Below are 115,343 nucleotides of genomic sequence, written 5' to 3'. Positions count from 1 at the left end.
CAAAATTATTCCCGGGCCCGATTCTTCCAATTCTTTAGAGGAATATTTTGTTACCCGACATAATCGTACTGCTCGATTATTGGCTCAAGAATATAATTTTGAATATATTCAAGCTCATAATCAAGAAGAACTGTTAAAACAGTTAGATTCTTTTTTTCTTTGCTCGGAAAAACCTAAATTATTGGAAATTAATACTGTTAATCATCCTAATTCACGAATTTTACGTGAATATTTCAATTATTTAAATCAGGAATAAAAACATGAGAATTAATTTATTCACCCCTATGAGGGAAGAAAATCAAAAAATTTTAGATGCTTTAAAAGTTTTTTCTAAATTAAAACATTCTTATGAGGTTATTATAACCGGTATAGGTCGTGAAAAAATTGCTAAATCCATGATTACTAAACCAAAGTCTGATTTAGATGTTTTAGTAGGATTTACAGCTATTACCGGAATTGAAAAAACGATGCCTAAAGAGTTACAAAAAGGAAGTTTAATTGAAGTGGTGGCTTCTTCGTTATACGGATATTCAGGAGAAATATTTGAAAATGGAAAATTAATACTTTCCTCATCTCATACTCATTTTCCTAAACTAAGTTCCCTTACCTCCGATAAGTTTGTTACGACTTCCAATATTCCGATCGGAACATTGATTAATATGGAAGATTATACTTTTATGCATTTGAAAAGACCCCAGGATTTTATCCTGCGTATTATCTCTGATTTTTTACCTCATCAGGAAGAAATTGATTTTTTTAAAATTATTGAAGAAATTAGTTTTTCTTCGGTAATTGAGTTTTTGGAAGGATTGAATTAATATATTGTATTTAACACCAATACAACATATTAATCATATTTGTAAATCTAGATTATATTCAATATAATATTATATAAATACTTACAACCTATTTTTTTCTTCTTCATTACCTAATTTTCTTTTTCTTAAATTTAGTTTATTATTACCTAATTTGTATACTATCGATATTTGAAAAAAATGATTAGTATCCCCATACCAGCTATACGTCTGCTTTATGTTGTTTGTAAAATCAGTATATTTGGGCTTATTGGTTTGAAAAATATCTTCTCCTGAAATAGTTATTTGCAATTTTTTTTGTAAAAAAAACATTCTAAAAGCTAAATCAATACTTTGATATGAATTTATTTTACTTATCTCATCTACTCCTTTACCACTATAGATCCATTTTATATTAAATATAAAATTTTTATTCTTGTGTAAGTAAAAGGAATTATCTGTTGAAAAATAAAATAACCAACCCATATTGCGGATTTTTCCTATTTGTGGATTATCTGACTTATATTCGGAATACTGTAAGTTCATTTCATTATTACTTTCCCACCAAGGAATTTCTGAAAATAAATAGAATATATCTAAATTGTAAGTAGATGAATTTACAGCATTCAATTGAGTAGAAACTTGTGTTTTATCAATAGTATTTAATAATGTCACATCTGTGTATTCATTTTTCACCCTTGAATAAGACAAAGACACTGATAAATCTTTATACTCATAATTTAATTCGAAATTATGTGTATAATATGGTTTTAGATCAGGATTCCCTGTTATATAGGAATTAGGGGTTAAATACTGTTTAAATGGGTTTAAAACGGAAAACTTTGGTCGATGTATTCGCCTTCCATAATTTAAGGATATTACATTTTCTTCATCAATAGTATAAGAAAGATAGGCCGTTGGAAAGAGTTTTATATAACTATTTTTGTTTATTTGTTGCAAAGTTTTAGATATGCCTTTTACCTGAGAAATCTCCATTCTCATTCCTAGCTGAGCCTTCCATTTAGCGTTAATTTCTTTAGATGTGTTCACATATAGACTTTCAATATTTTCTTGATATGTAAAATGATTACTATTGATTGTATCCGGAATTGGAACATTCTCTATATTCAAAGTATAATAAGAGTATTTATTATCAACATGGTTAAAAGAAATCTTGCCGCCATAATTAAATTTAATATTAGAAAATGGATGCTCCATATCTAGTGAGGTAGAATAATTTTCTAATTTTTGATCTAAATAATTTTTCGCTACATCCGTTTCATCAACAATTTGATCATGCAAAATATAATTTGAATGAAACATACTACGAGGTTCGTTATTAAAACTAATATAATTAATATCCAAATTTAGCAACCGCCCTATACTGTCTATTTTATATTGAGTATGAAAATTAGCAATATGTATTTGTGAATTTTCTTTTATTAAAGTTGGAGTGTGAATAATGTTATAAGATTTATTACCTTCAATATCTACCAATGAATTTCTATTCCCTATGAAATTAGATTGAGAATATGAATAATTTCCGCCTAAAGTAATATGATTATTTAATTTATAATCAAAATTTGTTCGAAATGATGGTTTTCTACTTTTATCTGTACCATTAAGTTTATTATACCACAATCCATCAGGGTAATAATAATTAATTTTATTTGTGAAATCACTAAATGTAAAATTATTAAATATATTAGCCGATAATGAGATTTTATTTTTATTAAAATTAAAATCAGCACCTTGACCGGAAGAAGTATGATGCGATTGTTTTAGATTTTCTTGCAAAGAAAGATTCCATGAATCTTTTTTTGCTTTTTTTAAAAGAATATTAATTAATCCACTATTACCCTCCGCTTCATATTTTGATGGCGGGTTCGTAATAATTTCTATACTTTTTATTGCTTCTGATGAAATACTTTGTAAATAATTAATGAGTGATTCACCTGATAATTCAACTATCCTATTATCAATCATAATTTTGACAGAGTTTTTACCTATAATTTTAATATTACTTCCATCAAACTTTAATTTAGGGGTCTTCTTCAATACATCAAGAGCAGTACCTGAAGAGGAGGCAATAGATTTTTCGACGTTGAAAACCATTCTGTCTATTTTTCGCTCAATTAGTTTTTTATTTCCTGTTACTAATACTTGCTCTAATTCTTTAGTTGGGAATATTTTTATTTCTCCTAAATCAATATCTTCTTTTACATCCAAATTTTTCTTATAAATACTTTTACCCCACTGTCTTACATTTAAAGTATAAACACCTTGCGATATATCATTAATGATAAAAAAACCGTCTTCTTCTAGAATAGTATTTTTAATTATAGAATCATGTTTATATAATAATATCTCGGCTAAATTTTCAATAGCTGAATTTTCGATACTTATTTTCCCTTTTATTTTAAAAGACTGAGAAAAAGATATATAAAAAGAAAATAATAGAATTGTAAGATATTTAAATTTCATAATAACATTCTCATTCAAAGGCGCAAAACTATAATAATAAAACAATAAACCAAACAATTTTATTCGTTTTGATACATTATATCAATTTAGAATAATTCTAAATATTATCAAAATAAGATAAATCATGAATTTATTTCACTTGAAATTACTTTATCCTTATTTTTATCTTGAAAAAAGTAATATATTTTTATTTTATCTTACAATAATTTTAAAATATGATTTATATCATGCTTGAAATATGAATTTTATTACTTAAGAAATATTTGTAATAAAATCAATATTTACAATTAAATTCTTGAACTTAACTGTTTTATAAGTTTTTTTTAATTTCTGTTTTTAAGTAATTAAAAATTAAGTTTACTACTCATAAACTATATTTTGAAGTATATCAAAAAATTAAGGTAAGTGATGTTATTTTAATATGAATTTATTTTTTTAATCATTTTCTTTTCACTATAAAAGTTTAAAAAAAATTTATTGAAATATAATTTGAATCGATTATATACTTTAAAATTTAATCAATATTTAAAGAGCATATTTACATTTGCTTTTAGACTACATTAAAATAATCTTATTTTCAATGTGTTTATAATGTTGAAATATATAAAAGGAAGAATATTTCATTAGGATCGTTTATTATTATCGTTTCAATCTTGTAGTTATTATAAATAATTTTTTTTGTTAATGAGTTTTTAGGAAGGCATGAATTAATATAAATTTTGTACCCAATTCCAATTGATTTTTAACCAAATTATAATAATTTGACCTTAATTTTACTAATTGGCTATGATTTCCTGTTTTTTTAAATTTATACTCTTTTTAAAGATAAAAATTGATTGTCTTATAAATATCAGATAGCTTATTTAGCTCTGCTTTGTTCTTCCTCATTACCTGTTTTAATAGACTTTGATTTTATTGAATTATTTCCAAAATTATATTTTATCGAAAACCGTAAATTTTGTGAAAATTCATAATCAGTAATTTTATTCTTATTTTGATTGTATACACTATATACTTTATATTTAAATGTTTTAAAAATATCATTGGCATATAAGGAAAGCACTAATTTTTTATCAAGAAACAGACATTTCAATCCTGCACCAAAATTTGAAAAGGATTTCAATTTATCCGTCCCATCATACTGAGGAAAATTATATTGATATACTATGGTAAAATATGCAGTTTTATTTCTATTTAGAAATAAATTATTATTTGTCTCTAAACTTGAACTTATAGTATTATTTGAATTAAAACCTTCAATTTTAGATTTATTTTCTTTATAAAATAAATTTAATGTAAGAGTACTTTCCCAAAATTTAAATGTATTGAATACATAATTTTGATTTAGACCTACGGAATACTCGTTGACACTGTTTTCAAATTTATAATGCAAAAAATTAGTGTCGTCCTCTTTTAAGTAATTTACCATATTTATAACATCTTCCGCTTTATAAAAATAAATCCCACTTGTCCACTTATTTTTCCAGGTATAATTCAATTCTAAATTATCTGAATTTGAAGAATGTAGATATGGATTACCTGCTTGTGTTGTATTTTTATTTATATGAAGAACAAACGGATTTAATGCCCTATACCAAGGTCTATTTATACGTCTTGTATAGGTAAATGTAAAAGTATTTTTTTCATTTAACACATACGATAAATAAAAGCTCGGAAACAATTCAATTGAATTAGATTTATATTCTTCTTTAGATACTATGGAATTAATTTTGCTTTGAAAGCTTTCCAATCGTAATCCGATTTGTATTTCCCATTTATCCAAAATTTTTCTTTTCCCTGAAAAATAAATTGCTTGAATGTTTTCTTTATATTCCAAAAGATCTTTGTATTTTTCTTGAAAATCATTTTTTCCTTCTTTATTTTCACTATAGCCTATATTATTAGTTATTTTACTATGCGATAATTTAATTCCATAATCTATTCCCAAATTTTTTAATTTTTGCTCTATATCTAAATTTCCAGAATAATTTGAAATTTTTTGATTATTTGTATCCAGAGAGGCAAAATCGTTTGTAGGTAAATACGAATCAAAATCTATATAATCTTTTGAATTTAAAATTGCATTTTCTTTTCTCGTATTTTTAAAATAATTCAAATTAAATTTAATCTTACTTCCCAGACTATCCAATTTATAGTGTGTGTAAAAATTCGAATAAAAGTTTTCTCTTTCTTCAATTTCTTTTGACACACTATTCGTCAGAATATTTGGATTTAATAAATTATTTTGATATTGTTTATTATACAGATTTAAAGAACCTTCTGTTTTCTTATACAATAAGTGAACACCTAAATTTAATTTCTCTATTATTTGATAATCCAAATCAAGGTTTCCATTAAAGTATTTTTTTAGCTTAAAATTACTATTAATATAATTATTGATATTTTTATCAGTAAATTCACTATATTTATTGATCAATTGTGAAAAATTTTTACCATTATAAAAATCTATAGCAGTATTGAATGTAAGTTTTTTATAATTAAATGTAAATCCTAAATTTTCATTAAATAACGCATATTTAGCCTGTTTATAAGTCCCACCAATATAACTGTTCCAATTATTCTTTTTACTTGTTTTTAAAACAATATTTATTAATCCCGAATTTCCTTCAGCATCGTATTTCGCGGGAGGCGCGGTGATCACTTCAATTTTCTTAATATTATCAGATGAAATGGATTTTAAATAATTAATTAAATCATCATCAGATAGTGGAATGATCTTATCATTAACTAATACTTTCAAGCTACTTTTACCGACCATGGATATTTGATCATTTTTAACTTGTATTCCCGGGGTTAATTTCAATACATCCAAACCATCTCCTCCTGAGGTTGCAGCTGAATTTTCAACATTAAATATAGTTCGATCTATTTTTCGCTCAATTAGTTTTTTATTTCCTGTAACTACTATCTGCTGTAATTTTACACCGGTAGACAGATTAATTATTCCTAAGTCTGTATTTTCTTTTATTATTAACGATTTGGAATATAATTCTTCATTATCTTCTTTAATTTTTAACTCGTATAATCCTTCGTATAAATTTCTAAAATTAAAGTTTTTATGATCATCTATCTCTGAAGTAATGATAATAGAATCTTGCTTGATCAAATATATTTTGTATTTATTTTCAAATATATTTTCATTTAATTCAAGCCTCCCTTTAAGAGTAATTTCTTGAGAATATGAATAATTACATACTAATATGATAACAAATAAATAGAAAATTTTCATAGTTTTTGTTATAAAAATTATGGCAAATTTATATCAATAAATATTATTTATAACGAGATGTTATATATTTTAAACATATTATTAAATGTTATAATATATTTTTAAAAAATTTGAGATAAAATTTAAAGATAATTTATTTTAATTTTAATCAAAACCAATATAAAACAGATATTTTATCCCTATTATTTATTTTGTGTTTTTATGATTTTTATCATATAAAATATGTTGTTTTTTTATAATTTTAATTTATTATAAACTTAATGTTTATTTTTTTAGTCGATTGATATAATTTTTTGAATTATCTATGATATTTATATAGTATAAAAGAACTAGACCTCTTTATAAAATTATTGAAGAAATTAGTTTTTCTTCGGTAATTGAGTTTTTGGAAGGATTGAATTAATTTAGCATTATGTACCCAATTCCAATTGATTTTTAACCAAATTATAGTAATTTGACCTTAATTTTACTAATTGGCTATGATTTCCTGTCTCTACTATTTGACCGTTTTTTAAAACTACTATTTGATCTGCATTTTTAACCGTTGACAATCGATGAGCTATAATTATCACGGTTTTACCTTTAAAAAATTCTTGTAAATTGGCATGAATAATCCTTTCATTTTCAGAATCTAAAGCAGAAGTAGCTTCATCAAAAAATAAATATTCAGGATTTTTATAAACAGCCCTCGCTATAAGGATTCTTTGTTTTTGTCCGCCCGATAATTCTATCCCGGCATTTCCGACACGAGTGAAATAATGCATCGGTAAGTTTTCTATAAAATCTTGTATTCCCGCTATTTTTGCTGCTTTTCTAAGTTTGTCTACATCATAGCTTTTTCCGGACATGGAAATATTACTTGCAATGGTATCACTAAAGATGGTTCCATTTTGAAGCACTGTTCCACATCGCTCTCTCCATTCTTCGGCATTTATATCATTCATGGAACAGGTATCTAAATATATTCCTCCTTTTTTTATAGGATAGTACGATAATAATAATTTCAACAGAGTTGTTTTACCACTTCCACTAGCGCCGACAATAGCCGTTATGGAGTTTTTAGGTATTACCATATGTATATCCTTTAGTATAAAGGGATTATGGGTTCCCGGATATTTGAAGGACACGTGATCAATATAAATATTTTGAATAACGCAATTTTTTATGTGTTTTTTATTTTGAGAATCTTCATCAGGTATTTCATAGATTAGTTCAATTCTTTTATTGGCAATAATGGTATCTTGTGTATCACGAAGAAACATAATTAAATTTTGTAATGGTGTTGAAAGTTGTCCTATGACATAGGATATTCCCATTAAAGTTCCCAAAGACATTTGGTCCTCTATGATAAATGTTGCACAAAATGCTATGGCAATAATTTCTTTTAATTTGGAAAGTGTATCTACTCCAAAAAGCTGATAGGTATTTAAAAGTAACAATTTAATTTCCAATCGGTTTAATTTATCTTGAGTAGAAATAATTCGATCAATAATTTTTTCCTGAGCATTATTAATTTTTATCTCAGGCATATTCATTATGAATTCGTATATATTATTGCTGTTTTCTGATCTTTTTAAAAATGATGCATATTCAATTATATTTCGTTTATTAAAAAAAATAGAAAACCACAATACTGAAATTATTGACAATACTAGATATACACAAAATATGGTTATGCTAAAATATGCCAATACACAGCTAAAAACAACCACATTTAAAAAACTCAATAGTAAAGTAACCCCTTTCCAAGTAAAAAACCGTTGAATGGTTTGCTGATCTTCCAACCGTTGTAGAATTTCCGTGTTAATTTGAGTGTCAAAGAAAACTATGGGTAAACGTAATATTTTTAAAAGTAATGTTTTTCGTAATTCAATACTTAATATGAAATTTAGCTTAGTAAGCACAATTTGACTAAAAAAGTCTGAGGCAAAATTAGACATGAACAAAATAAATTGCGCTAATAAAAGATAATAAACTACTCGTAATGATTTTGAAGAAATTCCTAAATCAATAATGTTCTGAAAGGTAAAGGGAATGAACCAATTCGTCACTAATCCTATGAAAACTAAAAATATAGCAAGGAAATAGTTACGTTTATGATTTTTTAAAAACCTATACGTATATTTTATTATACTGGATTGAAACAAACTTTTATTTTTTACACTATCAATTTTTATAGTGCAAAAATTTTCAGAAGGTTCTAAAAATAAAACGATCCCCTTAGTATTGTTTTCTTTCCACTCAGTTATAAAAGATTCTCTATCTAGTACTACCTTACCATAACTGGGATCTGCTAAATGATAATAAACTTGATTTTTCTTTTTAACTATTTTTTCTAAAACTACAAAATGACTTTGTTTCCAATATAAAATATAAGGCGTGGGAATTTCATCTAATTCTTCAACTGTTAATTTTAACGCATGGGCTGTTAATCCTAATTTTTCGGAGACATCCACGAGATCTTGTACAGATACTCCAATACGAGTAAATTCAAAAAAAGATTTAATATAATTAAGTGAAGTTTTTTTGCCAAAATAGCTCATGATCATAGCTAGACAGGCTGCTCCGCAATCGCTGCTTTCGAGTTGATTATAAAATTGTAAACGATGCCTTTTATTTATTCGCATTCTCTAAAATTTCACTTATTTTATTTCTTATAACCTTTTCTTTTTCTGTTTCATCCCATGAATACACACAATACTCTCTATTAGCGGCCAGACTTTCCAAGGCAGTTTGAGAACATCCCCCATTACATAAAGGTAAAATTTTACATTCTAAGCATGGACGATTCTTGAACTTTGAATTCATTCGTTTATTTAATGAGTCATTTTCCCAAAATAATTCTCCGTTTTCCGTTAAATATCCTTCCCTATTTTTAGTTGAGAAATCACGGGCCGTGCATTTAAATATATCTCCGTTATAATTGATAACAACACTATTTTTTTTATCTGCATAGCATGAATTTCGAAGGGTATCCGGGCTGTATTCATGGCACGAGGTTTTCCCTCCTTTGCTATTTATTTGATTCATTTCTTTATCAGCAATATCTTGTGTCTGATCTATTTTTTTATTTTGCCATACTCTATGAAAATCGAATTTTAAAAATTGAGTTTTAATATCTTCTTCGACATCTTCAAAATCGTCATAAATTTTGTTTGCATTAAAAATATTTGAATCAGTGAAATTTATTCTAACATTCACATAGAATTTATTTTTTATCAAGTTTTTTATATTTGAAACAATTTTATCATAAGAACCCTTATTTTGACTTATATAGCGCACTTTATTATGTTCTTCTTTATGACCATCTAAGGTGATTTGTAAATTGCATCGGATGTTTTTATCCAAGAAAAAATTTATAAATTCTTGATTTGCTAAATATCCATTAGTAGTGAAAGATGTATAAGCATTTATATTTTTCTCTGTACATCTTTCTAAATAATAATTAATTATAGGAATTACATTTTTATTAAAATATAATAAAGGTTCTCCGCCAAAAAATGAAATATTCATATTTTTTAAATCCTTATTATTGGTAATGGTATCTATCAACTTTTTGATTTTAGAAAGTCCATTTTCATCTAACCTTGAACTTTTTACCAGATTTTCATAACAATACCAACATTTAAAATTGCAATTCATAGTTGGATTGATAGTTAATAAAAACAATGAATTATCTTCATCAATGCTTTTACTTATTTTTTTTATTTCATCCAGCTCATCTATTTCATCATTAATAATAAATTTTTCTTCTACCATATAATTGAAAAACTCCGGATGAATCTCTTTTAGCTCTGATGTTTTATACATTTCCATTAATTCTTTAAGTTCAGATTGTATAAAAAGTAATCGTTGCTCAAGGGTATTATATAAAACATATTGCTCTCCATATGGTAAGCATACATTATAATGACTATATTTCATAGAATGTATTTCCATTATATTTATTTAATTTATTAAGTTCTCTTCTATTACTAATTTTGAAAAATAAAATCCATTTATTTGCTTTATACTTATTTTATACTTATATTATATTGTATTTACATTTAGATGATCGTTATAGTAAATCTTATTATTCGTTATATATTAATAAAAAATGATTGATAGATTAATATTTTAATAAGATTTAAGAAGTCATGATAATTCATTTGATTATAAATTGAGTGCTTATAGGCAAAAATTAGTTTTGTTTAACTTTGACTCTAATATTTTAATATAACTATGCGAGTATTAACAATACATCTGTTTTACTCACCCAAACATATCAATAAAGCTTTATAAAATACACCTAACAATTTTTTAGACTTATTTTATAGTCCATAACAGAGTATTGCTGCTAACAATACTCTGTAAGGCTAAAGTAAGATTGTTAACATTTCCATCTAACCGGACCCGTACATTTATTTATACAAATTCCTACATTCATACATCCACCCATCACATCCTTAACATCAACTGCAGTTAATGATTTTGAAAAACCTCCTTTTAAAACTTCTCCTGACGTTTGTAATGTTTCAAATTTTTTAACGTCAACTTTTTTTGTTGTTTTCATATTTGAATAATTATTATAAATTTTAGAGTAACCTTTTTGTGTCTTGACTCATTTATGGACAACGATTGCAATCTGTATTTTTTATTTAATTCTGTTCTGATCTTCTGTATTACTTCCCTCAATATTTTTTTCTTTTACTGTTGAACTTCCTAATTTATAGCTTAGTGATATTCGTATTGATGGAGATTCATAATACCCTCTATATTTAGCACTTATACCGTTATTGGTGCTTTTATTTCTAAATTGATCTGAATTAAATAGGTTAGTAACCTGTAAGGATAATTGGATTTTTTTATCCAACAGTAGAGCTTTAAAAAACATATCCATTTGTGTTAATGAATAATTGGTACTTAAAGCTCCTTGACTGCGCGGGTAATAAGAAATTATCAAGTCTGCTGATAGTGTCTTACTTTTATTAAGGATAAATGTATTATTAGCTTGTATTCTACCCATAAATCCTTCTTGAGATTTATCCGTGATCGGATAAATTTTAGATTTTAAATATAGATATCCCCCGACTAACATTAGATTACTTTGCAACCAATTCAATTTAGTATAGGTAAAAGATTGAATTATCCCTACTCCGTAATTATCAAAATAATTCTCCACTTTTGTTGCTTGTATATAACTATCTTTATCCAAATAGGTAACATCGTTAAAGTTATCTTTTTGAATCATAAATTGTAAAATGGTTTGTATAATGTCTTTATAATAATAAGATAATTCAATACTGTTATTAATGACAGGTTTTAAAAAAGGGTTTCCTTCAGAATATTGATAGGGATTAGAATAATTCCTGAACGGATTAACAGAATTGTAATCCGGCCGGTCAATTCTTCTGGAATAGGTAAAAGAATAAGAATTATTCTCGTTTGCTTTATAAAGTATATATAAAGTTGGAAAAAATTTCAAATAATTATTTTTATTACGTTCATTAAGTGAAATTGAATTACCACGAGTTTGCGTATTTTCCATTCTAATCCCTAGTTGAATATCCCATTTTTTCATTTCTTTACTGGCTGAGACATAAAGAGCTTGCGAATTTTCTTTATATATAAAGTCATCTTGATGCGTTTTTTCAATTACACTCTCACCTTTGGTCAGGTAATTCCTTAAACTGCTTTTCGTTTTCGTAAAAGTTATTTTAGCCCCGTATTGTAAGTTTATAAAAGAAAGGGGGTAATCAATATCAACCCGGCCGCTATAATTATCAATATCTAGCGATCCCTTATTTTCAACTGGGAAATAACGCGTAATTAGATCGTTGTGAGTCCCATAAGAACGGGTTAAATAATTGTATTTTTTCTCAGTATTGTAGTTAAAATAATCAAAATTCAATTTTATTTTTTTACCTAAACTATCAATGGTAAAATGTGAATACCAATTAAGTGAATTCAATCTTTTTGTAGAATTTTCATAGCTTTTAGTCCTGAGTAATGAATCCAATTTATTTTCATATGTATGGAAATTTGTTATATCCTTATATCGAGAATGCGGTTCTGAATAATTGAGCAAATATTGTATTCCTGAATTCCATTTAGAAGTTAATTGATAATCTAACAAAAATTTTGAACTGAGTGTATTTTGATAATTTTTACCTGTTTCCTTTTCATCCCATAATTGCTCGGGATAATACACCTTACTTTTTTTTAAATTTTTGTAATTGCCGTTCGAGTAATTAGATGATAGGCCTAAGTTTATTTTATTTTTACTGTAAGTAAAGTTTGCTCCAAAATTACCTGATGCGTAATACCCTTGTTTATATGAAGACGTAAGGTTAGATGCCCAAAAATCTTTTTTGATTTTTTTTAAATTTATATTTATGAGACCTGAGTTACCTTCTGCATCATATTGTGAAGGAGGCGTAGTTATAACTTCAATATTCTTTACCTGGTCAGAAGGGATACTTTTTAAATAATTAAATAAATCATCACCATTCAGAGAAACGATCTTATCATCAATCAGCACTTTTACCGAACTTTTACCTGTAAGAAATAATTGATTATTTCGTACCTCTATTCCCGGCATAAGGTGTAAAATATCTAAAACATCTGTTCCGGCGGATCCTATTGAATTTTCAATATTATAAATCGTCCGGTCAACTTTCTTTTCAATTAACCTTTTTTTTCCGGTAACTAATATCTCCTGTAATTCGTTAGGCGTTCTTATGGATAGTATACCTAAATCAGTATCTTCTTTAAGTTCCAAGCTTTGAGCATATAAAACTTCCTCCGATTCTTTAATGATCAAGTTATAATTTCCTAGAGACAAATGATCAAAACGAAATTTACCTTCTTCTTTGACTATAACTTTTCCTACTATCGAATCTCGATTTGCCAGAATTACTTCAGCTAAATGACCGGAATTAACTTTTTCAAATTTTATTTCTCCTTTAATATGAACCTTTTGAGAAAAACTTAGGAAGAACTGAAAGAATAAAACTAATAAAATATTAATCTTCATACAAGCACATTTATATCATTATCCATAGTTTTACAAATACATTTCATAAATGATTATTAATTAAATTACTCTAATTAAAAGAAATTTTTAAATTTTGATTTCCTGATCAGATACAACCTATAAAAACAGAGAACTTATAAAATTTAATACAGATAAATATAATGAATTCATAGTAATTTTGTTTTATTTAAAACACAAATTTATATTATAATAACATTTAAATAAAACTGAATTATATCATATTTTATTACTTCCTAATAAGTACTTATTCTTGAATACAACATTTTAAAATAAAATATCAATATTTTTTAAAATATTTTTTCTCTCTACTTATTAGCCAATGGTAAACTTCTAACTTTTTAAATAGTTACTTTATCCTATAAACTAATGATTTAAATAACATTTCTTTTTTAATTTATTAACAAGTAAAACGTTTTTTTATAAAAATCTGAAATATAAAAAACAGTACTTTTGTAAAATGAAACTATTGAGTTACAACGTTAACGGAATAAGAGCCGCATTAAATAAAGGCTTACTTGATTGGTTGAAATCTGCCAATCCTGATATACTTTGCTTGCAAGAAATAAAAGCACATACTGATCAATTCGACTCGACAGTATTTGAAAGTTTGGGTTATCATTCCTACTGGTTTCCGGCAGAAAAAAAGGGATATAGCGGAGTAGCAATTTTATCTAAAGAAAAACCAATTTCAGTGAAATATGGTTGTGATGAGCAAGAATACGATCAAGAAGGAAGAGTATTACAAGCAAATTTTGAAAACTTTTCAGTTTTAAGTGTATATGTTCCCTCTGCAACCAATATTTCTCGTTTAGGTTTTAAAATGAAATTTTGCGAATATTTATTAAATTATATTAAAAAATTAGAAAAGGATTTTAAAAACCTTATTATTAATGGCGATATAAATATTTGTCATAAAGCCATAGACATCAATGATCCGGTTCGCAATGCTAAAGTGTCAGGATTTCTTCCAGAAGAAAGAGAATGGATGGACCGTTTCTTTGAACAATGTAATTTGGTAGATACTTTACGAGTTTTTAATCATGAACCCAATCAATATTCGTGGTGGACATACCGTGTAAAAACAGCCAGAAGTAATAATAAAGGATGGCGCATCGATTACACTTTGGTTACCAAGCCTTTGGTAAAACATTTACAAAGAGCTTATATTTTAACTCAAGCAGTACACTCCGACCATGCTCCGGTAGGTATCGATTTCGACTTAAATAAAACACAAAATCTTTAATTAAATTATCTAATTATGAAAAAAGCAACTTGTATTATTTCTCTAGTAATTCTCGCCGCATCGTGTGTACCTCAATCCAGATACGATGAATTGGAAAAAAAATATTATGCTTCATTGCAAGGAGAAAGAAAAAGTCAAAAAGCAATTCAAGAAAAAGAAAACGAATTAAAATCTTTATCCGACCAATATTCATCATTACAAGAACAACAAGACGCCCTGGCTAAAAAGAAAGCACAGCTTGATGCTGAATATTCAGATCTTCAAATTGAATATGCTACACGACTTAAAGATATGGAAGATCTTAAAGCCAAAAACGCACAAATAGCTGATCAAGTTCAAACTACGGAACAATCCAGAAAAAAAATATTAAATGAATTAGAGCAAACCCAAGGTCAGCTACAAGAAAAAATTAGAAGAATTAATGAGCTGGAAAACTTAATTTCTCAACAAAAAGAATCGGTTTCCAAATTAAAAAACAAACTTCAAATCGCTTTAAAAAATTATTCAGGAAAAGGAATAACTGTTGAAGAAAAAGATGGAAATATTTACGTTTCCATGGAGAATAAACTTCTGTTTCCATCAGCAAGTTGGACGGTGGAAACGGAAGGTATAAAAGCGCTTCACGACCTTTCCGAAGTTTTATCTAAAGATAAAAATTTAAATATAATTATTCAAGGACATACGGATTCAGATAAATATGCCGGTAGCGGAAGCATTAAAGACAATTGGGATTTATCTGTAATGCGTGCAACCGCCATAACTAAAATTCTTCAATCCGAAGGAGTTTCGCCTAAGCAAATGACCGCTTCCGGTAAAAGTGAATATGCTCCTCTAGCCAGTAATTCCACAGCTACCGGAAAAGCAGCTAATAGAAGGGTTGACATTATTATAGCTCCTAATTTGAGTGAAATTACTAAAATTTTAAATGATTTATAATTTTAAGATTTAATTTTATGCGAGTGGTTATCCAAAGAGTTTTAGAATCTTCCGTGAAAGTTGATAATAAAATAGTTGGCCAAATTGATCATGGTTTGTTAATACTTTTAGGTATTGAGGAAGCAGACAACCGGGAAGATATAGATTGGTTGTCTAATAAAATTTGTAATCTTCGAATTTTTAATGATGAAAATGAAATAATGAATAAATCAATTTTGGATATTGGAGGAGATATTTTATTAGTAAGCCAATTTACCCTTCATGCTTCCACAAAAAAAGGTAATAGGCCGAGTTATATAAAAGCCGCAAAACAAGAATTTGCCAATACTATGTATGAAAAATTTAAAGATCAATTATCCAACATATTATCAAAACCTGTCCAATCCGGGATATTCGGTGCAGATATGAAAGTTTCTTTACTCAATGATGGTCCGGTAACTATTCTCATAGATTCTAAAAATAAAGAATAATAAAAATAGATAGTTATTCAAATTAAAAGACTTTTTGTTTTAAAAAACTTTCACCTTTTGATTAATAATTATTGAAAACTTATCGCATAAAAAAACCTGATTATTTAAAATAATCAGGTTTTTATTTTTTTATTTAAACAGAAAGATTAAATATTTAAATTTAAATCTGTCATTTGTTGTTTATAAACACCTCCAACCAGCTTGTCTCTAACAGCTTCGAAAGCATCCAAGGTTTTATCAATTTCTTCATCTGTATGTGAAGCCGTTGGTATTAAACGTAAAAGTATCATTCCTTTAGGAATAACCGGATATACTACAACACTGGTAAAAATTTTATAATTTTCACGAATATCTTTAATTAATAAAGTAGCCTCAATAGGATCTCCCTGCATATATACAGGAGTTACACAAGTATTGGTTTTACCGATATCAAATCCTCTGGCTTTTAATCCTTCTTGAAGTTTCTTTACATTATGCCATAGTTTATCTTTAAGTTCGGGTTTGCTTCGTAACAATTCCAATCTTTTTAACGCACCTATTACCATAGGCATCGGCAAAGATTTAGCGAAAATTTGAGATCTTAAATTGTATTTTAAATATCTGATTATTTCTTTATTAGAAGCTACAAATGCACCTATTCCGGCCATAGATTTTGCAAATGTTGAAAAATAAACATCTATACCGTCCTGGCAGCCCTGCTCTTCTCCTGCTCCTGCTCCTGTTTTACCAAGTGTACCGAATCCGTGAGCGTCATCAACTAATAATCTAAAATTGTATTTCTTTTTCAGTTCTACAATTTCTTTTAATTTACCTTGCTCTCCTCTCATTCCGAAAACTCCCTCGGTGATAACTAATACACCACCTCCTGATTCTGCTGCATTTTTTTCCGCTCTTTTCAGGTTTTTTTCCAAGCTTTCTATATCGTTATGCTGATAGGTAAATCTTTTTCCAAAATGAAGTCTAACTCCATCAACTATACAAGCATGGCTATCTACATCGTAAACGATTACATCATTTTTAGAAACCAATGTATCTATAATCGATAACATTCCCTGGTATCCAAAATTTAATAAATAGGCTGATTCTTTGTTTGCAAAATTAGCCAATTGTTTTTCCAATTCTTCATGGTAATGAGTCTGCCCCGACATGGCTCTCGCTCCCATAGGGTAAGCCATACCATATTGAGCTGCTGCATCTGCATCTGCTTTTCGCACTTCAGGATGATTAGCCAATCCTAAATAATCATTAATGCTCCAGATGATCATGTCATTACCCTTAAATTTCATTCTTGGGCTGATTTCTCCTTCTAGAACAGGAAATATATATTCTCCTTCCCCATAGTCCGCATATTTAGCTAGTGGACCGGGATTATTTTTTATTCTTTCAAAAATATCCATTGTTACAATTTAACCAAAGTTAGTTATATTTTTTCTACAGTAGCGTGAGATTCTAAGCCATTCAATTTGCTGTTAACAAAACCTTGAGATGCCATCCATTCATCACTGAAAACTTTAGTCATATATCTGGAACCGTGATCCGGAAAAATTAAAACAGCCAATGAGTTATCACTAAAAGTATCTGCTATGGTACGTGCTGCTGTTAAGCTTGCTCCACTGGTATATCCTACCATCATTCCTTCTTTTAGAGCTAATTCTCTGGTAGCATATGCACTGGGCTCATCTGATACTTTAACGTATTGATCGATAACAGAAAAATCTAAAGCGCCCGGGATTAAATTTTTACCTAAACCTTCAATTTGATAAGGCTTGATCTCGTTACGGTCTAATTCTCCTGTTTCAAAATATTTTTTTAATACTGAACCTACTGCATCCACTCCTATTACTTTAATATCAGGATTTTTTTCTTTGAGAAACTGTGCAGCTCCCGTAAGTGTTCCTCCGGTTCCTGTACATCCAATAAGATGGGTAATTTTCCCTTGCGTTTGCTCCCAAATTTCAGGTCCTGTACTTAAATAATGAGATTTTGTGTTTTCTTTATTAAAATATTGATTAATATATAAGGAATTAGGGGTATTTGCTGCTATTCTTTTGGCAACTTCATAATAGGATCTGGGATCATCTGCCGGAACATTAGCCGGACATAAATAAACTTTAGCTCCCATTGCTCTAAGAAAAGAGATTTTTTCAGGTTTTGTTTTATCGCTAACTGCTACTATACATTTATAGCCTTTCACGATACTTACCATAGCTATGGAAAAACCTGTATTTCCTGAAGTTGTTTCAACTATAGTTGCTCCTGGCTTTAATAAACCTTGTTTTTCAGCATTTTCAATAATATGAAGCGCAATTCTGTCTTTAGTTGAGTGTCCGGGATTATAGCATTCTAATTTTGCAAAAAAAGAACCTTTCATTCCTTCTGTTACTCTGTTTAAGCGAACTAACGGCGTATTGTTAATTAACTCAAGAACATTATTATAAGTTCCAGCCATCCTATCTTATTATTAATTTATATAATTAATTCAAGGGGCAAATTTATAATTTTTTTTTCTTACAAAAAATTTAACTGAATGAAATTTAACATATACAAATTGATTAAAAATTTATATCATACTTTATTAGAAAATCCGTATAAATTATTGGTAATTGTTATAGATATATTCTATAATTTTCTTATCCTGTTCAGATAATTCAATTCCTCTTCTTTTCATAGTCCTTTCTGCAACTTCATATGCTTGTTCCAATTTAAAATTAGGACTCTCTGATTTACCGCCCCATGAAAAAGATTTTATTATATTAGGTGGAAAACCGGAAGTAAATATATTGGCCGAAACCCCTACTACCGTGCCGGTATTAAATTGTGTATTTATAGCTGATTTAGAATGATCTCCCATGATCATCCCTGCAAATTGTAATCCCGACTTAATAAACTTTTGTTTTTTATAATTCCAAAGCTTAACTTCTGCATAATTATTTTTTAAGTTTGAGGAGTTGGTATCAGCTCCCAAATTACACCATTCACCTATTACCGAATTTCCTACAAATCCGTCATGTCCTTTATTTGAATATCCTAAGATTATAATATTATTAACTTCTCCTCCTACTTTTGAATACGGTCCGACTGTTGTTCCGCCATAAACTTTGGCTCCCATATTTATTTTAGAACCCGTACCTAAGGCAAAGGAACCTCGAATCATCGCTCCTTCCATAATTTCAGAATTTTTTCCTAAATAAATAGGTCCTTCTTTGGTATTGAGTATTGCACATTCGGCTACGGCACCTTCTTCAACAAATAGTTGTGAGGGATCTCCTATAATTTTAACGGTATTTGATAAGGTACATGATTTTCTGCCTTGTGTAATTAATTGGAAATCATAAGTAATGGCATCCGAATTATAAGTAAACAAATCCCAAGGATATTGTATGTGAAAGCTTTCAAATGTTATATCTATTTTTTTTACAAAATTATTTAATTGAAAATTTTCAAGAGTAGTTTTTGCTGCTACCAACTCTTCCTGATAATAAAAAGCTTCTCCGAATTTTAAATTTTTTAATTGGTAAATAAAATCTTGATTTGGAAAATAGGCGGGATTTATAAATACGTTTTCTTCTTCATTTTGAAGAGTATATTTTTCTGAAAGATATCTTTGAGTTAGATAAGAGATTTTTTCCGTTTGAAAAATAAGTTTCCACCTTTCCGCAAACGTTAATATTCCCATCCTTAATTCTGCTACCGGTCGCGTAAACGTTAAGGGTAAAAGATCGGAATACTCTTTCCCATCAAAAAGAATAATATTCATAGTATATACTTTATTATTTTTTCAAATATAAAAAATTATATCATAGTTTTTATTCTTTTATTTCCGTTAAAAACTTTAATTATTTTATATATAAAATTGTTAAAATACTGACTTTCTATTTTTTAATAATGCCTTATTATTTATTTTTATAAAGCGTTCGCATAATGCTCTTTAAAATATTCCAATCCTTCGGATGCTCCTTTTTGTATGAATATGATATCATTACGTAATGAGGTTCGGAACGGTTTAGGATCTATGACAAATATTTTTGAAGTTACCGGCACAAAATCAAGTAAAGATGCAGCCGGATATACTTGAAGAGAGCTTCCAATGACTAAAAAAATATCGGCATTTTGAGTTATTTCAATAGCATTTTCCATTTCAGGAACCATTTCACCAAACCACACTATATGGGGACGTAATTGTCCACCATCTTCTGCTAAGTCTCCCATATGAACATCTTGTAACGTATCATAAATAAGTGATTCATTAGTTTCACTTCTTACTTTTGTCAGTTCACCGTGTAAATGAAGTATATGTGTTGATTGAGCTCTTTCGTGAAAATTGTCAACATTTTGAGTTATAATTGAAATATCAAAAATGGATTCCAATTCTTTGAGCAAATGATGCCCCCGATTCGGGTCATGTTTTTGCAACTCGGCTCTGCGCATATTATAAAAATTCTGCACTAATTCCGGTTTTTTATACCATCCTTCTATGGAGGCTACTTCTTGCACTTTATAATTTTCCCATAATCCACCTGAATCTCTGAATGTGCTTAAACCGCTTTCAGCACTCATTCCTGCTCCTGTTAATACAACTAATTTTTTTTTCATATTTATGCACTCAATTAGTTAACTAATTATTTTTAAATATAAGTTCTCTTCTTTTAAAATCTTATTTTAACTCATCATAAGTAGTATATCCACATAGCAGAAAATTTTTAAATTCTTCTTTATCCATATAACCTGCAACCGGAAAATTCAAAATTCTATTATCCGGTGTTACTAATACGTAGAATGGTTGAGAATTGGAATTAAAGTTCTCTCTTTGAAAAGTAGACCATTTATTTCCTATTGTTTTAATTTTTCTTTTTCTTCCATCTTTTAAATGAAGGGTTTGTTGCTCATTATTAGGCAATTCTTCTGAATCATCAACATATAAAGATGAAATTATGAATTTATCGTGTAAGATATTCCAAATACCCGGTTCACTCCACACATATTCTTCCATTTTTCGGCAATTTTCACATCCATAACCAGTAAAATCAATGAGAATGGGTTTATTTTCCTTTTTTGCCATTTCCCTTGCTTTCTCATAGTCATGAAAGATGGTCAATCCTAAAACCCCATTTTTTTGGTTGTTTGGATATATGCTAATTTGCATAGGTGGAGTAAGTCCACTAAGCAATTTTAAATTAGGCTTTTCTGAAGGAAACAATCCGGGGATCATATAAATTCCAATCAGTCCAAAGAGACAAGCCCCGATTATTCTTCCATTATTGATTTTTACTTTTTTATTATCGTGAGGAAATTTAATTACACCTAATAAGTATAATACAATTGAAATACAAATAAGGATCCAGATCGCGATAAAAATTTCTCTTTTCAACAAGAAAGTTTTAGCTACTAAATCTGCTTTTGATAAAAACTTGAACGCTAATGCCAATTCTAAAAAACCTAAAACAACCTTAACGGTATTCATCCATCCTCCTGATTTAGGCATCGTATGTAAAAATTGAGGAAACAATGCAAATATTCCAAACACTAGTGCCCAAGCTAATCCACATCCTCCAAATGCTACGGTCAACTGATTCGGGTTTTGAATTGCATTCGCCAGTATGCTTCCTAAAACAGGACCGGTGCATGAGAATGAAACGATTACCAGGGTTAAAGCCATGAAAAAAAGACCTATTATACCTCCCGATTCGGAAGCTTTGTCAGATTTATTAGCCATCCATCCGGGTAACGTTATATCGTAATATCCAAAAAAACTAAAAGCAAACAGTATAAAAATCACAAAAAAGATTAGATTCAACCATACATTGGTGGCAATCTGATTAAAAATATCCGGATTTATACCACTTATAAGATGAAAGGGCAGTGTAAATAATACGAAAATTAACACTATGAAAAAAGCATAAATCAAGGCATCTTTCTTGCCTTCTTTTTTACTTTTAGCATGTTTGGTAAAATAGGATATGGTTAATGGAATCATAGGATATACACATGGGGTTAGCAAAGCTACCAATCCTCCTAAAAAACCAAATGTAAAAATCCATATATAACCTTCTTTTTTAATTATCCTATCTCCGCAATCTTTATTTATGGGTTCAGCTATATTAAAGCCGGGTATAATGATCTGATTTTTATTGCTTTCTGTAATTGTTTTTATTGGTTGAACGGAATCTTTTATTGGAGTTGAAGGAACGGAATCTATTTTTGGATTCGGTTGAGTCAATTGCTTAATCGTGTCTTTAAGTAAGACCGTTGACTTATCTTGATTTATTGACTTAGGAATCAATTTGAATGAAAAGGTTTCTTCATCAGGTGCTAAACATACTTTATCATTGCATATCTGATATTCAACATCTGCTTCAAATACAACCGGTTTAGAACCTAAAACCTCAACTCGTTGCCTATATTCAACTTTATTGGAATAATAAATCAAATTTCCTTCAAATACATCGGAATATTCTTCAATTTTTTTACCAATTTCTTTAGTTGGACCAATTAGTTTTATAGAAGAATTTTTGGGGTATGAAAATGAAGTTGGAATTGCATTTTCAACCTTTATATCTTTGGAATATACATGCCACCCCGATTCTAAAATTGCAGTGAATACGGCTTCATAGATATTATCTTTTTCATGTTTTATTTCCGATTTCCACTGGATAGGATTCTTAACTTGAGCATTGGCTACTAGGGCAAGAACAAAAAAAATCCAAATCAGTTTTTTCATGATAAGCTTTATGTTAGAATTATATAGTTTATGAACCAAATGTAATAAATTTCACAAATATAATCGACCGATTTTATCTTAATTTTACTTTGAAAAGCCCATCTTTTTTTTCCAAAAATGACAGTAAAATTTAAAATTTTTCTTATTTATTAAATGGTTATTATCTGATTTTTAAACACTTCATGATTGAAACAATACATGATTGATTACCAAATTACAATCATTTATTCAAAATTTTTTTGGTATATCTTATCTTTAAGTGTTGAATTTAATGATTAAAACGAAGCTTTTATCTGAACACTTCCCGTATGTATGGTTTTTGAATCTTCACTTTTGCGACCATCGTATATAATATTCAATGTAAAAACAGTGCTAAGTTCTCGTTGAAGGTATGCTTTCCATATCATATTTTTTCCACTTAATAACCCTTCCATCATCTGACTGGATACCAAGGAAAAATTATTTCCTTTTAATTCATTTTTTATATATGAAAAAGTGCCGGTAAGAGAGGTTCTTTTCTCATCATTCCAATGGCATTCAAATCCGGCTTGTTTCCATTCTAACCGTTCATTTCCTAATTTGTTTTTTTTATGTTGATACTTTAGTAAGGCTCTTAGGCTGATATTTTTTTGAATTTCATAGGTTAATGAAGGATGAAAAGCTGTTGTTTCAATGGTAAATCGTTTGGTAACAAAAAGTTGAGATCTACTTTTATCTGTGATAAAATTATTTTGAAGAGAAAAAATCCATAAATTCCACGGTTTATAATTTACTAAAGTTTGAAAATTGACACTATTTTTTTTGTCTTTTCCGGTAAATATAAATTGTGTAGAGTTATTTTCCATGAATTGAAAAGCTCCGGTCCATTTGTGTACACTGATTCGATTAAATGATAAATTTGTAGTTATATTCTGTGTCTGAGTCAAGAGATCTTTATTGGAAAATGGATTAAGTTCAACGGTTTTATTTTTTTTCTTGTAAGATGAAATCGATTGAAAAGCAGATTGTAAGGTTATTCTTTTCCACCAGTCGGAATTAAGAAAACGAGAGGGATGTACATGTATGGTAAACAGTAATTTATTATTATTTGATTTTAAATAGTTTACATTGTCTGTATAAACTCGTATATATTGTGCTTGATCGCTGAATTCTGCCACTTCAAATTCATCAATTTCCTCTATTCCGTTCCCATTATAATCCGTCCATTTATAAATGCCTTTTCCATCCGTAACTTTTACATATTTAAATTCTCTTTGAGCTTCCTGACCACTCGACAACTCATATTCAGAATTTAAGACTAATCCGCTTTTAAGTAACATTTTATTCCAATGAATAGATCCTAATAAGTAATTTTCATCTTTTTGATTGGTATATATAGCTTTACTGTAATGCACTTTACGATAATGGAAATCAATATTTAAATTATGATTTTGAGATTGTATCAATTGATTGTTTATTACCGTTCCATAGGAAGTGGTAAAATTTTTCAGTTTACCAATACGTACGGAATCATCTGTTCTGGCATAAATTTTTAATTCGGTAAAAATTTTTGCGCTATCTGTGAGTAAGGTTGCATATATTTCATTCCAGTTAAAACTGGATGAGGTATATTTTGACAATAAATTGTTTTTAACTTTATTGGTTTCTCCTTTTAAACCGATTCCTACTTTCACCTTTCCTATTTGTTGATTAACTTCCGAAATATGCTTTATAAAATTTGAATGGATACTGTCTTGTTGTTTGGAATACAAATAACTAACATTTGTAGATATGGCTGTATTATTAGCAGCATATCCCAGGTATATATCATTTTTGTATCCTTTATAAAAATTTTCTTCTTCTAAATAATTCAAGGTGTAATTTAACTTCCATTTTTCATATAGTCTGTTTTGCCAACCCAGACTTAAATGATTCTGATTTATGCCGTTGAATTCTTGTGAAATATTAAAATCCCTATCGAATTCAACTTGGTTAATTCTTTCTAAGATGTGAAAGTTTTTTTGAATAAAAATATGGGATAAATTAAAATTACTTTTCCAATATTTTTTATCCATATTTTTATTTAAGTATATTTTACTTGCAAAACCTTTATTTTTGCCATTTCCAATAGACGAAAACGTATTTTCATCATGATCGCTTATTGCCAAATTAACACCCAAATTACCTTTATTAAACCTATATTCTGCATGAGTTGAAACTATTTGTGTTTTTTGAGGTGGAATCAATTGGGTTACGGGTTCATATTCCCCTTGTAATATCCCGTCAATTGGAGGAATATATTCATATACACGACCATTTACAGGAAGTGATACAATTTTATAATTTCCTTTATTAGTCCCCATATAGGTAAATGAAAGTGTATATAATTCTTCTGAGCTATCGGTTGAATATTGATAAATTAATTCTTGACCCGTATTAATTTTTTTATATAAAATTTTGTTTGGATCATATTCGGTTAATACCGCATTCGGCGCATACATTCGGTCTATTTCGTTTCCTGCTTCACGTAAAACTTCTTTTTGTTTATCTGTTAGTTCCTGATTACTAGCTTTGGTATCATTTTCAGAAAATATATTGGCACTAAAAGTAAATCTTTCAGATTGATATTTTCCACCCGTATATAGTAAAAAACGTGTATAAGTAGTGGTATTATAAATATATTCTACTACTATACGACTATTGGATGAAATATAGGTTTTAGAGGTGAAAGTAAGTTCTCCCGTATTATAATTGATCGTATAATCTTGATCTTCGCCCCTTTTTAATAACGCACCGTTCATATAAACTTTTTCTGACCCTGATAATACAATTATAAAAAGTTCTCCTTGTTTTCCTTTTAATTTATAAGGCCCTTGATTTCCTTCTATTCCGGTAAATTTCATTCGATTAAATTCTCCTCTGGAAAGTGAACCTAAAGCATATAAATCGGTAAATGAATTTGTATGTTTTATTCGTGTTCCAATTTGCATACCCGTAATCTTTCTCGAGAAATTGGCAAAATAATCTTGTTCTTGAATCAAATCTAAATGTCCCGCTCTTAAGTAAGAATTTTTATTAGAAAGCTCAATATAGATTTTATCAAATTCATCCAATCGTTGGGTATATCCATCGGCTTGTATAGGTATATTATGATCTGATATTGCTGCTTTTATCATAACATCTTTACTTAAATGACCGGATAGCTCTAAATCCAATGAAGACTGAACGGAAGCACTTTGATTGGTTCCAAAAGTGATTCCTCTAATTAAGGTCCCTGAACTTGTCAAATTTTGAAAAAATTCATTATTTTTCTTTACTTTTTCAGTTATTTCATATAGTTTTAAAGGCTTATTAATTCTCACTATTAGTGACGTATCTTTAGAATAAATTATTTTTTCTTTTTTTTCAGGAAATAGGTAATAACAAATTTTTAATTCCTGACCTATCAATAAAGGATCAATTTTTATCGCATTTAGTGTCGATTGGTATGAATATAATTTGGAGTTTATTTCTTCATTATTTTTATTCTTTATGGAAATCGGCTCAGGTATAATCGTTAGAGAATCAAGTACTACTAAGGTGTCCTTTATTACAATTTTTTTACACTTGAAATTTGGATTTTTCCAATCAATATCCTGAGCCTGGATAAATAATCCCAAGCATATAGTAATTAGTATGAATATTGATCTACTTAGCAATTTTATAAATTAACGAATTTATACTTTTTTTTGATATACCCATTAATTGATAAAACTTTATTTTATTCAATAAATTTTACTCATTACAATTTAGTTTACTACTTTTAATAACAATATCTTAATCTTTCAACTAAAAAATTAAAATGACTTTTCAATAATGTAATTGTATTAAATAAATAACGATAAAAAATCGTAATAATTTACCCAACGGTTTAATTTTTGTATTAAACTATATAAATAATAAATAGGAATATTTATGTCAAATTTTACCGATATAATTCAAAGAGATAAAACCGTGTTAATTGATTTTTCCGCAGAGTGGTGTCAACCCTGTAAAATGTTAGCACCAATATTGAAAGAGGTTAAAGAAAAAATTGGTGATAAAGCAACAATTATTAAAATTGATATAGATAAAAATCAAAAATTGGCAAGTGCATATCATATTCAGTCAGTACCCACCCTAATTATTTTTAAAAAAGGAGAAATAAAATGGAGAGAAAGCGGCGTAAGAGCTGCACAAGAAATTATAGATTTATTAAATCAATATTCTTAATAATTCTTAAGTATTTCGTTGATTAAATTGTATTCATACCCTTTTTGTAATAGATAATTATATATTTTTTTCTTTTTTAAATATACTTCAGATTCCCTAAGAATATTCCATTTTTTTTCAGTCAACTCCATGAGAGTTGATTTGTAATCTTCCTCGTTAATTTCTTCAATCCCTTTATCTATTAAATTAGTTGGAATTCTCTTTCGCTTTAATCCTTGCTTAATTTTATTCTTCCCCCATTTTTTTTGATAAAATTTCCCTCTAGCATATGATTTAGAAAATCTTTCCTCATTCAAAAAGTTATTTTGTATCAACCATATGAGTATTTCACCCCTCTCATCCTCATTCAAAGTTCTCAATTCTTTCAATTTTTGTTCAACCTCATAATGACTGCGATCCTGATAGACGCAATAATCTGCTAATTTTTTTTTTATTTGGGACAAATCAAGCACGACATCTTATTTAAGTACTAAAATATAAAAAAGTTTCAAAATTTTTGTATTAAGTTTATTAACCCGATTTTTTAAGTATTTTTATAACAATAATTTTTAGAACATGAAATCATTTAAGAGCTATTTACATATATTTTTAGTTGTAACTACTTTTTCAATTTCCTATGCACAAAATAATAATTCTTTTAAGCCTGAAGAAATTACAGAAAAACAAATTACAACATTAGATAAAGACCTAATCCTTGACGATTTTCAAAAATTAGAGCTTAAAGAATTCATATTAGAAAAAACTACATATCTAAAAAATGTAATGGATGCCGGTATTGACAATCAAGAGATACGATTTTTGATTGAAAACAACAACAGGGAAATTGATTTTAAATTAAAAGAAGTATTATCAACTGAACAGTTTGATAAATATTTAAAACTAAAACGGGAAAGAGCGATTAATCCGGATCAGAAAAAAAGAAAAAGAAAAAACATCTAACTAAGTCTAGCAATCAAATGCACATTTGATTAAATTTTAGCATTGATTTTTATAGTATTATTTATTATTTTTAAAATATAAAAGGCGATTGTATCGCCTTATTTTTTTTGAAAATTAACAATTTTCAATGATTTTATATAGATATACTTAATTATCCAATTTTCCAAACATTTTCATAAGCCACATTGCTTATAGAAAGTGATTTTGCAACTATTATAAGGTTAATTTTCATTGGTTCATTATTTACAGAATCAAACTCCTCTGAAAATTCAATGCAATAACCTTTTTCAAATTTTACCTCTTGTAGTTTACTCATGGCATCCCTACGATAAAATATAATCTTTGCATCTTTGGTTTTTTCTGTGGATAACATCCAATCAACAAAATAGGGTGCTCCTGTACTTTCAATCGTTAAATGGATTTGCCCTCCACGGATAGTAGCTTGTGGTTTTCCTGTACTATCAACTCCTTGATTAAAGCTATATTTACATTTGAGAACATTATGAGTATTACCATCCATTTCCAATTTAGCTAAGAATGACGACATATTTATTAAAATTTTGTTAAATAAAACTTATTGAATAATTTTTAAATGAAAGGGAATTGATTAAATCCCCTTTCATCTTACAGGTTATATTTAATGTAGGTTTTTTATACCCATTCATTAATATGTTCTCCTGTACCCATTTTAATAGTCTTAGCTGAAATAGTAAACGTTTCTGTTAACGGGTTGGTACCGGAAGCATCAAAATTTTCTCTGTACTTAACCACGTAACCATCTGTAAATGACAACTCTTTCAAAGTGGCATCAGAATCTCTTTTTACAAAGATTACCTTACCATCTTTTCTCTCGAAACTATTGGTCATCCATTCGAAAATATCAGATTCTCCTGTTGATTCAACAGTTACTTCTATTCTTCCACCTCTGGTTTGAGAAGATGGACGTCCGGTTGGATCTGTTTCTTGAGCTAGGGAATAATTAACATTTAAAATGTTGTACGTTTTTCCTGCTACTTCTAATTTAGATTTAAAAGACATAATAAAAAAATTTAATAATTAATATTTAATAAAATATATTTATACCACAAAGATAATTATATATAGTAAGCTTATCTCAATACAATATGTTAAATTAATGTTAAAATATTTATTTATTATTATACAATTGTCTGCAGACTTCTAAATCTCTGGTAATAATTTGTATCTGCCTCCTATATGTCTCCACCTTAGCAAGTAAAGTGTCAATTTCTGCCTTACTTTTCCCGTAGGTTTTTATGGTCTTTTTTGATTCGATGAGAGCTCTACTGGTCAACAAAAAATTCTTATATAATAAACCTCTTCGTATACTGTCTTTACCCGGAATATTTTGTTCCATTTTTATGACCATATCAATGGCTTTCTGTTGATAATAATACATATCATGGTTGGGCATATCAATGGAATCTATATATTTTTTTAAAATTTCCATTTGATTTTCAAACTTTTCCTGATACCTAAATTCATTAATAATTGCAGTATTTTCTTTTCTAAGTTCATAATTTTCTCTCCAAGGCAACTGATAATTAAAGAATATTGATGTAACAATAATTATTACTGTTAATGTAAATAAAGATATAAAAAGTAGAAAAGCAATCCATCTATCTTTTTTATTTAATACTTCCATATTATAAATTTTTAATCGTCAAAAAATCTGCTTTTTTTTGTTTTTTCAATTGTATTATTTTCCAGCCTTTCTTTAATAAATATTCCGGTATCATTTCTTTTTCCGATGTAATCGAGTCTATTTAATGCGGCAAATAATTGATCTAGTGTTCGCATAAATATATTTACCTTTTTAATAGTTTTATCGATTTGTGAATGATTATAACCGGCATTAACCAAATCCGTAAACAGAACTTCAAAATCGCCTTGTGATAATCCACACCATTCTGCCAAATAATTCAATAATTCTTCTTTACCTGCTCCGGATTTAGCATCAACAAAGTTTTTCATGATTCTGGCTAATCGAACAACTTTATCCAACATGTAAGCCGGTGTAGTATACAACCCAAGCCATCTTAAGGAATTGATTTCATTACCCAAATAGGTAATCACCAATTCCGAAAGTTTTAAAACCATAATAGCTAATTCATTCGTTTGATTTTTCCTGTTAATTTTTTGAGCTATTTGAACTGCATATAATTCCAATTGCCCCATAAACTTATCAATTTGAGTATGTACATCAATCAACTCTTTATGACTGTTCGTTGAGGTACACGGAGGTATATAACCCGGTTGTAAATACGTATCCTCTTTAGTTACAACAATTTTACCTACGGTCAGTTGATAACCAATGTTTGAAGTTTGTTCTGATATTTGTCCCTCCTGAACTAAATGCAATTTATAAGTAGGAGTTAAATATGGATACCTAGGTGGATTTTCATCAGAATTTAAAACTCCAAAAGGTATTTGTTCAAACGGATTAACTACTATATTGGCTAGTAAAATGATTTCTTGTTCCTCATTTAAATTGTATACGGCTTCCGGATAAGGCATCTGTATATCTATCGAATTATTTAATGGGGTAATTTCGATACGGGCCCCATTAGGAGTGACTGCATGACATTCTTCAATTTTTACTCGTAATAATTTATGATTGTCTATAATCAAAGAAATTTTTATTGATTCCATGGTGTTGTGTACCGGTAATAGACCATAGCTTATAGGGGTAACGTGACTTCCTATAGCATCACGCATCATATCAACAAAATTATCTTGCATAGCTATGAAGTGGGATTTGTTTATCTTCATCCCATCAATCCAATTAACTGGAAAATAATTTAATTTTTCTAACATAGCGAAGTATTTATTTTAAAAATTATCATTGTTTTTTTCATTTATATTTTCAAATTCATCATTTTGATCATTGTCAAAATTATATTTCAATTCTTCTTCAGAATTAATTAATGGAGGTGTACGTTGGCATATGATGACACTATTCTCTTCTATTGAATTTACATACAATGGATAATCAGGCTTAATAAATTTTGGTAAGCCTAAATATTTAGATTTTAAATAAAATACCCAATGTTGTTTTTCACCGTTTATATCAAGCAAATTAATAGTTGAATCAGGATTTCTTAAGTTATAATCATTTACAAAATGATAAAATAATCTTCCAAAATCCATACGTATTGGAGCTTTTGCTCTAAATTCTGTTCGTATATCTGAATTAGGATCTCTATGGAAAACAAAAGTAATGACTACCATGTCTCTATATTCGCTGTCCGGTGGATCAGGATAGGCATGTTCTTCCGGAAATTGCCAAGTTTTATATATTTTCGGAGGAATTGAAATAGATGCTTGAAATGTTAAAAATATAGATGTCGGAATGATAAAAACTAATGATGAAAACATCATATTATATACAAACGTATTACCTTTTACCAGTGTATACACGAATAGAAATGGTATAAGAATGTATATCACCATAGTTATACTAAAAAGTAATTCAATCCAGGGAGATTTAGAATCAAACTTATCAAAGTAATTTCTGTAGACGAAACAATGGATAATTCCTAGTATAAAAAAAACTACTTGATAAAAAATAAAAATGCTAAATATCTGATTGTTAAAAACTTCAGAAGAACCTATAAAAACCACTAATGCAGTTACTAAAACTAATATAATGGTGTATGCTATAAATTTGTTTTTATATTTTTGTTTGAAACCTTCTACTTTTGAGCTAAAAAAAATATAGACAATTATAGATACCGCCAATATTATCAATACTCCTGTTATAATTGAAGGATCTATTAAGTCCTTAAAATATGTTTTAAATTTCATATTCTCGATGTTATTCCTAAAATTGTATTTTCAGTTAAATTAAAAACTTCTGTTTCTTTTTCTAATAATATGGTTGTTTTTACATCTACTTCCATAGGTAGAAAATATTCATAAAATAATTCTATAAATTTTTTTAGTTTACCTTGATGAATATAATCTAAAAATGAAGTCTTTTGTAACGGTCCGATTTTAAATTCTAAGTATAATGAGTAATCCATATAGGCACTCCCTGAAATCATATCTAAACCAAGTCTGCAATTTCCCAGATTTATTTCTTCCTCTGAACTGGATTGTTCTTTATATCCTTGCTCTGCTATTTCCACTTCTTCTTCCAACAAATAGCTTAAGCAATGCACGGTCATATCAAGATTTCCAACAATTTTATGGAGATAAGGCAAGATTCTAATTAATTTAGAAACTAATACGGGAGGCAATTCTCGATCAATATGCCAAAAATCGTAAAAGAAATCCAGTGGTTTAGATCCATTAAGTTCCAACAAAATTTCTTTCTCAATATTTTCTCTTTCTATAGCTTTAAGAAAAAATTCATTTTCAAATGGAAAGAAAAATTTCCTTGCATATTCTTCTTCCTTTTTATGAATTTTATATTCTTTAGTCATATCAGAGACCATTTTTTTTGGTTTATCGGCTCCCAGTTGGTGAGTTAATCCTTCAGGGAGAGTATCATAAATACCATCTCTAGATAAATTAACTTTCACATACTCTGTTATGTCATAATTGTAATTAACAACTTCCGCCCCTAAAACATCTTTCCTAAAAGGTCTTTTAAATTGTCCTTTGTGATCTACTAAAATGTTTTGTTCTTTATTGTCTAGTTGCTCGAGTATTTCTGAAATAATAACTTCGGCTTTTAGATCAAATTTCAAATTATTTATCCTATTTTTTATTTCTTCCGATAGGATATTTGTTTCTATAGCTTCCATCATTTATTCAGTTTCTTTATCAATAATTAGTCTTCCGGCACTAACATATCTAAGTTGAAAGTAATCTAAATTAAAATCACTTATTATTAAACCTTTACTCCTGGTACTTACTAATATTCTATTATTTCTTAAATAGATTCCTATATCGCCAACCGGAATATCTTTTTGATATCTAAAAAAGAGGATATCTCCTTCTTTAAGGAATTTTCGTCCCGTAAAGAGATTAATTTCCGGAGAATTAAAGATTCCCAGTGGGGTGGAGGGTATTTTTCTCTTAAAAGTTAATTGATACAAAGCACTTGTAAATGCCCCTATGTTCAAACTATCAGTGGTAAAACCTTTAGTTGCATAAGGTGTTCCGATCCATTTATCTATAAAACAATAAAATTTATAATTGGTTAATTCCTCCGGCTTAATACCTAGGATTATTGAATATTTTTCTTTAAGGTAAATTTGTTTATCTGTTAAATTTTTTTCATATTGTTGATCTAAGGTATCTAAGATAGGCAGGTAATTTGTTGTAATTCCTAATTTTAATTTTATATCATCTTCATTGTATTTGAACTTATAAGGTATTTCATTATAATACTTATTTTGACATGCATAGAACAAAAAAAACGTCAATACAGATAGTGCAAGTATATTCTTTTTCATTTTATTAATAATCTATAAGGATAAATATTAGAGGAAACTTTATCTAATTTATAAAGCATGTTATCACATAAATATTGCCATTCAAAATCAGTGATTGTAGAATCCGGTGTTAAATTTCTTTCTAAAATTATATCAATGGTTCGGACAAATCCTTTATTTGTAGAAGTATCGATTTTGGTACCTTTTCTTATTTCCACCCCGGTAATAGTAAACTTAAAATGGTTTTGACAAAAAGTTTTTATATCAGCAAATGTTACTATTCTTCCTCGAGTTAAAAGAGCCTCTCTATATGAATCAATTTTACCTTTAGTATCCATCCTGGACTTACCTCCTACTGATGTATTAATCAGCATGATAGAATCTTGGTTGAAATCACTAGTTCCTATCCCGTCCAAATGAGTTCCTACTTTCATATCATTGGCTTCCTCCCCATTAGTAACCCAATAACTTATAGTAAAGAAATCATTATCATTTTTTATAGCTGCAGATTTTGGACGAATAATAGCATAAGGAAAATTAGATTTTGTGAATTTCTTTTCTTTTATGTGCTGCTCCAATGTTGCAATCGATTTGTTGATCTCTTTAATCGTCCCATCAATAAAATCGCCACCAATTACGGTAAAGGAAGCACTTTCATCTTTTAACAATTCAATCAGATATTGAATCAATTCAGAAGCATTCCGTTCATCAAATCGAGTAACACCAGTATGTCTCAACGTGGCATCTCCTATATCTAAATTTCCTTCCGAAAATTCCTTAATATGATATTGGTAACCTCTCGAATCATTTATACTGTCTAAATCTAAGAATATATCTTCAGAAGCTAAAGGTATATAATTAATAAAAGAACCAATGGTTTGATTTTGAGTAAGTAATCTTTTATTAATAACAGGAATCGCGTTAATGTAAAACATTACATTTTCAAAAGCATCATTAATAACAACTTCCGGAAATTGAATCTGAATCCAAATTACATTTTCTGCATCATTAATTTTAGTTATGTTGCTGCCGAATAAATCTACTAATTCATCCGGGACTTTAAATACTTCATCTTTGATAATAATATCTTGGGTAAAATGCAAAAATTTATCTGAATAAAAATTATTTACATCTGTATATAATTGATTGATTTTATTATAGTTTTTATTTACAACTGCATCAATATCAATTGTATAATTTTCAACATTAAATCCTTCTTTATAAGGTATTTCTTGATTGTTAATATAAAATTTGGCTTGTTTTAAATAATTATAAAAAATTTCCCTTTGAGATATATTCCTTACATCCGTAAAAAACATAAGCTTTTCCAGTTTATCAACACCATCCGGACAAGTTATTCCTAACCATAATGATCCCGGTTTCATAAATCTTGATTCTTTTGCAATAGGATCTTTGTGAATAGTTCTTTTTAAAGAATATAATGAATTGCCAAAAGCGATATAGTCTAATTTAGCTTTTGTTAAAATAAAGGGTAAAGTTGTTCCAAAATATATATCTTTAACAATAGGTTGTAATGGGTCATAAATATTTTGTATTGTTTTTTTACATCTAAATTGATGTTCCAAGGATATAGTAAAATTATTTTCAATAGGCTCTAAATGAAGAATTGACCTGGCAGGTATAATTCCGGTATTAATCTCAGGAGACATTATCTCCAATAATCTTTCAATAATACGTGATCTGGAATTATTTAATTCAGCAGATATTTTTTCTAATTCTGATGCGCAAGCCTCTAATAGCAGAGCAACTATAGGGTCAAAGGATGTTTCTAGTTCACTATCCGTATAACCCCATGTTTGGGCAGCTCTTCTAAGAATTCTGTCTTTTATTTTTTCTTGAGTATCCATTTTCTAATTTTGTGAAAGAGGTCCAATAAAAAAATATCCATGAAAATTAAAGGGTCTATTTGTTTTCTTAATCAGTCCATCTATTTTCATCGTTACTTTTTTCTTTAATCGTATTGAATTATTATAAGAAGGATTCTGACCTACACCAATCGCAACATCAACTTCTAATAAATTTAATCTACTCTCATTCATCATTATAGCTTCTTTAATATCATTTTTAAATTTGTCTCTTAAACTATTAGTGTCTGATAATAAATCAAAATCCATCTCCCAAATTTTACATCCTAACATTTCATTGAATTTACATTCTCCAAAAGAAGAGGTTACAATTAAATTAATATATTTAGCTATTGATTGATCTAAATTTGTTTTTTCAACATCTTTTTTTTCAATGAGATGCTGAAAATTTATGGGAATATTATAATAAATTCCATACATATCAATTTCTTATTTATAAATAAATAATTTTGTTTATTTTACCTGATTTGTCTAATTCAAATTCTTTAATATTATTTAGACGCTTAATAAGGTGTATTTCAACTTTAGGAATAGTTTTTATAAATTTTTCTCTATAAGAAATATCTCCTATAAATTTTTGCCCTTGATGGTGATCCTCGATGTAAAAAAAATGTTCACAACTTGTAGAATTAATAAAGCTTTCAGGAGGTAATCCTGACACTAAAAGTGCTTTTTCATTGTTCCTATGTAGAGTATAATACAAATAATTATCTTTTTTTGTACGGTATTTGGAAACTTCAAATACTTCTTTAACGGATTTTAATGGCTCAAAAGCGACTACAGGTAACATATAAACTGTTTTTTTTAAAATATTTATTCCTAAAAATGAAATTCCACCTGTTTTGTTAATTTTTAATTCATTAAGCAATAAAGAGTCACGAGTTACTTCATAATAAGTTTTTTCTTCTGTTTTGTCATCAGTTACCATCATTTTATAGGTAGGTAACATGATTTTATGTAAGTTTTTTTCACTAAGATTAAATTCAATTTCATTGACTTTTTCATCAGTAATAACAATGGTAATAGTATGTTGTCGTATAGCGGAATCAAAATCGGACATCTTCTCCCTCTCACCTTTTCCGGAATACATAGGTGATCCGGGATTATCTGTTATAGATAATGATAAACCTAATTGAGGTAATGGCATTTATTTGAATTTAAAACGTTTACTTTTCAAGCATTGAAATTCATCCTTTATTCGTTCGGCCTCTGGTGTTTCTAAATGAAACTCATAATCCCTATCGAAAGTTATAATTTTAATACTGCTTATATCACTTCTAATTAGATTTTTAATATCTTTTCTCCTGATCTTACCTAATAAATATCCGTCACAGTTTGGTTTATAGCTATTTTTTATTCTATATCTATAACCGTTAATTGTAATAAATTCCATGACCTCATCTTTTTTGAGACAGGTATTAAATCTAAACAATTTCACAAATAATAGAGGTCGACTTCCTTTTCTCTTAATCGTCTGAAATACAGCAAAATCTTTTTTACTATTAAAAACTCTTTCATAATAAGGTTCGGCATAGATATAGGGTTTACCTCCTATTAAATCTACTTTCCTATTATTTAGTGTAAACAAGGCATTGCAATCAACTATTTTTGTTAGCAAAGTGTCTTCTTTTATTTTTTTCATTGGTAAACTTGACTGCCCATATGACATATTATATCCTAAGAATATACATCCGCTTATAAAAAATAATTTAAAGATTTTGCTTTTTATATTCATATTATAATTTTTAAAAAGAGAGGTAAAAAATTTTCCCTCTCTTGGTACTATCAATTATTTTTGTTCATATTCAGTATCCCAATCATTTCCTTCATCTCCTTTATGCCCATCCATTTTTATAAGAAAGTTCTTAGCCGGGAAATAAGGTTTTAAATGTATGTCTAAATAAATTCGATCTTTCTGTACTGCATCTTGTTCGAATCTTCTTACTTCAAAGTTTTCAATTAATTTATCCGGGCCGGTAATACCATCTAAAAAGCGTACAATTTGATTCATAATTTCTTTACGTGTTTTTGCTGTAAAATTTTCAAATGCTCTACGATTTAAAAAATCCATTAATACCTTGGTAACGTAGTCAAATACTCTCACCACTGAATAGGTCTGAAGCCCTAAATTATCTCCATTGAATAGGGTTTTACCGGAGAAAGCCATTACTTTACCATATTCATTAACCATTGGAATTAACCCCATATTCTCTAAATTAGCTATTTCGCTTTTTTTAAGATCGAACTTAACTCCTTCTATTTCATTAATTCCTCCAAATTTTTTACCTGCAGTAACTTGCGACATTAAAGTTCCGTATATTTTACCGGCTAATGCAGCGGATGGGGGTATGTATAGATCGTTTTCTTCTTGAATTTCATCAAATTTTCCTCTTCCAACTAACCAATTACATGTCATTAGTACATTGGAACGATAAATGTCTCCACCGGTAAGATATGCTTCATCAAACATCTCCATTACATCATCCGGTTCATCAAGGTGAGCAAAATCCGTTACCAACATTACTTTATTTTCATGAGCAATTTTTGCCCATTTTTCAACTACTTTATTACTACCTAAATAACCGGGTATAACTAATAACCCATAATTATTTTTTAAATCCAGTCGATCATAATTATCTACTAATTCTGTATGTATAGCATCTATAAATCGAGTGTTGTCTAAATCGGTTAATTGGTCTAATTCTGCATTAATTATTGAAACATTTTTTACCTTATCCTGATCTGTATTTTTATAAAATAAAGCTACGGTACGATAGGCCTTTTCAAGCTCTTCAGTCTCTCTTACTGCATTAGCTAAATTCTTTTGTAATGTTTTATCGGCAAGTTTACTCTTATCTTCACTAAGCGCCACCATATCTGTAAGACTGGTATTATTCTTCAACACATTAAGCCAAAGTTCTAATGTTTTCTTAAGTGCATTGCGTTCATTTTTTTTATTGGAATCACCTAAAAATATTTGTCTTCTAGCTTTACGTTCCGGATTTAAATTTTGAACATTTTCTATAGAGGCTTCTAATAAATCAAATCCACCAAATTTGGCTAATTTATCTAAACCACTTTTAATATCAATTTTTTTATTAGCTTGTTCTGATACCGCAACATCTACCGGTTGAATTTGCGCTTTTACATTTTCTTTAGCCATAACTATTTTTGATTTAATTCGTTAATAAGCCCTTCTATACTATCCATTAAAGCTTCTCTGGCTTCCGGATCTTCAAGTGCTGCTTTTAAAATTTTATTGGTTTTAAGCTGTTTAATAATTTTTTGATATTGGTCTTTTTCAACCTGTAAATCAGTTAAAAACTTACTTTGAGCTGTAATCCCTTTTATTCCAAAATCTCCAAGATTTTTAAATTTTAGCTCTTCAAATTGGGTAACTCCGTCTGCATCTTCAAAATTTACTTTTACTTCCGGTTTAAAGTGTTCGAAAACTTGTTCAACGGTTGTTAACCCTTCGATTATTTCAGGTCTGATAGGAGTTTGACCTGTTAATTTTTGAGCTATTAAAGTACGGTTTTGTGCAATTTCCAGTATTGCTTCATTTGCATCTAAAGGAACTTCGTTTCCTCCAATGCCATAATTTGATAACATATTATTTAAATTTTAATTAATAATTTATTTTAATTGATTATCCATTGTAATTTATCATCCAGCATATCCACAGTAACATTATTCCCTTCTTTAATTTCTCCGGAAATTATTTTTTTAGCCATAGGTCTTCGTAAAGCTGAACGAATTATTCCTTTTAAAGGTCTTGCTCCATACGTGGCATTAAACCCGTTATCAACTAAAAAGGACTTAGCATTTTGCGACAAGCTTAATTCAATATTCAAATCTTTAACCAGATCTAATAATTCTTTTTTCAAGTGAATTTCAAATATTCCCATAGCATTATCTTTAGTTATAGGACTAAAAGGAATTATTTCGGTAAGTCTTCCTAAAAATTCCGGTCTAAAATTACCTGACATTATTTCCATTAATTGATTCGAAGAAGGCAAGCCTTTACCCGTATTAACAGAATCCACAATGAAATTTGCCCCGATGTTAGAGGTAAATAAGATTAAAGCATTGGAGAAATCTCCTTCTTTACCTAAGCGATCATGAAGTTTACCTTCATCCATAATTTGTAAAAAGACATCAAATACAGATGAATGTGCTTTTTCAATCTCATCAAATAATACTATGGAATAGGGTTTTTGTCTGATTTTATTGACCAATAATCCCCCTTCTTCATATCCTACATAACCCGGAGGAGCTCCATATAATAATGCAGCCGAATGTTCTTCTTTAAATTCCGACATATCAAAACGAATAATCGCCTGTTCATCCTGAAAAAGAAAATCTGCTAATGATTTTGCTAATTCTGTTTTCCCTGTTCCTGTAGGACCTAGAAAAAAGAAAGATCCTATCGGTTGTCCTGCTTTACTTAATCCTGAGCGAGATTCTAAAACTGCTTCTGTAATTACTTCAATGGCATAATTCTGTCCAACTACTCTTTTTTTAAGTATCTCATCCATATTTTGTAACCGATCTTTTTCATCTGAATGAAGCTTACCTAATGGAATTCCCGTTTTTTGCGCCACAACTGCAGCTAAATCAATCGGATCTATATGTTCTTTTTTGGATTGTGCTACTTGATTTAATCTTTCTAATAAAGATTTTAAATATTCGTATAAAGAATCTTCAGATAATAATTCTATGTCATCCCTTATTAAATTTTCTTGGACCAATAAATATTGAGCTTTCTTTTTTAAATCTTCATAAAACCATTTTAATTCAAGTTTTTTATTACCCTCTCCTTCTTGTATTGTTATTAATTTATCTTGCAAAGCATCTTTTTCTTTTAGAAAAGAAATACCTGCAGTTTTAATTACAGACATGGTTCGATCCAATAAATTCAACGCTGATTCAGGCAAACTTTTTTCTTTTAAATATCTTTGAGAAAGTCTTACGGATTCTGTAATAGATTCATCAGTTACCTTAATCGTATGATGTTTTAAATATGAAGGCAAAGCTGATTTTAATATTCGAAATGCCTGTTCTTCATTAGGTTCTTCAACTTTAATCACCTCAAACATACTGGAAAGCCCTTCGTCTTTTTCAATTTTTTTAGTATATTCATCTACCGTTGTAGTCACGATAAGTGTTAGTCCGCTATTTCCGGATAATTCACTTTTTAAAATACTGGAAATTCCTGAATTATCACTGTTTTTATCCAAAAGAACATGAATTCCATCAATAACAAGTATTGATTGAGGAAATGATTTTAATTCTTGCAATATCTTTTTTAAGCGATCTTCAATTTCACCTTTATATGATGCCCCTGCTATTAATGTCCCTAAATCTAATTCATAAACTTTAGTCTTTAATAATTCATCAGGTGCTTGTTTCTGAACAATTTGATTTACAAATCCTTCGATTAATACTGTTTTACCTACACCCGGATAGCCTTGCAAAAGAACATTAGGTTTAGAAAAACGACTTATAATTTCTACAATCTCCTTAATCTCTTTTTCTCTGGCCACAATTTGTTTAGGATTTTTTTTAGCTTTAGCTAACAGATCTTTGCAATATTTATATAAGTACTTTATAGAAGCATTTATACCATTGTTTTTTTCTGATATCCTTGTATTATTTTCATCACCAATATCGTTTAATAATTCGCCTCTAACAATAGGAAAACTTTTCATTTGATCGAAGCTGAAACCCACACCCGGAGTTGCCATTGCTGCCATTATACAATACAAGTCTACCTCTTCCCTACCTAGTATATCTCTTATTTCATCTGCTTCTTTTATAATTTTATCAATACTATCATCAGCTTCCGGTTTTATATTTCTGCTTGCTCGTGGAAAATCATCTATCCTCACATCTGCCCATTCCTCTATAAAAAAAACATCTTTTTTCATAGCTTCTAATTCTTTTAAAAGAGATAAATCTCTATGAAGAATTGCTTTAAGAAAATGTGGTGCGCCAAAATGTGCATTTTTCTTTTCAATTGCATATTTTCTAGCTATATTTAAAGCCGAGTATATTTCTTCAGTAAATGTCGCTTCCATAATAAGTATAAAGTGAATATTTTATATTTAAAATCATTTTTTTGATTATTTATTCATAAACCCAGAAAAGTCCTTTTTTAATTTTATATTTTATGGTTAAACCTTCAATGCAGTTTCTATTATTTTTGGTAAGTCGTATGGATTCAATTTTTATCTTTTTATTTTGGATTTTATCACAAAATTCCGAAAACGGTATAATAATTTTTTCGTTTTTAATTACCGGAAAATCATACTTATCACAAGTATATTTACCAAAGTCTTCCTTAGCTTTATTCTGCTTAGCTACATCAATTAATAATAATTCAAACTGATTTTCAGAAATGGAAGGAGCTAAGTTTTCTTCTATTTTACTAATTTTCTCTTCTACCGGAGTCTCCATAGGTATAGCAGGTATATATCTTAAAAATTCTTCCATAGGATCTTTCTGTGGATTACCCGGAGGTAAATAGTATACAATGGTATCTTTTTCCGGTATATATCTTTTAAGAGTATCAATATTAGACACATTCAATATTCTTGGCTTCACATATATATCCCTACTGGCAATATGCGTTATATCCCCATTGATTACTAATGTCAATCTTTTTTTCCCCGGTGAACTATAACTATAAACCGGATATTCAGAAGTATTATCCATTTGCCCTGATTCCCCAAAACTCCATTCCCACGAAAAAGCCTCCCCTAAATATTTATAATAAACTTCAACTGGCTGTCCAACAGTAACTACCGTTGGAGCAATTATTTTTGGGATTTTCATGGAATCTATAATTTTACCCAAACCCCTTATTTCCAAAGTTTTTTGGAAAGTACATGAACCATTAACCTGCAAGGTAACGATATACATTCCCGATTTATCATATTTATGGAATGGGGATTGGTCGTATACTTTGGCAGAATTGTCACCGAAATCCCACACCCAACTTTTAGCATTAGGTGTTAAATCTTTAAATCCGATTATTTCACCAACCTGTTTTCTTTCAGCTTCAATCGCAAAATCGACCTTACTGCAGTCGATATATCTAGAATATTTATAAAATAAAATAAATAACCCGATAAGAATAAATATAATAAATATAAAAATTATTCTAAAATCTATTTTTTTAAAAAACTTATTAAAAGAATTTTTTAATTTATAGCTCATTACAACACAAAATATTAAATATATATATCATTTGCTAACTTAAGAAAAATATTTATATATATAAAATAAATTATGATTTTTTTATAATATATAAACATACATAGAGAAATATTTATTTTTTTATAAATAATTAACTATTATTTTTAAAACATCAGATTATTAACGATCTTTATAACATATTGATATTGAAATATATTTATTATATTTATATTATTAAAATAATAAAAATACACAATACATTGATAATTAATTGATTATAATAATAAATATGCATTATAATTACATATTTAAAATTATATTATATTTTTCTATTTAAAAATCTGAGATTTATTATGATATATAGTATTTTTAATACATTATTATTTATATCATTTTATAAAATGATTTTAATATATTTAATTTAATATATTAAAATAAATTCCAATTAAATTATATTTTGAAATTTAGTTTTCTTTAAAATAAAAATCGGCATTGTTTTTTTATATGTAAGTATATTTAGATAAATGTATAAAATACTTTATATTGTGTAAAAAATATTTACTGTCATTTATTAAATTAGGTAACATATTTTTTATAAAACTTAATTTATTTTAATATAAATACAATTAATCTTTTCCCATATCATCTCATTTATTTATAAAAATAAATAAAAAAACATTAACAGAATTTGATTAAAAGTTATCGTTATTAATATTCTTACACTTTTACTTTCTATACGATAACCTCACAAGAACAAATTGAACTAACAATGAATTTAATTATATTCTTAATGCTAATTAATTCAATTTTAATAATAAAGTATTTATAAGCTTTTACCAAATATTACCATACTGATTATATTTAAAATATATATAAATATACCATATTAATTATTTTTTAAAAATAATTATCCTTTATAAATTAATTATTATATTTGATTTATAATGAAAAAATGAAAAAGAAATTTCAATTATTTAAGGCTTTATTTATTACCATTAACGGATTACTATTAATTAATAGCTGTAGTAATGAAAATGATATCAACCCGATATCAAATAAGAAAGAAAGCATTACTACTTTCGAAAAAAACTACATAAGACATCTTTATCCGGAATCAAATAATGATTCAATTAAATTAATTGGATTTAAAACAGTCTATTTCAACAAAGATGAAGCTCAAGAAATTAAGAACGTACAAGAATTATACAAAAAAGAATTAATTGAAATTAACAAATCAATTTATTATCCTGAAGATTATTCTTTTATTCGAGTATATTTCCCGATGAGTGATGCTATAGTAAACTATAATGGAAAAACGTATGAAGCAAGTAATCGAGGAAGCTTTATTACAGATGCGTTAGTAAATTTAAAAACTACTTCTCGGATACAAGTGATTGGAAGAAAAGCATCCGAATTCGTTTCGGGAACAGATTTTAATAGCATAGAAGGAAATCAGATATTGCTAGCTGAAAAATTAGAAAAGGCAATGAAAGATCATACTGCTGAAAACACCTATGTATTTAATTTAGGAGAAAGAAGCTTTACTCATCACTCCTTAGAAAATAAAACTGTTACTGCACGTTCCATTTCCTGTTATCAAAATCATGGAAATTTAAATTGTAGCACAGCTTTCAGTTATAATGGAAAATGTGATAGAGAATTTACAAATTGCATGGATTATAATGGATGGCCTGCAAGATGCTTTGATAAAAGCAAAATTGGTTTTGTTGGTAGTGATTGTCAAAGAGCAATGGCTGCCGGAAAATGTTGGAATGAGATTATGAATCGTAATTAAAAACTTCTATTAATTATAAATCAATTAGTTTACTAAAAGATTTTGTTTAGTTAATTTGTCAAAAATATTACCATATAGATAATTTCGGATAAATTATGTGATTATTATTATTATTTGTTAAATAAATTATTAAAAAAACTGTTTATTTGTATAAATCTATAATATATCTGATCATCTAATATATTCTTTGTCACTTGAATTATCACAGTTAATATTTTCTAACTTATTATTTCTAGATTTTATTTTTTTCACTTTTTTATATATTTTAATTCATATACTTAATTCAATAAAAATCTTTTTAATTATTTAAGTTTTTAATTTCTTTAATTCGTTAGTTTAGCTATATTTTTGATATGTCTGAATGAATTTCCCTTAAAAACAATAATTTAGACGCAATAACTTTATATAAAATCATATAATCCGAAAATTCATCTAAAAAGGCTTAAGGGTGGTTTAATTTATATAGTTATTTATAACCAAATCCCCTTTATTAAATATTAAACATCATATTTTATTTTATCTTTGTATAGTATTTCTAATGTAAGTTTTTTATTATTTAAAATTTTTATTCCAAAAAATGTCCAAAAATAGCATAATAAAATGTCTTCAAATAAATTAAAACATTTAAAATGAAACAATTCCTATTATTATTACACGAAGATAATGAAAAACTAAGAGAATTATCAGAACAAGAAATGCAGGCATTAGCTGATGCTCATATGAAATGGGCAACAAAATTAGCAAAAACAGGGCATTTAATTTCAGGGGATGGATTACATGAAAAAGGTGTACTTATTACGGGTAAAGACTGTGTTATTAAAGACGGGCCATACTTGGAATCCAAAGAAATAATTGGAGGCTATTATTTATTACAAAGCGAAAATCTAGAAACTATTATCGAGTTAGCTAAAGAGTGCCCGACCCATTATTATGGGGGAACAACAGAAATCCGTCCGATCTTGAATATGGAAGATTATGATTCCTAATTTACCTTTTGAAGATAAAATAAATTACAGAACGTTATACGGAAAGCTTTTTTCTTTATTATTGAAGAGATTTGGTGTTACCCATATTTCTGAAATTGAAGATGCTATTCAAAATTCTTTTTTGAAGTATCTGAAAATCCGGAAACAAAATAATATATCAAAAAATATAGAAAATTGGCTATTCATGGTAGCTCGTAATGATTTACTAAATATAATAAAACGCAAACAAAAAGATGATTATAATTTTTCAATAGAACTTATAGAAGATGAAAAAGTAGATCCATATGAAACCGATCTTCGTTTGCAAACGATACTATTTATCTCTTCGTTAAACAGCCTATCCACACAATCTAAAATTATTTTTATACTCAAAAATATATTTGGGTTAAGCATACTTGAAATTCGTGAATCCACTTTAATTAATCAAGAAGCTATTTATAAAAGCATTAACCGAACTAAAAAGAAACTTAATATTGATTTAAATTGCCAAAAAATCGAAATAAATTCCGTTACGGTTAATCAAAAAACAATATCAATTGTTGAAGAAATCCTTTATGCCGTTTTCAATATTGGCTTTGATTCTTTTAGCGAAAATACTGAAAATATTGTGAATAAAGATTTATGCTTAGAATCATTTGTTTTGACAAGATTATTATATAATAAATTCAATTATACTTCAACCAGTAATTTACTAGCTATCTTATATTTTCACATATCAAGAATTCCTGCAAAAATTGATAATGGGAAATTAATTTCCTTTTTTAATCAAAATCGAGACAAATGGAATAAAGAACTACTTACTATGGCTTTCCATCATATTAAAAAACCCCAAAATAATAATAAATACTATATTGAAGCAATTATCATCAGCAAGTATATGTCTAAAAAAGATTTTAGCTTAAAAGATTGGACTGAAATATCATATTTATATGAAATGATGCTTGAAATCTCGCAATCACCAATACTAAGACTTAATTACTCATTTTGCTTAAGCAAAATTGGAAAAACAGATAAAGCCATGAACATTCTTTCAGAAGTTCAAAATCAACTATCAGATCATTATCTATACTTTTCTTTAGTAAAAGCTATAATAATGAAAGAGTCCAACCCTAAAAAGTCACATGATATAATTCTTACGCTTAGTAATAAAATGAACCAAAAAATAAGAAAAGAATATTTAAAGTGTTTATCTTAATAATAAAATAGATATTTATTAGATTATTGATTTTCCAAAATAAAACGGGCATGATTAAACCTAATGATTATCCTTTTGGTAAGGAATTACACGAAATTCCAACGGCAAAAAGTCGAAAACCCGCCTTAACACATGGACAGATTAAACAAATTACTAATTTTGATGAAGGACTAAATGCAACCACACAATATCGTAATTTATGATTATTCTTTATCTATGCAATGAAATTAACTTTGTTTATATTTAGCTCTTAAACTTTAACAATATCGAGTAAGATGAGTTATTCTTTTACCGACATAAAATCTTACGGATTGCTAAAGATAAACATGAATTTTATGTAACAATCTCATTCAAAATATATAAATTATCAATCGCTGGGACAGTATAGATAAAAAAGATTATAATTACCCTTTCCCTTATTTGATAGCACATGAAACACCTTTGCAAGAAAAAAAGAAAATCATTGCGAGTGTGATTAAGTTTTGCGGTAAAATAATGAAGAAAATTGCATGAGCATTAAAAATTAAACAGCTATTAGTACATACAAGCCAGACACTCTTACGCAACAGTTCTTAAACCTTATGGTGCGAGTATTTCCTATTTTCGGAAAGTAATTGAATATTTAAAGTCTTTACTTATAAATAAATAAATTTTAAATTAAATTTAAAATACTTTTATAGTAATAATATAAAAAGTATATTTTAAATGAATAATATTTAAATATATAGTATAATTATAACATTATAAATATATTTTAAAATATTTTTATATTTATTTCACTAATAAAAAATAATGCTCTATATTTCCTCAATAGGTTGATCTTAACGATAAATAAATTAGTTGGAATTTCTTAATTAAAAAGACAAGGTGTGATTAGATGAAAAGTATAAAAATAACAGGAGCTCGCATTCACAATCTTAAAGATGTTGATATTACTATTCCCAAAAACAAATTAACCGTTGCTACTGGTATAAGTGGATCAGGAAAGTCTAGTCTGATGTTTGATATTGTGTTTGAAGAAGGACGTAAAGGGTATCTTCAATCATTAGGAATATTTCCGGGACTTGAAAATGAGAGAAAATTTGCAAGCATAGAGGGTATTGGCCCGACAATTGCAGTTAAACAAAGCGTTGTACGTCAGAATAACCCAAGATCAACAGTCGGTTCAAAAACAAACATATTCAACCTTCTCGCCCTACTGTATTCAAGTGAAGGACAGGTTAAATGTTCAGAGTGCAACGAAACTATTGGACAAGATAGGGTCTGTGCTAAGTGTGGACATGAGGAAGAGCGCCTTGAATTAGGCTATTTTTCCTATAATAACCCTAACGGAATGTGTATGAAATGCGCTGGCAGAGGCGCATATTATCACGTTAATATGGAAAAGCTTATTGCAAATAAAAATCCCACCGTTCGAGAGTTATTTAATTTTATCGGGGTAACCCCCGGTATATTTCGCGTCTTGGAAAGGAATTTCAAAGGCTATATGGATCAGCCTTATTTAGAAATACCGGATGAAATAAAAGAAGAAGTGGTAAACGGGCATTATGTCAGCAATAACAGTGCAAATCAAAGCTTCTGCTTATCAAGAATTTTGCAAGCTAAACACAAAAGAGGCGAATATTTAAATGGTCTGTACGAAATAACCCTCTGTTCAGAATGTCATGGATATCGCATTGGTGAAGAAGCTCGCAACATATTAATTAATGATAAACATATTGGTCAAGTCGGCAAAATGACTTTAGACGAGGCTAAAACGTTTTTTGAATCGGCATTGGAACTAAACGAAATAACGCAATTTGGGAAAAATCTTCTTAACGATATTTTGGGTAAAACAAACTCATTAATTGCTTCTCGTTTAGGTCATTTGTCACTTTATAGAGAAATGTCCTCACTAAGTGGCGGGGAAATACAACGACTCTTCCTTAACTCGCATTTGGAATCCAAACTTGAGTCACTTATCTATATTCTTGATGAACCCACAGTCGGACTACATGAATCAGAAAAACTTGAACTTTTACAATCTATAAAAGCGCTTAAAGATTTAGGTAACACGGTTATTGTCGTGGAACATGACAGAAGTACGATAGAAATAGCAGAACATATTATTGATATTGGTCCCAAAGCGGGGATTGAAGGCGGAGAAGTGATTTATGAAGGTGATTATGCAGGCCTGTTAAAATGCGATAAATCATTGACAGGACAATATCTTTCCGGCAAGGCAAAAATGCCGGTAAGGATGTTAAAACAAAATATCGATGATTCTGCTATTCCTCGTTTAGTCATTCGACACGCCAAAACCAACAATTTAAAAGATATTTCAGTCGCATTTCCATTAGGCGTTCTTATTGGGGTTTCGGGCGTTTCCGGAAGTGGAAAAAGCTCCTTGATATCGAACACGCTTACGCCCCTGTTAAAAAGTTATTTTCGCTTAGACGCCAATAAGAACAATACCAATGGAAAAGCAGTAGATCTTGAAGAAGAATCACTGTTAATCGAAACAATAGCCGAAAGGCTTGATGGCGCAGAAAATATTTCTGGCTTTGCTGAAGTATCGCAGGCACCAATAGGAAGAAATATAAATTCGAATCCTGTTACTTTTACCAAAATATGGGACAAGATACGCAGATTATTTGCAGAACAACCCGAAGCAAAACGGTCAAATTTAACGGCGGGACACTTTTCCTTCAATTCCGAGGGCGCTTGCCGAGAGTGTCATGGTAGTGGACGTAAAGCTATTTTTCCTGAAGGTAGTTTAAAGATGTACGCAACATGCGAAAAATGTAAAGGTAAAAGGTATAACAACGAAGCTTTAACTGTCATGTATAAAGGGAAAAATATTTCAGAAATTCTTGATATGCAGATTTCGGAAGCGATAGCCCTATTTAGTGATAATGATTTCATTGTTCGTCCGTTACAGATAATGGAACGGATTGGTATGGGATATATAAAGCTTGGGCAACCCACTTCAACAATGAGCGGGGGGGAAACCCAAAGACTAAAACTCGCGAAGGAATTAGGACGGCAACGAAAAGGTCATATCTTGTATATCATGGATGAACCCACTACTGGTTTAAGTCTTTATGATACAGCTCAGCTGATAAAACTGTTGGATGAATTAATCAAAAGCGGAAACTCTGTGATTGTTATTGAACATAATCATGAAGTTCTTGAATCGTGTGATTGGATCGTAGAGCTTGGCCCTGAAGGAGGATTAAAAGGCGGTGAAATCATTGCCGAAGGAACGCCTAAAGACTTGGTGAAAAATCCAAAATCACTAATCGGAAAATACCTTACGATTTAAAAAGTGGATACTTGATTATGGTTAATATAAAAGAATTAGAAACCATTGATGCAGAATCGGTGGATATGAATCCAGATAAATTGAGAGAGCTGGATGTCGCCTTGAATTTTCAACTAGGTATTATTAAAGGAATCGCTATTTTGAGAAAAGGCGGCATTGTTTTACAAGAATAAAATATTTAAGTATAGTCTGAAGATTTGCGATTCTCTACCTCAGCAAAAATTACATAAATCAATTATCAGTATATTTTACGGTGATTTAAAGAAAAACCCGAAGCAAATTATATTGGGGTATGGCTTTTTCCAACTTTACTTCCGTGCGAAAACACAGAATTTGAAAGTGAAGATGTTCACGGGTTTTTCCGGTAAATAAGACTCCGACATTTCTGGTCCAAAGTTTTTCCTTACCTTTTCCATGATTCATTTGATCCATAAAACTTGTAGTGAGTCGGTAGTAGTACGTTTTTCCCGGCTGCATTTTTATTTCAATTGGTGTCAACGGTTCCATCGGCATTATAATATTCTCTTTTTCTGCTTTTATTGGGCGTATTGCCCAATTCTCCCCAATGGGAAGACCAATGCAAGTAGTAGTTTCTTATTTTCTTTAGCAATCGATCGGAATCGGTGACGTATATTTCTTCTAATTCTTTTTCGATTGGTTGGTGGTTAGTTTCTGTTTTTTCTTCTGTTGGTATCTTCTTGTCTGCTTGATTCAAATAATTATCCTTGATTTCTTTTGTTGGAGTGGCTTGGTTGAGTTTTTTTTCTTCTTTTTCGCTTTTCAATACCCAGTCTTCATTCCATTTCATGGTATAAAGCTGTAGATACTCTTTGGCCTGTTCCAGGATCTTGTTTCCCGAAAGACTGTATTTCTCCATTTCGCCGGGCATATAATACTTCCCCATATAGGGTTCTGATTCTTCCCGCATCAGGTGTAGAAAGATATAGCTGTATTCTTTCCTTAGGTTCCGTTCGCCTTTTAAGCTGTAATGGCTGTGCTTGGTTACCATTTTGGGTTCTATTTTTAATTGTTCCGGCGTATACCATCCGCCTTGGATCAGTTCTGCTCGATAGTCTATCAGCTTTTCCAATTCATATTTTGGCCTTTTTTCGATTAACAGGTTTTCGCTGCCGGTTTCGGTATAGTTGGAATAGCTGCCTCCTATATCACTGTGAACCCCGGGAAAATTGCGTTCTATGCGATTGTTCCCCGGCTTAATGCGGGTAAGTGGAAAATATTCCCGATGCTCGTCCAACGAGGTAAAATGAACGATTTTTTGTGGTCTTCCTAATTCATCTAAATGTAATTTAGATATTTTACTTTTGAAATTTGGTAAAAGCCAGGTATCCGGATCGTAAGAAACTACTGTATCGTAGATTCCTAAAAAACGCAAATGAATGAAGGTATTGTCGATTAGTTCATGACTAAATCCCATTTTTAATAAGGCTGTTCCTAAATTACCCATTTGGGGCAGTTTTCCATTTTTTACCCAAGCTTGTGGCACTTCTTTTCCTTCATGATCATAATATTTACCATTTTTTACTTTCGCTGAATACGCTAATTTTTGAATATTGTATGCAAAATAGCGTGCGGCCGCCGCTCCTCGGCTAAAGCCAAAAGCATCTACGGTAACTAAAATTTCAGATATCTTATTAGGATCTTTGCGTGACTCTTTAGATTTCATAATCTTTTTAGCCAAATCTTGACAGCCTTTCCTAACTTTTCCCAGTATACCCGTTTCCCCCCTTCCTAAGGCATACCCCCATAGTTTATCCTCTTTTTTGTCTTGGGTACCAATTCCTTCCACATAAATGGTATAATCATCATAACAACTCATAGATTTTCTGCCTACATTGGTAAAATCATTTAGATAACTGGTGCTTTCTTTATCTACTCGTTTTCTGCTCAAGAATTTTTTTTCCCGGGCATTTTGCTCAAATATTTCAATTTCTTCCTCGGTGGGATTTCCATACCCGTCTATCCCTCGCACTTTTTTCCATATCCGGGTATTTTCTCGGTTATTAAGTGTTCCGTCAAAAAACAGTCCATAGGTTTGTTGAAGCTCTCCCGGTTCAGATCGGGCCTCTCCACTGTTAAATACAAAGGTTTTTCCCATTTTAAAATATTTTTACCTCACTTTTATACAACCCGATGCTTTTTCCGTTTCCTTCCAACCATACTGAAGCATCATCTCCGGTATGGGTGATTCGTATGGTTATTTGTAGAGGTACTGCTTTCGCCTTACCTTGTGTAAGCTCTTCAAATGCTTTAAATATTTGATCTTCATTAAATTTGATATACCCTCCACAGTTTTTTTTTACTTTTTCCTTCCAACGAAAACTTATTTGTTTAGGTATAGCTTTTTCCTCATCATAGTTCCAGTGCAATTCCTTTGGTATTTGATATCTTTTTATTTGATAGTCGCCAAATAAATTTATTTCTTCTCCGTTATAAAAATCATATGTCATCTCATCCAATTCTGCCTCTTTGGGTAGTTCATAATTTACTTTCCAATTGTATTTTTTCCTGTACGTATCCCATAGCCCGTAAGGAATGGGTTTGTCTTTATTAGCATCTTGCACATCTTGTGGGATGATCCCCGGATTTTTCATTATGGATTCTTGATATTCCGGACGTAGCATACTGTATTCCGGTTCGTCTTTTAGTTTTTCGACTTGCTCTTTGGGTATTTCCGTTTTTACTCCCTGGTACCTGCCCACTTCTATTTGACGAGCTGCTCCTGCTACCCAAACCACTGCCATTCCTCCCGGGGCAAAGCCTACATTTATTGTCCAATAATTTTCTTTAAATGGTTCGGGGTTATCTTTATTTATAGAGGGGAGATAATATCCCTTTCTAAAAAGACCGGCTATTTTTTCATAATCCAGTTCCGCATCTACATGATAAAAGGTTTTCTCTGCAAATGATATCCAAATTACATTTAGACGTTTGGGCAATGGCTTTACTCCGCTGCTCATACTCCTTCCCGCACTCCCCCATTCTGCATGATCTACCACTCCTGAGTATAAACTAGTATAGCCTCCTGTGGTTAATTCTAATCCCCCCATAAACACATCTACGGGATAGCCTGAGGGACAGGAAACAGTTTCCTTCCAATCAAATTCTTCTTTCATAGTTTTTTTATTTTTTTCCTGACAGCTTACCACTACGGAAAGCAGTTGTAGCAGTGCTATCAGATAATGATTTTTTATTTTTAGTTTCATCGTTAAATATTTATATAATTAATGGTTTACCATTATATATCAACTTCACTTTCATACAATCCGATGCTTTTTCCGTTTCCTTCCAACCACACCGAGGCATCGTCTCCGGTATGGATAATTCGTACGGTTAATTGTATTGATTCTTCCATATTTCCCTGAGTTAGTTCTTCAAAAGCCTTAAATATCTGGGCTTCGTTAAATATTATTTCTCCCGATTTTATGATTTTATCTTTATTTATCCACGTAAATGACATTTTCTTGGGTATTGCTTTTTTTTCTGATTTGTTCCATCTCAACTCTTCCGGTATTTGATATAATTTTATCGGATAATCTCCAAATAAAACTTCCATTTCCCCATTAAAATAAAAACAGGTTACTCTATTGGTTAATTCATCTGAATTTGGAAAATCAAAGTTAAATTTCCAATTATATTTTTTCCTGTACGTATCCCATAGCCCATAAGGAATGGGTTTGTTTTTATTAGCATCTTGCACTTCTTGAGGAATAATCCCCGGATTTTTTATCACCGACTCTTGATATTCCGGCCGTAGCATACTGTAAACAGGTTCGTCTTTTAGTTTTTCTACTTGTTCTTTAGGAATTTCCGTTTTCACTCCCTGATACCTTCCTATTTCTATTTGTCTTACTATTCCCGCGACCCAAACTACGGCTACTCCTCCCGGGGCAAAGCCTACATTGATCGTTTCATAGGTCCGTTTATAGGGTTGTGGATGCTCTTTATTATATGAAGGAGTTAAATATCCCTTTCTAAAAAGACCGGCTATTTTTTCGTAATCCAATTCGGCATCCACATGGTAAAAGGTTTTTTCGGCAAAAGAAATCCATATTACATTTAGACGTTTGGGCAACGGCTTTACTCCACTGCTCATACTTCTTCCTTCGCTACCCCATCCACCTAACCCTGTATGTAACCCAGAAAATAAACTGGTAAAGCTACCATCGGTTAATTCTAACCCTCCCATAAACACGTCTACCGGATAGCCTAAAGGACAGGAGACGGATTCATTCCATTCAAATTCTTCTTTCATAGTTTTTTTATTTTTATCCTGACAGCTTACCACCACAGAAAGAAGTTGTAGCAGCGCTATCAGATAATGATTTTTTATTTTTAGTTTCATTGTTAAATATTTATATATATAAATGGTTTCCCATTCTAAAATATTTTTACTTCACTTTTATACAACCCGATGCTTTTTCCGTTTCCTTCCAACCATACTGAAGCATCATCTCCGGTATGGGTGATTCGTATGGTTATTTGTAGAGGTACTGCTTTCGCCTTACCTTGTGTAAGCTCTTCAAATGCTTTAAATATTTGATCTTCATTAAATTTGATATACCCTCCACAGTTTTTTTTTACTTTTTCCTTCCAACGAAAACTTATTTGTTTAGGTATAGCTTTTTCCTCATCATAGTTCCAGTGCAATTCCTTTGGTATTTGATATCTTTTTATTTGATAGTCGCCAAATAAATTTATTTCTTCTCCGTTATAAAAATCATATGTCATCTCATCCAATTCTGCCTCTTTGGGTAGTTCATAATTTACTTTCCAATTGTATTTTTTCCTGTACGTATCCCATAGCCCGTAAGGAATGGGTTTGTCTTTATTAGCATCTTGCACATCTTGTGGGATGATCCCCGGATTTTTCATTATGGATTCTTGATATTCCGGACGTAGCATACTGTATTCCGGTTCGTCTTTTAGTTTTTCGACTTGCTCTTTGGGTATTTCCGTTTTTACTCCCTGGTACCTGCCCACTTCTATTTGACGAGCTGCTCCTGCTACCCAAACCACTGCCATTCCTCCCGGGGCAAAGCCTACATTTATTGTCCAATAATTTTCTTTAAATGGTTCGGGGTTATCTTTATTTATAGAGGGGAGATAATATCCCTTTCTAAAAAGACCGGCTATTTTTTCATAATCCAGTTCCGCATCTACATGATAAAAGGTTTTCTCTGCAAAAGATATCCAAATTACATTTAGACGTTTGGGCAAAGGCTTTACTCCGCTGCTCATACTCCTTCCCGCACTCCCCCATTCTGCATGATCTACCACTCCTGAGTATAAACTAGTATAGCCTCCTGTGGTTAATTCTAATCCCCCCATAAACACATCTACGGGATAGCCTGAGGGACAGGAAACAGTTTCCTTCCAATCAAATTCTTCTTTCATAGTTTTTTTATTTTTATCCTGACAGCTTACCACTACGGAAAGCAGTTGTAGCAGTGCTATCAGATAATGATTTTTTATTTTTAGTTTCATCGTTAAATATTTATATAATTAATGGTTTACCATTATATATCAACTTCACTTTCATACAATCCGATGCTTTTTCCGTTTCCTTCCAACCATACCGAGGCATCATCTCCGGTATGGATAATTCGTATAGTTAATTTTATTGATTCTTCCATATTTCCCTGAGTTAATTCTTTAAAAGTCTTAAATATCTGGGCTTCATTAAAAGTTATTGCTCCTGATCTTAACTTATTTTCTTTTTCAATCCAACTAAATGATATTTTTCGAGGTATGGCTTTTTTTTCTGATTTGTTCCATCTTAATTCTTCCGGTATTTGATATAATTTTATCGGTTTATCTCCGAATAAGATTTCTTTTTCTCCATTAAAGTAAAAACAGGTTACTCTATTGGTTATTTCATCTGAATTCGGAAAATCAAAGTTAAATTTCCAATTATATTTTTTCCTATACGTATCCCATAGCCCGTAAGGAATGGGTTTGTCTTTATTAGCATCTTGCACATCTTGTGGGATGATCCCCGGATTTTTCATTATGGATTCTTGATATTCCGGCCGTAGCATGCTGTATTCCGGTTCGTCTTTTAATTTTTCTACTTGTTCTTTGGGTATTTCCGTTTTAATTCCTTGATATCTGCCCACTTCTATTTGACGACCTATACCTGCTACCCAAACCATGGCTACTCCTCCCGGGGCAAAACCTACATTGATTGTTCTATAGTTTTCTTTAAACGGTTCCGGTTTGTTGGGGTTCTTCTCCTTTTATAAGAATATAACCTTCTCCTTCATATACTTTTTTTCCATGCGCTTTTTTGTTTTTAGGTTGTGTGATAAAAAAAATTTAACTAAGCATCTATTTCTTTTTAATGAAAGAAAGCCATTAAAACTCAGGCTGAGTACTAACAAGGTCATACTAACCTGTATCGGGGAAGTTCCAACGGAGCTGAATTTATCCCGGAAATTAATGCAGTAGACTTTTTCAAATGTTTTTTCCAATAGGCGGCTCATTCCATCCCGACTGAAGAAGATAATTTTTCTAATTTTGTCCCCGTCTGTAGAAAGAATCAAGCCTACAAATAGGTTTTCCCGGTTTTTCTATGCTTAGTTCTATTTCTCTGCTTTAATGTTTTTCCAAAGGTTTAAGATGCTTTCGGTGTACTTTCAAAAATTGTACTTGCACTTTAGTACGGTGTAGCTATCTCCGCCTATTGCTAATTTAACTAAAAAGAACTCATAGCTTTAAATTTTTTAAAAGTAAATAAATAGTGATTTTTCATAATAAATTAAAATTTAAACAAAGATAAATATTATTTTTTTAATGGATAAAACAGCTATAATAGATGTGATTCAAAATGCAAAAAACATAGCTATTATTCGTTAAAGATATATAACAGCCATTTTTTCTGATTTTATTTATATTTATTGAACTAGGCGTAATTAATCAAGAATATTGAATATAGATTATTTAAGCTGTTTTCCTCTTTTTCCCTTTTTATACACAAAACTAATATGTCTTTTCACAAGTTCTTCAATACAGCAGGGTATGGTTTGTATGACTGCCTGAAGGCAAAATCAGATAACCACTAAGAATCCTTCATTAACATGTTATCCCCTGTTCAGGGTTACATTTCGCGCGCCCTAACCGAACAAAAAGAGTAAATAAAATGTAAAGTAATGAGGCGAAATATTAAAACAATAAAGATAATGACATTACAAAACAAAGAGATATATAAACAAAAATACCTTATGAGCAAATTGTGTGTACAGGGAATAAAAAAAGAGTTACAAATTATGTAACTCTTTTTTAGCTCCTCCTGCTGGGCTCGAACCAGCGACCCTCTGATTAACAGTCAGATGCTCTAACCGACTGAGCTAAGGAGGAATTTTGTGAGTGCAAATGTAGAAGAATTTTATATATGCTCCAAATATTTTTTAATCTTTTTTTCATCTTAAAATCTAAGTACATAAGTATCAATGAAAAAAAATTTTAATTTTTTAATATATAGCTCATATAAGATACTTTTTCTAATATAAAATAGTATTTTTGTCTCTGTCTAACTTATATAATTTATTATGGACATATCTATATTGCTTGTATTCTTATTGATTTTAGTGCTCTTTATGGGAGGTTTTCTGTTTATGTTAACCCGTTTTTTTCAATCAGAAAGAGAAAGAAGAAGTTTTGAATTGCGTTTAAAATATTCTGAGAATATTTTACCGAATAAATTACAAGCCTATGAACGTATGACTCTTTTTTTAGAAAGAATACGCCCTTCTTCTTTAATACGACGAGTAACCCCTACGGATGATAGTAAATCTTATGAATTCACATTAATAGAAACTATTCAAACAGAATTCGAACACAATTTAGCACAACAACTCTATATAAATCCGAAATCGTGGAAGATTATTTTATCGGCAAAGAATGCAACCCAATTGCTTATAAAAAATACTATTGAAGCTATGAAAGATTCTTCAATACAAGAAATTCAAGAGGAAATCATTAAACAATCGATGGAAGACGCTTCTCCTTCGTCTACGGCAATTTTGTATTTACAAAAAGATATTCAAGACGGAATCTAAAAAATTTTCACTATGAACATCAAATCATTGGCTGAAGAAGAAAGACCCAGAGAAAAATTATTACTGAGAGGAAAACAATCCTTATCAGACGCAGAACTTCTTGCTATAATTTTAGGTAGTGGTTCGAAATCTGAAAGCAGCATTACTCTTGCTCAACGAATTTTATCATCCGTAAATCATAATTGGAATGAATTGGCAAAGCTAACCATACGAGATTTATGCAAATTTAACGGAGTAGGTAAAGTTAAAGCAATTGAAATTATCACTTCTCTTGAAATTGGAAGACGAAAATCCTTACAGCAAGCCTTAAAAAAAGAAAAAATTTCTTCTTCGAAAGATGCCTATAATATTCTTCAACCTATTATTGGTGATTTGATGATAGAGGAATTTTGGGTAATTTATTTAAGCAGATCCAATAAAATATTAAGTAAAGAAAAAATTTCTCAAGGAGGAATAACCGGTACAATGGTTGATAATCGACTAATATTTAAACATGCTATAGAACTTAATGCAGTTTCATTAATCATATCACATAATCATCCTTCAGGAAATATTCAGCCCAGCAATTCTGATATACAAATTACCCATGAAATAAAAAAAGCAGGGAACTTATTAAATATAACTTTGATGGATCATTTAATTGTTACGCAAACCTCTTTTTTCAGTTTTGCCGATGAAAATTTACTGTGAAAGACCACTTTACCTATGATTCTTATATATGTTCCTGAAATCAATGAAAGAATTAAGTATATTTTTACTTTTATTTTCGAACAAATTTTGGGAATTTCTTTCCGGCTTACAGATTGCGCTATTCTCTTCAATAAAGAAACTTTGCCTAAATTTTCTTATTCATTTTCAATAGTAAAAAACGAAATTCATTATTCGGCTTGTAATTTATTATTTGAAACGGATATTAAAACACAAAACTTAAGGGAAGTTTTAAAAGACCCTTTTGCAACTGCTTTTTTTTTACTTTCAAGATATGAAGAATATTTGCCGTATCAAAAAGATATTCATCATAGATTCTCATACAAAGCATCATCAATTAAAAATAAGATTGATCCGTTAGTTCCATGGATAGATACCTTTGCTTATAAACTATTTAATACTTTAAAAAAAAACTTTCCTTCACTCAATTATAAAGCTCGGAAGTTTACCTATGTAAATACCATAGATATAGATCATGCTTGGTTATATAAAAATAAATTTTGGTTAAAAAAATGTAAAGCATTAGGAAAAAATATTTTAACTTTTCGATGGAAAGATTTTCAACAACAAATTTTAGTTTTATCAGGATTAAAATCGGACCCTTATTACATTTATCCTTATATACAAAAATTAGAAATACCTACCATTTATTTTATTTCTTTTGGATTAGGAAGTCAATGGGATACTAATCATGACCCTAAAAATTCAGCTTACCAAGAATTGATACTACAATTATATAATCAAGATTATACTACTATAGGTCTTCATCCCAGCTATTTTTCCAATAAGGATTTCACAATCTTGAAGAAGGAAAAATTAGCATTGGAAAATCTTGTAAAACAAAAAATTGCTAATTCCAGACAACATTTTATAAAACTTCATTTACCCGAAACTTACAACAACCTGATCCGATTAAATATTAAAGCAGATTTTTCCATGGGTTTTCAAGATCATATCGGTTTCAGAGCAGGTACTTGTACCCCTTTTTATTGGTTTGATTTGAAAAATAATCAAGTTACCGAATTAAAAGTTTATCCATTCTGCGTGATGGATGTGACGCTTAAAAATTACATGCAATTATCTATTGAGGAAGCTGAAAATAAGCTATTAAATTTACTGCATGCCGTAAAAAAAGTAAACGGAACTTTTATATCTATTTTCCATAATGACAGCTTATCTAATCATGGAGAATGGAAGCTGTGGAAAAACGTATATGAAAAATTGATTCGTAAAGCCTATGATCTTTAGATACAATCATAAAACCATTGATAAAACAAAATATTCCGCATGTTTGGATCAATGCCTCAATTACAGAATTTATGCAGAACTGTGGTATTTAAACATTGTTTCTCCCGATGGTTATGATATTTTGGTATTAAACGATTATGAAGCTGTAATGCCTATCCCCTATCAAAAAAAATGGGGATTTAAATTAGTTATTCAACCTATTTTTTGTCAACAATTAGGCATATTTTATAAAGAAATCATATCCGCTGAAACCTTCCATCTTTTTATATCTTTCTTAAAAAAATATAAAGTAAGAAGCTATTGCTTTAACGAAGAAAACACCCCATATTTACCTTCCCACTATGTAAAGAGAGATAATCAAATATTGAATTTAGATCGTGAATATTCAACTCTTGTAACTAATTATAATGCAAACAAAAAAAGGGTCCTTAAAAATTATTTATTATCCAATAGCAGAATTGAAGAAAAATATACGGGATCAATTGTATCAGAAAAACCAAGTAATCTGCTCAATAGAATTCTATCAGCCTCACAGCTCAATATCTTAAACACACTTTTACAAGAATTAAATCGACAAAAAGTGTTAAAACAATATACCCTTTATAATAGAGATAATATTCCTACAGTCTATATATGGCTCATTTTTTCCAAAGGAAGGATTATAAATTTACTGTCAGTAAGAGACAAAGAGTTAGAGATTAAAAATTCGTATGCTTATCTGATAGACGTATTGATTAAAAATTATTCCGATCAAAAATTAATTTTAGATTTTGAAGGTTCTATGATACCGGGAATAGCCTATTTCAATAAAAGTTTCGGAGCAGCGACTAATCATTATGTGTTATATAAAAATTTAAAATGGATGGATAATTTAAGCAGCTTAACTATTTTTAAAACTTCTCGTTAACTTTCCTTTTATTAGTGTATTCATTAACCTATTTTTGATAGAGTTGATTTCTCTAAACTTAAAAATAACACCATAAAAAAATGGTTTGAAATTTCAAACCATTCATTATATTATACTATCTAAAAACTCTTTTATTTAATTGGTATTGGCTAGTAAACCGGCACGTTTGAGTAAGGCCTCCGATTGAGGTCTTCTACCCCGAAAACTTATATATAATTCCATAGGGTCTTCAGTCCCGCCTTTACTTAATAAACTTTCAAATTTAGATGCTGTTTCTTTATCAAAAATTCCTCTTTCTTTAAAGTAATCAAAAGCATCAGCGTCTAAAACTTCAGCCCATTTATAGGAATAATAACCTGCAGCATATCCCCCTTGAAATATATGTGAAAAAGATGTACTTATACAAGTATTTTTGATATGAGGATACAATTGGGTTTCTTTAATCTTTTCTACTTCAAAATCTTCAATCCCTTGATCTGATGTCAACTCATCGGTATGATAGGCCATATCCAAAAGACCTAAGCCAATTTGTCGAAGAGTTTGATATCCTTGCATAAAGTTAGCAGATGCAACTATTTTATCAATTTTCTCCTCATCCAGCATATCCCCTTTTTGGTAATGAAGGGCAAAAGTTTTTAAAAATTCCTTTTCAAAAACATAGTTTTCCATAAATTGAGACGGTAGTTCAACAAAGTCCCAATAAACATTCGTGCCTGATAATGATTCAAAGGTTGTATTAGCTAAAATACCGTGTAATGCATGGCCAAATTCATGAAATAACGTGGTAACTTCACTAAATGTCAATAAAGAAGGTATTTCTCCGTTAGGACGTGAAAAATTACAAACTATCGAAATATGCGGTCTGATATTATCACTTAAAGTTTTAAATTGCCCCTTATAGGAAGTCATCCAAGCTCCTGCCCTTTTGCCTTCTCTGGGAAAAAAGTCGGTATATAACAATGCCTGATGTTTTCCTTTATCATTGATGACTTCATACACTTTAACTTCTGAATGATATTTTTGTATATCTTCTCTTTCGATAAAAGTCAACCCATATAATTTTTTAGCTACATCAAAAGCAGCATTTAAAACCTGATGCAAAGGAAAATAAGGTTTTAATTCTTCTTCAGAAAACGAAAATTTTTCTTGTCTTAATTTTTCAGCATAAAAGGCATGATCATAAGGCATCATTTCAGTTATTCCGTCTCGTGAAGCTATATTTTTTAAGTCTTGAATTTCTTTTTGAGCAAATGGCTTAGCTTTATGCAACAAATCATATAAAAAATCATATACAAGTTTAGGTGCAGAAGCCATTCTCTCTTGCAAAATCAAATCGGCATAAGTTTTAAAACCTAATAATTTAGCTTTCTTGCTCCGTAATTCAACAATTTTATGAATAATATCTTCATTATTATACTCATTATCTTTACATGCTCGTTGCATATAAGCAGTATAAATTTCCTTGCGTAACTCTCGATTTGCCGAATACGTTATAAAAGGTACATAGCTGGGATAATGTAACGTGAAAACCCAACCTTTCAAATTTCTATTTTCTGCCTCTTGTTTTGCCATTTCTTTAATGGATTCCGGAATTCCTTCCATATCCTTATTTTCAGATATATGAAGAAAGTAATCATTGGTTTCCTTTAAAACGTTTTGGCCAAACTTAACGGATAAAATTGCTAATTCATTAGATATTTGTCGGAGATTATTTTTATCCTCCGAGGATAACAAGGCTCCATTTTTTGAAAAATCCTTATACGTTTTATCTAAAAGTCGTACTTCTTCTTGGCTTAACTTTGATTTTAAAGTTGTATCGTAAACGATTTTTATTTTTTCAAATAATTGTTCATTCAGTATGATATCATTTGCATATTCAGTTAGCATAGGAGATATTTCCTCCGCTAAACTTTGCAAATAATCATTAGTTTCTGCTGAATTTAAATTAAAAAAAGTAGAGGAAATTATGGTAAGTTTTTTTCCAACATTTTCTAAGGCTACTATGGTATTTACAAAATTCGGTGGATCTGTATTTTGAACTATTTCGTTAATTTCGTTCTTAGCATCTTCAATTGCCTGTTCAATCGCTGGTTTAAAATCTTCTTGTTTAATGTTTTCGAAAGGGATGCTTTCGTAAGGCGTATTAAATTTTTCCACTAAATTATTACTCATAATTTTTTTGTAAGTATATACTATCGAATAAAGTTTACCCTATATACAGTTCTATATAATTAATTTATATGTGATTAAAATTATTCAAATTTACAAATATCCACTGATTCTCCAATGGATAAAAAAGTTAACCGTTTTTCTTCGGCTAAGAATAAATGTTTAATCTTATCCTTATTAACTTTTATGGCAGGAAAAGTATCATAATGAGACGCTATAGCATTTTTTGTTTTAACAAATTTTGCTGCAATAACAGCATCATATCCACCCATCGTATAGGTATTACCAATAGGTAATATTGCCACGTTAATATATCCATAGATAAATGGTAGCAATTTCATGTCAGTAGTAAGGGCAGTATCACCGGCTACATAAATTACTTTCCCATCCATTTTCATCAGGAAACCACAAGCTAATCCGCCATAGGAACCATCGGGAAAAGAAGAACTGTGGGACGCCGATACCATTTTAATTTTACCAAAATCAAATTTCTTAACTCCTCCTATATTCATGGGTATAACATTTAAACCCAATTTTTCATAGTGAGCAGTAATTTCCGGATTAGCCAATATTTGGGAATTATTGTTTTTAGCAATAGTTTCAACATCCAAAATATGATCATAATGGGCGTGAGTCAAAAAAATATAATCTGCTTTAATTCCATTTATATCAATATCTTTTGCTAGTTCATTCCCTGAAATAAATGGATCAATTAAGACCGTTGATGATGAGGTTTTAAAACCAAAACATGCATGTCCGTAATATATAATTTCCATGACTTTATCCTTTAATATTTAATGTTCTTCAAATGTAATAAATAATAATTATCTTTGAAAAAAATTAAGCAAAAATCATTATATATGAAAAGACTCTTTCCGATATTATTTTTACTTTTTATTTCAATCGTTACTTATGCACAACAAGTTGAATTTGGAGCCAAAGCCGGAATGGCTTTCGGTTATAAAGGAACCTTAAAGCAAACCGTAACCAATATTAAAGAAAGTAAAGCCACTGATAATATCGGATGGCATGCGGGTTTTTTTAGTCGAATAAAATTTTTGGAATGGTTTATCCAACCTGAGATTTATTTTTCTTCCATGAAAACTAATTTCGATTATAGGAACGATGGTGAATTTACAGCACATTCCAACCGATTGGATATCCCTATTTTGTTTGGATCTAAATTTTTAGAAGTTACCCGATTGTATGCCGGTCCTGTTTTTTCCACTTCTTTAAATGAAGATATTTCCTTAAAAGGAATTAGAAAAACAAAAACAGATGATTTTTCACTTGCCGGTCAAGTAGGAGGAGGTTTTGACTTAGCTAAGCTCACTTTTGATGTGCGTTATGAATTCGGATTTAATAAAAGTCAAACAAATTTTATAAAGAAGCGTACCGGTGAAGCATTTAAATTGGAGAAAAGACAAAATTCTCTGGTATTAAGTGTCGGATATAAATTTTAAGGCAAAACGTATTTCTTATTTTAGTGCCCATTCTTATTATGATTAAACTGATATGAAAAAATTATCAATTTTAATATTTTTATCTTTTTTAGCTCTTTCAATTTTTTCATGCAGAGATGATTATAATTATGATTCTGCTTCTAAACCGCTTCGTTTTTCTAAAGATACGGTTATGCTGGATACTGTATTTTCAACGGTTCGATCAGAAACCTATGTACTTAAAGTTTATAACCAACAAAACGATGATGTTGTAATTCCGAGGATTTATCTTGAAAAAGGCTCGTCCTCTCAATTTAAAATTAATGTAGACGGAACTCCCGGCAATGCAACCAATCAAAATAGCTTTCAAAACATACCTATACGGTCTAAAGATAGTTTATTCATTTTTATTGAAGTTGCCCCTCAAGCCATTAATGCACCCGAAGCGTTAGCAGATGAGGATTTATTGTTTACCACCGTCGTATCTACACAAAAAGTTAAGTTACTTTCTTTAATTGAAGATGCAGAATTTTACTATTCTAAATCAGGGACTAAAGAAATAGCAAAAGATCTGGCTTGGAACAATACTAAATCCAAAGTTATTTATGGAAATTTAAAAATTACAAATGGTGCCAAGTTATTCGTGTCGGAAGGAACCAAAATATACCTTCATAAGAATGCAAATATAATTATTGATTCAGGCAGCCAACTTACAATAGACGGTTCTTTGGAACATGAAGTATTAATTCGAGGAGATCGACACGAAACCAAATACGATTCACTTCCGGGTAATTGGAATCAAATTCATCTCGCTACCAATGCCTCCGCAAAAATTAACCACTTAGTTATAAAAGGGGGTAATAATGCATTTTATTTAGAGGAAAATGCTCATTTGAACATCTTCAATTCCAAAATTTATAATTTTTTATATGGAGGAATCTACTCTGTAGGAGGCAATGTGGAAGGTAAGAATCTTGCCATAAATAATTGTGGAACTTCCGATCTTATAGCAGAATATGGAGGAAACTATGATTTCACTCATTGTACTTTTGCCAATTATTGGAATTTAAATGCTGGTGCAGGATATTCTGCCTACTTATCTAATGCTTATCAGAAATCAGGACAAACAAAATACAATTCGCTTACGGCCTCCTTTAAAAATTGTATTTTCTGGGTTAAAAATTATAACAGCTTATATTTAGATAAAAATGAGCATGCCCCTTTTAATTATATTTTTGATACTAATCTGATTAAAAATACTTCCAATAATTTATCTATAGAAACGGACAAACATTTTGTAAATACCATTCTTAATAAAGATCCTGAATTTTATAAAACAGGATATTCGGATTGTTTACTTCTACTTAATATAGGTTCTCCAGCTTTGGGCAAAGGCAATTTAATTTATGCAAAGGAAGTTCCTGAAGATATGAACGGTATATCGAGAATTAACGATCCTGCTTTAGGAGCATATCAATGATTATAAATTATATTTAAATTAGAATTTATAAATTAATGGAATGTCCGGATTATTTTTCAAAACAATTTAAATGGAAACCTTCAGGAAAATTTAAAAAGGCTTAATAAAGCTATCGATTAGCTTTTAAATATCTTTAAGTAAAACTCCGCTTTCATGCTTATAAATCATATTTCGTATTTCTAAAGTCTTATCCCAAATATTTTTAATATCTCCTTCCATATCGATCTTAAAGTTTTCAGATCCATATTGATCCAATTTATTGAAAAAATAATTTATCGTAATGTGATTGATATCGATTCCGGGAATATATGCAACCACCATGTCATTTTCTGTTAGTGTTTCTACAATTAATCCTACTTGTAATAAATAGTATAAAGAATCACTAGTTAATCGGGTGGGTATTTTATAAGTTTCAGATAATTCATCTGCCGTGTAGGGCTTTTCGCCAGCTTCAAATCGTTTTATGATGAGTGTAGTGATCATTAAAAGTATAAAATCCTTATATCTCCTGCTTATGTTGGAAATATCTTTTTCGAAGCTAAACTTATTTACATTTTGGTAGGAAAAAGATAATTGAACCCCGAATAAACAAATAAACCAGCTCAATTGCAGCCACAGCATTAACAAAGGCAATGCGGCAAAACTCCCGTAAATAGCATTATATTTTGCTATCCAAAATTGTCCGGATATATACAGCATTTGAAAAATTTGAAAACAACTTCCGCTCACTATACCTGCTAAAAAGGCAGCACTAAATTTGACTTTTGTATTAGGAATGTAAATATATATAAATGTAAAAAGTAAGATGATTATAACGTAGGGAATAAACTTTATGATCGGACTAATGACCATACCGATTATATTGATATTGGTAGTTGAGTTCAAAAAAATTGACAATCCGGCATTGCAAATTAAAAATAAGGGAGCTATAAGAATTAAGGCTAAATAATCCGTAAATTGTCGAGAAAATTTCCTTCCTTTTTTAATTCTCCAAATAGTATTAAAATTATCTTCAATACTTACTAATAAAGTTATAACCGTGTAAAAGAGAATGATTATTCCTAAACCTAAAAATACGCCTCCTTGAGCATAATCAATTGAACCGTCTATAAATTGCATAGCCTTGGAAAGAGCAACTTTCTGTCCCGTAAAATATTGAAACAGTTGTGTTTCCACTAAATTTTGAAAACCAAATCCACGGGCTATAGCAAATAATACTGCCAATAAAGGCACTATAGACAAAAGAGAATTATATGTTAAGGCGGCTGCACGAGTATTGATCTGTGAGCCGTTACTATTTCTAAAAGTTAATAAAAAAGCTTTGGTAATATTAATGAAAAAAGTTTTTATATGAGGACCATCGCTTCCGTTTACCCGCCATATATCATAGGTTAAAAAATGTATAATATTTTTGATTTTTTCCTTTATCTTAGAATACATAAGATATTTTTCAAATTATTATTAAAAGATACAAACATGATACCTACTAGCTTTAAATAAGAAAAAATTTACTTTATAATAGTTTATTATCCTTAACTCTTATGCTTTATAATTTAAATGAAGAAATTTTTGAGTGGAAGGTGATATTTTGAAACGATCATCTAAACGAAACCCTACCAACCAAATAATTTCTCCTGAATTATTACATAAAACCAATACTTTCTCTTTTTGAAAATTAGATACCTTATGATCCTTTAAAAATTTACTTACCTTCTTTTTACCTAATCCATTAATAGGGTAAAAATAATCCCCTTCCTTCCAATTTCTTAAAACCAAAGGAAATTCAACTTTTTCAAAGTCAACACTTTCCCCTTCCTCAAATATAGCTTTATCAACTACACAACAAGTAAATTCAAACGGTTGCTTAAGTATCCACGGAACCGATGGAATTAAAAAATTGACAATTGAAAATTCCGTTTTACTTCTATTAGCTAACAACAACGTTCCCCTATCCACCCAAGCTTTATACTCATGTGATTCAAATAAACTTCCTGTATGAGCATTTAAGATATTTTCACAATCTTTTTTATTAGTAAATCCATATTTGGAAAGTAAATGGTAAGACAAAAGAAAATCAGCTTGTAGAAGTTTCTCTAATGAATAAGCCTTCACCCCTGTCTCAGCAAAAACTTCTGCTTTTATTTGTAATTCTTGCACCTGTGATTCTAAAAAAGATTGAGTTTCATGTAAAATACTCATACTTTTTTCTACTTGATGTAAAAAACCGGGTGAAATATCTTGAAATTCAGGAATAATCTGATGACGAATTTTATTTCTCAAATAATCAAACGTCTGATTGGAAGCATCTTCTCTCCAAGTAATCGAATGATTATAAGCAAAATTAACGATTTCATTTCGTGTAAAAGGCAATAAAGGTCTTACTATATAATTTGCAATCATTTGCATTCCTGATAATCCCTTCACGCCTGAACCTCTCAATAGATTTATAAAAAAAGTTTCTACATTATCATTAAGATGGTGTGCGGTAACAAGATAATCAAAAGAGTGCTTTTTTATTAATTCTTGAAAATAATCATATCTTAAGTTCCTGGCAACCATTTCAATAGATTCTCTATTTTTCTTAATTTTTAAGGTATCAAAGCTTTTAATGAAAAGCTCAATATCATGATCATCACAAAAGTCCTTCACCAATTTTTCGTCTAAATCTGAATCCTCTCCTCTCAGCCGGAAATTACAATGAACTACACTAAAACGGTAAGAAGAATTATAAAATAAATGCAACAATACCATACTATCGACTCCTCCACTAACTGCTAATAAATATTTTTTTTCAACAGGTAAGTTATTCAATGAATCCGTTAACCTCATACGTTTTATTTATCCGAAAAAATTGGTAAATATCAGAATTTTAATTTTTAACAAAGATAACTGAAAAAATTTTTGAGTAAAACCTTTCATTAAGCACAATCTTTGCTATCACTATAAATTGTACAATAAAATGCTAAAATAATATAAATACCTAGATTTATTTACTTTAGAATGATTATAAATAACAAAATTATCTATAAAATTAAAAATCTATTATGAAAATTGGTTTATTTATTCCATGTTATATTGATGCTATTTACCCGGAAGTAGGAATAGCAACGTTGGAATTATTAGAAAAATTAGGGTTGGATGTAGAATATCCAATGGAGCAAACTTGTTGCGGCCAACCCATGTCCAATGAGGGCGATTACAAAAGTGCAGAAACTGCACAAAAATTATTTATTCAAAATTTTAAGGATTATGAGTACATTGTTGGTCCTGCCGGAAGTTGTGTAAAGCAAGTCCGTTTACATTTTGATAATTTAGAGCAAACCGATGAGGTAAAGCAAGTCAGAAAAAACACCTATGAATTGGTTGAGTTTTTACACGATATCCTACAAGTTAAAAGTTTTCCGGGTGTTGAATTCAAACATAAAGTTGCTCTACACAATAGTTGCAGCTCTATCCGAGGATTGGGTATTGCCAAACCTTCGGAAATCATAGGAACTCCCTATAATAAATCTGCTGATTTATTAAAAATGATTGATGGACTGGAAATAGCAGAGATGAGCAGACCGGACGAATGTTGCGGTTTTGGAGGCACTTTTTGTGTAACTGATGAAGTAGTGAGCGGAAAAATGGGTAAAGACAAAATTTCAGATTACGTAACCAGTGGAGCAGAATATGTAGTTTCACCCGATATGTCTTGCTTAATGCACCAAAAGGGAGTTGCTTTAAAAAATGGCATCACCCATTTACCTTTTCTTCATATTGCCCAAGTTCTTAACGGAGGTCCATTTTAAACTTTGAAAATGAAAAAGAAGATTGTCAACATTGAAAAAAATTCTGCTGATTTTATAAATCAAGATAACATACACGAAAAGGAACACGATAAAAACCTTTGGAATGCCCGAGTAAAAAGAGATCGAATTGCCCAATCCATACCGGAATGGGAAGAACTTAAAGAATTAGCATCTAAAATAAAGGAACACACTTTGTCACACTTGGACGAATATGTATCCACTTTTGCAGAAAATGCCTCCAAAAGAGGTGCAGTGGTTCACTGGGCTAGAGATGCACAGGAACATAACGAAATCGTTTATAATATCTTACAAGAAAGAAAAGTAACTGAAATTATAAAAAGCAAATCCATGCTTCAAGAAGAGTGTGAAATGACAAGCTTTTTAGAATCCAAGGGAATTGAGGTTACCGAGTCTGATTTGGGCGAAAGAATACAGCAGCTTTCTCATCAACCTCCGGCTCATATTGTTATGCCCGCCATTGAAAAAACCACGGAAGATATCGCCCAGCTCTTTGCTAAAACCATAGGCACTGATCCTAATGATACGGATCCACATTCTCTAAACGAAGCGATGAGGAATAATGCCAGGCCTAAATTTTTACGAGCAGGGGCAGGAATGACCGGTGCCAATTTCGCCATAGCTGAAACAGGAACTTTTGTTGTCTGCACTAATGAAGGTAATGCGGATATTGGAGCAGCCGTACCTCCTCTTCATATTGCTAGTATAGGTATTGAAAAAATAATTCCAAAGGTGGAAGATTTAGGAATTTTTATACGTCTCTTATCCAGAAGTGCACTAGGAACTCCGGCAACCCAATATACTTCGCATTTCACCGGACCTCGAAAAAATGGAGAACTTCATATTATTATAACTGATAATGGAAGATCTACCCGTTTAGGCATGGAAGATTTTTGGACTTCTCTTAAATGTATCCGTTGCGGCGCATGTATGAATACTTGTCCGGTTTACAGAAGAAGTGGTGGTTTATCTTATGAATCAACCTATTCCGGTCCAATAGGAATTATATTAAGCCCGACTTTCGATCTTGAAAAATATAAAGAGCTTCCGTATCATTCCACTTTATGCGGCTCTTGTTCTGATGTTTGTCCGGTAAAAATTGACATTTCCTATCAAATCTACAAATGGAGGAAATTGGTTGTCGACAAAGGATATATGCCTTCAAATCGAAAATATGCGCTGAAAGCAGCCGGTGCTGTTTTAGGTCACCCGCATCTATTTAGAACAACGGAAGCTTTTGCAGAAAAAGCACTGCCCATAGTGCCCGATTTTCTTATATACAGCAGTTTAAATCCATGGACTCAAGAACGTAAAATGTTTTCCATGGCAAAAAATACATTTAGAGATTGGTATATTAAAAACAGAAAAGAAAAAAATGATAAGTACTAAAGAACATATATTAGAAGCTATTCGTAAAAATAAGCCTCAAGGAACACAATATCCCTATCCTGTCATTCCTTCATTTCCCAAAAGCACAAAAGATATTAAGGAAGAATTTAAGGAAAATTTAATCTTAAATGCCGGTACTTGCTTCACCATAAATTCCATTGAGGAGGGCGAAAACAAAATTAAAGAATTACATCCGCAAGCTAAAGTAATTTGTTCTTCTGCCATCGAATTTCCTGGAAATAAAGATTTATCCAAAGTAACTGATCCTCATCAATTGGATGATGTGGATGTTGGAATTATTCGTGCGGAATTTGGTGTTTCAGAAAACGGTATGGTCTGGTTGACGGAAAAAGGAATGATGGTTACTTCTTTAGGTTTTCTTTCTCAACATTTAATTATTTTGTTAAAGCCTCAAGATATAGTTAGAGACATGTATGAAGCGTATGCAAGAATAAATCTTCGTGATAACAATTACGGTTGTTTTATGTTAGGTCCTTCTGCTACAGCAGATATAGGGGCTGTTATGGTTCGAGGAGCACAAGGAGCCAGAAGCTTATCGGTATTTTTTATGTAGTTTTATACGTTACCGAAATATAAACAAGTGAAAAGTAAAAAAGAGGAGAAAATGAATTTCTCCTCTTTTAAATTCTATCATATTTTATTGGATTATAACTTTTCTGTTTACTTCAAAATCATTTCCCATTACTTTTATTACGTAACTACCTGATTTTTGAATAGTAATCGTCAATAAATCACTGTTATAGGAATTTACAATGGTTTGTAATATAATTCCGTTTAAAGAAAAAACCAGCACTTTTTTAATTGCGGATTTATCATTGTTGGATTTTATATATACAGTTCCCGAAGAAAGAGTAGGATAAATTTCTAAAAAATCTCTGGGTTGATATTCGAAACTTTCCACTTTTAAATTATTTCCCCAAACCATTTCCACCCACTCGGGATGGTCTATATAGGGATTACGATTTTTTTGTTTACTATAAATAGCTTCATTCATGGCTATTTCTCGGTCACTGACAGGATCCATCACATGCCAAGTCAGCAATATATTTCTAAAGGTATCGGTAAACACTTGATTTTTTGTTCTATTAAACATATCAAAACTCCAAGAACTGATTTCATCTTCATATCGGGTTGCAAAATAAAAGAATGCTCGAGCTATATCCCCCTTAAATTCATCAATGGGTTCAAAAACGACTCTTTTATACCCTTTAGAATAGCCGGAATTAGCATTGTTACCCAATTGAGATCCGTTTTTGGATACCCATTTGCTGTTAGCTACTCTACCAAACGGATAATCGCTTCTCATAGCATTCACTTTTCCGTCCGTTGGCCAAATATGAAAGGCATCAGAAAGCATGGGATTTTTTTTATAAAATACAGATTGCGGTATCAGGTGCTCTCTATTATAACAATCTCCTTCTTTAGTATAATTTCCGCACTGATCTACTCCAAACCGATAATTGTAGGGATCCACACCGTTAGGTATCTCAGAATAAATATCCAAAACAGTTCCGTCGTTTTCATACCATTGATCACCAAAAGCACTCATGGACTTATATAAATTCCACAAACCTTTATATCCAATGGGTACATGTCCCTGTTTGATAATTTCTTTCAAACGTGTTTTTAAGTCATATCCCGTACCGTATGCATCCACATAATAGTTGAGAGGTATTGACTTACTTTCTATAAACGGTATCTCAGCTTGCTGAGAATAAAAAAAACAGGTGGATAGTACAATCCAAAATAATAAAATTTTCTTCATATTATTTGTAATTTTAGCGTTGGTAATAACTTTGATAAAGTTTTTAACTTTTGTTCAAGTTAAGATAAATATCTCACTAATTATAATTATTTTTTTATATGATACAGGCAAATTTCACCTCATACGAATTACAATTTAAGCGTCCGGCAGGAACTTCTCGCGGAACATTAAATTCTAAGCTAACTTATCTTTTAAAAGTTCAAAATTCAGATACGGAATATGTTGGCGAATGTAGTTTTTTTAGGGGTTTAAGTACTGATTCCGAAATGGAATATGAGCCTAAACTGCAATGGGTATGTGATCATATCAATGAAGGAAAAGAATTTTTGCTAACGAATTGTCAAGAATTTCCTTCCATACAATTCGGTATTGAACAGATTTTTGCTCAAATTGAAAACAGAAAAGACGGGATGTTTTTTCCTTCTGAATTTACCGAAGGAAAACAAGGAATTAAAATCAACGGATTAATTTGGATGGGAAATTTGGACTTTATGCGTGAGCAAATCCAACAAAAACTCGAACAAAATTATAGTTGTATAAAACTTAAAATTGGTGTTAACTGGCAAGAAGAATATAAAATATTACAAAACTTACGCAAAGAATTTTCTGCTTCTCAATTGGAATTGAGAGTGGATGCTAATGGCGGATTTTCTTTTGAGGAAGCAAAAAAGGTATTAGAGCAACTGGCTCAACTTGAAATTCATTCCATTGAACAACCTATTAAAGCCGGAAATGAAAACCAAATGGCTGAATTATGCAAATATACTCCCACTCCTATTGCTTTGGACGAAGAATTGATCGGTAAGTTTTATAAAGATCAAAAAGAAAAAACGTTAGAAATTATAAAACCTCAATATATAATTTTAAAACCTTCTTTAATTGGCGGATGGAAAGGATCGGAAGAATGGATTGAAATAGCCGAATCTAAAAATATAGATTGGTGGATCACTTCAGCCTTAGAATCCAATATTGGATTAAATGCTATAGCGCAATGGACTGCTTTATTTCATAAAGATATGCCGCAAGGTTTGGGTACAGGAAGTTTATATACTAATAATTTCCCTTCTAAACTTTCCGTAAAGGGTGAATATCTATTTTATAATCCATAAATTGAAAAAAGTATCCGTTAAATACTTCTGAAATATATAGTATCATTGATAGTAATCATTATCGTATAAAGATAAAAAATTTCTTATGATTCATCTGAATTTTTCAAAACCTATAGACGTAAATGCAATACCTTGTCAAGAAAAATGGCAAATAGACCTTGTTGATTTTTTAAAAGATTGGTATTCTGCTTCACCCACTATAATCACAAAGACATCCGGTTCCACCGGAACTCCAAAAAATATTGCACTGACTAAAAAAGCTATGGCTGAAAGCGCAAAGATGACGGGTACTTTTTTAAATCTTAAAGCTAATGATAGCGCTCTTCTTTGTATGCCTTCTTCCTATATAGCAGGTAAGATGATGTTAGTAAGAGCTATCGTTTGGAAATTAGATCTTTATTGCATTAAGCCCGTATCTCATCCCCTTGAGAATCTTAACAGAGAATTTACCTTTTCTGCAATGACGCCTATGCAAGTCGAAAATTCGTTGAATAAGCTTTACCTTATAAAAAAGTTGATTGTAGGAGGCGCTCAGCCTTCCGCTCAATTGGTATCCGAATTAAAAAACCAAACTACCGATATTTATGAATCTTTTGGAATGACGGAAACGATATCTCATATTGCACTAAAAAAAATATCGGGTCATGCGGTAAATTCAGTTTTTAAAGTTATGCCCAATACTAAAATTCGTGTGGATGAAAGAGGTTGTTTGTGTATTCTTCCTCCATTTTTGGATGAAGAAATTGTAACTAATGATCTGGTTTCGCTCATTTCTGACAATGAATTTGAATGGAAAGGAAGAATGGACCATGTAATTAATTCCGGAGGAATTAAAATTTTTCCTGAACAAGTCGAAAAACAACTCAAATCCATTATTCAAACTGATTTTATCATTTCATCCGTACAAGATCCTTTACTAGGTAGTAAAGTAGTGATTATTATAGCCGGAAAAAAAGATCTCAATTTAGAAAAACAAATTCTAGATTTCAATTTTGAAAATAAATATGAAAAACCTAAAGAGTTTATTTATGTTGAAAGTTTTGCAAAAACTCCTACCGGAAAAATCATCCGAAAAATATAAGCTCTATTTTTATTTCGATTATTTTTAAAATGATTTTTTATTTTTACTAAGTTTAAATTTTACATTTAAAAAATTAAGGTATAAAAAAAGCCTTATAAATAAATTATAAGGCTTTTTTGTCAAAATATTTGAGTATAATCGTACAATTTCTATTTGATTTTCAAGAACCAACGCATACCTGCAATAATTTGATTTCCATTAATTCCATCTAAACCGTTATATATTCCGTTAAAATTGGTTCTGTTATACGCATACATAAGGTGGAATCTAAGGTCTTTAATAGCCGGATCTGTAAATGGATAATATTCAACTGCTGCTTGTACACCTCCATTAATATAGGAAGAAGAATTTATTTGATCTCTTCTTTTATTCCATACTCCTTTAATTAAAGGTTTTATCTTTCCTAAATCGTATTTAAAATTAACTGAAACAGAATTGTCTCTAACATGTCTTAATCCTAAATCTTCATTTTGAACGACATCCCCGTAATCCATATCACGATCTCCCATATACCAATCTAATTCAGCTGTAAATTTTTTAAGATTGATTTGGTTACCAATGGTTATCCAGTTATAATATTTGCTCGCATCATGTTGAAAGGCCCCGTATCCATATCGAGTTCTAAATACATTGTTGAAAAGGCTACCTTCCCATAAGAATAAACCTGCTAACGATTTATTTTTATATTTATCGGTAGCAAATTGAGGAGCATCCGAATTTACTACTTCAAAATTTAAGGTTTGTCCTGCTACTCTATAAGCTACATTAACCCCCGTTTTATAAGCATCCAGGTCATTATAGGTCATAGTATATAAGTAAACATCAGCAGCATTATAGTCAAATTCAAAAGTACCGAATTGTACTGCTTGTTTACCTACACGGAATGTTAAATTTTTTCCTGCATCAATTTCGAAATATGCTTGATCGGTTGCTGATGAATAGTTATCTCTGTACAATGCGTTTTGAGGGGTATTTAGTCTATGACGTACCCTGTAACGAAACCCGGGAATTATTTCACCTTCAAACCATACTTTTACAGTATTTCCTCTGAAACTGCTTTGATCCGTTTTACTTCCTTTAAAAGTAGCTTGATAATCCACACGAGTATCAAACATAATGTTTAACATTTTGTCATCTTTCAATAACTTATCCAGAACGGATTTGAAAGATGGTTCATTGACAGTGTTTTCTCCTGTACTTGGATTGGTTTGCTGCCCGAACATGGACAAACAAAATAAACAATTAGCCGCTATGAGAATTTTTTTCGTAATACTTAATTTCTTCATAAATTTTTAATATTCTGTAAACATTCTTTGTATTTCCTTATAATTATTTGTTTTGGTTAAAGCAAGCATCAATAATACTCTGGATTTATACGGATTTAAGTACCAAGATGCTGTAAATCCATATTTATCGTCATCTACTTCATCATATTGAGCAGTTGGTCCCATTGAAATTCGGGAGGAACGAACTACTGCAATCCCTCTCTTTACTGCATTTGCAAGTGCATTTTGTAGATCGGTAGTAATGTTTCCGTTACCAACTCCTGCTGTAACTATTCCTCTTACTCCGGCATTAACTGCAGCATCTACAAATAATGACTTAGCGTTGGAATAACTTAAAATTACTTCAACTCTAGGCAGTTTAGTTATGTTAGTTATGTCAAATTCTGAATTTATTGTATGTCTTTTTACAGATTCCCGGGTATAAATGGGTTTACCGTTATATACGATTCCCAAATTCCCGTAATTTGGATCTTCAAAAGTTCCTACAGAAAGAGTATGCGTTTTGGTAATATCATCAGCCCCTATAATTTTATCATCCATTACTACCATTACTCCTTTACCTAAAGATTCCGGCGATCCAGCACATGCAACTGCATTGTAAATATTTCTAGGACCGTCTGCACTAATGGCAGTAGATGGACGCATGGAACCTACTAATACTACAGGCTTGTTGCTTTTTACGGTTAAGTTAAGAAAATATGCTGTTTCTTCTTGTGTATCGGTACCGTGGGTAATTACAATTCCGTCTACATCTTTTTGTTTAAGCAATTCATTAACTCTTTTCGATAATTTTAGCCAAACATCGTCATTCATGTCCTGACTTCCGATATTTGCTACTTGCTCTGCTTTAATGTTAGCAATGTCTTTAATGGAAGGAACTGCTTTTAAAAGTTCATCTACTGTAATAGAACCGGCTGTATATGCCTGAGTTACAGAGGATGACCCTTGTCCTGCGATGGTTCCTCCTGTTGCTAAAATGTAAATAGTTGGTTTATATTGTGCGTTAACCGCCATAAAAATAAACAATACAAACAAACTGAACAAATTTTTTAAACTTTTTGTTTTCATAGTTAAATAATTATAATTAATATTTGAATTTATTTTTTTGAATTTTTCCATGCTTCTACGTATTCGTACATTGTTTCGGAAAGCTTTTTTCCTATTGTTTTATAATCATCGTCATCTAAATTAGCTAACGATACTCTTACGGACCATTCCGGACCGGCAAATCCTCCTCCATTTAACAATACTATGGAAGATTTTTCGGCTAATCTGAAAAGTATATCTACGGGTTCAAAATTCTTTTCCAAGAAAGTAACAAAATCTTTATCGTAATTTTTAGATGCCCATTCATGAATATCTATTTCACAATAATAAGATGCTCTTTCCGGATCGGGTTTGATAGGTATATTCATTCCTTCCCAAAGTAGATTAAATCTATGTTTTACTAAATCTGTACATACTTTTTTATAGTGATTTTGCTTATCCAATAATGCAAACGATGCAAACAACATCATTTGTATTTGCTGAGGTAAGGATAATCCTGCAGTATGATTCAATGCAACTTGACGACTGTCTGCTACTAATCGGTCAATAAATTTCAGTTTTTCAGGATATAAAGTCAAACTGGAATATAATTTTGCTGTTTTAGCTTTTTCTTTTTCAGGTATTGCTTTTAGCATTTTATCATAAATGTTATCTTCATATAAAGCAATAGCCCCTAAACGCCATCCTGTGGCTCCGAAATATTTTGAGAATGAATAAACACAAAGTGTATTTTGTGGTAATTCGTTCATTAATGAGCTAAATTTGGGAACAAAAGTACCATAAACATCATCCGTCAATATCATTAAATTGGGATTGAGGTTTTTAACTACTTTTATGAGATATTTTCTACTCTTATCGCAAATTTCTACTGAGGTGGGATTACTTGGGTTAACAATGAAAAAGGCTTTGATGGTTTTGTCACCTAATTTATCTAATTCTTCATCCGGATATTGATAGTTGGAAGTTCCGTCGCTATTTTTTCCTGTACCATGCACGTAAGTTACCTTAAAATCATATCTTTTTAATTCAGGTATTTCTAAGTAAGGAGTAAAAACAGGAACTCCTAAAGCAATATGATCTCCTTTTCTTAATAAATAGTTTTCCATCAAAGAATCAAAAATATAACACATGGCAGCCGTTCCTCCTTCCACAGCAAAAATATCATATTTACCACTTCTTTGCGGATTATTCCCGCACATTTCTTGAATGAGGTAATCGTGAACTATGGGTTCTATGTGTTTTAACATCCTTACCGGACTTGGATATTGATCTCCGATAATTCCTTCCGCTAATTCGTGTGCCCAACTGTCGCGATCGTATTTATGTTTTTCTATACCGTATTTGTAGGTATTTTTTAAATGTTCAATACCGGGTTGGTCTTTATTTTTTTCCAAAAATGCTTCAAATCTTTTACCTATTCCTTTTTTTTCGGGTATACCCGCCAATCCTTCGGGTTTATTTAAGGTTCTTTTACATTCATCTATTCCGAACCTTCCTAAGGTAAAAAATGCTTCTCGAGGAACTGTTGCAATCCAATTGGGATTTCCGCGACCTGCATTTAACATGGTTCTGGTGGGTTTGGTTTGTTGATCTGAGGCTAATTTAATCAAATCATTTTTTAACTCAAAAGGGCTTAGTTGTTCTAATTGCTGCTCTTTACGACGAGAGGTTTTTAGTTTAGAAATATCCATTGTTATTTACTTTTTTCTTGTTTTACTAATTTTTACGTGTTCAATGGCTAGCTCATTAACAAAACAATTACTACTCCCCATATAATAAGTAGCGTATTACCAACGGCATAAGTAGTGGTATAAGACAGGGCCGGAACTTTACTTTGTAATGTATCTTCCAAGGCTCCCAATGCAGCGGTTGTAGTTCGGGCTCCTGCACAAGCCCCTAAGGTAATGGCAGGATTGAATTTAAATACATATCTTCCCAATAATATACCAATGAACATGGGCACGATACTTACAAATATTCCTGCGATAAATAAGCTTACTCCGGCCGTTTTCAATCCTGAAATAAAATCGGGTCCTGCATTTATTCCCACTACGGCAATAAACATATTTAAACCCAAATTATTCATCAACCAAACTGAGGGCGAAGGAATGTATCCAAAAGTAGGTCGCAAGGATCGTAACCATCCGAATATAATTCCCATAATTAAAACTCCTCCACTGGCACTTAAACTTAAGGGAATATTTCCGGTACGGATTGATAATGACCCTAATAATCCTCCTAAAAAAATACCCAATCCTATATATAGAATATCAGTAACATTAGTGGGTCTTTCCGGATAACCTAAGTAGGAAGCAAATTTATCTACGTCTGTTTTCCTGCCTTCTATTTCCACAATGTCTCCTCGTTGAATGGTTACATTTTTTAATAAAGGAATTGTTGTTTTTCCTCTATGTATTTTTAATATGATTACTCCGTGTCTGTTTTTATTGTATTTTAGGGTATGTAAACATTTTCCGATTATTTCTTTATTGGCGACCATTACCTTTAAACTTTCTACCTTAAAATCCAATAAATCCAAATCTGCAACTTCTTTACCGACCAGATTTTCATCAGACAAGATGGTATCTAACGGGCCATTTAAAACCATTCGATCTCCCCTATTGATAGTAGTATCAGGATTGGGATCTGAAATAATTTCATTGTTGGAAGCTGAACGAATTTGTTCAACATAGACGGGCCATCCTTTGTTTACTAGTAAATTTTCAACCTCTTGAACGGAGCGTTTTTGATTAAAAAATGAACTTCCTGCTTCTATTACTCTAAAAGTTGCTCCATCGTAAGCATATTCTAAACTTGAATCATCATCTTGTATTTCTCCTCCTAATGATTCTTCATATTTTTTTGTTTGCCCTATAACATCTTTTCCTAAAAGCTTAGGTCCAATGGATGATAAAAACCATGCTGTTCCTGCTGTTCCAAATATATAAGTTACTGCATACGCAACGGGAATGTGATTTATTAATTGTTGTTTTTGAGAAGAGTCAATACTTAACTGATTTATTGTATCGGATGCTACTCCAATTACTGCTGATATGGTATTAGCTCCGGCTAATAATCCTGCTGCATTTCCTACATCAAAACCTGCAATAATTGCGGCAACCCATCCTACTAATAAACAAGATACACATACTAAGGCTGCAAATGCAATTTGCGGCAATCCTTCTTTTTTTAATCCGTGCACAAATTGAGGACCCACACTATATCCAACGGCAAATAAAAATATGAGAAAAAATGCTGATTTTACGGTAGGCGAAATGGAAATACCCAGCTGTCCGATTAATACCCCCATTAAAAGAACGCCCGTAACGGCGCCTAAACTAAATCCTTTAATTTTTATTTGTCCGATTGCAAAACCTAATGCTAAGGTGAGAAAAATAGCTAATTCAGGAGAACCTTGAATAGTTTTTAAAATCCATTCCATATATCTTGTTTTTTAATAAATATTTTTTAGGTTAATTAGAGATAAAAAAAGAAAATAATATTTTTTATCCCATAAAATAACTCTATATAAAATACAATTAATATGCCAACAAAATGAACTTATATTTTTTCACTATTCTTATTTAATGTCTAAAAAATTCTTCCTTAAAAGTATTTATATTAGGTTCAATATTTCAATGAATTTCTGGATAGTATATATAACTAAAAAAGAAAAAGCAATTGAGAAATCAATTGCTTTTCAAGGTTATATTAGTCTTTATACTTATGAGGCCCCAGCATATTTTGCGGGTTTAAAATTTCATCTAATTTTTCTTTTGATAAAAGCTTATTTTCGAGCACTAAGTCATAAACACTTAAATTTTTCTCTAAGGCTTCTTTAGCTATCTTAGTACTGTTTTTGTATCCTATATAGGGATTTAATGCTGTAACAATTCCTATACTGTTTAATACCATATCTTTGCAATGTTGTTCATTAGCTGTTATACCGTCGATACAATTTACACGTAAACAGTCCATAGCGTTCATTAAGATATGAACTGATTCTAACAAGCTGTATGCGATTACAGGTTCCATTACATTTAATTGGAGTTGACCGGATTCTGCAGCCATAGTTACTGTTAAATCATTTCCAATAACTTTAAAGCATGTTTGGTTCATTGCTTCCGGAATAACGGGATTAACTTTTCCCGGCATAATGGAAGATCCCGGTTGCATAGCCGGTAGATTGATTTCATTCAATCCACAACGAGGCCCGGATGATAATAGACGTAAATCGTTGCAAATTTTTGAAAGCTTGATGGCTACTCTTTTCAGAGCTGATGAGTAAATAACATATGATCCGGTATCCGGGGTTGCTTCAACTAAATTTTTCGCAGATATAAACGGTAATTTTGTTATTTCCGCTAATTTTTTAGCACATAATTCAGCATATCCGGGGATTGCGTTTAATCCGGTTCCGATGGCTGTAGCCCCCATATTGATTTCTAAAAATAAATTAGAATTTTGGGTCAACCTTTCCACATCTTCGCTTAATGTTTCTGCAAAGGCTTCAAATTCTTGCCCTAAAGTCATAGGCACTGCATCTTGCAATTGGGTTCTTCCCATTTTTAAAACATGCATAAATTCTTTTCCTTTGTTGCGGAAAGATTCAATTAATTGTTTTAAATGATCAATTAAGATCATGTTAGAATTAATTGCTGCTAATTTTATAGAAGTTGGATAGGCATCATTAGTAGATTGGGAAAGGTTTACGTGATCGTGAGGAGAACAGTATTGGTATTCTCCTTTTTTATGTCCCATTATTTCTAATGCAATATTGGCTACCACTTCATTTATGTTCATGTTGGTTGAAGTTCCTGCTCCTCCTTGAATTACATCACTTGGAAATTCTTTGTCGTATTTACCGGTTATAATTTCCTGACATGCTTTTACAATTGCATTTTTGATATTTTCATCTAAGACTCCTAATTCGCAATTAGTCTCTGCTGCCGCCCATTTTACATAAGCTAACGCTTTAATTAATTCCGGATAATTAGATAATTTTATACCTGTTATATGAAAATTGTTTACAGCCCTTTGAGTTTGAATTCCATAATATGCATTTTCAGGAACTTCTAAATCTCCTATCAAATCGTTTTCGACTCTGTACATAATTTTTTATTTATTAATTTTTTTACGGTTGTTTTTTTATTTTTAAAATAGTAAATAAGCTAAACCAAAACCTACACTTACGGCTACAATGGTTGCGATAAACCCCGGTAATTGGAAAGAGTGATTGACTACGTATTTTCCTATACGAGTAGTACCGGTACGATCAAAGTTTATTGCAGCTATTATGGTTGGATAATTTGGAATAAAGAAATATCCATTTACTGCCGGAAACATAGCTATCAAACTAGGGATAGGTATGCCCAGGGAAACCCCTAACGGCATAAGTGCTCGTACGGTTGCTGCTTGACTAAACAGCATGATGGACATAATAAATAAGGCTATTGCAAAGGTCCACGGATATTCTGTAACCATAGTGGTTAACATTCCTTTGAAGAAATCTAAATTTCCACCAAAAAATGTATCACCCATCCAGGCTATACCAAAAATAGCTATTACTGCTTGCATTCCTGCAGAGAAAATGGAACCGGTTGCTATTTTTTCTACATTGGTTTTAGTAAATAGTAAGATACATCCTGCTGCTGCCAACATAAGTATTTCTATGATATGAGGCATAGCCATTGGTACTCCATTAAAAGTGGGCTTCATTCCGTCAATGGAACCAAAAACCACTATCCCTACAACACTAACCAAAAAGATGATCACAGATAATTTTGCTCCAAAACTTACTTTGTTTTTGCTGCTTTTTTCTTTTATTTCTAATAAGCCTTCGTTTATTCTTTTTTGATATTCGGGATCTTTTTCTAAATCAACTCCTATAAACATTTGTACAATTGCAGCAACTATAACTCCAATTAAAGTGGAAGGTACTGATATCATTAAAATATCCGTAAGTCTTAATTCAGGGTTTTTTACCATAATTACACTAAGTAAAGCTGCCGTAGCTGCAGAAATGGGACTTGCGGTTATGGCTTGTTGTGATGCGATAACCGAAATGCTTAACGGTCTTTCAGGCCTCACCTTTGCATCGGTGGCTACTTCTGATATTATAGGCAACAGTGCATAAGCTATGTGTCCTGTACCTGCAATCATCGTAAAAATATAAGAAACAATAGGGGCTACTATGGTAATGGCAGGAGGATAAGCTCTTAAAAGCTTTTCAGCGATATTAACCATATAGTCTATACCCCCGGATGCTTGTAAAGTACTTGCTGCCGTAATTACTGCAACTATCATTAACATGACATCTATGGGCGGATTTTGCGGCTTTAGCTTAAAAACAAAAACTAATACAGCCAATCCAAGACCTCCGAAAATACCTAATCCTAAACCTCCTTTTCTCGCCCCGATAAATATGGCTGCCATTACAACCATAAATTCCAGCAAAATCATTAAAGTGTTACTCATCTAAAAATTAATTTTATTTAATTTAAAACTAATAATATGTATAATATTTATAACAAATCTTAGTTTTAATTATTTAATAATTGCAAATGTAAACAGATAATTAAGATTTTCATTATTTTTTGTAAGTGATGTTATTTGTATTTTAAAAACAATATAATTACCTTTGTAAGTGAAAAATCTTACTTTTTTGAACATGGAGAAGCTGATTACTACCATCCCTTTTTATGCTATATTAACTGAGGAGGAGAAAATGTTTCTCTCTCAAAATTGTAGTATTGTTGACTTTGATTCCAGAGAAGCCCTTTTTAAACAGGGCAGTTTTGCGGTTAATATATATTTTGTATTGGAAGGGTATTGTAAATTGACGTACCAATCCGGCAATAAAAGAAAAATCGTTTATATAGCCCGAAAGGGTGAAATTATAGGTAAGGATTATATATTATTGGAACATTATCCTTACAGTACTCACTCGCTTACCGCTTCTAAATTAATGGTTTTTCCCAAAAACTTGTTTCAAAAAATCTGTGAATTAAATAAATCATTTTATCTTAAAATCAGCAATAAATTAGAATTTAAACTACGGGAAACCATGGAATGGTTGATTAATCTTAGTTTTAAAAATGTGGAAGGAGCTGTGGCTATGTTTATTTTAAAATTTTGTAATAAAAATTTTAAGGACATTAGTTTAACTAGAACCGAAATTGCTGAAATTATAGGATATTCCAGAGAAAGCATTATTCATACCCTTACAAAGTTTGAACAAGAAATGCTGATCAAAACGAAAGGCAAAGACATTATTATAAAAGATATCGAAAAACTGGAAGAAATAATAAAATACGGATAAATTCAGTAATTATTAAAAAACATAAATCAATTCTTGAATTGTTAATTAACAAACAAATCATATCTTTGTATTGATTTTTAAAAATTATTGATGAATTTATTCAAAGAGTATGGCCTATCAGAAGATTTGTTAAAGGCCATAACAGAGTTGGGTTACACTCAACCCACTGAAATCCAAAAGCAAACCATTCCCTATTTATTATCCAAGGAAGAAGACTTAATAGCTTTAGCACAAACCGGTACCGGTAAAACTGCTGCATTTTCATTACCTATATTGGAAATGATAGATCCCTATCAAAAACATGTTCAAGCCTTAATTCTTTGTCCAACTCGTGAACTGTGTTTACAAATTTCTAAAGATATTGCCAGTTATTCGAAATATTTATCTAAAATACGCTCATTGGCAGTTTATGGCGGATCTAATATTTCTGAGCAAATCAGAGGTTTGAAAAATAATCCTCAAATTGTAATAGGTACACCGGGAAGGGTTAATGATATGCTTAAAAGAGGGGTTCTAAAAATTAACCAAATTCAATGGTTGATTTTAGACGAAGCAGATGAGATGTTATCTATGGGCTTTAAAGCCGAATTGGAAACAATTCTTAAAGAAACGCCTAAAGACAGACAAACTTTATTATTTTCAGCAACTATGTCTAAACAAGTAGAGGCTATTGCTAAAAATTATATGAAGGGTGCACAAAAAATATCAGCAGGAGGAATTAATGAAGTAAAGAAAAATATTACTCATAAATTCGTAATGGTGCGTGACCGTCAAAAAAATAACGGTTTACGAAGAGTATTGGATGCAAATCCCAATATATATTCAATTATTTTCTGCAGAACGAGAGTGGAAACTCAACATGTTGCAGATTTCTTAATGCACCAAGGATATGCCGCTGATGCTTTGCATGGAGATTTATCACAATCTCAACGAGATATGGTAATGAAAAAATTCCGATTAAAAAATTTACGAATCCTTGTTGCTACGGATGTTGCAGCCAGAGGATTGGATGTAAATGACCTTACTCATGTGATTCATTATTCATTACCTGATGATCCGGAAGTTTTCATTCATAGAAGCGGTAGAACCGGTAGAGCAGGAAAAGACGGAGAATCTATAGCTATTATCCGTTCCAGCGAAATGGTTAAATTTAATCGCATTAAAAAGGAAACTTCTATTAAGGTAGAAGAAATGAAAATTCCTACCAAAGAGGATATTTTAAAAGCGAAAGAACTTTATTTATCGGATAAGCTGCTTAATTCCGATTTTGATTCCGAAGAATTTGAACTTTCCACTATTCCTGATCTGTCCAACATTTCTAAAGAAGAACTTTATAAAAGGGTAATGTTCCTTGAATTAAAATCAACTTGGGAATTCTATAAAAACGAGAAAGATATTGCTCCTATTGATAAGAACGAAAGAGCAGCCGAAAGAGGTAAAAAATCTTCTACAAGCCGAAACAGAAAGGATAGAAAAGACTCAAAAGACGGAAATAAAAGAAACAGAAAAAGTAAAAAAGGGAATTTCACTCGTTTTTTCTTTAATTTAGGCAAAAGAGATAATCTTAACAAAGTAACGGTTATTGACTTAATTAATAAAAACACGAAAGGTGCGAGAGCGGATATTGGCGAAATTGATATTAGAGATAAATTTACCTTTTTCGAAGTTGACGCCAATTATACTGATCAATTATTAAAGAAAATTAATCAGTTAAGTTTTAATGGTAAAAATATGTCATTGGAAATAGCTCAGTAGAGAGTTTAGTTGAAATTTCTAAATTGTTTAAATTATTTTAAGCTACCTAAAATATACCATAAATGATGAAACTTATAAAAAAAATTTTTGTCATCCTATTGATATTCATTTCATTTACTGAAATAAATGCACAAATAAATAATCAAAAAGTTGAAAAAATAAAAGTTTACGGTAATTGCAATATGTGCAAGGAAACTATTGAAAAAGCCGGTTATGAAGCAAATATTTCTGCTGTACTATGGGATCCGGGCACTAAAATTGCAACTATAACTTATGATGATACGCAAACATCTTTGAATGCTATTTTGAAGAAAATAGCAAAATCGGGGTACAGCAATGAAAAATATAAGGCTAAAGATTCCGATTATAAAAAATTACCGATATGTTGTCAATATTAAAAAGATAGTAAAAATAGTTTTAAGCGTTCTTTTAGAGAATTTTTTTTATTCTCATAATTTAATACATTAATTTATCAATTTAGAGAACTCAATTTTATTGAGCTCTCTTTTTTGTTTTAATTCTAAATTTACTCTGCAAAAAAAGGAACTGACTTCAAAAAGCCAATTCCTTATATTAAAAAATTAATTTATTAGTTCAAAAATTTATGAGGCGGTTGCTCTTGGATACCATACCGTACACATAATACCTTCACTTGCTACCTTAGGATGGGCGCAATTTGATTTCTGAAATTTAGAACATTTCAAACAATCATCTTCTCTATGAGGAATCACTTTAAATTCGTATGAATTACAAACTTGATTTTGGCTTACTGCAATTTCTTTAATAGTACATAACTGCCCATTCAAAAAATGCTCACAATTACCACAGCATTTAGCTAACTTTAATTCCATATCAATTATTATTTTATTTAAAAACTTTGATACAAAATTATAAATTAAGATTCAAAGATTTATTCTAAATAACTGATTTAAAGCAATTTATATTTAGAATAAATTAATATAATCGGTATAATCATTCTAAATACTCAGGTATTTTTATGAAGTAATTTTTTTACTACAATTTTATCGACCGGTAATGGGATACTATCTAAGGTAATTTGATCTAAAGGCATCCATTCTATTTGATTTATGGACTTTTCTATTATTTGAAGATTGGAAAGATCATTACATTCCACTTTATAGTACACGGTAAGTAATTGACTATCGGGAGTTAATTTAGATTCCAGGAAAAAATCTTGAGTATAGAAATGCTCTTTTACTGTAACTTCTAAATTTAATTCTTCTTTAAATTCTCTAATCAATGTATCCCGAGTTCCTTCTCCTAATTCCAATCCTCCACCGGGCAATTTAAGTAATGGTTTTCCCGCATACATTTCGTGTAGAAACATCAAACAATTATCTTTTATTAAAAGTCCATATACTCTTACATTTAATTTTGTTATCTTTTCCATGCATTAACCATTTCTCGTTTTCCTTTAGGTCCTGTTAATTTTTCTACGTCAAATCCTACCCTTTGCATGGCTCTTCTTGCACTTCCTTTACTGGAATAGGTAGTTAGCAATCCTTGTGGTGCCATCCGATCGAAGATTTGCTTAAAAATATCTTCTTCCCAAAGCTCGGGTTGAACTCTTGCTCCAAAAGCATCATAATAAACTACATTTATATCGGAAATAGGTAAATTTCTTAATTCAAGAAAATCTGCCTTAAATTTAATGATAGTAAAATTTTTATTAATTTGAGTTTCCTTCCCCCACTCTGCTTGATGTAACGATTGATAATATTCCTCTGCTTTTTCTTTATTTAGTAAAGTCCCGTATTGTAACTCTTTAATTTCTTCATGTGTTAGAGGATATTTTTCCAGCGTATAATATCGAACAGTCAAATCCTTTTCTATTGCTTTATATAATGTTAAAAAAGCATTTAAACCCGTTCCAAAACCCATTTCCAAAATGGAAATCTCAGAAATTTTTAATTGATCTAATCCATGAGATATAAATACATGTTCTGCTTCTTGCATGATACCATGACGGGAATGATAAGTCTCATTCCATTCAGGAATATGTAAGGTTTTAGTACCTTCAGATGTGGTAATAATGGTTCTTTCTAACATAAAACGTAAATCCATTCAAAATTACAACTCTTTTTAATCTATCAAATGATTTATTTATTAATTTTGAAATGTTCAATAAACAATTTTAGCAAGTTAAGTAATGAAAATAAATAAAATATCAAACTCCAGATTAGATACAATCGATCCCAATGACTCCCCTTTTGGAGCCAACATATCTGATCATATGCTCATATGTGAATATGAAAACGGTAAATGGGGAGACCCGGTTATTATGCCTTATGGTTCGATGAACTATTCTCCTGCTTTAATGGCTCTTCATTATGGCCAAGCCATCTTTGAAGGAATGAAAGCATATAAGGATAAAAATAATGAGGTTTTTTTATTCCGACCTGAAAAAAACTTTGAAAGATTTAATAAATCTGCGGAACGTTTAGCTATGCCGCAAATACCTAAAGAAATCTTTCTTGATGGACTTTATGCTTTAATTGATTTGGATCGGGGTTGGATTCCTACTAAACCGGGTATTTCTCTATATATTCGTCCGGTTATGTTTGCTTCTGAAGAAATGTTTTCAGCAAGGATATCTAAAAAATATACTTTTGCTATTATGACTTCTCCTGCCGGACTTTATTATGATAAACCCTTAAAAATTAAAATTGAAGATTATTATACTCGTGCAGTAGACGGAGGGGTTGGATTTACTAAATGCGCCGGTAATTACGGGGCATCTTTTTATCCTACATTTCTAGCTAATCAAAATGGTTTTGATCAGGTAATTTGGACCGATAGTAAAAATCACAGGTATTTTGAGGAATCCGGAACTATGAATGTTATGGTAAGAATCGGAAACACTATTTACACCCCCCCTACTTCCACAACGATTTTAAGCGGTATTACCAGAGACAGCTTAGTACATTTAGCCAAATATCACAATCTGGATATTAAGGAAGAACGGATATCTGTTGACGACATTGTAAATGCATATCAAGAAGGTAATCTAAAAGAAATATTCGGTTGTGGTACTGCCGTGGTAATTTCAAGGTATTCTCATTTGGGCTATCAAGATTCTATCATGGAGTTGCCTCAATTATCGGATGAAGAGAGTTATGCCGTTTTTCTTAAAAAACAGTTAGTGGGTATACAAACTAATGAAATTGATGATCCTTTTGGATGGAGATATAAAATTTAAAATTATAATTATTTATAACCCAAAAATATTTTTTTGCTAACTTCTGGAACAGTCTGTGATTCAGAAGTTTTTTATTACCTATGTATAAACCTATGAATCACTTTAACATTAAATCAATATTTAGTAAATAATGAAAGTTAATTCCATAAAAAACATCCAATTTATATTCATAGGTATTTTATTCATATTTAATATTTTTCAATCGGTAACACTTCCTTTAATTGATGATGAAGCTTATTATTGGGTTTGGTCGAATCATTTGGATTTTGGTTATTATGATCATCCCCCTATGATTGCTTTATTTATCAAGGCGGGATATTTATTTTTCAAAGGAACTTTGGGAGTTCGATTTGTATCGATTATAACTTGGATAGTCGTTTATTGTATTTGGTTGTTGATTCTTAAACCTAAAACGCTAAAAGAAAATTATTTATTTATAGGACTTTTTGGATCTGTCGGATTTTATCAAACGTTAGGATTTATATCTACTCCCGACACTCCTTTGCTTTTATTCTGTTCTTTATTTTTATGGAGATGGAAATCATTTACTGAGAAAAATAATTTACTAAATGCTTTACTTTTGGGCTTATCCATGGCACTTACCATGTATTCTAAATATCAGGGAGCATTATTGATTATTCTAACTTTTATTCCTTTTCTCCCTTCTTTATTAAAAAATAAATGGTTTTACTTCAGTTTGTTGTTTTCTTTGCTTTTATATATTCCTCATTTATATTGGCAGTATGATCACGATTGGGCATCTATAAAATATCATCTTTTTGAAAGGAGCAAACAAAAAGCTGTGACTTATCCATTCATCAAATGGATACTTGGCATATTTATATTAGGTAACCCTTTGCTTCTCTATTTTTACGGTAAAAGTATTTTCAAACGTTTGGATGGAAATAAACCGTGGATAAGATCTTTACAATGGATTAGCTTGGGTGGAATCCTTTTTTTTAGTTTATTTTCATTTAGCAGAGTAATTCAACCGCAATGGAACTTAATTATTTATATTGCGCTCATTCCTTTAACTTATTTAACGTTTAAAGAAAAAAACAATGTTTGGATCACCGGACTTTCTTTTGCTTATATTTTACTATTGTTTTTTGTGAGAATATCATTATTCTTTCCCACTGTCATACACAAAAGTCCCATGTATAAATTGAAGGAATTTGTTTTAAATGCTAAAGAAGTAACGGAGGGATTGGCTGTTTTTGAACGCTATCAAAAAGCGGCTGCATATAATTTTTATACACAACAACCTTCTTGTTGTTTACAAGTTTATACTCATAGATATTCTCAATATGATATTTGGAATTCCGAACAAAATATTCAAGGAAAAACTATTACATTTTTTGGATTGGAAGAATTATCTCCCGTTTACCTTGTTGATGAGGATGGAAAAAACGAGTATTATAAAACTGTAGATAAATTTTATTCTTATTCCCAAATAAAATGTGAAGTACAGCCCACTAGTATTTCATCCGAAGAAGAATCACAAACACTCGATGTTAAGTGGACAAATCCTTATAATAAAGAGATTAATTTAGGTGATGGTACTCCTCAAGAACTAGCATTTTTATTTTTCAATACTAAAACTTTTGAACCTCAAAATATAATTTCAATTAATAAAAAATTAATTCTTCCGCCTAAAAGCTCTACAGACCAAACTTTATTTATTGATGTTTCTCAAATTCCTCCCGGTACTTATAAAGTCTATCTGATTTTAAAACCCTATAATTTATTTGGAAAAATTATCTCTAATGAAATGAGCCTTCATATTCCTTAATTTTTTAGTATTTTTGATAAAATATTATATGGTACTTATTCAAAATATACATAAATCTTTTGGTTCCCTTGAAGTTTTAAAAGGTGTTTCTCTCCATATAAAAAAAGGTGAAATAGTTACCATCGTGGGAGAATCCGGTGCCGGTAAATCAACTCTTTTGCAAATCATTGGCACTTTAGACAAACCGTCAAATCCGGAAAGATATCACAGCATTATTGAAATTGATAATTTACCCATTACTCAATTGAGAGATAAGGAACTTTCTTTATTTAGAAACCAGAATATTGGATTTATTTTTCAATTTCATCAATTATTACCAGAATTTACTGCACTGGAAAACGTCATGTTACCCGGAATGATTGCCGGAAAATCTAAATCTAAATTAGTTAATAAAGCAAAGGAATTATTAAGTTACCTGAAATTATCTCACCGTTTGGAGCATAAACCCGGAGAACTTTCCGGCGGTGAACAGCAAAGGGTTTCCGTTGCCAGGGCATTAATGAATAATCCTAAAATTATTTTAGCGGATGAGCCATCAGGAAATCTTGATTCCGCGAATGCTGAAGATTTACATCAATTATTTTATCAATTAAGAAAAGAATTTAATCAGACTTTTATAATTGTGACGCATAACTCTCATTTAGCTTCTATGGCAGATAGAAGTTTACTTATGAAAGACGGGATAATAGCTAATAATTGATAATAAAAATAGTACGCTTTTCTAGCTGATTATAGTTTTTTTATTACTATATAAACTTATTTAAACTATATTCCAATAAAAAAAGCATCAAAAAATAGTTTTCTGATGCTTTTTTATTTTTAAAATTTTACTTATAACATTACTATTCCTTCAATGGAACTTGCTTCTTTATAATATTCAATAACTGAAATTGAATCCGTTACATACATAGTAATGGTTATGCTTGTATATTTACCGTTTTTACTTTCTTTCATTGAAAATGAAGCTCCGCCATGATCAAAAATTTTATGCAATTGAGCCACTTTCTTGCTTTCCGTTGGGATTATAAACTTAAACATATAATTCCCCGGAAATGTATGTTCTTTGTCTAACTGTTCTTTAAATCTTGAATAAAAATCTTCAGGATTTTCGCCTTTATTGGCAAATATTTTAATATTGTCATTCCTATTCATGGTTACCCTTAAATCAAATCTAAAGCCAAATAAAATTTATGACAAAATAGCATGTTGAAAATTATTTTAGTTATTTATCATACAATTTATTATATAAATTGATGTATTTTTCTTTAATAAATTTTCTTTTTAATTTTAAGGTAGGGGTTAATTCTCCTCCATCTACCGACCATACATTGGGGGTAAGCTCTATTTTTTTAATTTGCTCCCATTTCCCTAAATTTTTATTTACCTTTTCAACATCTTGCATGATTCTATCTTTAATTATCTTATTATTGACAATTTCTTCCGGCGAAGCAGTAGAATTTAATGGTAAATGTTTATAACTAATATATTTAGAAATAAAATCAAAATCAGGCTGTATAAGCGCACAAGGCATTTTTTCTCCGTCACCAACTACCATGGCTTCTCCTATAAACCGTGATTGCTTAAGGTTATTTTCTGTTACTTGTGGAATAATATATTTTCCTCCGGAGGTTTTAAATATTTCTTTTTTTCGATCGGTAATTTTCAAGAATCCATCTTTCATATAACCTATATCTCCTGTCTTAAGCCAACCGTCTTCCGTAAATATTTCTTTGGTTTTTTCTTCATCTTTATAGTACCCTAAGAAAACATTCGGCCCTTTGGTTAGTATTTCTCCGTCCTCTGCAATTTTAACCTCATATCCGTCTAATAAAGGCCCCACCGTTCCTAATCGGTAGACTTCATCATTTATACCGTTTACTGAAATAACCGGAGACGTTTCTGTCATTCCATATCCTTCCGTAACGAGTAACCCCGCGGCAGAGAATACTCGACAAAGATTCTCAGATAGCGCGGCACTTCCACATATCATTAATTGAAGATTATTACCTACTGCTTCTCTCCACTTTTTAAATACTAAAGCATCTGCTATTTTATGAGAAAGGCCTGCCGGTTTGAAGGGTTGATATTTTTTAGCCACATTGAGTGCCCATAAGAAGATTTGTTTTTTAATCCAACCGGAAGAAGTTCCTTTATTATATATGGATGCATACAATTTTTCAATTACTCTCGGCACCACTAGAATTACATCAGGTTTAACTTCTTTAAAGTTTGAAGCTAATTTATCTATACCTTCTGCAAAATATATCCCATAACATTTATACATAAAGACATAGACTACCATTCTTTCTAATATATGACTGATGGGAAGAATACTTAAAATTCTGAATTTCTCATCATTTTTCATTAAAAACCTGGTATGGCATCCCATTACATTGGATAGTACATTTCCATGTGAGAGCATAACGCCTTTGGGTCTTCCTGTAGTTCCGGAAGTATAAATCAACGTCATCCATGTATCGGGTTTTATATTATTTTTTAAAGTTTCAACATCTTGTTGATTGGATTCCTCTTCACCCTTTTCTTTAATTTCCGACCAATGGGGAACTCCTTCTATCTCATCGAAGGTAAAAATATTTGAAAGCGAAGGGCAATTTTCCTTTATATTTTGTACTTTATCATATAACTTTTTGTCAGAAATCAGACAAAATTTAGCTTCACTGTTATTGAGTATAAATGTTAAATCGTCATCGCTCATGGTTGGATATATAGGAACACTTACCGCTCCTATTTGTTGTATGGCAAAATCCATAATCATCCATTCTGTTCTGTTTACTGACGTAATTAAAGCTATTCTGTCTTCAGGTTTAATTCCATATTTTAAAAGACCTCTACTAACTTGGTTAACCTGATCTATAAGCGATTTTGTTGATATTCCTTCCCAAACTCCATTTTTTTTTGATGATAAGGAAACTTCAATCGGCCTATTTTCTAATTGATAATATAAAATGTCAAATAGCCTAGCGACTTTCATTATGTATTCATTTTAAAGCGCGAAAAATACAAAAAAATAATATATTAGCAAAAATCATCTTTTTTCTTGATTTGTTAATTAGAAATAAAAAATCAAGTTTTCTATCTTATGTAAATGAAAACTGACTAAAACTTATTAATTAGAAATAATCAGTTTTCATAATTTAACTTTTTTTAAAATTCAATATTTTTATTTACCATTGGAATAAAGGCCTAGAATCCATTAAAGCATTGACTTCTTTTTTTACTTTATCTATCACCTTTTCGTTTTCCGAATCTGTGATAACTTCATTTATAAAATCCGCTATTTTTATCATATCGTCTTCTTTGAGCCCTCTGGTGGTTACCGCTGCAGTTCCCAATCGAATACCTGAAGTTACAAATGGACTCCGGTCATCGTAAGGAATCATATTTTTATTACATGTTATGTCTGCTTTTTCTAATACTTTTTCGGCAGCTTTACCTGTAATATTTTTATTGTGTAAATCAATTAGCATGAGATGATTATCAGTTCCTCCTGAAATTATAGTGAAATCTCTTTCTATCAATGCTTGAGATAAAGCTTCGGCATTTTTAACGACTTGATGGGTATAAGCAAGGTATCCATCACTTAATGCTTCAATGAAAGTTATCGCTTTAGCTGCTATTATATGCTCTAAAGGGCCGCCCTGAGTTCCCGGAAAAACAGCTCCATCTAGCACTTGTGACATCATCTTTATCTCTCCTTTAGGCGTTTTATGTCCGAAGGGATTTTCAAAATCTTTACCTAACATAATCATTCCTCCTCGTGTACCTCGTAATGTTTTATGAGTTGTAGTGGTAACTATATCACAATAAGGTAGAGGATCACTTAAAATTCCTTTAGCTATTAATCCTGCAGGATGTGAAATATCAGCCATCAATATTGCTCCTATTTCATCTGCTATTTCTCTAAATTTTCGATAATCAAAATCTCTGGAATAGGCTGATGCTCCCACTATGATCATTTTAGGCTTTTCTCTCCTGGCTGTTTCAATCATATCTTCATAGTTGATGCGCCCATCTTCTTTATTTACTTTATAAAAAACCGGGTTGTAATTTATTCCTGAAAAATTAACGGGAGAACCGTGAGTTAGATGTCCGCCATGGGCTAAGTCTAACCCCATTACTTTGTCACCGGGTTTTAAACAGGCTAGAAATACGGCTGCATTTGCCTGTGCTCCGGAATGCGGCTGAATGTTTACATAAGAAGCACCAAATAACTTTTTAGCACTTTCTATGGCGATTTCTTCTATTTGGTCTATTACTTCACATCCTCCATAATATCTCCTTCCCGGATATCCTTCTGCGTATTTGTTTGTTAATACAGATCCGGCGGCTTTCATTACTTCATCGCTGACAAAATTTTCTGAGGCTATCAATTCAAGCCCTTTGGTTTGTCTTTGTTTTTCTTTTTCGATCAGTTCGAATATTGTTTTACTTTCCATAACATAGTTTACTTTATTTTCTATATGATTTTTCCCAATTCCATGCATCTTTAACCATATCTTCTAAAGAATACTTGGCTTTCCAATTTAATATTTGATTGGCTTTATCGCAACCGGCATAGATGCTTTCTACGTCTCCATTTCTTCTGCCTCCTATAACATAAGGTACTTTAACCTTATTAACCGCTTCAAAGGTATTTATTATTTCTAAAACAGAATTACCAAGCCCTGTTCCTATATTAAATACATCATGCGACAAATCTCCTTTATCTGCCAGTAAATACTCACAAGCATTTACATGAGCTTTCGCTAGATCAACCACATGAATATAGTCTCTTATGCATGTTCCATCGGCGGTGTTATAGTCGTTACCAAATACTGTCAATTCTTTTCTAATTCCAAATGCTGTTTGTGTAATAAATGGCATTAAATTACTGGGAATTCCTTTCGGCAATTCTCCAATTAAGGAAGATGAATGGGCTCCTACCGGGTTAAAATATCGTAAAGAAAGTGCTTGTAAGCTACCCGTTGCTGAAACTTTTTCTATTATATCTTCCGCCATTTGCTTGGTACTTCCGTAAGAAGATAGGGCTTTTTGAATTGGAAAGGTTTCTGTAACAGGTAATTTTTCGGGCTGTCCATATACGGTTGCAGAGGATGAAAAGACCAATTTTCTTACCTTAAATTCCTTCATAACTTCCAATAGGTTCATAAGAGATATTAAATTTGACCGGTAATAGGTAAGAGGAATTTCCATAGATTCTCCTACTGATTTTTTAGCTGCAAAATGTATACAGGCAGAAATATCGTTATTATCCGTAAATACTTGATGTAATTTATTATAATCACCTATATCGTATGAATAGAATTTGGGTTTACATCCCGTAATTTTTTCTATTCTTTCTAATATAAATAATTCTGAATTACTCAAATCATCTATAATTATCGGTTCAAATCCTGATTGAATCAATTCAACTACCGTATGAGAACCTATGAATCCTAAGCCCCCAGTAATTATGATTTTAGTTTTATTCATAAGTCATGAAATTTATCTAAATATTTATTTATAATTCTTCACTCTTTTGATCCTGCTTTTATATATTACATCCGTAAGCATAGGTACTTCTTCCACTTCTACGTTATAAGTATCTAAGCCTAAAGCAGCGGTATCAGATATTCCTATATATTTGACCATGTTATAAAAGCGTAAGATAAACCTTTCTTTTAATGAAAACAAATATTCTTGATTGAAAACTCTATCTATAAGAATATATTTAAAATCTGCAGGAATATCATATTTTTTCAAAGATGGATAATTGCTTGACAAATCTATCTTTCCTGAGATTTTTAAATCTTCAAGTACCTGACTAAAATAAATATTTATTAATGGAACTACTTTGAATCCTAATTTAAAATTAACTTTGTATAAGGTATTGGGTATTAATTCTAATACATCATATTCAAACGTATAAGGGTTTGTATCATTTTCAACTCTAAGGAACCAATAGTAATCTGCTCTTTTAGGGTTTTTATTGACTATGGAAAATAAAATTTTTGCTTCTATTTCTTCTGATTTACCTGCTCTACTTATATATACTAAATGGGTTGAATATTTCGATATGTCTGTATCAGTTTTCATATCTTGTATAATAGGTAGATAAGGTTTTATATTTACGTATTGTACGTATTTATTCTTCAATTTGCGTCCATTATACCAAATGTACATAGAGAAAGCAATCAAACCGGCTAACATCATGGTAATCCATCCGCCTTCTTCAAATTTCAACGCATTGGCATAGAAAAATCCTCCTTCAATGATAAAATATATGATTGCAAATAGTAAAATAAAAAATATATTTACTTTTTTGCTATATAAATAGAAAAGTAATAAAATGGTTGTCATCAGCATGGTGATGGTAATTGCCAAACCATAAGCCGCCTCCATTTTAGAAGATTCTTTAAAATAAAATACTACAAAAATACAGGATATGAGTAAACCCCAATTTATGGCCGGAACATACATTTGACCTTTTTCATGGGTGGGATATTCAATTTTTTGCCTCGGCCAAAAGTCCAAAGACATAGCCTCGCTAAATATAGTATAAGATCCAGTTATTAAGGCCTGGCTTGCTATAACCGCTGCCAAGGTAGCCATCCCTACTCCAATGATTACAAAGTTATCGGGCATCATCATAAAAAATGGGTTTCCTCCACTAGCTGCTTCTACAGGATGAGACAGAATCCATGCGCCTTGTCCGAGATAGTTTATGATTAAACAAATTTTTACAAAGCCCCAACTTATCCTGATGTTTTTAATTCCACAATGTCCCAAATCGGAATATAATGCTTCGGCTCCGGTGGTACACAGAAATACAGCACCCATAATTAGTAAAATCATATGTTTAGCTTCTAATGCAGTTTCTGCACTGTCTCTCACAATAAGCATTAACTTAACAGCGTAATAGGGATTTATTGCTTTTATTACATATAAATTAGGTATAAATTGAATAGCACCCAGTAGTAATAACATGATAAACCAGAGGGTCATGATCGGTCCGTAAAATTTACCTATGGACTGGGTTCCAAATTGTTGAACGACAAAAAGAACTATAAGTATAAATATGGTAATGGGTATGACTTCTGTATTGGGATTATAACTTTTAAGTCCTTCTACTGCCGACATAATGGTCATTGAAGGAGTAATTACCCCATCAGAAACTAATGTTGCGGCTCCTAAAATGGCTACTATGTACAGCCATTTATTCTTCATCTTTTTGACCAGCGAATACAACGCTAGAATTCCACCTTCTCCATTATTATCAGCTCGTAACGCTATTACCACATACTTTAGGGTTGTTTGCAATGTTAACGTCCAAATGATGCAAGATAAAGCCCCTATGATAAAATCTTCTGAAATATGATCTGTGTGATTGGCGGCAACTATGGCTCTCATTACATATAATGGAGAGGTTCCTATATCACCAAAAACTATCCCGATGGTAACTACTAAACCTATAAAAGTAAGTTTAGATTTCTTAGAATCAATCTGCTGCACAATTAGTTATTTTAATTTACTACTAATTTGCAAAGTTATATTTTTTTTTAAGTTAAATTTTTTTATATACTGTTAATTTAATTAAAATAGAACCGGAAATTTAGCTCATTAATTTAACTTCAATGTTGCCAGTACCGGATAATGATCGGAAATAGTAATTGTTTTATCTACATAACATTGCATCGGCGTAAAGTTATTACTTGCAAATATATAATCAATTCTGATGGGATAATAATAATCATAAAAAGTCCATCCTAATCCTTTCCCACTTTCTTCAAATACATCTGTCAAATCTTTTTTCAAGGTAAAATATTCATACGATAAGGGTACCGAATTTAAGTCTCCACACACAAGTACGGGATAGGGTGATTCTTTTATATATTTTGAAAGTAAATCTATTTGAACTTGATGTTTTTGAAAACCTTTTATTAATTTTTCCGTTATCAGTTCTAAATTATCTCCAAAATGTTTTAGGCTGTTGGCTTTGAATAAATTTTTAGAAAGATTCATAGGTTCTAAATATATGCTGAAACATCTTATTATATCCTGATCTTTCTGTATATCTACCAAGCATGCAAATCCATTACCCGGCAGTATTATTTTTTGTTCATTTATAATGGGATATTTTGATGATATGCCAATTAAATCAAAGGCTGCATTATAGCGTTCAGCTAAAAATATTTCTTTTGATCTCCACTGTCTGGTATAGATTTCGTGAAAAAATGCAATGTCAATATCTTTTTGATGAATATAGTTTTCCAGGGATCGTAAGTCTTTATTATCGTTTGCATATCTAATATTATAAGTTAAAATTTTAAGTTCATTATTCCGAATCGGTTGATTATTCAATTCCCCAAAATGAACGTATTTTTTTATAGGAAACAGTAAAAAAAGGGTGATAATAAAGAATGGTACAAAAATTAATTGTCTTTTAATAAGCCAAAATATAGTGAACAAACAATAAAGAGCAATTAGTATGGGATATATAAGAGCCAGTAAGCCTAAATATGGAAATGTCTTGGGTTCAATAAATTTATTAAAATAAGTCAGAAACAGTAAAATAGCTATACTAAGATGTATTATAAGAATTAGATAATTTAATTTGCTCTTTTTTATAAACATCATATTCTTAAATATTTCATTTGGAAGAATTAAATAAAAATTCTTTTTCCTGTTTCGTCAAACTATCATATCCGCTTTTTGAAATTTTATCCAATATAGTATCGATCTGTTTTTGTTTCTTTACTTTGTTATAATTAAATTCTTCATCCGATAAAGGTCTGGAGTGATGCGATGTATATTGCTTTTTATCGCTTTTTTCAATTTTAAATTTAGGTTTATCTAGTTTTTTAAAATAAGCTCCGACATGGCTGAAAATCTTCTTAAAATTGGGAATAGGAAATACTAGAAAATCATTTCCTTTTTGGAAAGACTTCATATAAAAAAAACCAAAACTTGCAGCTGCTATTCTAGCTATAAATACTCCGATAAGTTCATTATAGTTGAGCAAATTAACAACATCAAAAAGCACAAACACTATTCCAACGACATAAAGAGGTAGTTGATAGGGTATGGGAAATAGGGATATTTGCATTTTTGGATTGTATGAAATTATTGCAAATAAGCAACTATAAACACCCAACATCCCACCTTCTAAAAGGGTATATTCCTGATCGGCAACTACATTTGTAAGTAAAAAAGCTATACAACCGATTAAATTGCCATAAATGAAAAATTTTAAAAAACTTGATCCACTAAAATATATTCTGAAAATTTTTTCCACGAAATAAATAATCATTGCGGCAATTAATAAATCCCAAAGATTAGTATATATAAATGGAAAGGTTATAATAGTCCAAATAAATGGAAGAAAATTATTTACAGAAACCAAAACATATGAGGTTATTGAAAAATCAAACGTTTTAATTAATAAAAAGTTTAAAATCCAATAAAAAAATGAAAACAACACAGAGATGAAAATGAGTTTAATTCCTTCTGTTCCATTTTTATAATAATCCCATATATTTATCATCTTTTTGTCCATACAACTGATTTAATTCCAACGATATCTGTTTTTTAGCCAATGACGAGTCAAAAAATATCCAAAAACGGCTCCTCCCAAATGAGCGAAATGTGCTACATTATCTCCTTGCGATTGTTGAATTCCTAAATATAATTCTAATAAAACCATTATCGGAATAAAATATTTAGCCTTCATTGGTATCGGTGGAAAGATTAACATTAATACGGAATTAGGAAACATCACTCCAAAGGCTACTAAAATCCCATAAATGGCTCCACTGGCTCCCACCATTGGGGTGACTAAATCTACATATAGCTTGCTTGCAATGTATTGATTAGTCCCTTGAGGCAAAGTATTCAACCATGCATATGCTTTTTGTTCCACATTATTATTTGCTATTTCATAACTTAATTTTGCGTATTTGCCAACTTCGTTTAAAGGAACATTGGCAGACACTAAAGAATCATACACTTGCTTGAATTCAAAGTAATTAACTAAATTGAATAAAGCAAAAGCTCCTAACCCACAAACGAAATACAAGATCAAATATTTTTTAGCTCCTAAAGACTGTTCTACAGCAGATCCAAACATCCACAGGGAAAACATGTTGAAGAAAAAATGTGTAAATCCTCCATGCATAAACATATGAGAAATTATTTGATACCAATGAAAATTGGGGGATAAAGGGAAATATGCTCCAAAAAGAACCGTGAGATCTATCCCGCGAGTAGATAATATATATGTTGCTATAAAAAACAGAGTGTTTAATAGTAAAAGATTTTTAGTTACCGCTGGTATGGTTCTATTCATTATTTTAAAAAATTAATTGTTCTAAATGATGGTTATTAATCGAAATTTGGCATGGGCAATATTTCATAATTTCTTTTTCCAAAAGGATTAAATTTAGGACATCCTAAAGTTATGAAATTCTCCCAAATAGGTAAGAAATGAGACGGTTGTATAAATTCATTTCTTTTTCTGGCAGAAACTTTTGAAATTGTTTTACTAAAAAATATAGAAAATTCTTCTTCGGAATGTTCTGATAATTCACTTAATAAATAGTCAATTAATTCAATTATTTTTTCTTGCATAACATCCGATGGTATTGCTGTTATCGTCAGTAAATCTTCTTCAATTTCCATATCCAAACCCTCTGCAAATAATGCGGTTTTAATTGAATCTAATTTCTCTTTTTCAAGATCATATACTGGTCTTTCTATGGGAAACAATAATTGTTGACTTAAGACATTCCCTTTCGAGTTTTTGATATGATTTTCATATAAAACTGTCTGATGTATTCTATAGGGATCTAAAATCCATACATTGGAATCTTTTTCAGTAATCCATCTCCCATTGGATAATCGTAATAGTGAGGATTCGGTGATAGTTTCACTAGGATTATCAAACATTTCAGAAGTTAAAATTTCTTGTCTGGAAGATGCATATAATTCGTTCAAATTGACTTTTTCGGCACGTGATGGTTTACCGGGTTTGGTATCAAACGGATTATAGGATGAATTAATATTTATTTTAGGTTCAACAACGGGAATATCTTTTTTATTTAAGGAAAAACTCCAATCAGGATTTTGATCAAAATCTAAGCTTGGAACAACATTATAAACCCCAAGGAATTTTTTTATGGCTGTTCTTAATAATGCATATATTGACGCCTCGTCTTCAAATTTAATTTCTGTCTTAGTCGGATGAATATTAACATCTATTCTTTCCGGATCAATCTGTATATAAAGAAAAAATGAAGGCAAAAACCGTGGCGGGATCAATCCTTCAAAAGCATCCTGTACCGCCTTATTTAAATAGGTCGATCTAAAAAACCTTTGATTAACGAAAAAAAATTGTTCACCTCGTGCTTTTTTAGCACCTTCCGGTTTTCCTATAAATCCATTTAATTTTATCCAATCTAATTGTTCTGCAATTGGGATTAATTGATGTTGAATTTTTCTGCCGAAGATCTCTGAAATTCTTTGCAACAAACTTCCTGAACGAAGTCTGAACATTTCTTCGTCATTATTAAATAATTGGAACTGTATATCTTCATGTGCTAAAGCAACTCTATGGAATTCATCTAAAATATGTCTAAATTCAACGGAATTGGATTTTAGAAATTTTCTTCTTGCCGGCACATTAAAAAATAAATTTTTAATTAAAAATGTGGATCCTACTGCTGTATTTACGGGAAGTTGAGAAATGATATCTCCCCCTTCAATAATAATATGAGTACCCAATTCATCTTCCTCTTTACGAGTTTTTAATTCAACTTGAGAGACTGCTGCTATGGAGGCTAATGCTTCTCCTCTAAAGCCTTTGGTATGAATATGAAATATATCTTCTGTAGTTGTTATTTTTGAGGTTGCATGTCTTTCAAATGACATTCTTGCATCAGTTACGCTCATTCCCACCCCATTATCAACTACTTGAATTAGATTTCGACCCGCTTCTTTTATGATAAGTTGAATTTGCGTTGCTTTTGCATCGATAGCATTTTCTAAAAGTTCTTTTACTACAGAAGAAGGTCTTTGTACTACTTCTCCTGCCGCTATCTGATTGGATACATTATCCGGAAGTAAGTGTATTATATCAGGCATACTACAAAGTTATTAAAACTATTAGAAACCTCATCGCATCCTTTTACTAAATAAAAAAATGAAAGAACAATTATTTAATTAGCAATAATTTAAAAAATACTAAATTTATTTAACAAAAATTAATCAGTAGCCTATCTCTTTCAAATAATATGCTTTTTTATTGGTAAATTTTTTTCTTTGTTATAAAAATCAACAAAATTTTCATACCCGATGTATTTACATAATAAATCTAATATATGTCGGTTGGGTTCTCCTGTCGCTTTTTCTCTTCCTCCTATATATTTATCGTAATATCTTATAAAGGTCTTTTCACTAATACATGTCTTATATTCTTTTTCGATTTTAGAGGAAATATGTTTTGAAAGAGGAGTTTTCAACACAAGTAACGATTCTTTTTTAGCTTTATTAAAAGCCGCATAAACTATCTTCTTAATTACTTCTTTATATCCCATACTTTAATTCTAATAGTTAGTTAATACCTTTTTGCAACCAATAAAAAAAGAAGCAAAATTTGTTAAATGTCTTTAAAAAGTCTTTAGTATGTCTTTATTTTACTTTATATTATCAGTTACTTTGTATTTGAATTTTGTTAGTATATTTCACAGCAAAGGTACTAAATGTATTCTAATAAGGAATAAACAAGTAGTAGTATTTTAATAGATTTGGGAAGCCTATTAAATATCTGCCACTTAGTATTGCTTGCTTCCCTAATGCATAACTGTATTTTAAATGCTAGAAAACAACTAATTAGTTATCTAAAAATTTTTAGATACATTTTTTATTAAGTAAAAATTAAATAAACAATAAACATGAAAAAAATATCAATATCTATAGTAAGTTTATCTTTAAGCTTATTTATAACATCATGCAACGACGATTATAGCGATATCCCAATGCAAAAAACTTTATCTGCAGAAAATACATTAAATAGTCAGACACATAAAGAGGAAAATAATTCCGAAAATACAGAGATTGGAATTTATAGGATTGATATGGATATTAGTGGAGAAACTGCTCAGAATCCCGTAAGAAAAATGGATATTAGCGGGGAAACTGCTCAGAATCCCGTAAGAAGAATGGATATTAGTGGAGAAACTGCTCAGAATCCGGTAAGAAAAATGGATATTAGCGGGGAAACTGCTCAGAATCCGGTAAGAAGAATGGATATTAGTGGAGAAACTGCTCAGAATCCGGTAAGAAGAATGGATATTAGTGGAGAAACTGCTCAGAATCCGGTAAGAAGAATGGATATTAGTGGAGAAACCGCTCAGAATCCGGTAAGAAGAATGGATATTAGCGGAGAAACTGCTCAGAATCCGGTAAGAAGAATGGATATTAGCGGAGAAACTGCTCAGAATCCAGTGAGATAATTCATTCTAATTCTAAAAAATGATTGAATTTCAAAAAAATAAAATATTTTAATTCTATCTATATTTTATAGATATTTATACGGCAAGGAATACATGTATTCCTTGTCTTTTTTTTACTTAATAAATATATAATTCTTAATACATAATAAGTTTCAATATTATAAGTTAATATTTTTATATTTAGTAAATAATGAAAACTTATATTATATATTTATCCTATATTGTTGTTTTATTGCTATATTTTCCTTCATGCAAAGATTTTACTATACGAAAAAAGAAATCTGATAGTTCAATTAAAAAATCAAAAATATATAATACTCCTTTTACTTATTATACTAATGAAACCATTCAATTAACGTATAAAGAAATATATAGGCTAAAAAAAGAAAAGAATAATGGACTTTTAGCCAATATTTATTTTCAAATGGGTCATTATTATTTAAACAAAAATAAAAGTGATAGCTCATTTTATTATTTCAATCATGCAAAAGAAGCCTATTTACTTGATAATAATAATGTCTTTATCGGTAAAAGTTTAATAGATATGGCCATCATCCAAGCGAATGAAGGAGATTACATAGGAAGTGAAGAGACCGCAGTTGAAGCATTACGATATATTAAAAAAACTCAACATAATGCTTCCTTATCTGCTGTATATAATTGCTTAGCCATATCTAAAACTGAACAAAAAGATTACGATCAAGCCATAAAATATTATAATTTGGCTTTAAAATTTTCAACCAGTAAAATATCTGTTATCAACATAAAAAACAATGAGGCGGTAGTTAATATTAAAGCCGGAAATTATGATAATGCCATTAAAATTTTAACTAAGTTAATTAACGATCCCTTTTTAAATAATCTCCCCCTTCATAAAGCTCGTATAACTGATAACTTAGCTTATGCAAAATGGCTCGATAATCCAAACTATAAGGCGGATAAAGATCTTTATCAAGCCTTAAAAATAAGAGAAAAAGCATCTGATTCCATCGGACAAATTGCTAATCATTATCATTTATCGGAATACTATGAAAAAACAAGCATTAAAAAAGCTATTTTTCATGCAAATAAAATGTATGATATTGCTTTAAAATTAGGGAATATAGATGACCAACTTGCGGCGATGCAAAAAATTATTCTTTTAGATACACCTTCTACACATGAAAAAAATTATTTTAATTCTTATATTAGATTAAATGATGAAATCAATTTTAAAAGAATTCGAGCCAAAAACCAATTTGCTTTAATTCGTTATGAAGTAGAACGTAATAAAGAAGAAAATGCATTACTGAAAGCTGAAAACGCTCAAAAAAACTATTTGCTATTACAACAAAATGTAACGATTGGTTCTATTATAATTTTAGCATTAATAATTGTAATATTAGTAATATTTTGGCATAAAAGAAGAAATGCTAAATTTAGACAAGAAAAAATTGAAGAAGTCCATCGAACCAAATTGAAATATTCTAAAAAAATCCATGATGAAGTAGCCAATGGTATTTACTTTTTGATGGTTCAACTTCAAAATAATTCAGATGTAAAACCAACAAAGATAATTGATGAATTAGACCAATTATATCTTAAATCAAGAGATATCTCGCATGATTCAGATTATAAAATTAGTTTAAATGAAGAATTTTCAATTACTTTACGAAATATGATTAAACCTTACGGTTCAAAAGATACCCGAATAATATTAATTGGTAATGAATCCCATATTTGGGATAATATTCCAAACAACAAAAAAGAGGATTTATATTATATCCTTAAAGAATTAATGACTAATATGAAAAAACACAGTCAAGCTGATATTGTTACATTAAAATTTAAAAAAGAAGATTATATCATTTCCATTGAATATTCAGATAATGGCGTGGGTTTTGCCGGCTCAGGTGCCAAACCACTCGCAGATTTAAAAAACATAAATGACAGGTTACACCCAAAAAAAGGTCATTATATTATTGATCGCAACAAAAAGACCGGCTGCTCAATAAAAATTTTATATTCTATATCTAATTAATAGTAATGTTAAAAAAAATACTTATTTCTGAAGATTTTGACAGTTACAACATAGGGATTAAAAAAACTGTTGAGGAATTAAAAATTCCTATTATTGACCAGGCTTTTTATTGTGATGATGCTTTACTTAAAATCAAAAGAGCAATTATGGATCATGATCCCTATGATCTATTAATAACCGATTTATCTTTTGCTTCTGATTATAGAGAACAAAAATTGGAAGGAGGCGAGGATTTAATATTAGCAGCTAAAAAGGAACAACCTGATCTTAAAGTTATCGTTTTTTCGATTGAAAATAGGTTTCATAAAATTAAATCTATGTTCGACAGGTATAAAATTAATGGATTTGTAACCAAAGGCAGAAATGACACCAAAGAATTACATAAAGCAATTATATCGGTAAATCAAAATGAAACCTATATTTCCAACGATAATTACAAAACAACTCAAAATAATTTATACGAATTATCGGAATATGACATCAATTTATTAAAATTACTTTCTCAAGGAAATACTCAAAAAGAGGTGGAACAACATTTAAAAGAAAATCAAATTGTGCCTAATAGTGAAAGTTCAATAGAAAAGAGGCTTGCCTTATTAAGAGCATCTTTTAATGCAAAAGACACTAAACAATTATTAAGTTTAATTATTGAATTAGGGATAATTTAAAAGTTTTTGAGTTTTAGATATTTTTTAGTTTATACGCTTTAGTAGTGTACTTTTTATCTTATGAAACAAAATTCCAGTCTTTTTTAATCTGTTTTTAAAATAATGAATTCTTATGGAAAACATATTTTATAATACAGAAGTAATTAATTTTTTAATATATATATATTTAGAAATTTACTGATATGAATCTTTAAATTCCTTAAAAGGAATTTTTAATTGAAAATTCTTTGGTATATCATTTCCTAAATCCGATTCCGAATTTTTAATGCTTACCCCTATCAATCTAATTTTCTTATCCAAGTCAAGTGAATAGAGTAATTCCAGAGCAATTTTATAGAGTTGAGGAAAATCCGTTATAAAACTCGTTATGGTTTTACTTCGCGAAATTATTTTAAAATCAGAGAATTTTATCTTTAAAGTAACGGTACGGCCTTTAAAAGAATTTTTATTCATTCTGTGAATTACATCTCTACAGATAGTTTCTAATTCCGCATACAATCGAGGTAAAGAATTTGTATCTTCCATAAATGTATTTTCTGAACCTACTGATTTTCGTATTCTATTGGGATTTACTTCCCGATTATCAATTGCTCTCGCATTTAAATAGTATAAACTCCCGTGTTTACCAAATAGCTTTATAAGATCTTCTTCAGATTTTTTTTTCAAATCTAAACCGGTATTAATTCCTATTTGATGCATTTTTTCTGCAGTTTTTTTTCCTATTCCGAAAAAATCTTCAATTTTAAGGTTCTCAACAAATTTCTCTGCTTTTTGAGGAGTAATTATAAATAAGCCATCGGGCTTATTATAATCAGAAGCTATTTTTGCAAGGAATTTATTGAAGGATACACCTGCTGAAGCTGTCAATCCGGTTTCTTTAAAAATCTTATTTTTTATTTCCTTTGCAATATCCCTTGCAAATTCCATATTTTTAAAATTATGGGTTACATCTAAAAATGCTTCATCTAACGATAAGGGTTCTACTAAATCGGTATATTGAAAAAAAATGTCTCTAATTTGTTTTGAAACAGAACGATAAATCTCAAAACGGGCGAAAGTAAAAATCAGGCCGGGACATCGTTGAATTGCTTGTTTGGAGGACATTGCTGAACGAACGCCAAATTTTCTTGCTTCATAACTGGCTGCAGCAACTACTCCTCTTTCTCCTGCAAATCCAACGGCCAAAGGTTTCCCTCTAAATTCCTCATGATCTCTTTGCTCGATTGAGGCATAGAATGCATCCATATCTATATGAATTATCTTACGCACAATGACAAAGTTACAAAAGGTGTTTACTTAAAATCAACAAAAATATTATTTTTGTGTAAACTTTATTTATATGTTCCAAGTTATATGATCCGTTTTTAAATAAAATACAAATACGTTAATCAAAATATTATTAAATTTACCTTTTATTTTAATTGTTACAATTAGATTAATTATTATAGTTTTGATTTTGTAATTCATTCACTCTAAATAATAGTTGTATATTTTCAAACATTTCTTATTGGAAAGTATAGTAATATTAGTTTTGTTTAATTTATACTATAATTTTAAAAAGTTAATTTATTAAAATCTATTAAATAATTGTATATTTATCATTTAGGATTTTTTATTAAAACCTTTTGAAAAAAATTATACTTTACATAAAAAATAATGATATCATATTTCAGTATTTTCAAATTAAAATATAGTTACTATAAAATGTAACCATTTTATAATAAAAAAGTTATAATATGTTTTATAAAATAAAATGGCATGATTTATGACGAAATTATTTTTTAAAATTTTTTAAAAAATTTTAGCTATCCATATGAAATTATATTGTTTAACCCTCATATTACTTATTAGTTTACTAAGTTGTAAGAAAGAAGATAACAAAAAAATAAACGCTATACCTGAAAAAAATGTTACTAATGTAACTTCTATTTCAGACACAACCGGCACACATCATAATAATTCAAAAGATACTACTATACATCACGGTAAAAAAGATTCTTTAACTAAACCTGCTCATCCTAATAATAAAAATTCTTATAAATCAGACAGTGTCGCTAAGAAAAATAAAGATCAAGATAAATATACCGAAACTAGACATAATCATAAAGGAATCATAAAAGATTCCTCAGATAAATACTATATATATTTATCCTTAGATGATGGTCCTCAGTTACCGGGCACGCATAATTGTAAAAGTATCTTGGAAAAGTACAATGTTAGAGCTACTTTTTTCATGATAGGTGTTCACAATACGGGAATAGTAAGAGAACAGTTAGTGGATTCCATAAACAATAATCCATTATTTATCGTTTGCAATCATAGTGATACCCATGCTAATAATAAATATAGTTTATTTTATAAGAATGCTAAAAGTGCTCTACAGGATTTTTTACGGGCTGAAAGTAAATTAAATCTTAAACATAAAATAGCTCGACTTCCCGGCAGAAATACTTGGGCGGTTAATCATCAGATTAAAGGCGAATCTTCTGCGTTTAATGTTGCCAAAAAACTCGACTCTATAGGTTATTCTGTATATGGTTGGGATTTGGAATGGAGATTTGTTCATAGTAACATTCCGGTTGAAAGTGCTACTGAAATGATAAAAAAAGTTAAAAATACTTTGAAAAACGGTAGAACACATAGTCCTAATTCCATAGTAATTCTAGTTCATGACAGAATGTTTGATAAACCGCAATATGCTGATTCTTTACAGAAATTTATTTCTGTATTGAAAAGCGATAAACATTACATATTTGAAACTCTTGATAAATACCCTATTTTATCTTTAGAAAAAAATTAATTATACTTTTTCTATTAGTTTTTTAAATAAATATTTGCTTAAAAATTAGTAGTGGATTTTAGTATTAATTGTATTTAAATTTTAAAAATTGTTTATTTTTAGTACTAAATACTTTTATAAGGATTTTTTATTTTCCGTTATATTGATTCATAGTATTATTTAAACCTGAAAAAATAAAAGATAGTATTGCATCTGTACTAATATCGATTCTTTCATTAAGAACTTTTTTTTCATCTTCGTTCCACTCCCCTAAAACATATTCAATTTGTTTACCTTTTACATAGTTATTACCGATTCCAAAACGAAATCGCGGGTATTGTTGCGTTTGTAACTTTTCTTCGATACTTTTCAATCCATTATGACCCGCACTGCTTCCTTTGGATTTTATACGAATAGTACCAAAGGGTAGGCTTAAATCATCACAAATAATTAAGCAATTCTCGAGCTTTATTTTTTCTTTAGTAACCCAATATTTAACTGAATTACCGCTTAAATTCATATAAGTATCGGGCTTTAGAATAAAAGTTTTTCTCCCTTTATATGAAGTTTCACAAACTTGACCGAAATTTTGTGCTTTAAAACTACCTCCAAGTTTTTCAACTAATCTATCAACCAGTAAAAAACCTATATTATGCCGAGTATTGCTATATTTTTCTCCTATATTTCCTAAGCCTACAATCAGGTATTTATTCATAAAATTTCGATTTTTGTCGTACTACTATAAGAAAAAATCAGTATTTTTTCTTATAGTATTTTTTTATTCTTAAAAGTTCAAAAGGAAGTTTTAAGGAATAAGAAAATTTAACTTTGGAATCTCCCACATCTCTCCAGGCTTCTAGAGGGATTTCTTTTGCTCTCTTTTCAACATTTTCTTTACCAACTATATTCATGAATTTAAAGAAAATTTCTATATCAAAACTCCAATTAGATATAAATGGATCAGCAAATATCTTTTTAGCTATATCTTGAGAGAATGCTTTGGCTCCACATTGAGTATCATAAACCGGCAAATCTAACATGGTACTGGATAAGGTAGCAAAAATTCTTCCAATTAAATGACGATGCAATTTTCTTTTTATTTGCGAACCGATTCTTCTGACTCTTGATCCGAATACAAAAATAATATTTTCGTTCATGTATGAACATATACGACTATATTCTTCAACAGAAGTAGCTAAATCGGCATCTAAATATCCTAAAATATCAAAATTTTTCCACATAAAAGCTTCATTGATCCCGGTAAAAATTGCTGCTGCTTTCCCTGCATTTTGCTTTTTATCAACAACTAAAACTTTATCTGGAAATTTTTGATACAATTCATTTAATATTTTTAATGTTTGATCCGAGCTGCCATCATTTACAAAACAAAATGAAAGATTATTTTCTTCTGCTAAACTTTTTTCAAATTCTTTGACAGGCAACCTGAATTCTTCATTATAACAAGGAACAACTACACAATTAGTTTTCATGATTTATATATTATATATTAATTATTTAATTATGATCGCTTTTTTATTAAAATATTCTGCCATGGATGCATTATAAAAATGTTTTGGATCATGGCTTAAATCAGAATGATATATAATTAGTGGTTTTGTTTGAATTGGTGATAAATATATAGTATCTTCTTTAGATTTCTGAATAATCTCGTATCTTTCACGAACTTCTTCTTTATATTTTTGGGCTTTACCACTAACGATATCATCGTATGAATTATAAATATTATTGCTTAAATCATATACTTCATTATCTCTAATGGCAAAAATATAACCTAAAACTAAAATTAGCAAAGAAATATTTAGTAAAAAACGTGGCACATGTATTTTACTGATGAAAGGTTCTCTGATTAATTTGCAACATATAATCATTACAACAATCAAAATACTTAAAAAGATTACATTGACCGTGCGTAGTGGCGGATAACTTCCTAGAGTATATATACTTGGAAAGCATCCGATAAATATGAGAAGTAAAAATAAAAGTATATAAAAATAATAAGGAAGTGAAAGTAAAGAAAATCTCATTTTTTGTAATGATTTTCTAAAGCTGTAAAAAGCCAAAAATATAATTAAAAATGAAAGGGCTGCATATCTAATAATTATAACTGTTGTTTTTCTGAGAGATCTTAAAATAATTTCCGTAAAGGAATAAGGATTAAACACGGAATGAGAACGTTCGTGATTTCCCGGTGCTATTAATATAAAAATCGTTAACAGGAAAGTCCAAAGTAATAGATAAAAATATATAGTAAATAATTTTCTAGTTTTAAAAAAGTTATAAGTAAACAATAAAAAATTAAAGATCAGCAAATAAATCATGGATATTTCATTACAGCCTATAATAAGAAATATCAATAAATAGAGAAATACATTCCTTAATTTTAATTGTTCGGTACTCTTAGCACAAAATCCTATATAAAATAGAAATAATATATTGCCTAAATGATAGGTAGCAGAACCGGAAAGCCAATAAAAGGCTGAATTAATCCCGGGTAATTGAAATATATAAATAAAAGAAAATAACGAGGCCAGTTTAACAGATAAGATCTTATCTTTTACCAGTTGATAAAACATAAAATAGGAAGCAAAGATAAAAAGCAAGATCATCAACACAGAAATCATTCTATATCCTAAGAAACTTCCCCAATGGATGGGATCTGTAATTAAAACCGCAGTAGCTGTATATCTACTCCCCCAATGCATATATTCATAATATTCTATACCCAAAAAAGTATCTTTATCTAATTTTATAGCGTAATTAAAATCATCCGCCGAAGGTTCATTAAAAAAAGAAAGATATAGCAATGGAAGGGTTGCCACAAATAATAATAGGATAATGAGTTTATCAAAAATACTAAATGTGCGCGATTGACTCATGTAATACGTATAAAATAAAATATTGGATAATAAATGCGAAGATACATTTTTTTTGATACGATTTCCTGCTATTCATCGATAAATGCATGAATTCTTTCCAAAAAATAAAGTACATCGTCTATTTTCAATATCTTGTCTTTTCTTAAATAAAGCTGTAAATTATCATGTACGTTTTTTTGTTTTAATGAAGCATCAGAAGGATTATTTTGTAAATATTCTAGAACTTTCTTAAAAGTATCTGATTGATAATATTTAGATTGAGCATTGATTGGAAAATAGGCCAACAAAACATTATTTTTAATTAATAATTTTTCAAATCCAATATATTTGGAAATCCATTTTAACTTAACACTCTTTAATAAATCTTGAGTTTGATCAGGTAATTTCCCAAAACGATCTATAAGCTCGTTTTTAAAATTACTAAGTTCCTCTTCATTGGTAATATCAGATAATTTTTGATAAAGTGAAAATCGTTCTTCTACCTTATTTACATATTGATCGGGTATTAATAATTCAAAATCGGTATCAATTTGTACATCTGTAATAAATTCCTTCTTCTCATTTTCTTCAACAAACAAATCTGAAAATTCATCTTCTTTTAATTCTTCTATAGCTTCATTTAAAATTTGTTGGTAAGCCTCAAATCCGATTTCTGCAAAAAAACCGCTTTGCTCAGCACCTAATAAATCGCCGGCTCCTCGTATCTCTAAATCTTTCATGGCTATATTAAACCCGGAACCTAAATCTGAAAATTGTTCTATTGCTTGTAAACGCTTTCTGGCTTCGGATGTGATAACGTCTAAAGGCGGAGTGATGAGATAACAAAAAGCTTTTCGATTGGATCTTCCTACCCGCCCCCTCATTTGATGTAAATCTGCTAAACCGAATCTTTGAGCATCATTAATAAAAATAGTATTTGCATTTGGAACATCTAAACCGGATTCAATAATTGTAGTTGAAATTAAGACATCGTAATTCCCCTCCATAAAGTCAATCATAATTTTCTCAAGTTTCTTTCCCTCCATTTGACCATGTCCAATGGCCACTCGGGCCATAGGAACCAAGCGCTTAATCATTCCTGCGAGTACATCCAAATTTTCAATTCTATTATTGATAAATAATATTTGTCCGTCTCTGTTTAATTCATAAATGATGGCATCCCGGATTTGTTTTTCATTAAAACCAATAAGTTGAGTCTGAACGGGCTGCCTATTGGGAGGCGGAGTCTTAATAACAGACATATCGCGAGCCGCCATTAAAGAAAATTGTAAAGTTCTGGGGATTGGAGTGGCGGTTAACGTTAACGTATCTACCGTTGTTTTTAATGTCTTTAATTTATCTTTTACGGATACTCCGAATTTATGCTCTTCATCAATAATTAATAAGCCTAAATCTTTAAAAACGACATCCTTACCGATTAATTGATGAGTTCCTATAATAATATCAATTTTTCCTTCGGCAAGAGATTTGATTATTTCTTTTTTTTGTCCGGCAGTTTTAAATCGATTTAAATATTCAATACGTACAGGAAAATCTTTTAGTCTGGACATAAAAGTTTTATAGTGTTGCAAAGCCAATATGGTGGTCGGAACCATAATAGCGCTTTGTTTTCCATCTGTAGCCGCTTTAAAAGCTGCCCTTATGGCAATTTCCGTTTTACCAAATCCTACATCCCCACAAATAAGCCTATCCATAGCAATAGGTTTTTCCATGTCGCTTTTAACGTCTTGGGTAGCTTTTTCTTGATCCGGAGTATCTTCATACATAAAAGAGGCTTCCAGTTCATTTTGTAAATATCCGTCGGGTGAAAAAGAAAATCCTTTCTTAGTTTTCCTGTCGGCATAAAGTTTTATAAGGTCAAAAGCAACTTCCTTAACTTTTCTTTTTGCCTTATTCTTAAGGTTTTTCCACGCTGCTGATCCCAATTGGTTAAGAGTAACTTCTGCGCCTTCTTTTCCTGAAAATTTTGAGATTTT

The 115,343-nt window shown here is 30.2% G+C and carries 97 protein-coding genes, 1 tRNA gene and 1 pseudogene (2 of these 99 running past the window's edge); 34 read left to right on the top strand and 65 right to left on the bottom strand.

Annotated features, from left to right (window positions below; all coding sequences use genetic code 11):
• Positions 1-256, top strand: partial view of a 2-succinyl-5-enolpyruvyl-6-hydroxy-3-cyclohexene-1-carboxylic-acid synthase gene (gene menD / locus GYM73_RS02175; RefSeq protein ID WP_160557331.1) — the end only. The gene continues 1,412 nt to the left of window position 1, outside the view; the window shows 256 of its 1,668 coding nt (coding positions 1,413-1,668); the start codon falls outside the window, past its left edge; it ends in the stop codon at positions 254-256.
• 4 nt (positions 257-260) lie between these two features.
• The gene (locus GYM73_RS02170; RefSeq protein ID WP_255571002.1) at positions 261-818 is read left to right on the top strand and encodes a hypothetical protein; all 558 of its coding nucleotides are present in this window, start codon (positions 261-263) and stop codon (positions 816-818) included.
• 81 nt (positions 819-899) lie between these two features.
• On the opposite strand, the gene GYM73_RS02165 is transcribed toward GYM73_RS02170, so the two are convergent.
• From GYM73_RS02165 to GYM73_RS02140, 6 genes are all read right to left on the bottom strand, one after another.
• Positions 900-3,278, bottom strand: a complete 2,379-nt coding sequence (locus tag GYM73_RS02165) for an outer membrane beta-barrel family protein (RefSeq protein ID WP_220234010.1) — start codon at positions 3,276-3,278, stop codon at positions 900-902.
• A gap of 859 nt (positions 3,279-4,137) precedes the next feature.
• Entirely contained in the window at positions 4,138-6,528 is a 2,391-nt protein-coding gene (locus GYM73_RS02160; protein WP_220234009.1) for an outer membrane beta-barrel family protein, read from the bottom strand.
• Between the two features lie 410 nt (positions 6,529-6,938).
• Positions 6,939-9,155 (bottom strand): peptidase domain-containing ABC transporter, encoded by a 2,217-nt coding sequence (locus GYM73_RS02155; protein WP_220234008.1) that lies wholly within the window; start codon positions 9,153-9,155, stop codon positions 6,939-6,941.
• Entirely contained in the window at positions 9,142-10,467 is a 1,326-nt protein-coding gene (locus tag GYM73_RS02150) for a radical SAM/SPASM domain-containing protein (protein WP_220234007.1), read from the bottom strand. Before GYM73_RS02150 ends, GYM73_RS02155 begins: the two co-directional genes overlap by 14 nt.
• Before the next feature lie 430 nt (positions 10,468-10,897).
• Positions 10,898-11,080: a hypothetical protein gene (locus tag GYM73_RS02145; protein WP_220234006.1), complete on the bottom strand. Its 183-nt coding sequence runs from the start codon at positions 11,078-11,080 to the stop codon at positions 10,898-10,900.
• 81 nt (positions 11,081-11,161) lie between these two features.
• On the bottom strand, positions 11,162-13,543 hold the full coding sequence (locus GYM73_RS02140) for a TonB-dependent receptor domain-containing protein (protein WP_220234005.1): 2,382 nt from the start codon (positions 13,541-13,543) through the stop codon (positions 11,162-11,164).
• 478 nt (positions 13,544-14,021) lie between these two features.
• Here GYM73_RS02140 and GYM73_RS02135 point away from each other — a divergent pair, with 478 nt between their 5' ends.
• From GYM73_RS02135 to dtd, 3 genes are read left to right on the top strand one after another with little or no spacing between them, the layout of a single operon-like run.
• Positions 14,022-14,807 carry an exodeoxyribonuclease III gene (locus GYM73_RS02135; protein ID WP_160542619.1) on the top strand — a complete coding sequence of 262 codons (786 nt, stop codon included), beginning with the start codon at positions 14,022-14,024 and terminating at the stop codon, positions 14,805-14,807.
• A gap of 15 nt (positions 14,808-14,822) precedes the next feature.
• Positions 14,823-15,743 carry an OmpA family protein gene (locus GYM73_RS02130; protein WP_220234004.1) on the top strand — a complete coding sequence of 307 codons (921 nt, stop codon included), beginning with the start codon at positions 14,823-14,825 and terminating at the stop codon, positions 15,741-15,743.
• A gap of 17 nt (positions 15,744-15,760) precedes the next feature.
• Entirely contained in the window at positions 15,761-16,213 is a 453-nt protein-coding gene (gene dtd / locus GYM73_RS02125; RefSeq protein ID WP_105297229.1) for a D-aminoacyl-tRNA deacylase, read from the top strand.
• A gap of 146 nt (positions 16,214-16,359) precedes the next feature.
• On the opposite strand, the gene GYM73_RS02120 is transcribed toward dtd, so the two are convergent.
• The 6 genes from GYM73_RS02120 to GYM73_RS02095 all read right to left on the bottom strand — a co-directional run bounded on the left by GYM73_RS02120 (position 16,360) and on the right by GYM73_RS02095 (position 26,569).
• Entirely contained in the window at positions 16,360-17,610 is a 1,251-nt protein-coding gene (locus tag GYM73_RS02120; protein WP_105297230.1) for a pyridoxal phosphate-dependent aminotransferase family protein, read from the bottom strand.
• A 23-nt stretch (positions 17,611-17,633) separates the two neighbouring features.
• A complete protein-coding gene (locus tag GYM73_RS02115) occupies positions 17,634-18,662 on the bottom strand; it encodes a PLP-dependent cysteine synthase family protein (protein WP_160542621.1) in 1,029 nt (342 codons plus the stop codon).
• 144 nt (positions 18,663-18,806) lie between these two features.
• A complete protein-coding gene (locus GYM73_RS02110; RefSeq protein ID WP_220234003.1) occupies positions 18,807-19,970 on the bottom strand; it encodes a GlmU family protein in 1,164 nt (387 codons plus the stop codon).
• Positions 19,971-20,116: 146 nt separating this feature from the next.
• Entirely contained in the window at positions 20,117-20,806 is a 690-nt protein-coding gene (locus GYM73_RS02105) for a Sir2 family NAD-dependent protein deacetylase (protein ID WP_220234002.1), read from the bottom strand.
• A 61-nt stretch (positions 20,807-20,867) separates the two neighbouring features.
• On the bottom strand, positions 20,868-22,931 hold the full coding sequence (locus GYM73_RS02100) for a cytochrome c biogenesis protein CcdA (RefSeq protein WP_220234001.1): 2,064 nt from the start codon (positions 22,929-22,931) through the stop codon (positions 20,868-20,870).
• A 275-nt stretch (positions 22,932-23,206) separates the two neighbouring features.
• Positions 23,207-26,569, bottom strand: a complete 3,363-nt coding sequence (locus GYM73_RS02095; protein ID WP_220234000.1) for a hypothetical protein — start codon at positions 26,567-26,569, stop codon at positions 23,207-23,209.
• Between the two features lie 295 nt (positions 26,570-26,864).
• Here GYM73_RS02095 and trxA point away from each other — a divergent pair, with 295 nt between their 5' ends.
• The gene (trxA, locus tag GYM73_RS02090) at positions 26,865-27,161 is read left to right on the top strand and encodes a thioredoxin (RefSeq protein WP_220233999.1); all 297 of its coding nucleotides are present in this window, start codon (positions 26,865-26,867) and stop codon (positions 27,159-27,161) included.
• Here the strand turns inward: trxA and GYM73_RS02085 are convergent.
• Positions 27,158-27,613: a regulatory protein RecX gene (locus GYM73_RS02085; RefSeq protein WP_220233998.1), complete on the bottom strand. Its 456-nt coding sequence runs from the start codon at positions 27,611-27,613 to the stop codon at positions 27,158-27,160. The genes trxA and GYM73_RS02085 overlap by 4 nt on opposite strands.
• A 103-nt stretch (positions 27,614-27,716) precedes the next feature.
• On the opposite strand from GYM73_RS02085, the gene GYM73_RS02080 reads away from it, so the two are divergent.
• Positions 27,717-28,100 (top strand): hypothetical protein, encoded by a 384-nt coding sequence (locus GYM73_RS02080; RefSeq protein WP_220233997.1) that lies wholly within the window; start codon positions 27,717-27,719, stop codon positions 28,098-28,100.
• A gap of 151 nt (positions 28,101-28,251) precedes the next feature.
• On the opposite strand, the gene tssD (GYM73_RS02075) is transcribed toward GYM73_RS02080, so the two are convergent.
• From tssD (GYM73_RS02075) to GYM73_RS02005, 15 genes are all read right to left on the bottom strand, one after another.
• Entirely contained in the window at positions 28,252-28,647 is a 396-nt protein-coding gene (gene tssD / locus GYM73_RS02075; protein WP_160542629.1) for a type VI secretion system tube protein TssD, read from the bottom strand.
• Positions 28,648-28,751: 104 nt separating this feature from the next.
• Positions 28,752-29,138 (bottom strand): type VI secretion system tube protein TssD, encoded by a 387-nt coding sequence (gene tssD / locus GYM73_RS02070; RefSeq protein WP_160542630.1) that lies wholly within the window; start codon positions 29,136-29,138, stop codon positions 28,752-28,754.
• Positions 29,139-29,247: 109 nt separating this feature from the next.
• Positions 29,248-29,763: a type VI secretion system TssO gene (gene tssO / locus GYM73_RS02065; RefSeq protein ID WP_166005577.1), complete on the bottom strand. Its 516-nt coding sequence runs from the start codon at positions 29,761-29,763 to the stop codon at positions 29,248-29,250.
• A gap of 11 nt (positions 29,764-29,774) precedes the next feature.
• Positions 29,775-30,935 (bottom strand): hypothetical protein, encoded by a 1,161-nt coding sequence (locus tag GYM73_RS02060; RefSeq protein WP_160542632.1) that lies wholly within the window; start codon positions 30,933-30,935, stop codon positions 29,775-29,777.
• 15 nt (positions 30,936-30,950) lie between these two features.
• Positions 30,951-31,925 (bottom strand): TssN family type VI secretion system protein, encoded by a 975-nt coding sequence (locus GYM73_RS02055; RefSeq protein ID WP_220233996.1) that lies wholly within the window; start codon positions 31,923-31,925, stop codon positions 30,951-30,953.
• Positions 31,922-32,869 carry a type VI secretion system baseplate subunit TssG gene (locus GYM73_RS02050; protein ID WP_220233995.1) on the bottom strand — a complete coding sequence of 316 codons (948 nt, stop codon included), beginning with the start codon at positions 32,867-32,869 and terminating at the stop codon, positions 31,922-31,924. The genes GYM73_RS02055 and GYM73_RS02050 overlap by 4 nt, the downstream gene beginning before the upstream one ends.
• 3 nt (positions 32,870-32,872) lie before the next feature.
• Positions 32,873-33,523, bottom strand: coding sequence for a C40 family peptidase (locus GYM73_RS02045; protein WP_220233994.1), 651 nt, complete (start codon positions 33,521-33,523; stop codon positions 32,873-32,875).
• The gene (locus GYM73_RS02040) at positions 33,520-35,370 is read right to left on the bottom strand and encodes a type VI secretion system baseplate subunit TssF (protein WP_220233993.1); all 1,851 of its coding nucleotides are present in this window, start codon (positions 35,368-35,370) and stop codon (positions 33,520-33,522) included. Before GYM73_RS02040 ends, GYM73_RS02045 begins: the two co-directional genes overlap by 4 nt.
• Positions 35,371-35,373: 3 nt before the next feature.
• Entirely contained in the window at positions 35,374-35,808 is a 435-nt protein-coding gene (locus GYM73_RS02035) for a GPW/gp25 family protein (protein WP_160542637.1), read from the bottom strand.
• Positions 35,809-35,821: 13 nt separating this feature from the next.
• On the bottom strand, positions 35,822-36,535 hold the full coding sequence (locus tag GYM73_RS02030) for a hypothetical protein (protein ID WP_220233992.1): 714 nt from the start codon (positions 36,533-36,535) through the stop codon (positions 35,822-35,824).
• Positions 36,536-37,057 (bottom strand): hypothetical protein, encoded by a 522-nt coding sequence (locus GYM73_RS02025; protein WP_220233991.1) that lies wholly within the window; start codon positions 37,055-37,057, stop codon positions 36,536-36,538. It abuts the gene before it with no gap.
• 120 nt (positions 37,058-37,177) lie between these two features.
• Positions 37,178-38,551, bottom strand: a complete 1,374-nt coding sequence (locus GYM73_RS02020) for a DUF5458 family protein (protein ID WP_160542640.1) — start codon at positions 38,549-38,551, stop codon at positions 37,178-37,180.
• 2 nt (positions 38,552-38,553) lie between these two features.
• A complete protein-coding gene (locus GYM73_RS02015) occupies positions 38,554-39,000 on the bottom strand; it encodes a hypothetical protein (RefSeq protein WP_160542641.1) in 447 nt (148 codons plus the stop codon).
• Positions 39,001-39,029: 29 nt separating this feature from the next.
• Positions 39,030-41,468: an ATP-dependent Clp protease ATP-binding subunit gene (locus tag GYM73_RS02010; protein WP_220233990.1), complete on the bottom strand. Its 2,439-nt coding sequence runs from the start codon at positions 41,466-41,468 to the stop codon at positions 39,030-39,032.
• A gap of 49 nt (positions 41,469-41,517) precedes the next feature.
• Positions 41,518-42,609, bottom strand: a complete 1,092-nt coding sequence (locus tag GYM73_RS02005) for a PKD domain-containing protein (protein WP_220233989.1) — start codon at positions 42,607-42,609, stop codon at positions 41,518-41,520.
• 931 nt (positions 42,610-43,540) lie between these two features.
• Between GYM73_RS02005 and GYM73_RS02000 the strand changes: the two genes are divergently transcribed.
• The 6 genes from GYM73_RS02000 to GYM73_RS01975 all read left to right on the top strand — a co-directional run bounded on the left by GYM73_RS02000 (position 43,541) and on the right by GYM73_RS01975 (position 50,041).
• Entirely contained in the window at positions 43,541-44,383 is an 843-nt protein-coding gene (locus tag GYM73_RS02000) for a hypothetical protein (protein WP_220233988.1), read from the top strand.
• Between the two features lie 629 nt (positions 44,384-45,012).
• Entirely contained in the window at positions 45,013-45,369 is a 357-nt protein-coding gene (locus GYM73_RS01995) for a YciI family protein (protein ID WP_220233987.1), read from the top strand.
• A complete protein-coding gene (locus tag GYM73_RS01990; protein WP_220233986.1) occupies positions 45,359-46,564 on the top strand; it encodes a DUF6596 domain-containing protein in 1,206 nt (401 codons plus the stop codon). The genes GYM73_RS01995 and GYM73_RS01990 overlap by 11 nt, the downstream gene beginning before the upstream one ends.
• Before the next feature lie 50 nt (positions 46,565-46,614).
• Positions 46,615-46,767 (top strand): hypothetical protein, encoded by a 153-nt coding sequence (locus GYM73_RS01985; RefSeq protein ID WP_220233985.1) that lies wholly within the window; start codon positions 46,615-46,617, stop codon positions 46,765-46,767.
• 674 nt (positions 46,768-47,441) lie between these two features.
• Positions 47,442-49,868 (top strand): excinuclease ABC subunit UvrA, encoded by a 2,427-nt coding sequence (locus GYM73_RS01980; protein WP_220233984.1) that lies wholly within the window; start codon positions 47,442-47,444, stop codon positions 49,866-49,868.
• A 17-nt stretch (positions 49,869-49,885) separates the two neighbouring features.
• Positions 49,886-50,041, top strand: a complete 156-nt coding sequence (locus tag GYM73_RS01975) for a hypothetical protein (protein WP_220233983.1) — start codon at positions 49,886-49,888, stop codon at positions 50,039-50,041.
• A gap of 85 nt (positions 50,042-50,126) precedes the next feature.
• On the opposite strand, the gene GYM73_RS01970 is transcribed toward GYM73_RS01975, so the two are convergent.
• From GYM73_RS01970 to GYM73_RS01935, 8 genes and pseudogenes are all read right to left on the bottom strand, one after another.
• Entirely contained in the window at positions 50,127-50,375 is a 249-nt protein-coding gene (locus GYM73_RS01970; RefSeq protein ID WP_220233982.1) for a hypothetical protein, read from the bottom strand.
• Positions 50,353-51,984: a phospholipase effector Tle1 domain-containing protein gene (locus GYM73_RS01965; protein ID WP_220233981.1), complete on the bottom strand. Its 1,632-nt coding sequence runs from the start codon at positions 51,982-51,984 to the stop codon at positions 50,353-50,355. Before GYM73_RS01965 ends, GYM73_RS01970 begins: the two co-directional genes overlap by 23 nt.
• 1 nt (position 51,985) lies before the next feature.
• A complete protein-coding gene (locus GYM73_RS01960; RefSeq protein ID WP_220233980.1) occupies positions 51,986-53,092 on the bottom strand; it encodes a DUF2931 family protein in 1,107 nt (368 codons plus the stop codon).
• 32 nt (positions 53,093-53,124) lie between these two features.
• Complete coding sequence (locus tag GYM73_RS01955; RefSeq protein WP_220233979.1) at positions 53,125-54,231, bottom strand: DUF2931 family protein; 1,107 nt, start codon at positions 54,229-54,231, stop codon at positions 53,125-53,127.
• Between the two features lie 35 nt (positions 54,232-54,266).
• Entirely contained in the window at positions 54,267-55,373 is a 1,107-nt protein-coding gene (locus GYM73_RS01950) for a DUF2931 family protein (protein ID WP_220233978.1), read from the bottom strand.
• A 32-nt stretch (positions 55,374-55,405) separates the two neighbouring features.
• Positions 55,406-56,092, bottom strand: a pseudogene (locus tag GYM73_RS01945) (DUF2931 family protein); the annotation flags it as partial.
• A gap of 33 nt (positions 56,093-56,125) precedes the next feature.
• A complete protein-coding gene (gene tssD, locus GYM73_RS10005; protein ID WP_220233977.1) occupies positions 56,126-56,431 on the bottom strand; it encodes a type VI secretion system tube protein TssD in 306 nt (101 codons plus the stop codon).
• Between the two features lie 740 nt (positions 56,432-57,171).
• Positions 57,172-57,245 (bottom strand) — tRNA-Asn (locus tag GYM73_RS01935).
• 191 nt (positions 57,246-57,436) lie between these two features.
• On the opposite strand from GYM73_RS01935, the gene GYM73_RS01930 reads away from it, so the two are divergent.
• The 4 genes from GYM73_RS01930 to GYM73_RS01915 are packed head-to-tail and all read left to right on the top strand — an operon-like array spanning position 57,437 to position 60,809.
• The gene (locus tag GYM73_RS01930) at positions 57,437-57,946 is read left to right on the top strand and encodes a hypothetical protein (RefSeq protein WP_220233976.1); all 510 of its coding nucleotides are present in this window, start codon (positions 57,437-57,439) and stop codon (positions 57,944-57,946) included.
• A gap of 12 nt (positions 57,947-57,958) precedes the next feature.
• Positions 57,959-58,636 (top strand): DNA repair protein RadC, encoded by a 678-nt coding sequence (gene radC, locus GYM73_RS01925; protein WP_160567683.1) that lies wholly within the window; start codon positions 57,959-57,961, stop codon positions 58,634-58,636.
• Positions 58,637-58,651: 15 nt separating this feature from the next.
• Positions 58,652-59,902 (top strand): polysaccharide deacetylase family protein, encoded by a 1,251-nt coding sequence (locus GYM73_RS01920; protein WP_220233975.1) that lies wholly within the window; start codon positions 58,652-58,654, stop codon positions 59,900-59,902.
• Positions 59,892-60,809, top strand: a complete 918-nt coding sequence (locus GYM73_RS01915; protein WP_220233974.1) for a hypothetical protein — start codon at positions 59,892-59,894, stop codon at positions 60,807-60,809. The genes GYM73_RS01920 and GYM73_RS01915 overlap by 11 nt, the downstream gene beginning before the upstream one ends.
• Before the next feature lie 135 nt (positions 60,810-60,944).
• Here the strand turns inward: GYM73_RS01915 and GYM73_RS01910 are convergent, their stop codons facing one another.
• A complete protein-coding gene (locus tag GYM73_RS01910) occupies positions 60,945-62,981 on the bottom strand; it encodes a M3 family metallopeptidase (RefSeq protein WP_220233973.1) in 2,037 nt (678 codons plus the stop codon).
• Between the two features lie 80 nt (positions 62,982-63,061).
• On the bottom strand, positions 63,062-63,754 hold the full coding sequence (locus GYM73_RS01905; protein WP_160542652.1) for a metal-dependent hydrolase: 693 nt from the start codon (positions 63,752-63,754) through the stop codon (positions 63,062-63,064).
• A gap of 84 nt (positions 63,755-63,838) precedes the next feature.
• Between GYM73_RS01905 and GYM73_RS01900 the strand changes: the two genes are divergently transcribed.
• Positions 63,839-64,441, top strand: a complete 603-nt coding sequence (locus tag GYM73_RS01900; protein ID WP_105297249.1) for an outer membrane beta-barrel protein — start codon at positions 63,839-63,841, stop codon at positions 64,439-64,441.
• Positions 64,442-64,493: 52 nt separating this feature from the next.
• Positions 64,494-65,900, top strand: coding sequence for a hypothetical protein (locus tag GYM73_RS01895; RefSeq protein WP_220233972.1), 1,407 nt, complete (start codon positions 64,494-64,496; stop codon positions 65,898-65,900).
• 123 nt (positions 65,901-66,023) lie between these two features.
• On the opposite strand, the gene GYM73_RS01890 is transcribed toward GYM73_RS01895, so the two are convergent.
• Both GYM73_RS01890 and tilS read right to left on the bottom strand, forming a co-directional pair.
• A complete protein-coding gene (locus tag GYM73_RS01890) occupies positions 66,024-67,340 on the bottom strand; it encodes a YihY/virulence factor BrkB family protein (protein WP_166006934.1) in 1,317 nt (438 codons plus the stop codon).
• Positions 67,341-67,439: 99 nt separating this feature from the next.
• The gene (tilS, locus tag GYM73_RS01885) at positions 67,440-68,729 is read right to left on the bottom strand and encodes a tRNA lysidine(34) synthetase TilS (protein WP_220233971.1); all 1,290 of its coding nucleotides are present in this window, start codon (positions 68,727-68,729) and stop codon (positions 67,440-67,442) included.
• A 215-nt stretch (positions 68,730-68,944) separates the two neighbouring features.
• Here tilS and GYM73_RS01880 point away from each other — a divergent pair, with 215 nt between their 5' ends.
• From GYM73_RS01880 to GYM73_RS01870, 3 genes are read left to right on the top strand one after another with little or no spacing between them, the layout of a single operon-like run.
• The gene (locus GYM73_RS01880) at positions 68,945-69,691 is read left to right on the top strand and encodes a (Fe-S)-binding protein (RefSeq protein WP_160542657.1); all 747 of its coding nucleotides are present in this window, start codon (positions 68,945-68,947) and stop codon (positions 69,689-69,691) included.
• A gap of 9 nt (positions 69,692-69,700) precedes the next feature.
• Positions 69,701-71,098: a lactate utilization protein B gene (locus GYM73_RS01875; protein WP_220233970.1), complete on the top strand. Its 1,398-nt coding sequence runs from the start codon at positions 69,701-69,703 to the stop codon at positions 71,096-71,098.
• Positions 71,085-71,672 (top strand): LUD domain-containing protein, encoded by a 588-nt coding sequence (locus GYM73_RS01870; RefSeq protein ID WP_185150005.1) that lies wholly within the window; start codon positions 71,085-71,087, stop codon positions 71,670-71,672. The genes GYM73_RS01875 and GYM73_RS01870 overlap by 14 nt, the downstream gene beginning before the upstream one ends.
• Before the next feature lie 84 nt (positions 71,673-71,756).
• On the opposite strand, the gene GYM73_RS01865 is transcribed toward GYM73_RS01870, so the two are convergent.
• Complete coding sequence (locus GYM73_RS01865) at positions 71,757-72,884, bottom strand: endonuclease (protein ID WP_220233969.1); 1,128 nt, start codon at positions 72,882-72,884, stop codon at positions 71,757-71,759.
• 101 nt (positions 72,885-72,985) lie between these two features.
• On the opposite strand from GYM73_RS01865, the gene GYM73_RS01860 reads away from it, so the two are divergent.
• Positions 72,986-73,993, top strand: coding sequence for an o-succinylbenzoate synthase (locus tag GYM73_RS01860; RefSeq protein WP_220234340.1), 1,008 nt, complete (start codon positions 72,986-72,988; stop codon positions 73,991-73,993).
• 85 nt (positions 73,994-74,078) lie between these two features.
• A complete protein-coding gene (locus tag GYM73_RS01855) occupies positions 74,079-75,074 on the top strand; it encodes an AMP-binding protein (protein WP_220233968.1) in 996 nt (331 codons plus the stop codon).
• Between the two features lie 149 nt (positions 75,075-75,223).
• Here the strand turns inward: GYM73_RS01855 and GYM73_RS01850 are convergent, their stop codons facing one another.
• The 6 genes from GYM73_RS01850 to GYM73_RS01825 all read right to left on the bottom strand — a co-directional run bounded on the left by GYM73_RS01850 (position 75,224) and on the right by GYM73_RS01825 (position 83,869).
• On the bottom strand, positions 75,224-76,360 hold the full coding sequence (locus GYM73_RS01850; protein ID WP_105297258.1) for a porin: 1,137 nt from the start codon (positions 76,358-76,360) through the stop codon (positions 75,224-75,226).
• 6 nt (positions 76,361-76,366) lie between these two features.
• Positions 76,367-77,428 carry a type II asparaginase gene (locus GYM73_RS01845; RefSeq protein ID WP_105297285.1) on the bottom strand — a complete coding sequence of 354 codons (1,062 nt, stop codon included), beginning with the start codon at positions 77,426-77,428 and terminating at the stop codon, positions 76,367-76,369.
• Between the two features lie 29 nt (positions 77,429-77,457).
• Positions 77,458-79,098, bottom strand: coding sequence for an aspartate 4-decarboxylase (gene aspD / locus GYM73_RS01840; RefSeq protein ID WP_255571001.1), 1,641 nt, complete (start codon positions 79,096-79,098; stop codon positions 77,458-77,460).
• A gap of 47 nt (positions 79,099-79,145) precedes the next feature.
• Positions 79,146-80,849, bottom strand: coding sequence for an aspartate-alanine antiporter (gene aspT, locus GYM73_RS01835; protein WP_220233967.1), 1,704 nt, complete (start codon positions 80,847-80,849; stop codon positions 79,146-79,148).
• A gap of 269 nt (positions 80,850-81,118) precedes the next feature.
• On the bottom strand, positions 81,119-82,519 hold the full coding sequence (gene aspA, locus GYM73_RS01830; RefSeq protein WP_160542663.1) for an aspartate ammonia-lyase: 1,401 nt from the start codon (positions 82,517-82,519) through the stop codon (positions 81,119-81,121).
• A 42-nt stretch (positions 82,520-82,561) separates the two neighbouring features.
• Positions 82,562-83,869 (bottom strand): anaerobic C4-dicarboxylate transporter family protein, encoded by a 1,308-nt coding sequence (locus tag GYM73_RS01825; RefSeq protein WP_220234338.1) that lies wholly within the window; start codon positions 83,867-83,869, stop codon positions 82,562-82,564.
• A 208-nt stretch (positions 83,870-84,077) separates the two neighbouring features.
• On the opposite strand from GYM73_RS01825, the gene GYM73_RS01820 reads away from it, so the two are divergent.
• The 3 genes from GYM73_RS01820 (at position 84,078) to GYM73_RS01810 (ending at position 86,881) form a co-directional block, all read left to right on the top strand.
• On the top strand, positions 84,078-84,728 hold the full coding sequence (locus GYM73_RS01820) for a Crp/Fnr family transcriptional regulator (RefSeq protein WP_160566619.1): 651 nt from the start codon (positions 84,078-84,080) through the stop codon (positions 84,726-84,728).
• Between the two features lie 90 nt (positions 84,729-84,818).
• Positions 84,819-86,483 carry a DEAD/DEAH box helicase gene (locus GYM73_RS01815; protein WP_220233966.1) on the top strand — a complete coding sequence of 555 codons (1,665 nt, stop codon included), beginning with the start codon at positions 84,819-84,821 and terminating at the stop codon, positions 86,481-86,483.
• A 62-nt stretch (positions 86,484-86,545) separates the two neighbouring features.
• Entirely contained in the window at positions 86,546-86,881 is a 336-nt protein-coding gene (locus tag GYM73_RS01810) for a heavy-metal-associated domain-containing protein (protein ID WP_160557389.1), read from the top strand.
• A gap of 204 nt (positions 86,882-87,085) precedes the next feature.
• On the opposite strand, the gene GYM73_RS01805 is transcribed toward GYM73_RS01810, so the two are convergent.
• From GYM73_RS01805 to mnmD, 3 genes are all read right to left on the bottom strand, one after another.
• The gene (locus GYM73_RS01805) at positions 87,086-87,289 is read right to left on the bottom strand and encodes a hypothetical protein (protein ID WP_146105565.1); all 204 of its coding nucleotides are present in this window, start codon (positions 87,287-87,289) and stop codon (positions 87,086-87,088) included.
• A gap of 179 nt (positions 87,290-87,468) precedes the next feature.
• A complete protein-coding gene (locus GYM73_RS01800; protein WP_160557390.1) occupies positions 87,469-87,894 on the bottom strand; it encodes an NUDIX domain-containing protein in 426 nt (141 codons plus the stop codon).
• The gene (mnmD, locus tag GYM73_RS01795) at positions 87,882-88,568 is read right to left on the bottom strand and encodes a tRNA (5-methylaminomethyl-2-thiouridine)(34)-methyltransferase MnmD (protein ID WP_255571000.1); all 687 of its coding nucleotides are present in this window, start codon (positions 88,566-88,568) and stop codon (positions 87,882-87,884) included. The genes GYM73_RS01800 and mnmD overlap by 13 nt, the downstream gene beginning before the upstream one ends.
• 85 nt (positions 88,569-88,653) lie before the next feature.
• On the opposite strand from mnmD, the gene GYM73_RS01790 reads away from it, so the two are divergent.
• The 3 genes from GYM73_RS01790 to GYM73_RS01780 all read left to right on the top strand — a co-directional run bounded on the left by GYM73_RS01790 (position 88,654) and on the right by GYM73_RS01780 (position 92,195).
• Positions 88,654-89,703 (top strand): branched-chain amino acid aminotransferase, encoded by a 1,050-nt coding sequence (locus tag GYM73_RS01790; RefSeq protein ID WP_220233965.1) that lies wholly within the window; start codon positions 88,654-88,656, stop codon positions 89,701-89,703.
• 130 nt (positions 89,704-89,833) lie between these two features.
• Entirely contained in the window at positions 89,834-91,495 is a 1,662-nt protein-coding gene (locus GYM73_RS01785) for a glycosyltransferase family 39 protein (RefSeq protein WP_220233964.1), read from the top strand.
• Between the two features lie 28 nt (positions 91,496-91,523).
• Positions 91,524-92,195, top strand: coding sequence for an ABC transporter ATP-binding protein (locus GYM73_RS01780; RefSeq protein WP_105297271.1), 672 nt, complete (start codon positions 91,524-91,526; stop codon positions 92,193-92,195).
• 131 nt (positions 92,196-92,326) lie between these two features.
• On the opposite strand, the gene GYM73_RS01775 is transcribed toward GYM73_RS01780, so the two are convergent.
• From GYM73_RS01775 to GYM73_RS01730, 10 genes are all read right to left on the bottom strand, one after another.
• Positions 92,327-92,647 carry a DUF493 domain-containing protein gene (locus tag GYM73_RS01775; protein ID WP_160542670.1) on the bottom strand — a complete coding sequence of 107 codons (321 nt, stop codon included), beginning with the start codon at positions 92,645-92,647 and terminating at the stop codon, positions 92,327-92,329.
• A gap of 70 nt (positions 92,648-92,717) precedes the next feature.
• A complete protein-coding gene (locus GYM73_RS01770; RefSeq protein WP_220233963.1) occupies positions 92,718-94,487 on the bottom strand; it encodes a long-chain fatty acid--CoA ligase in 1,770 nt (589 codons plus the stop codon).
• A gap of 193 nt (positions 94,488-94,680) precedes the next feature.
• Entirely contained in the window at positions 94,681-95,952 is a 1,272-nt protein-coding gene (glyA, locus tag GYM73_RS01765) for a serine hydroxymethyltransferase (RefSeq protein WP_220233962.1), read from the bottom strand.
• Between the two features lie 13 nt (positions 95,953-95,965).
• Positions 95,966-96,988: a UDP-glucose 4-epimerase GalE gene (gene galE, locus GYM73_RS01760; RefSeq protein ID WP_160542673.1), complete on the bottom strand. Its 1,023-nt coding sequence runs from the start codon at positions 96,986-96,988 to the stop codon at positions 95,966-95,968.
• Between the two features lie 24 nt (positions 96,989-97,012).
• A complete protein-coding gene (locus GYM73_RS01755; RefSeq protein ID WP_255466928.1) occupies positions 97,013-99,007 on the bottom strand; it encodes a KUP/HAK/KT family potassium transporter in 1,995 nt (664 codons plus the stop codon).
• Between the two features lie 108 nt (positions 99,008-99,115).
• The gene (locus tag GYM73_RS01750) at positions 99,116-100,132 is read right to left on the bottom strand and encodes an endonuclease/exonuclease/phosphatase family protein (RefSeq protein WP_220233961.1); all 1,017 of its coding nucleotides are present in this window, start codon (positions 100,130-100,132) and stop codon (positions 99,116-99,118) included.
• A 13-nt stretch (positions 100,133-100,145) separates the two neighbouring features.
• A complete protein-coding gene (locus tag GYM73_RS01745; protein ID WP_166005535.1) occupies positions 100,146-101,051 on the bottom strand; it encodes a rhomboid family intramembrane serine protease in 906 nt (301 codons plus the stop codon).
• A 9-nt stretch (positions 101,052-101,060) separates the two neighbouring features.
• Positions 101,061-101,840: a rhomboid family intramembrane serine protease gene (locus tag GYM73_RS01740; protein ID WP_220233960.1), complete on the bottom strand. Its 780-nt coding sequence runs from the start codon at positions 101,838-101,840 to the stop codon at positions 101,061-101,063.
• Positions 101,841-101,875: 35 nt separating this feature from the next.
• Complete coding sequence (gene mutL, locus GYM73_RS01735) at positions 101,876-103,633, bottom strand: DNA mismatch repair endonuclease MutL (protein WP_220233959.1); 1,758 nt, start codon at positions 103,631-103,633, stop codon at positions 101,876-101,878.
• A gap of 140 nt (positions 103,634-103,773) precedes the next feature.
• Positions 103,774-104,085 carry a hypothetical protein gene (locus GYM73_RS01730; protein ID WP_220233958.1) on the bottom strand — a complete coding sequence of 104 codons (312 nt, stop codon included), beginning with the start codon at positions 104,083-104,085 and terminating at the stop codon, positions 103,774-103,776.
• Positions 104,086-104,442: 357 nt separating this feature from the next.
• On the opposite strand from GYM73_RS01730, the gene GYM73_RS01725 reads away from it, so the two are divergent.
• The 3 genes from GYM73_RS01725 (at position 104,443) to GYM73_RS01715 (ending at position 107,691) form a co-directional block, all read left to right on the top strand.
• Positions 104,443-105,003, top strand: a complete 561-nt coding sequence (locus GYM73_RS01725) for a hypothetical protein (protein ID WP_220233957.1) — start codon at positions 104,443-104,445, stop codon at positions 105,001-105,003.
• Positions 105,004-105,193: 190 nt separating this feature from the next.
• Positions 105,194-107,023 carry a hypothetical protein gene (locus GYM73_RS01720; protein WP_220233956.1) on the top strand — a complete coding sequence of 610 codons (1,830 nt, stop codon included), beginning with the start codon at positions 105,194-105,196 and terminating at the stop codon, positions 107,021-107,023.
• A gap of 5 nt (positions 107,024-107,028) precedes the next feature.
• Entirely contained in the window at positions 107,029-107,691 is a 663-nt protein-coding gene (locus GYM73_RS01715; RefSeq protein WP_220233955.1) for a response regulator transcription factor, read from the top strand.
• Between the two features lie 174 nt (positions 107,692-107,865).
• Here the strand turns inward: GYM73_RS01715 and dinB are convergent, their stop codons facing one another.
• Positions 107,866-108,960 carry a DNA polymerase IV gene (gene dinB, locus GYM73_RS01710; protein WP_370625966.1) on the bottom strand — a complete coding sequence of 365 codons (1,095 nt, stop codon included), beginning with the start codon at positions 108,958-108,960 and terminating at the stop codon, positions 107,866-107,868.
• A 544-nt stretch (positions 108,961-109,504) separates the two neighbouring features.
• On the opposite strand from dinB, the gene GYM73_RS01705 reads away from it, so the two are divergent.
• The gene (locus GYM73_RS01705) at positions 109,505-110,491 is read left to right on the top strand and encodes a polysaccharide deacetylase family protein (protein WP_160542683.1); all 987 of its coding nucleotides are present in this window, start codon (positions 109,505-109,507) and stop codon (positions 110,489-110,491) included.
• A 127-nt stretch (positions 110,492-110,618) separates the two neighbouring features.
• Here the strand turns inward: GYM73_RS01705 and pth are convergent, their stop codons facing one another.
• From pth to mfd, 4 genes are all read right to left on the bottom strand, one after another.
• Entirely contained in the window at positions 110,619-111,185 is a 567-nt protein-coding gene (gene pth / locus GYM73_RS01700) for an aminoacyl-tRNA hydrolase (RefSeq protein ID WP_220233954.1), read from the bottom strand.
• A 37-nt stretch (positions 111,186-111,222) separates the two neighbouring features.
• Entirely contained in the window at positions 111,223-111,960 is a 738-nt protein-coding gene (locus tag GYM73_RS01695; RefSeq protein ID WP_160542685.1) for a glycosyltransferase, read from the bottom strand.
• Between the two features lie 21 nt (positions 111,961-111,981).
• Entirely contained in the window at positions 111,982-113,367 is a 1,386-nt protein-coding gene (locus GYM73_RS01690) for a DUF6056 family protein (protein ID WP_220233953.1), read from the bottom strand.
• A gap of 68 nt (positions 113,368-113,435) precedes the next feature.
• Positions 113,436-115,343: the 3' portion of a transcription-repair coupling factor gene (gene mfd, locus GYM73_RS01685; RefSeq protein ID WP_220233952.1), read on the bottom strand. It continues 1,458 nt past the right edge of the window; only the last 1,908 of its 3,366 coding nucleotides appear in the window; its start codon lies beyond the right edge, outside the window; the stop codon is at positions 113,436-113,438.

The sequence above is a fragment of the Apibacter sp. ESL0432 genome (genome assembly GCF_019469225.1).
Lineage (GTDB): Bacteria > Bacteroidota > Bacteroidia > Flavobacteriales > Weeksellaceae > Apibacter.
Note: the sequence above shows the minus strand (reverse complement) of the source record. Positions and strands in the feature narration are given on the sequence as shown.

What these genes read in the sequence shown, in the direction of transcription:
- mnmD (WP_255571000.1), bottom strand. Translation starts at nt 88,568, where the DNA reads ATGGATTTACGTTTTATGTTAGAAAGAACCATTATTACCACATCTGAA.
- aspA (WP_160542663.1), bottom strand. Translation starts at nt 82,519, where the DNA reads ATGTACAGAGTCGAAAACGATTTGATAGGAGATTTAGAAGTTCCTGAA.
- GYM73_RS01790 (WP_220233965.1), top strand. Translation starts at nt 88,654, where the DNA reads ATGAAAATAAATAAAATATCAAACTCCAGATTAGATACAATCGATCCC.
- GYM73_RS02115 (WP_160542621.1), bottom strand. Translation starts at nt 18,662, where the DNA reads ATGGCTGGAACTTATAATAATGTTCTTGAGTTAATTAACAATACGCCG.
- GYM73_RS01890 (WP_166006934.1), bottom strand. Translation starts at nt 67,340, where the DNA reads ATGTATTCTAAGATAAAGGAAAAAATCAAAAATATTATACATTTTTTA.
- GYM73_RS01870 (WP_185150005.1), top strand. Translation starts at nt 71,085, where the DNA reads ATGATAAGTACTAAAGAACATATATTAGAAGCTATTCGTAAAAATAAG.
- GYM73_RS01715 (WP_220233955.1), top strand. Translation starts at nt 107,029, where the DNA reads ATGTTAAAAAAAATACTTATTTCTGAAGATTTTGACAGTTACAACATA.
- GYM73_RS02140 (WP_220234005.1), bottom strand. Translation starts at nt 13,543, where the DNA reads ATGAAGATTAATATTTTATTAGTTTTATTCTTTCAGTTCTTCCTAAGT.
- GYM73_RS01875 (WP_220233970.1), top strand. Translation starts at nt 69,701, where the DNA reads ATGAAAAAGAAGATTGTCAACATTGAAAAAAATTCTGCTGATTTTATA.
- GYM73_RS01800 (WP_160557390.1), bottom strand. Translation starts at nt 87,894, where the DNA reads ATGGAAAAGATAACAAAATTAAATGTAAGAGTATATGGACTTTTAATA.
- GYM73_RS01820 (WP_160566619.1), top strand. Translation starts at nt 84,078, where the DNA reads ATGGAGAAGCTGATTACTACCATCCCTTTTTATGCTATATTAACTGAG.
- GYM73_RS01960 (WP_220233980.1), bottom strand. Translation starts at nt 53,092, where the DNA reads ATGAAACTAAAAATAAAAAATCATTATCTGATAGCACTGCTACAACTG.
- GYM73_RS02050 (WP_220233995.1), bottom strand. Translation starts at nt 32,869, where the DNA reads ATGGAAGCTATAGAAACAAATATCCTATCGGAAGAAATAAAAAATAGG.
- GYM73_RS02130 (WP_220234004.1), top strand. Translation starts at nt 14,823, where the DNA reads ATGAAAAAAGCAACTTGTATTATTTCTCTAGTAATTCTCGCCGCATCG.
- GYM73_RS01720 (WP_220233956.1), top strand. Translation starts at nt 105,194, where the DNA reads ATGAAAACTTATATTATATATTTATCCTATATTGTTGTTTTATTGCTA.
- GYM73_RS02150 (WP_220234007.1), bottom strand. Translation starts at nt 10,467, where the DNA reads ATGGAAATACATTCTATGAAATATAGTCATTATAATGTATGCTTACCA.
- GYM73_RS01730 (WP_220233958.1), bottom strand. Translation starts at nt 104,085, where the DNA reads ATGGGATATAAAGAAGTAATTAAGAAGATAGTTTATGCGGCTTTTAAT.
- GYM73_RS01905 (WP_160542652.1), bottom strand. Translation starts at nt 63,754, where the DNA reads ATGGAAATTATATATTACGGACATGCATGTTTTGGTTTTAAAACCTCA.
- GYM73_RS02170 (WP_255571002.1), top strand. Translation starts at nt 261, where the DNA reads ATGAGAATTAATTTATTCACCCCTATGAGGGAAGAAAATCAAAAAATT.
- GYM73_RS01900 (WP_105297249.1), top strand. Translation starts at nt 63,839, where the DNA reads ATGAAAAGACTCTTTCCGATATTATTTTTACTTTTTATTTCAATCGTT.
- galE (WP_160542673.1), bottom strand. Translation starts at nt 96,988, where the DNA reads ATGAATAAAACTAAAATCATAATTACTGGGGGCTTAGGATTCATAGGT.
- GYM73_RS01975 (WP_220233983.1), top strand. Translation starts at nt 49,886, where the DNA reads ATGGTTAATATAAAAGAATTAGAAACCATTGATGCAGAATCGGTGGAT.
- GYM73_RS02135 (WP_160542619.1), top strand. Translation starts at nt 14,022, where the DNA reads ATGAAACTATTGAGTTACAACGTTAACGGAATAAGAGCCGCATTAAAT.
- GYM73_RS01745 (WP_166005535.1), bottom strand. Translation starts at nt 101,051, where the DNA reads ATGGACAAAAAGATGATAAATATATGGGATTATTATAAAAATGGAACA.
- GYM73_RS02025 (WP_220233991.1), bottom strand. Translation starts at nt 37,057, where the DNA reads ATGTCATATGGGCAGTCAAGTTTACCAATGAAAAAAATAAAAGAAGAC.
- GYM73_RS02060 (WP_160542632.1), bottom strand. Translation starts at nt 30,935, where the DNA reads ATGTTAGAAAAATTAAATTATTTTCCAGTTAATTGGATTGATGGGATG.
- GYM73_RS01895 (WP_220233972.1), top strand. Translation starts at nt 64,494, where the DNA reads ATGAAAAAATTATCAATTTTAATATTTTTATCTTTTTTAGCTCTTTCA.
- pth (WP_220233954.1), bottom strand. Translation starts at nt 111,185, where the DNA reads ATGAATAAATACCTGATTGTAGGCTTAGGAAATATAGGAGAAAAATAT.
- GYM73_RS01690 (WP_220233953.1), bottom strand. Translation starts at nt 113,367, where the DNA reads ATGAGTCAATCGCGCACATTTAGTATTTTTGATAAACTCATTATCCTA.
- GYM73_RS01990 (WP_220233986.1), top strand. Translation starts at nt 45,359, where the DNA reads ATGATTCCTAATTTACCTTTTGAAGATAAAATAAATTACAGAACGTTA.
- GYM73_RS02145 (WP_220234006.1), bottom strand. Translation starts at nt 11,080, where the DNA reads ATGAAAACAACAAAAAAAGTTGACGTTAAAAAATTTGAAACATTACAA.
- GYM73_RS01985 (WP_220233985.1), top strand. Translation starts at nt 46,615, where the DNA reads ATGATTAAACCTAATGATTATCCTTTTGGTAAGGAATTACACGAAATT.
- tssD (WP_160542630.1), bottom strand. Translation starts at nt 29,138, where the DNA reads ATGTCTTTTAAATCTAAATTAGAAGTAGCAGGAAAAACGTACAACATT.
- GYM73_RS02110 (WP_220234003.1), bottom strand. Translation starts at nt 19,970, where the DNA reads ATGAATATTATTCTTTTTGATGGGAAAGAGTATTCCGATCTTTTACCC.
- GYM73_RS01950 (WP_220233978.1), bottom strand. Translation starts at nt 55,373, where the DNA reads ATGAAACTAAAAATAAAAAATCATTATCTGATAGCACTGCTACAACTG.
- GYM73_RS01740 (WP_220233960.1), bottom strand. Translation starts at nt 101,840, where the DNA reads ATGAATAGAACCATACCAGCGGTAACTAAAAATCTTTTACTATTAAAC.
- GYM73_RS01995 (WP_220233987.1), top strand. Translation starts at nt 45,013, where the DNA reads ATGAAACAATTCCTATTATTATTACACGAAGATAATGAAAAACTAAGA.
- GYM73_RS01955 (WP_220233979.1), bottom strand. Translation starts at nt 54,231, where the DNA reads ATGAAACTAAAAATAAAAAATCATTATCTGATAGCGCTGCTACAACTT.
- GYM73_RS01965 (WP_220233981.1), bottom strand. Translation starts at nt 51,984, where the DNA reads ATGGGAAAAACCTTTGTATTTAACAGTGGAGAGGCCCGATCTGAACCG.
- GYM73_RS01850 (WP_105297258.1), bottom strand. Translation starts at nt 76,360, where the DNA reads ATGAAGAAATTAAGTATTACGAAAAAAATTCTCATAGCGGCTAATTGT.
- GYM73_RS01750 (WP_220233961.1), bottom strand. Translation starts at nt 100,132, where the DNA reads ATGATGTTTATAAAAAAGAGCAAATTAAATTATCTAATTCTTATAATA.
- mutL (WP_220233959.1), bottom strand. Translation starts at nt 103,633, where the DNA reads ATGCCTGATATAATACACTTACTTCCGGATAATGTATCCAATCAGATA.
- tssD (WP_160542629.1), bottom strand. Translation starts at nt 28,647, where the DNA reads ATGTCGTCATTCTTAGCTAAATTGGAAATGGATGGTAATACTCATAAT.
- GYM73_RS01970 (WP_220233982.1), bottom strand. Translation starts at nt 50,375, where the DNA reads ATGGAACCGTTGACACCAATTGAAATAAAAATGCAGCCGGGAAAAACG.
- GYM73_RS01855 (WP_220233968.1), top strand. Translation starts at nt 74,079, where the DNA reads ATGATTCATCTGAATTTTTCAAAACCTATAGACGTAAATGCAATACCT.
- GYM73_RS02015 (WP_160542641.1), bottom strand. Translation starts at nt 39,000, where the DNA reads ATGTTATCAAATTATGGCATTGGAGGAAACGAAGTTCCTTTAGATGCA.
- GYM73_RS01705 (WP_160542683.1), top strand. Translation starts at nt 109,505, where the DNA reads ATGAAATTATATTGTTTAACCCTCATATTACTTATTAGTTTACTAAGT.
- GYM73_RS01825 (WP_220234338.1), bottom strand. Translation starts at nt 83,869, where the DNA reads ATGATTTTGCTGGAATTTATGGTTGTAATGGCAGCCATATTTATCGGG.
- GYM73_RS01725 (WP_220233957.1), top strand. Translation starts at nt 104,443, where the DNA reads ATGAAAAAAATATCAATATCTATAGTAAGTTTATCTTTAAGCTTATTT.
- GYM73_RS01880 (WP_160542657.1), top strand. Translation starts at nt 68,945, where the DNA reads ATGAAAATTGGTTTATTTATTCCATGTTATATTGATGCTATTTACCCG.
- GYM73_RS02105 (WP_220234002.1), bottom strand. Translation starts at nt 20,806, where the DNA reads ATGAAAAAAAAATTAGTTGTATTAACAGGAGCAGGAATGAGTGCTGAA.
- tssO (WP_166005577.1), bottom strand. Translation starts at nt 29,763, where the DNA reads ATGGAAGTATTAAATAAAAAAGATAGATGGATTGCTTTTCTACTTTTT.
- GYM73_RS02155 (WP_220234008.1), bottom strand. Translation starts at nt 9,155, where the DNA reads ATGCGAATAAATAAAAGGCATCGTTTACAATTTTATAATCAACTCGAA.
- GYM73_RS01770 (WP_220233963.1), bottom strand. Translation starts at nt 94,487, where the DNA reads ATGAAAGTCGCTAGGCTATTTGACATTTTATATTATCAATTAGAAAAT.
- GYM73_RS02045 (WP_220233994.1), bottom strand. Translation starts at nt 33,523, where the DNA reads ATGAAAAAGAATATACTTGCACTATCTGTATTGACGTTTTTTTTGTTC.
- GYM73_RS01910 (WP_220233973.1), bottom strand. Translation starts at nt 62,981, where the DNA reads ATGAGTAATAATTTAGTGGAAAAATTTAATACGCCTTACGAAAGCATC.
- GYM73_RS01775 (WP_160542670.1), bottom strand. Translation starts at nt 92,647, where the DNA reads ATGAATAGGAATGACAATATTAAAATATTTGCCAATAAAGGCGAAAAT.
- GYM73_RS01865 (WP_220233969.1), bottom strand. Translation starts at nt 72,884, where the DNA reads ATGAAGAAAATTTTATTATTTTGGATTGTACTATCCACCTGTTTTTTT.
- dtd (WP_105297229.1), top strand. Translation starts at nt 15,761, where the DNA reads ATGCGAGTGGTTATCCAAAGAGTTTTAGAATCTTCCGTGAAAGTTGAT.
- GYM73_RS02020 (WP_160542640.1), bottom strand. Translation starts at nt 38,551, where the DNA reads ATGGCTAAAGAAAATGTAAAAGCGCAAATTCAACCGGTAGATGTTGCG.
- GYM73_RS02100 (WP_220234001.1), bottom strand. Translation starts at nt 22,931, where the DNA reads ATGAAAAAACTGATTTGGATTTTTTTTGTTCTTGCCCTAGTAGCCAAT.
- GYM73_RS02010 (WP_220233990.1), bottom strand. Translation starts at nt 41,468, where the DNA reads ATGGAAGCGACATTTACTGAAGAAATATACTCGGCTTTAAATATAGCT.
- GYM73_RS02030 (WP_220233992.1), bottom strand. Translation starts at nt 36,535, where the DNA reads ATGCCATTACCTCAATTAGGTTTATCATTATCTATAACAGATAATCCC.
- GYM73_RS02035 (WP_160542637.1), bottom strand. Translation starts at nt 35,808, where the DNA reads ATGTATGGAATTTATTATAATATTCCCATAAATTTTCAGCATCTCATT.
- GYM73_RS02080 (WP_220233997.1), top strand. Translation starts at nt 27,717, where the DNA reads ATGAAATCATTTAAGAGCTATTTACATATATTTTTAGTTGTAACTACT.
- GYM73_RS01785 (WP_220233964.1), top strand. Translation starts at nt 89,834, where the DNA reads ATGAAAGTTAATTCCATAAAAAACATCCAATTTATATTCATAGGTATT.
- GYM73_RS01980 (WP_220233984.1), top strand. Translation starts at nt 47,442, where the DNA reads ATGAAAAGTATAAAAATAACAGGAGCTCGCATTCACAATCTTAAAGAT.
- GYM73_RS01920 (WP_220233975.1), top strand. Translation starts at nt 58,652, where the DNA reads ATGATTCTTATATATGTTCCTGAAATCAATGAAAGAATTAAGTATATT.
- GYM73_RS02055 (WP_220233996.1), bottom strand. Translation starts at nt 31,925, where the DNA reads ATGAAATTTAAAACATATTTTAAGGACTTAATAGATCCTTCAATTATA.
- GYM73_RS02165 (WP_220234010.1), bottom strand. Translation starts at nt 3,278, where the DNA reads ATGAAATTTAAATATCTTACAATTCTATTATTTTCTTTTTATATATCT.
- GYM73_RS02160 (WP_220234009.1), bottom strand. Translation starts at nt 6,528, where the DNA reads ATGAAAATTTTCTATTTATTTGTTATCATATTAGTATGTAATTATTCA.
- GYM73_RS02040 (WP_220233993.1), bottom strand. Translation starts at nt 35,370, where the DNA reads ATGGATACTCAAGAAAAAATAAAAGACAGAATTCTTAGAAGAGCTGCC.
- GYM73_RS01780 (WP_105297271.1), top strand. Translation starts at nt 91,524, where the DNA reads ATGGTACTTATTCAAAATATACATAAATCTTTTGGTTCCCTTGAAGTT.
- GYM73_RS02005 (WP_220233989.1), bottom strand. Translation starts at nt 42,609, where the DNA reads ATGAGCTATAAATTAAAAAATTCTTTTAATAAGTTTTTTAAAAAAATA.
- GYM73_RS02000 (WP_220233988.1), top strand. Translation starts at nt 43,541, where the DNA reads ATGAAAAAGAAATTTCAATTATTTAAGGCTTTATTTATTACCATTAAC.
- GYM73_RS01815 (WP_220233966.1), top strand. Translation starts at nt 84,819, where the DNA reads ATGAATTTATTCAAAGAGTATGGCCTATCAGAAGATTTGTTAAAGGCC.
- GYM73_RS02120 (WP_105297230.1), bottom strand. Translation starts at nt 17,610, where the DNA reads ATGGATATTTTTGAAAGAATAAAAAATAATCCCGGTCCACTAGCTAAA.
- radC (WP_160567683.1), top strand. Translation starts at nt 57,959, where the DNA reads ATGAACATCAAATCATTGGCTGAAGAAGAAAGACCCAGAGAAAAATTA.
- trxA (WP_220233999.1), top strand. Translation starts at nt 26,865, where the DNA reads ATGTCAAATTTTACCGATATAATTCAAAGAGATAAAACCGTGTTAATT.
- glyA (WP_220233962.1), bottom strand. Translation starts at nt 95,952, where the DNA reads ATGGAAAGTAAAACAATATTCGAACTGATCGAAAAAGAAAAACAAAGA.
- GYM73_RS01845 (WP_105297285.1), bottom strand. Translation starts at nt 77,428, where the DNA reads ATGAAAACAAAAAGTTTAAAAAATTTGTTCAGTTTGTTTGTATTGTTT.
- aspD (WP_255571001.1), bottom strand. Translation starts at nt 79,098, where the DNA reads ATGGATATTTCTAAACTAAAAACCTCTCGTCGTAAAGAGCAGCAATTA.
- aspT (WP_220233967.1), bottom strand. Translation starts at nt 80,849, where the DNA reads ATGGAATGGATTTTAAAAACTATTCAAGGTTCTCCTGAATTAGCTATT.
- GYM73_RS01930 (WP_220233976.1), top strand. Translation starts at nt 57,437, where the DNA reads ATGGACATATCTATATTGCTTGTATTCTTATTGATTTTAGTGCTCTTT.
- GYM73_RS01810 (WP_160557389.1), top strand. Translation starts at nt 86,546, where the DNA reads ATGATGAAACTTATAAAAAAAATTTTTGTCATCCTATTGATATTCATT.
- GYM73_RS01915 (WP_220233974.1), top strand. Translation starts at nt 59,892, where the DNA reads ATGATCTTTAGATACAATCATAAAACCATTGATAAAACAAAATATTCC.
- GYM73_RS01695 (WP_160542685.1), bottom strand. Translation starts at nt 111,960, where the DNA reads ATGAAAACTAATTGTGTAGTTGTTCCTTGTTATAATGAAGAATTCAGG.
- tilS (WP_220233971.1), bottom strand. Translation starts at nt 68,729, where the DNA reads ATGAGGTTAACGGATTCATTGAATAACTTACCTGTTGAAAAAAAATAT.